Here is a 105856-nt window from a genome sequence, read left to right on the forward strand (position 1 = left end):
CCCGCACCGCGTTGACGAGGCCCTCTTTCTTCATGCTCTAGGCGAAACCGACCAATCGCTATCCTTCCTGGATCCGCGTCGGCAGGTTGTTCAGCGCACGTTGTCTTGGTGTGCGTGCGCTGTTCTGAGGGCTGCTTCACAGCAGCCGATATCCTCGAGAAGGCTGGTTCTCCTTTGAAGGTCGCGGCCGAGCCATCCGGCTGCGTCAACGCAGCCTGCAGGAATGGCGGCTCTTCCCGGTCGGGTGGTTAAGTTGATGCCTGGCGTCTCATTGCGGCAAGCGTGTCCAGGCGCCGGTCATCGGCGGAAACATGATGCAGGCCTCATGCGCGACAGCCTCGTCGCGCCGGCGGTCGGCAAGGTCGTCGATGCCGATATCCGCCGCAGTGGTGATGCCCATCCTCTCCAGAGCGGGAATGAGGCTTCTGACGGTTTGCGCCATGTACTCATAGCCTGGCGACTCTGCACCGCCTTCGACGCGAGCGCCGGAGATCATCTGCGGAATGGGCAAGCCGGCGGCGAGATAGGTCGAAAACAGTTTGCCGCCCATGTCCGTCTCGAAACCTGTCCGCGCGAAGGCTCGGATGATCCAACTCAACGCCTGCGTGAAAAGTGGCGTTGGCGGAAGGCTTCGTGCGTATGGCATCGACATTTCCTGGAACGCGACTATGCCAGCTGGGCGCAAGAAACCTGCCAGACGGCGCAGCGTCTCAGCCGGTTCGGGCAAATACATCAGGACAAGCCGCCCGATGATCGCGTCGAACTTCCGCTCCGGAACGAAGCTTGCAAGATCCGCCGAGGTGAAGCGCACCCAGTAGCATTGTCCCGCTTCGACGGCGCGCCGTTCGGCGGCCTCGACCGCATCCTGCGACCGGTCGATGCCCAACACCGACCCGCTCGGGCCAACCAGTTGCCCGGCAAGCAGAGAAACGTCGCCAACGCCACAGCCCAGGTCGAGCACGTGCATGCCTTGCTTCAGTCCGGCCCGGCGCAGCACATCCTCGGTCAGGTCACGCACGAAGTCGCCCTGCAGCTGCAGCCGTTTGAATTCGCCTTCGGAATAGCCGCGCGTATACTGTCTGATATCATGGGTTTCGGGCCGGCCGTTTGGCCGGCGTTCGACAAAGCTGGTGTTCACTGCCCCGTCTCCTCAACAGTCGGTTTCGTGCTGAGGGCTGTCGATATCGCTCGGATCCGTACGACTGGGCGGAGCCTCATGCTCCACCTTGCCCAAACTTGTCCTGGGCCGGTACCGGGTCCGAGTTGCTTTGATATCTGCCGCCCCGCAACGGCACGGGAACAAAAATCCCGCCGACGATCTAACGCGATCAACGTGGTAGCAGGATCAGGGAGCCGCGTTTAAGCGAGCGTGGTAGCGAGCGTGGTAAGAAACGCTGCAAATGTGGTATTTTGCGTTGAAAGCAACCGGGAGCGGGGGTGAACGCAGCCGGGGGCACAATGTCATCGCACATTCAGATCTGCCTTCTGGGCGAATTGCGTATCGTGTCGGACGGACGCCAGCTCGACCTGCCGCCGTCCAAGAAGACGCGCGCGCTGTTGGCCTATCTGGTGCTGACCGGTCGCCCGCACCGGCGCGAGCGGCTGTGCGAGATTTTCTGGGAACTGCCTGACGATCCGCGCGGATCGCTGAGATGGGCGCTGAGCAAGATCCGTGCCCTGGTTGACGTGCCCGGCTCCGAGCACTTGAGCGCCGATCGTGAACGCGTTTCCTTGATCCGGGATTCGGCGACGGTGGACTATCTTGAAATCGTCCAGCGACTGCAGGCTTCCGCGCCGCCGGCCACTCTCGATGAACTGCACGAAATGGGAAGCTTCTGGCGCTGCCTTTGCTCGACGGGCTCGATCTGCCGCAGCTTGACGCCTACCAGGCCTGGCTTGCGGCCGAGCGCGAGGAGGTGCTGCAACTCCGTCTCAGCGTGCTGGAGCGCATTACGCTTCATCCCGAAACCAGCGACCGCGACGCGGTCAAATGGTTGCGCCAATGGCAAAGCGCGGACCCGAGTTCAGAACAGGCTGCCGGCATGCTGGTTCGAACGCTCAAGCGGCTCGGCCGCGGCGACGAAGCAGCCGGGGTGATGAGCAATTACCAGCGGATTGCCAGGGATACCGGGTTGTCGCCTGTCGACGATCTTTCGGAAGTGGGTCCCCCGCCCTCAGCGACCGAGACGGCAACAACGGTGCATAGCCTTCTGAAGCGCCAGTCGATCGGGTTTTGTCAGTCGGCGGATGGAGTGCGTATCGCCTACGCTACCGTGGGCACTGGACCGCCACTGGTCAAAGCCGCCAACTGGCTCAATCACCTCGAACTCGACTGGCAGAGTCATATCTGGAGCAAGACTTTTCAGGCACTGTCCGACGGACGTACTTTCATCCGCTACGACGAACGCGGCAACGGTCTTTCCGACTGGGAGGTGGACGACATCAGTTTCGAGGCGTTCGTACGCGACCTCGAAACCGTTGTCGATGCGCTGCGGCTGGAGCGTTTCCCACTGCTCGGCATGTCGCAAGGCTGCGCGGTATCGATCGCCTATGCCGTGCGCCATCCCGAGCGGGTGTCCGCGCTGTATTGATAGGCGGCTACGCGACAGGCTGGCGCATCGGCTGCTCGCCGGAAGAGCAGGAGCGGCGTCGGGCGGTGATGACCTTGACCAAGCTCGGCTGGGGAACCAACAATCCCGCATATCGCCATATCTTCTCGCAGACTTTCATGCCCGATGGCACCTCGGACGAACTTGCCTGGTTCGACGAATTCCAACGCCAGACCACCTCGCCGGACAACGCCGTTCGGTTCCAGGATGCATTCGGCGATATCGACGTGCGCGATCAGCTGGCGCAGCTGCGCGTGCCAACACTGGTGCTGCATGCCCGACACGATCAACGCATAGCGCTCGATCAAGGTCGGGAACTTGCCATCGGCATCCCGAATGCCCGCTTCGTCGTACTGGAGAGCCGAAGCCACATCATTCTGGGCCACGAACCCGCCTGGCCGATATTCATGGACGAGGTCCAACGATTCCTCGCCGAGACGAGTACAGCATAAAGCTGTTCAATTTTCAGGGCAGATCAGACAGCGCCGATTTTTCGCGCACCTTTGCGGCTTCCTTCGGAAGCACGCAGGCAGTCTGCCGATAACCTCAAATCTTATTTTAGAAAGTATTAATCTGTTAACGAGGCTGCCTCGCTTGGGGCCAAATTGGGCAGTTTAGAAACCGCTCATTAACCCGCCCCGCTCATCCTCAATTCCACGCACTGGAGACGTTGATTGTGAAACGCGATGTCGCGCTGATCGCTTTTTTGCTGTCGTTGGCCTGCCCGTTTGCTGCCCAGGCAGGGACGACCATGGAAACCAAGGGCAAGGCGTTCGCGCCGCCCGCCTTCTATTCGTTCTGTAGCCGCCAGCCCAGCCTGTGCAGCACGGCCGGCGGAAAGAAGGTCGTCGCCCTGCAGCCCAAGCTCAGCTCGGAGTTGAAGCAGGTGAACCGATCGGTCAATTCACGCATCACGGAGCTCAGCGATCGTGTCGCTGTCGGCAAGGACGACGACTGGCGCTTGCCGACCGTCTCTGGTGATTGCGAGGATATCGCGATCCTGAAGAAGCTTGAACTGATGCGGCGCGGCTGGCCGGCTTCGGCGCTCCTGTTGACCGTGGCAAGCTATGGCGGCGATGGGCACACGGTGCTGACGGTGCGCACCAGCGAAGGCGACCTGGTGCTCGACAATCTCACGAACTCCGTCCGTGACTGGTCCAGCACTCCCTACAGCTACTTCGCCCGGCAGGCACAAGGGAATGGCAAACGCTGGGAGCGGATCGGCGGTGCCAAGCCTATCCAGACGACCGCGACGGGCGGCTGAGGCTTCTCAGGTCGAAGTTCAGCGCCACGGCAGATTCCCCTCCGCTATTCGTGCCCTCGTTTCTGCGTGATCAGATCGAGACGCTCGCGGTCCGAGCGCTCACGCTCGTCGCGGCGGCGCACGTCCTTGTAGGCACGCTCGACCATGTTGGTGCGCGCGGTCGCCGTGGCGATCAGCGCGGCCTCCCGCCTGGCGCTCTCCAGGCTCGCCTCCTGGCGAACCAGCGCATTGGCGATGCGGCGATGGTAGAGGTCGGGAAACAGGCCGGCGAGCGACTGGTCGGCGTCGAAACGCTCGACCAGTTCCTTGGCTTCGGCTTCGGCGGCCGCGGCGGTTGTCAGGAATGTCGCGTGACGGGTTTCGTGCAGCGCCTTCAGCTGCTCCTGCACCTTGACCAGTTTCCTCAGGCGGTCCTTGCGCGTGGTCATGTGGCTACCGGGCGAGCGTCAGGTCGACAAAGCCGTTGACGAACAGCGACAGCATGGTACCGACTGCGAAATAGAAGATGATCATCCCGCCGGCGATGACGAAGGGCAGCGAGATGAAATAGACCGGGATCTGCGGGGTCAGCTTGTTGACGAAGCCGATCGTCAGATTGACGAGGATGGCGTAGGCGACGAAAGGGCTGCCGAGGCGGATGACCAGGAAGAAGGCGTCCGACACGGTGTCGGTAACATCGACCAGCGCTGCTTGCGGGTTGAAGAAGACATTGACCGGCGCGACCGTGTAGGAGGCGACCAGCGCGCGCACGATCTCATGGTCGAAATCGAAGACGAACAGCAAAAGCAGCGCCGAGAACGAGATGATGGCGGCAAGGGCTGCCTGCGGCTCCGCCTCCTCGATGGCCGGCCCGCCGGTGCCGCCATAGCCGATCAGCATGGCGATGGCCGCGCCCATGAAGCGAAACGCCTCCATGTAGAGCCTGGTCATGGCGCCGATCAGTCCGCCGACCAGCAATTCCGAGACGATCATCGGCACCAGAATCTGCGGACGCGGGTCGACGAAGGGAAAGATGCGGTCCCAGAGGAAGGCGAGCAGGCCGCCGGTGGCGGCGACCGCCACGAACAGCCGAACCTGGATCGGCACGCGGGCGCTGGACAGGCCGGGCATCAGCATGAAGCAGGCGCCGATGCGGCAGAAGGCGAGGAACGCCGCTATGACGACGCCTTGCGAGAGCGCGCTCACGATATGGTCCCGAGCACCTTGATCTCGACGCCCTTGGCGATTTCGACATGGCTCAGCACCGGCAGCGTGGTGAACAGGCGCTCGATGATCATGCGCACATAGGGACGCGCATCCGGCGCGGTGACGAGCACGAAGCGCTCGCCGGCCTCGAGATGCTTGCGGATCGCCTTGGTCGCGTCCTGGCCGAATTCCTCGAGCTGGCGCGGGTCGATGTCGAATTCGCGCACCTCGCCCTTGGCGTCGCGCTTGAGGCTCTGGTGGAAGGCGAGGTCCCAGCGGTTGCCGAGGCGCAGCACCTTGAGCACGCCGCCCTCGGAGAGGTCGCCGCAGATCTGCTGCGCCATGCGGATGCGGACATGCTCGACGATCTGCTCGGTGCGGCGCACATGCGGGGCGATCTCGGCGATGGCCTCGATGATCAGGTGCAGATTGCGGATCGAGACGCGTTCGGCCAGCAAGAGCTTCAGTACCGCCTGCAGACCCGGATAGGAGATGTGCGTGGTGCAGATCTCGTCGGCGAGCTTGCGGTATTCGGGATCCTGGCGTTCGAGGAGGGCCTTCATGTCCTTGTAGGACAGAAGCTGCGGCAGGTTGTTGCGGATGACCTCGGAGAGGTGGGTGAGCAGCACGGACATGTTGTCGGCGAAGGTGTAGCTCTCGCGCTTCAAGTCTTCGGCGAAGGTTTCGAGCACCGAGAAGGCGCGCATACCGAAGGCCGGCTCGCGGATCTCCTCGCCGGGAAGTTCCGGCACGTCGCGGGTGCCGAGCAGCACCATGATCTCGCCGACGCGCATCTGGTATTCAGCGACCACGGTGCCGTGGACCTTGATCTGGTAGCTCTTCGGTGGAATGGCGAAATCGTCGGCGACGCGCACTTCCGGCACTACGAAGCCGTATTGCGTGGCAAACTTCTTGCGCATCTTCCCCATGCGGAAGACCAGTTCCTGATGCGACACCAGCAGCCTTGTCGAAAGCTGCTTGCCGATCAGCAGTTCGATCTCGGCGGTGGCCAGCGATGCCTTGACCGAGTTCTTCTCTTCCTCAGCCTTGTTGGCCTTTTCCTGGCTCTTCACCGCTTCGGCGGCGGCGACGGCACGGTTGTGGCGCATCGGAATGATGTAGCCGAGAGCGGCCATGCCGCCGGCAAGGGCAAAGAACGGGAACAGCGGCAGGCCCGGCATCAGGCCCAGAACGACGAGCAGCGACGCTGCGACATAGAGCGCGCGCGGATGGGCGCCGAGCTGGCCGAACACCGCCTGGTTGGTCGAGCCGCGCGTGCCGCCTTTGGAGACGAGCAGGCCGGCGGCCAGCGAGACGATCAGCGCCGGGATCTGGGTGACGAGGCCGTCGCCGACAGACAGCTTGATGAACACGTCGGCGGCCTGGCCCATGCCCATGTCGTGGCGGATATAGCCGATGGCGATGCCGCCGACGATGTTGATGGCGGTGATGATGAGGCCGGCGATGGCATCGCCGCGGACGAATTTCGAGGCGCCGTCCATCGAACCGAAGAAGGAGGATTCCTCCTCCAGTTCGCGGCGGCGCAGCTGCGCCGTCTTTTCGTCGATCATGCCGGCGGAAAGGTCGGCATCGATCGACATCTGCTTGCCGGGAATGGCGTCAAGGGTGAAGCGCGCGCCGACTTCGGCGATACGGGTGGCGCCCTTGGTGATGACGATGAAGTTCACCACGATTAGGATCAGGAAGACGATGAGGCCGATGACGAAGTCGCTGGCCATCACCAGCCTGGAGAAACCGGCAATGACATAGCCGGCGGCATGCGTGCCTTCATTGCCATGCGACAGGATCATGCGCGTGGTGGCGATGTTGAGCGACAGCCTGAGCATGGTGGCGATCAAGAGCACGGTCGGGAAGGAGGAGAAATCGAGCGGGCGCTGGATCCACAGCGCCACCATCAGGATCAGCACCGACAGCGCGATCGAGAAGGCAAGGCCGATATCGATCAAGAAGGCCGGGATCGGCAGGAACAGCACGGCCAGGATGATGACGATGCCGATCGCGAAGAAGACGTCGCGGCCGTTCTTGGCAACGGTGCCGGCTGCAATGCTTTCGCTGATCGCCATAATCGTCCTCAAATCATAAGCCTGCCGCGCGCGACAGCCTTGTGAGCCTAGCTGGCCAAGCTTGCGCGAGGGTGGGAGAAAGCACCCTGAGAGAAGAAGGGAATCGCATGCTCCTGATCATCGGCACGGTCCGTTTGCCGCCGGACAAGCTCGCCGAGGCAAGACCGGCCATGCAGCGGATGATCTCCGCCAGCCGCGCCGAGCCCGGCTGCATCGAATACTCCTATGCGCAGGATGTCCTCGACGCGGGGCTCATCCACGTCTCGGAAGTCTGGAGCGATCGGGCCGCGCTCGACGCGCATTTCAGGTCGGCGCATATCGCGGACTGGCGTGCAAGCTGGGCGGCACTCGGCATCCGCGATCGCAATCTGATGCTCTACGAAGCGGGCGATGCCAAAGCGACCTGATCGATCGAAGACAGTCTCGGCGATGCCGGCTCCCCGCCGCTGAGGTTCGGGGTGCATTGCCCGCGCCGGTGCCAAAATGGCGCCACAAGCAGTCGGCATTGCGGTTGCCACGCAGTGTTGCCGGGCGTATCAGGCGGCAGCTTTCCACCTCTTGCCCTACGGCGAGCCGTTCCAGTGCTTTCCAGAAACGAACCTCAAGTCTATGCCCGCCGGCTTCGCGCGGTGCTGATCAGATCGATCCCGCTGCTCGAGGCGCGCGGCATCGTGATCGTCGTCCTGGCCGGTGTCGTGGGCGTGATGGCGGGCGTGCTGGTCACGGCGATGAGCCAGATGGTGCAGGGCATGCATGGGCTGCTGTTCGGCGTCCAGCCGGGCGGCCGGCTGTCGGCGATGTTTTCCTTGTCCGACCCGGTTCAGGCGGCGATCCCGGCGATCGGCGGCATCCTGCTCGGTCTGTCGGTGGTCTGGCTGCGGAAGCGAAAGTTCCGCACCCCGGTCGATCCGATCGAGGCCAATGCGCTTTACGGTGGACGCATGTCGCTCACCGACACTTTCATCATCGCCGGGCAGACGATCATCTCGAGCGGCTTCGGCGCTTCGGTCGGCCTGGAGGCCGGCTACACGCAGGTCGGCTCCGGGCTGGCATCGCGGCTGGCGCGTGCGCTCAGGCTGCGTCGCAATGACGTGCGTATCCTGGTCGGCTGCGGCGCGGCAGGTGCGATCGCCGCCGCCTTTGATGCACCGCTGACGGGAGCCTTCTACGGGTTCGAGCTGGTCATCGGCATCTACTCTGTCGCCAATGTCGCGCCGGTGATGACCGCGGCGATCTGCGCTTCGCTGACCGCCGAGGTCTTTGGCGGCGTGCCCTTTCCGCTGGAGCTTGCCGGCCTGCCCGCACTCACCGCCAGCCAGTACCTGCCGTTCCTGCTGCTCGGGCTTCTGGGCGGCGCTGCCTCCATCGCCATCATGCATTTGGTCAGCCTGATCGAGCGCGGCTTTGCCAGGCTCTCGATCGACGCCTCGCTGCGGCCCTTCATCGGCGGCATCCTTGTCGGGCTGCTGGGGCTGGTCACGCCGCAGGTCCTGTCCAGCGGCCATGGCGCGCTGCATCGCGAGTTCGCGATGAACTACGGCATCGCCGTCGTCGCCAGCGTCTTCGTGCTGAAGCTGGCGGCGTCGGCGATCTCGCTGGGCTCGGGCTTTCGTGGCGGCCTGTTCTTCGCCTCGTTGTTCCTCGGCGCGCTGCTCGGCAAGATCTTTGCCGGCGTGATGGCCGTCGTCTCGCCGGCTACCGGGATCGATCCGGCCGTCGCCGCTGTCGTCGGCATGACCTCGCTTGCCGTCGGCGTCGTCGGTGGACCGCTGACCATGACGTTCCTGGCGCTGGAATCGACGCGCGACCTGACGCTGACCGGCGTCGTGCTGGCGGCTTCGATCATGGCGGCGATCCTGGTGCGCGAAACCTTCGGCTATTCGTTCTCGACCTGGCGCTTCCATTTGCGCGGCGAGACGATCCGCAGCGCACACGACGTCGGCTGGATGCGCAGCCTCACCGTCGGGTCGATGATGCGCAAGGATGTGCGAACCATCGACGCGTCGACGACGCTTGGCGCATTCCGCAAGGAAATACCACTCGGCTCGGCGCAGCGCGTCATCGCCGTCGATGAGGGCCGGCACTATGTCGGCGTGCTTATCGTGGCCGAACTGCACAGCGAACTGTCCAACGGCGAGACGCCGGTACGCTCGCTTGCCCAGTTCAAGGATGCGGTGCTGGTGCCGACCATGAACGTCCAGTCGGCGGCCGAAACCTTCCAGCGCGCCGGCGCGGAAGAACTGGCCGTGGTCGAGGATTTCGCCGACCGCGTCGTGCTTGGGCTTCTGACCGAAAGCCATCTGATGCGGCGCTATGCCGAAGAACTCGACAAGGCGCGGCGGGATCTCTCGGGCGAGGGCTAGCCAGAGATCGTGCCGGCCCGATCAATGCTCGATCGGCCCCTTCGCCATGACCAGCGCGGTGCCGGCGGTCGTCGGCCGCTCGATCATGCGCCGGACGCGGGGCGGCTCGCTGCCGCTGTGCAGCGCCCGTATGCGCTCGCCGATGACGGCGTCGGCATGGGTGGCGCGCCTGTTGTGGCGGATGTATTCGAGCCAGGTCGGCGTGTGGTAGTGCTCGATCCAGATCGCCGGATTTTCGAGGTCGCGCGCCAATGTCCAGTTGCGGGCACCGTCGCGGCGGCGGATGCGGCCGCGCTCGGCCATGGTGGCAAGGAACTCCGGCACGTCCTCGTCACGGATGATGTATTCGATCATGATGGCGATCGGGCCGCTGCGCGGCTTGAGGTCGAGCCCGAGAGGCGGCTCCTTGAAGCGGTTGAGCGGATCGAGATTGAGCACCGCCTGCTGCGGCAACGGCAGGAAAAGGCCGATGGCGCCGCCCGCCAGCATTGCGATGCTTGCCACGATCAGCGCGGTCTCGGCGCCATGCGCGTCGGCGACGACGCCCCAGATCCAACTGCCCAGCGCGATGCCGCCGAAGGTCGCCGTCTGGTAGACCGAGAGCACCCGGCCGACCACCCAACGCGGTGTCGACATCTGCACCGTGACGTTGAAATGCGACAGCGCGATCACCCAGCAGGCGCCGCCGACGAGCAGTCCGAGCGAGGTCTGCCAGGCGTGGTCGCTGATGGCGGCGTTGAAAGCGCACACGGCGAAGCCGGCGAAAGCCATGCGCACCATCGTCTCGCTCGACAGCAACTGCCGCAGCCGCACGCTGATCAGCGCCCCGCCGACCGCGCCGATGCCGAAGGCGCCGAGCATGATGCCGTAGGTCAGGGCGTCGCCCTTGACGACATCGCGCGCCACCAGCGGCAGCAAGGCGAGTACCGCGCCGGCGCTGAAGCCGAAGGCAAACCCCCTGACCAGGACCTTGCCGATGTTGGGCGACATGGCGACATAGCGCAGGCCGGCGCCCATCGCCGCTCCCAGCGTCTCGCGCGGCAGCGTCGACACCGGCAAATCCGGCTTCCAGCGAAACAGCACGATGATCAGGCCGACATAGCTCAATGCGTTGGCGGCGAAAGCGGCGGCAGCACCCGCCGCGGCGACGATAATGCCGCCGATCGCCGGGCCGACGCTGCGCGTCAGATTGAAGCCCAGTGAGTTCAGCGCGACGGCTGCCGGCAGCTTGGCGCGCGGCACCATATCGCCGACCGAGGCCTGCCATGACGGATTGTTCAGCGCCGTGCCGCTGTCGATCAGGAAGGTGAAGGCAAGAAGCGTCCACGGCGTTATCAAGCCGAGGTAAGTGAAGATGGTCAGAAGCACCGAAACGACCAGCATGAAAGTCTGTGCGACCAGCATCACCTTGCGACGGTCGAAGCTGTCGGCGATGGCGCCCGCAACCAGCGCAAACAGCATGATCGGCAAGGTGGTCGAGGCCTGGACGAGCGCGACCTGATAGGACGAGGTGGCGATCGAGGTCATCATCCAGGCGGCGCCGACGCCCTGGATTAGGCCGCCGAAATTCGACACCAGGCTGGCCGACCATACGGCCCGGAAAATGCCGTGCCGGAAGGGCGCCAGCGCCGAGACGCGTTCGCCGCCCGGCTCGTCATCGATCATCAATACTGTCCCGCCTGATTACGTCCGTACCCCTCACCGTCATGCCACCCATGGAGGCTGAGCAGACGAACACCACTTCGAAAAAGGCCATGGTCCAACAACAGGATAGCACGGCAAAAATACGTCCGGACGCAACTAATCCAAAGGTCTTGCCGCTCTGGACCAATTTACGTCTGATCATTCCTGGCCGCGGCGTGCAGTGTCTCGGTGAGTTTTTCCGTCGTCTCGCCGCCGGCATGGAGGCGCAGGAAGAGTTCCATGCCGACAAGCCTCAGCCTCGAGGCCACGTCACGCCTGGCCAGCCCGACAAAATCGTCGATGGAAGCGGCAGGCCATTTCATCGCATCGCGCAAGAACCCGCCACGCAGCAGACCATGAATGCCGGCGGTGAAGTGGGGCGAGATCTCGAAGCCGACCTTGGGCGCATGGATGTTTTCGCGCGGGATGTGTTTTTCGGCGACCTTCTTCAAAAGCCATTTTCCGGTTTTGTCGCGGTATTTGTGGCGCCTCGGCAGATGGATCGCGTAGTCGATCAACCGGTTTTCGAGGAACGGAACCCTGAGTTCCACCGAGGCCGCCATGCTCAGCCGGTCGTGCCGGTGCAGCAGGTCCTGCAAATGCGAGTACATGTCGAAGAAGCAGCTTCCCAGGAAGGCTCGGTCGGTCAGTGGCGTCACCGGCTGAAGCCGGTCGAAGATTTCGGGCTGCAGGAAATTCAGGTCCGGCGACAAGGCCCGCAGGACCGCATTGTGGCTCCAGCCTCCGCCATGGCCGATCGACCTGCTGAATGGCGCCTGGCGAAGGCGCTGAAATTTCCGGTCCAGCCAGCGCTTCGAGCGAAACAGCCGCGCCGGCCAGGACCACGCACGCCAGGCTCTCATGCTTGAGGCCTGCCACGCGTAGCCGCCAAAAAGCTCGTCGGCGCCTTCGCCGGTCAGCAGAACCTTGACGCCGTCGGCCCGACACTGTTCGGCCATCGCCATTAGCCCGACATGGCTTGCATGCCAGCCGTCGCTTTCGAGATGCCAGATCACTTTTGGCCAGAGCTCGAAGAACCGGTTCCTGTCGACCGGCACCCGGCGCAGGCTGACGCCGACATGGCGGCCGGTCCGTTCGGCGTTCGCGGCCTCGCTGTGGCCGAGAAGGGGGTCGACGACATAGCCGTGGATTTCTGGCCTGAACCGCTTCGCCAGTGCGGTGATCAGGCCGGAATCGACCCCGCCGCTGCAGGCCGCGGCGATGCTGGTGTCGGCAATGCAGTGAAGCTCGACGCTGTCTTCGAGCAGTGTCTGGAGCGTCGCCATCTGCACCGCATCGGAGGCGGTATCGCCGGTGATGCGCGCCGTCTCCAGCACATCGAGTACATGCCAGAAGCGGCGCTTCTCAATGCCGCCATCGGTGATCTTCCACAGGCCGGCGGGCGGCAGCCGCTCGATCCCCTCGAACAGGCTGTAGCTGGAGTCGCGGCTCTGCCACGCGAGCCGCAAGGTGATCTCGCGCGCGTCGACGCGGCACGGGAAACCCTCGCAGGCAAGGATTGCCTTGTCCTCCGACGCAAACAGGATCCGTCCGCCTGTCTCGGCAACCGACATCGGCTTGATGCCGAGCCGGTCGCGGGCAAGCCACAATGCGGAACTGCGCACGTCGAAATAGGCGAAGGAAAACATGCCGTCGAATAGCGGCACGGCCTTCTCCGGGCCCCAGTGATGCAGGGCCTGCAGAACCACTTCCGCGTCGGAGACGGAGCGAAAGACGCGACCCTCCGCCTCGAGGACCTGGCGCAGCGTCCGGTAATTGTAGACTTCGCCATTGTAGACCAGCACGCCCTGACCGCATGCGGTCAGCATCGGCTCGCGGGCAGCGGGCGAGGGGTCGATGATGGCAAGCCTGCGGTGACCCAAGGCGAGCCGCCCGCTGCTCCAGCTGTCGTGGTCGTCCGGACCGCGATGTGCCAGCGCCTGCATCATGCGGGCGATGTCCGAAAGGTCAGCGATGCCGATCGGGTCGCGCTTTCGCCAGACGCCGGCTATTCCGCACATGGCCTGCCTGCCGGTCTTGCCTGGTCCATGGTTTTCCGGGAATCACCAAGGCTGAAAACATCGGGGGCCGAGCTGTTGGCCGACCCGGCAGGCAATCTAGCTGGAACGCGGCCAGCCGCAAGCCGTTGCAGGATTTCTGCCCCTGTGTATGAGCCGGCTAACCCCGCGCTAGAAGCCGTTTTCGATGCGCTCGAAGATGACGTTGGTGAAGGCCGATATCTGGCCGCCGATAAACGGGCCGGTCAACGCCACCACCAGCATTATGGCGACGATCTTGGGCACGAAGGTCAGGGTGATTTCTTGGATCTGCGTCAGGGCCTGGATCAAGGCGATGCCGATGCCGACCGCCATCGCCACCAGCACCACGGGAGCGGATGCGGTCAGCACCGTCCACACCGCGTATTGGACGATATCAAGGGCGTCGGCCTCGTTCATGCGATGGACCCCGGCTTGATGTCGGCGTCAGCTGGCGGCCTTGACCGAGACGCCCGAGGTCACCGGAACTTCCGTGCCGTTCTCCAGCACCGCGATAAGACCGCTGCTGGCGAGGCGCACCGAGGCCACGGTGCCTGATGTGTTGCCGTCGGCGGAGGTTATCGAACGGCCGATCAAGGCATCGGCCTGCGACAATGCCGAGGACTGCATGATCTGGTCAAGCTTGGTGTTGGTCTGCACCGATTGCTCGACCTGCGAGAAGGTGGCGAGCTGGGCGACATACTGCGTCGAATCCATCGGCTTGGTCGGATCCTGGTTCTTCATCTCGGCGATCAGCAGCTTCAGGAACGACTGATAGTCGACCGCAGTCTTGGAGGTCGAAGTGGTGGTCGAATTGGCGCCGGTCGGTATGGTGGTCGTCATGTCAACGGTCATTAGTGTCGGGCTCCCACGGCCAGCGAGCGCGGCGCACCCGCAACATCGTCATTGCCGCCAAGCGCGCGGCGTTCGAGTGGATAAAGCGCCCGGATCGCCTTCAGCGCCTCATAGATATGATCCTCGCCGACCATTCGGTCGATCTGCTTCAGCGCGCTGCAGATCCGTTCGTCCTCGAAACTCGCCAGCAGCATGGGCAGCGAGCGGCGGAACATGTCGCGCGCCTCGGCGGCCGCCTGCGGGTTCATCAGCATGACCTGCAGGATGAAATAAAGCTGCTTGAGCGGTGTCGACGCCTCGTCGGCCTGGATGACATGGCTTTCGAGCAGGAACTGCACGTCGTTCATCAGCTCGATGGCGACCTTGCGGTCGACGCGAATGACGGCGCCGTTGATGTAGATCTTCTCGTTCGGCTTCAGCGATATCTTCAGCGTGTTGGTCATTGAATGCCGTCCCGGATGATCTGGGACACTTCGATCAGGCCTTCGAAATTGTTGGTGCGGCCCTGGCGGATGTCCTCGGCTTCGCGCAGCAGCCACAGACCGATGGAGATCAGGTTGGCGCGTAGTTCCTTGGGCAATGCATTGTCGCTCGAGCCGAGATCCTCGACAAAGGTTGTCCATACCCGGTTGGTGAAGTGCAGCGCCTCGGCTGCTTGCATCGAACCATGGCCGACGGCCGCCGCCGCCGCCAGCATGTCGATCGAGCGGGTGAGCAGCTGCCGCTCCCGGTCCTTTGCGTCGGCGACGGAGTCGGTCTGGATGTCGGCGTAGGAGAATTGGTACATCTTGGGAGCTCTGCCGTTCCGGTGGGTGGTTTCAGGTCAGGTAGTTCAACAGGCTGAGTTGCTGCAGGCGCGCCGTCAGCGCGAAGGACGTCTCGATATGCTGCGTCAGGTCGGCGACGCGGGTCGCGGCTTCGGCGGGATCGACGCCTACGAGGTCGATGATATGCTTCTCGAACAGATCGACCTGCGTCTTCATGCGGTCGGTGGCGTCGGACACGCGGTTCTGGGCGAGGCCGGCCTCGGACCGCACCTGGACAAGTCCGCCGATGGCCTCGCCGACCAGCGTTTGGGCGCGGCTGGTGACCGAAGTCCTCGCCGCCTGGCTGATAGTGCTGCTGGAAAGCAGGCTGGTGACCATGGCCGATGCCATGGCGAGCTTGCGGATGCCTTCTTCATTGGCGCTGACCGAGGTTTCGGTGGTTTCGTTGAGCGCGATGCGGCTGGTGATCTGCTCATCGGTGGCGTTCGACCAAGTGCCTTGCCAGCCCGAGCCGAGGAACTGCGGCTCGACGCTTGTGGTGATGAAATCATCCATCTGGGCAGCGGTGATGCCGGCCGCGGCCGGATCGCCCTGCGCGAAACCGAAATAGGCGACGAAGGAAGCGTCGAAGGCAGCCTTGGCGGGGGAGCCGGCGGCGGTGAAATCATCGATCGGCTTGACGTCGGTGTTGGTGCCGGCAAACAGATACTCGCCATTCACGCCGGTGTTGAGGATTCCCGTCATCTGTTGCAGCGCCGAGGCGCCGGCGGACTGGGTGATGCTGGTCGAGGAATCGCCAGATACGGCGCTGGTCAGGGCCGAGAGGAAACTCTGCGCGACATCGGAGAGCTGGCCAAGCGAATCCTGGGTCGATGTGAGCCGGGCGGCGACCAGCGCATTGGAATCAATGATGCCGTTCAGCCGGTCGAGATCGCGCTGGAAGGTCACGGCCTGGGTCGTGCGCCCGCCCAGCGCCAGCCCGACATCGGCGACCTGACCGGTCGACGCCTCTTTCGTCGCCTTGACCAGGTCGGCCTGCATGCGCATCTGCTGATAGCGCATGGCATTGGACATTGCAGCTGAGGAGACGGATGTGGCTTTCATGGATTATCCCACTGCATCGAGCAGGGCTGACAGCATGTCGTCGACGGTCTTCATCATGCGCGCAGAGGCCTGATAGGTGTGTTCGAGATCGAGCAGCAGCGACATTTCCTGGTCGACGTTCACGCCGGTGTCGTTGGACAGCGCCTCGGCCGTGCGCGTGGCCAGCGCTTCCTTGGCGTCGGCGGTCGTCGAGGCCTGCTGGCGCACGCCTTCGAACCAGCCGATGGCGTTGGCGGCATAGTCGGAGACGCTTGATGTCGTCGTGATGCCGGCGGCGGCATCGAAGACCATCGGCTGGTCGAGCCTGTCGCCATAGGCGATCAAAAGGTCGGAATAGGATGAGCCGCTGGTGTTGAGGATATAGGCCGCGCCGTTGGCGCCGCCGTCGCGCAGCAGCGCCGGGTCGCCGCCGGCGCTCGGATCCATCGCCGTGTTGACGCTGATCGAACCGGCAAGGCCATTGACCAGCGTGCCGGCCGCCGGCACGGCGGGCGCGCCGGACCAGGTGAACAGGCCGGCCGCATCGGTCTGGGACGGCGCGGTTTCGGCGAAGGCGCTGATGAGACCGCGCGCGGTCTCGTCGAGCTGGCTCTGCATGGTTGCGGCGACGCTGTCGCGCAAGGTGATCAGGCCGGCGAGCTTGCCGACGGCGCTGGTGTTGCCGCCGGTGCCGGCGGAGACCGGCACGTTGTCGATATAGATGGTGTTGCCAGGGGTGCCGGCGGTGTAGCCGGCTGACGGCGTGAAGCTCACCGAGCGCGGCACGGTCTCGAACAGCGTCGTGCCGTCGTTGGTGGTGATGACCATGTCGTTGTCGCCGCGCGTAAAGGTCGAGACGGGGACATATTCGGCAATCTTCTTCAGCAGCGCGTCGCGCTGGTCGAGCGCGTCGGACACGTCGGTGCCCGAACGGGTTCCGGAGATGACGGACTTGTTGGCGTCCTGGAACTGGCTGAGCAGCGAGTTGAGGTCATCGACGGCGGTGGCGATCTGGCGGTCGGTCTGGGTGCGAAAATCCTGGATCGCCGTGGCGCCGTCGTTCAGCGAGCGTACGACATCCTTGGCTGCGTCGATGACGCTGGCGCCGAGATTCTGGTTGGACGGCGTCGTCGCGTAGAGCTGCAGCGCATTCTGCAGATTGGCGATCGCGGTTGAAGGCGAGGAGGCGTTGTCGACGCCGTTCACAGCGAGATCCAGCTGGTCCATGCCGTTGTAGAGCGCGCTCTGGCCGCTCCATGCCGAGAGCGCGCTGAGGTTCTGGCGAAACAGAAGGTCGTTGGCCGCCCGCTGGATCTCGACCGAACGGGCGCCGGGCGCCGTGCTGGTGATGACCGCGGTGCGGCGGGCGTAATCCGGATTGGAGGCATCGGCGACGTTGCGGGAGACGATGCTGGTCTGTTTTGACGTAGCCAGAAGCGACGACTGGGCGATGCTCAATGCGGAAGACAGCGACATGCGGCTCTTTCACGGGCGGACGCCCGTCGTTTATCTCTTCAGGTTGACAAGGACGTCCATCAGGTCGGAACCCGTCTGGAATACTTTCGAATTGGCGGTGTAGCTGCGCTGCGCCGCGATCATGTTGGTGAGTTCCTCGGCGATGTCGACGTTGGAATTCTCGAGTGCGCCGGAGACGATCGAGCCGAGCTTGCCTTCATTGGCGAAGCCGATGCGCACCGCGCCGGAATCCGCGCTCTGCGAATAGACGTTGCCAGGCAAGGCGGTGAGGCGGTCGGGGCTGGTCACGTCAGCCAGCGGGATCTTGTAGAGCGGCTTGGTGGAGCCGTCCTCATATTGCGCGTAGATGACGCCATCCGAGCCGATATCGATCTTCTCGATGGTGCTGGGCGCGTTGCCGTTGACCGTCGCATCGGAGACCGTATAGCCGGTGCCGAGCTGGGTGAGCTTGGCCAGATCGAGGTTCATGGCCGCGCCGTTAGGCACGGTGAAAGAGACGCTGTCGACGGCGCCGGTGAGCTTGCCTGTGGTCGTGTCGAAGGTCAGGTTGGCCGAGCCCAGCGCGCCACCCGTATAAGGGAAGGAGGTGCCGGCGGTGGCCTGGGACTGATCGAAGACCGAGACTTCCCAGGTGCCCGTTCCGGTGTTGGTGAAATAGACGTCGAGCAGCACCTTATTGCCGAGATTGTCGTAAGCCACCAGCGACGATTTCGAGGTGTATTCGGCCGTCGGGCTGTTGGTGGAGGGCAGGGCGCCGGAGGGCGGGGTGGAGTTCGCCGGCAGATTGCCGGTGAAGGTGCCCTCGGTGCTTGGGGTCGCGGTCATCTCCTGGTCGGAGATCTGCACCGGCACGAGGCCCTCGAAGCCGTTGGCGGTAGCGGCCGGCACACCGTTGGCGTAGCTGTAGGCCATCAGCTGGTAGCCGGCGGCATTGACCAGCTTGCCTTCGGCATCCGGAACGAAGGCGCCGGCGCGGGTGAGGAAAGGCGTTCCGCTCGGATCCTGCACGACAAAGAAACCATCGCCGTTGACAGCCAGGTCCGACACCGATGTGGTGTACTGCAGCACGCCCTGGGCGCTGATAGAGGACCGGATCGTGGTGGTGACGCCGCCCGAATTGTAGGCGCCGCCGGTGCTCGGCATCACCAGTGTCGAGAATTCGGCAGAGGAGCGCTTGTAGCCGGTGGTGTCGGAATTGGCGATGTTGTCGGCGACGGTCGACAGGCGGTTTGCCTGCGCGTTCATACCGGAAACGCCGGTCCGCATCATTCCGTACAGGCTCATCGAAACGTCTCCTCAATGCCCCGTGAGAGTGGGGTCCATGACAGTGGTCGCGAGCCTATGCCCTTTGTCTTGCGCGAGGCTGGCGGGCACAGACATCAGAACACCAGCCGGTAGCCGAGGAAGCGCTTGGAATCGATCGGGTCGTGGCCGAGCTTTTCGCGCAGCTTCTTGCGCAGCTTGCTGATATGGCTTTCCACCACGTTCTCCTCGACCTCCTCGTCGAAGATGCCGTAGATGGCGTTGAAGACCTGGGTCTTGGTGACGCGCCGTCCGCGATTGCTGGCCAGATATTCGAGGATGCGGCGTTCGCGGCGCGGCAAGGGCAACGGCTGGCCTTCGATCTCGGGATCGCGGCCATCCATGAAGATGCGCATCGAGCCGACCTCGGTATAGGCGACGTCTTCCTGAGCGCGGCGGCGGATGGCGGTGATGCGGGCCAGGATTTCGCGGATGTGGACCGGCTTGCGGATGACGTCGTCGACGCCGCTCTCGAACAAGCGCAGCGTGTTTTCGAGCGAGTGCTGCTCGCTCAGCGCAATGACAGGTGCGCCGGTGCGGTCACGGATCTGGCGTGGAGAGATTGCACCTTCGCGGCAGTCGCCGATGAGGAAGGCTCTGACCGAGCGCAGATCGATGTCGGCCGCCGAGTTCACCCATTCCCCGAATTCGCCTGGAGCGAAGCCGGCACAGGCGACGCCTTCGCGATCGAAAAGTGAGTTGTAGCCTTCAGTTACGAGCTCTCGCTCGTCAACGATCACGATCATCGGCCCGCCCTCCGAATCAGCTCATTTGCCCCGTAGAAAAAGGCGTATCCGGTGGCGGGAATCCTGAACAACCGTCATTTCTTGTAGCTATTTTCTTGGGAGTTTTTTTGGGACGCGTAAATAAGCGCGGTCGCATGGGTGCGTCGGCGGTGTATCGGCAGCTAAGTCTTGCGGGGACGCGTCTGCCTTCAGCATGGTTGGGGAAGCCGGTGTGACTGTCACCCAGTTAGCAACTATTGGTTGCAGAAACCGCGAGCGTTGGCTGTCCACTTGCCGAAGCCGGTGGCGACCATGTTGGCGATGACGCGGCAGACATAGATCTTCTGCGCGGGATCGTTGTCGGGCCCGGCATGGTAGCGGGCCACCGCCATCGACCAGGTCAGGTGACGGGCATGGAGACTGGCCAGGAACCGCGCCGCGTAGTCGACGTTCTGGCGCGGGTCGAGCATGTCGCCGGCGCTGCTGAAATGTGAGGCGTGATAGTGGTGGTTGATCTGCATGCAGCCGAGATCGATCAGCGTCTTGCCTTCGCGGCGGGCAGTCTCGAACGTTGCCAAGGCCTCGGCCCGGCTCCTGGGGAATACAGCTTTTCCCTCTATGTTCAAGGCGTTAGGCCGGAGGCTGCCCTTGTTGCCGGTTTCGGTCAGTCCGACGGCATAGAGGATGCCGGCGGGTACGCCGTAACGGTCGGCGGCGCGCAGGATCTCCGGCTCGCAAGGGTTGCCGGCCGCGTTCGCGGCGCCGGCGGCGACGCTAGATAAACATACCGTCGCCAGTGCGCTCGCGAGCAGGCGAAACAGCACGGCCGATTTCCTGTGCATCATTGGGGTAGTTCCTTCCCGGCTGCTGACCACCGGAACCGGCGTTGCCGCCGCTCGGGTCGCCGGACTGAAAAGCGGACTGTTCACGCCCCGTCGACATCGGCAGGGAACTGCTTGCATCGGCGCGGGCGACCGTAGGCACTGCTATCGAAGGTTGCAGGATCGCGACCTTGTCGACGTCAAAGCCGAGCCCGCGCAACGACTTGACGATGGCCGCGCTGTCGGCCGCCAGACGGCGGTATGCCTCGTGGGTTTCGGGCTTCAATTCGATCGAAAGCTGCTCGCCGGCAAGCCGCAGGCTGGCGGTGACCATGCCAAGCTCGGCCGGGTGAAGCTCGATCTTCAGAATATGTGTCGGAACGGCAACAGAGCTGGCCGTCTGCGGGCTCGTGGAGGCCGTCGAAAACGCCTGACGCAGGCTGCTGTCGGACGCGATGGCGTCAATCAGGACCGATGTCGTCTGGCTCATAGGGCTTTGCGCCGGCGCCGGGAAGCTTTGCTCGGCGACGACATCGATGCGAGCGGCGGACGTAGCCTGTTTTCCCTGTTCGGAGGGCATTGCCGATCTGATGGCTTCAAGGCTCTTCGACCCAGGCGCGGACCGCTTTGCCGGCGATGCCGGCTCTGTCGCCGTCTGGTCCTTCGGCAGGATCGTTGTCTCGTCATCTGGACGCGGTGGCCCCTTGAGGACGGAACCGACGACGTCCGGCTGCCGGAGCTGCCCTGGAAGGCTCACACCGTTGGCGGTGCGTTCGGACTTTGAGACGGAGCCGGCATCGTGCGCATCGGGGCCGGAGCTCGAGCGGGATTTCTTCAAGGAGGAAAGCTGCTGCGCGGACGGTGGCTGGCTTTCGAGCGTCGGCTCGGTTGTCTCCCCGTCGGTCGTGGCCGCGCTTCCTTCCGTCTTGGCCGCCGCCGAGAATTGCCGGATGTCATGCAGGGCCATCAGCAATGGCAGGCGGTCCTGAAGCGGTGCCACATTCGCGCCTTGCACGGCCGGTTCCGCGTCGTCGGCTGTCTTGCCCGTATTGGTGTCGGCATCCTCCTTCGGGATCCTGCCGGCGGACTGCTTAGGCGTAGCAGCTTTGGCTGACGGTTCGTGGTCGGGCTGCACCTTGCCAAGGTTCACCGACGCACCCTTGACCCATCGTGCGCCCTGCACTGCGCGGTCGGTCGGCTGGCCTTCTGGCCTGGCCGGCTTTTCGGTGCCGCGCACCATGTCGTCGAAGCTTGACGTCTCGCTGCTGCTGTTCGCCGCCGCCTTGGACGGCGCGCGCGTGGAAACAAGTCCCGGAAGGGCTTGGCCGAGGCTGGTGGTCATTTCGGAGCGGCTCCAAGCATCTGGTCGATCAGGTCGAGTCGATGGCGCGTGTTGATCATCGCCGCGTCGGTGGGATCGTGCGGATCGAGGCCGGTAGCCGATGCCGATGCCGATGCCGATTGCGGCGCCGGCGCATCGGTGGACGCGGCCAGTGCAGCGGCAGGTGCGGAGCCCTGCGCCGGCGCCGCCGGGGAGGCAGGAGCCGCTGCCGATGCATCCGGCGATACGGCGACCACGGCCGGCGCCTCCGACGGCTTTGCGGCAGGGGCGGATGCTTCCAACGCCGGTTGCTCGGACATCACGCCTTCGACCGGCGGCAGGCCAGCCTCGTCGGACTTGTCTGCGGCGGCGATCTCGGTCTCGGATCTCGGCACTGCCGCGGCAGGGACGGGTTCTTCGGCGGGGAGAGCGGCGGGCGGCGCGACCATTTCGCCGGCAATGGCTTGCGCGGCGTCGAGCAAGTCGCGGTCGCTTTGCGAAAGCCTGCTGCGGTCGATCTTGCCCAGCTTGGCGCGCACGTCGCCGATCGTGCCCGACGTCACGGTGGACAGGCTGGAGTAGAGCTGGGCGCGCGGATCGTTCTCGTTGTTGTTGCCGTTGCGGCCCTGCTCGGCCCTCGCCGCGGCAAAGGTGGAGAGATCCGTCAGTCCGTCGATCGCCGCCCGTCGGGCGATACGCAGATAGATCACCTTCTCGCGTTCGGGATCCATCATCGAGGTGATGTCGGCGAGCTTGTCCTGGCTGATCGCCATGTGCAGCGTGATGATGCCCGAAACGAAAGAGTCCGCGAACTGGCTGGCATAGGGCGAATAGAGATAGCTCGCGACATACTGGGTGGAAGCAAGCGCGAAGCGCGCCGCGTCGCCTTGCACGGCAGCGATGCCGACGGAGCGGCGAAGTGCGGCTTCCTCGACCAGCGTGCCGGGGCTGAGCAGGCGGGCGTCGTCGAGCAGAGCGAGTGCCGCGGCCGGCTCGTCGGTGGCGAGCAGCGAGCCCTTGACCAGCGCTACGAAAGCGCCGAGGTCGCTCGGCAGCGTCATCGGATCGATCGCCTTCAGCGCCTCTATCGCCTTAGCCGGCCGGCCGTTCAGATAGTCGATGATGCCCTTGGCGATGGCGTGGCTTTGCGGATCCGCCTCGGCGCGCGAAGTCGCCGCCTCGACCGTGACCGGGTTGCCGCCGCTCATGCCGTAGACGAGCAAGGCGCGGAAATTCTTCGGCTCCTTGAAATCCTCGGCATCCGCCGCGCGCAGGCGCGTGTCGACCATTTCCAGCAGCTTGGCCTGCATCGGCAGCGCCGCATGGTCGCCGGCGGCAATGCGATCCTGCATGAGCTGCAGCGAGCGCACCAGTTGATAGGGCTGCAAGGCCTCCTCGGCAAACCCCGTCGAGGGCGGCCCGGCGGTCAGCAGCAGCAGGCCGATGGCGCGGCCGATGACGGTCGCACCTCTCATCCGCCACTCGTCATCAGGATCTCGATGCGGCGGTTCGCGGCCGACATCGGATCGGCCGGATCCTTCGGCTGACGGTCGGCAAAGCCGGCGACCTCGGTGATGCGGCGCTCGTCGACGCCGCCGCGCACCAGCATGTAATAGGCAGAGTGGGCTCGCGCCGTGGACAGCCGCCAATTGTCGTAGGTTTCGCTGCGGAACGGCCGCGCATCGGTATGGCCGTTGATGCTGATCGTGCCCTTCTGGCCGTTGACGATGCGGCCGATCTTCTCCATCGCCAGCACCAGTTCGCGCCTCGGCATGGCCGAGCCGATCTCGAACATGCCGAAATCGAGTTGGTCGGTGATGGAGATCACGACACCCTTGTCGGTTGCCTCGACCGAGACACCGTCATGCAGCTTGTCGCCCGGCTTGAAGGCCTCGGCCAGCTGTTGCTTGACCTCGGCCGCGGCCTTGACGGTAGCGGCGCTCGGCGCCTTTTCGCCGGCATCGGTCTTTGCGGTCTCCTCGACCTTAGCGGTTTCGACTTTTGCCGCGTTTTCGCTCTTTGACGCCGGCTCGGCCTTCGCGGTGATTTCCGGTTTTGCCGCTTCGGTCTTTGCGGACGGCGCCAGTTTCGGTCCCGTCTTGTCCGGCGCGGATCTTGCCAATGGCTCTAGAGGTGCTGCCGTCACGGGCGGCGCCGGCGGCACGGCCTTGACCTTCGGCACCCGACTTTGTGCGACCTTGTCGCCGGCCTTCACCGGATCGCCTTCGATCCTGGTGCGTTCGGCACTTGCCTCGGCGCCCGGCGCGGCCACCTGCTGCGACCAGAAGTCCGGCGCGAACGGATCGCGGTAGGATACGCCGCCGGAGGCACCGGTTGCCGGGCCGGCATTCTGCACCCCGCCATCGCCCTTCTCGCTGACGTTCTGCATCACGCCGGTGTCGGCGGCGATCTCCGACAGGACCGCGTAGGGGTCAGCAAACATCTGTTCGTCGGAGCGGTCCGACTTGTGCGAAGATTCCTTGGTCTGCCTTTGGTCCGAAGATCCGGCGGCGCCTTGGCCATCCTCGCCGGCCTTGCTGACCCCGTCCTGCGGGTTGTCGGCCGTCAGCCCGACCTTGCTCGGGCCATCGCCGACATCTTCCAGTCCCTTGCGGCTGGAATTGCGGTCGATCAGCTCGACCGGATTGAAGTAGCTGGCGACGGCCGCCTTGGTCTGCTCGTTGGCGGCGTTGATCAGCCACATGACGAGGAAGAAGCACATCATGGCGGTCATGAAATCGGCAAACGCGATCTTCCAGACGCCGCCATGATGGCCGTCGTCGTGGTCGTCATGATTGCGCTTGACGATGATGATCTCGTGCCTGGCTTCGCCGGCGTCGACAGCGCTCATGACAGGATCTCGGACAGGGAAGCCGACCATTCGGCGATGCGCGTCTCGAAGACCGTTTCATCGATGCCAATTGTCAGGTCGAAACCTGAACTCTCGACAAAGTCGAGTTGCGCGGCACGCGGGCCGAGAGAGGTCTTCAGCGTTTCGAACAGCGAAAGCGGGCCGCGCACGGCGATGCGCACTGCCTCGGAGTCGGCGATGGCCTCGCCGATGGTGCGGGCAAGAGCCTCGATCGAGCGCTTCTGCAGCTCGTCGGTGACGATGCCGCTGACGATGCGGCCGACCGTGGCGCCGACAAGGCCGGTCACGCGTACCTCCATCGCCTCGATGCGAGCGGCGACGGCGGTGCCGAGATCGCCGCCGAAGCTGTCGAGAAAGGCTTTCGCTTCCTCGATATTGGCCTGGCGCTCGGCGTCGAGCACGGCCTGGTGGTCGACGGCAAGACGCGCTTCCAATGCTGCCTCAGCCTCGGCGACGGCTTCGGCGATCAGCGTGCCGATATCGGCCTGCGGCGCGGGCGCTTCCGGCTTGCGCTCGGCTTCGCTCGCGGCCTGAGGCTGAGCGCCGCGCTGGGCACGCGTGCCGAAATCCGGCAGAAGGTCGAAGAGGGCGGCTGAGGCCATGGTCTATCCCGCGACTTCCTGGGCGGCCCATTTGCGCAGGATATGCGCGGTGCGCTCCTCATTGAGGTCGACCATGCGGGCAAGGCGGTCTTGCGGCGCGGGCCTGATCTTCTGGCGAAGGTCGTCAAGCGGAGTGGAGCCGGGGCGGGTGCCCGGCAGGGCGACCGGAGCGGCCGCCGTTTCGAGAGCGGCGGGCTCGGGCGTCGGCAGCGAACGCTGCACGTCCTCGAAGCTCGGACCGGCGAGGGCTGGCGTTGCCTTTGCCGTCAGCGCAGCTGCCATCGGCCTCAGACCGAAGAAAGCCACCAGGAACACCACGACGATGAAGGCGCCGGCGTTGATGAGGGTGCCGGCATGCGTTCCGATCGATGCCAGCATGCCAGGCTGTTCGATCGGCTCGCCGTCCAGCCCGTCGATGAACTCGACGGCCGAGACGTCGATAACGTCGCCGCGCTTGTCGTCGAAGCCGGTGGCCGACGCCACCATCTTCTGGATGTCGGCAACGCGTTTGGCTATCTGCTCGGGCGTTGCGTCCTTGCCGAGGATGGTCGCCAGCCGCTGCTGATTGACGACGACGGCGATCGACATCTTGGTGACCGAATAGCCGTTGGAGACGGTGGCGATCTTCTTTGAATTGATTTCGTAGTTGGTGATCTCCTCCTTGCGGTCGTTCTGGGAGGAGGATTGCGGGCCCTCGGTGCTGGTGGTCTGGGTCTCCGGCAGATTCTGCTCGACGCTGGTCGGGGCCGAGGCCTGCTTCTGGTTGTTGTTCTCATTGGCCCGCACCGACTGCACGGAACGTTCGACGCGCGACTCCGGATCGAAGATCGTCTCTTCGGTCTGGCGGGTGTCGGTGTTGACGTCGGCCTTGACGCTGGCACGGAAATTGTCGGGACCGAGATAGGGGGTCAGCGCGCGGCGGATGTTGTCGCCGATCTGCGCCTCTACCGTCTGCTCGACGCCCAGCGTGCGGGCGGCGCTGGTGTTGGACGGGTCGTCGCCGGCGGCCAGAAGGTTGCCGTTGGAATCGAGCACCGTCACCTTGTCGGCTGAGAGGCCGGGAACGGCGGCGGCGACGAGATGGCGGATCGACATGGCGCTCTTTTGGGCGTCGATGCCGGAATAGCGAATGACCACCGAGGCGGAGGGCTGCTGTTCGTCGCGGCGGAAATTGGCGCGCTCTGACATGACGATGTGGACGCGCGCCGCCTTGATGCCGGCAATCGACTGGATGGTGCGCGCGATCTCGCCTTCCAGCGCCCGCACCCGGGTGATCTGCTGCATGAAGGATGTCAGGCCGAGCGAGCCGACATTGTCGAACAGCTCGTAACCGGCATTGGCGCTGGTCGGCAGACCCTTCTCGGCAAGCAGCATGCGCGCCTGCGCGGTGGTGCCGGCCGGCACCAGCACGGTGGTGCCGTCGGGGCCGACGTCGAAGCCGATGCCGGCTTCGCCCAGCACCAGGCCGATCTGGTTCACGTCGGAGCGTTCAAGCCCGACATAGAGCGTCTCGTAGGCCGGGCGGTTGAGATAGACCGAGGCGACACCGATGACGGCCATGACAAGCGCGGCGATGCCGCCCAGCATGGCGAGGCGCCTGACGCCAAATCCCTGGAGATTCGAGATGATGCTCTGGATCTGTTCCGGCACGATTCAACGGCTCCCAGTAAGACTGTCCGTGGGAACACTAGACCGCGAAGCTTGTGCGAGGATGATAGGCGGAAACGAAAAGGCCGCGCCCCAGGCGCGGCCTTCAATCCGAAGAAAAAGCTTGTCAATCCGAATGGAAAAACTTGCTTGGGCCTAGCTCTTGAACAGCGACAGGATGGACTGCGAGTTGCCGTTGGCGATGGACAGCGCCTGGATGCCGAGCTGCTGCTGGACCTGGAGGGCCTGCAGGCGGGTCGATTCCTTGTTCATGTCGGCATCGACCAGTGCGCCGACGCCCTTGTCGATCGAGTCGCTGAGGTTTGACAGGAAGCTCTTCTGGGTGTCGATGCGCGACTTGGCGGCGCCGAGATAGGCAGCACCGGTCGACAGTCTGGCAAGCGCGGTTTCAACGTTACCGAGTGCGGTGTCGATGGCGGCGTCGGCGACCGCGGCGGCGCTCGGATCGAAGAAGGTCGTGGCCAGCAGGCCGCCGACGATGCCGCCCGTGCCGGCGACGTCGAGGACCTGGGTGTCGGCAGCCGTGACATCGATCGTGTCGATGGTGACGGTCGCGCCGGATCGGTTGTAGGAAGCAACGATCTTCAGGTCCGATGTGGCGGCGCCGTCATTCTGCAGCAGGTTCGAGCCGGCATAGCTGGCATTGGTGACCGACGACTTGATCTGGTCCTGGATAGCCTTGATTTCCGTCGCGATCTTCTGCTGGTTGTCCTGGCTGGCGCCACGGGCGGTGACGAGCTTGGCCTTGATCAGGTCGACCTGGTCCTTGATGTCGGTGATGGCGGTGTAGGCGGTGTCGACCTTGCCGGCGCCGAGGCCGAGCGAGTCCTGAACGGCCGAAAGCGCCTTGTTGTCGGATTTCATCGAGGTGGCGATCGACCAGTAGGCGGCGTTGTCGCTGGCGGTGGCGACGCGGTAGCCGGTCGAAATGCGGGCCTGCGTCGTTTCAAGCTGCTTGTTGGTGGCGTTGAGACTCTGAAGCGCGGTCAGCGCCGCGGCGTTGGTCATGATGCTTGCCAAGATACACCTCTTCTCAAAGCAGGCATGCCTCGCGCATGCCGGTCAACCTGTTCGGCGAAAGCGTCATGCCTGTCGACCAACTGGTGGTCTGCCCGTCCTAAGCGAATGGTTAACCATGAGTATCGCGATATCGTTAATGGCGCGTTAAAACCATGCTTTGACAACGAAAAACGGCAGCATCTTCACAACGAAATCGGGCCGCGCTGATGGCGCGGCCCGATGCAGATAACTGAAGTCTGGTAAGCGATCAGCCGCGGAACAGCGACAGGATGGACTGCGAGTTGCCGTTGGCGATCGACAGCGCCTGGATACCGAGCTGCTGCTGGACCTGGAGGGCCTGCAGGCGGGTCGATTCCTTGTTCATGTCGGCATCGACCAGTGCGCCGACGCCCTTGTCGATCGAGTCGCTGAGGTTCGACAGGAAGCTCTTCTGGGTGTCGATACGCGACTTGGCGGCGCCGAGCGAGGCAGCGCCGGTGGACAGTGCGCTGAGCGCCGTTTCAACGTTGCCGAGTGCGGTGTCGATGGCGGTGTCGGCGACCGCAGCTGCGCTCGGGTCGAAGAAGGTCGTGGCCAGCAGGCCACCGACGATGCCGCCCGTGCCGGCGACGTCGAGAACCTGGGTGTCGGCAGCCGCGACATCGATCGTGTCGATGGTGACGGTCGCGCCGGTTCGGTTGTAGGAAGCGACGATCTTCAGGTCCGATGTGGCAGCGCCGTCGGTCTGCAGAAGGTTCGAGCCGGCAAAGTTGGCGTTGGTGACCGACGACTTGATCTGCGCCTGGATGGCGTTAATTTCGGTCGCGATCTTCTGCTGGTCTTCCTGGCTGGCGCCACGGGCGGTGACGAGCTTGGACTTGATCAGGTCGACCTGGTCCTTGATGTCATTGATGGCGGTGTAGGCGGTGTCGACCTTGCCGGCGCCGAGGCCGAGCGAGTCCTGAACGGCCGAAAGCGCCTTGTTGTCGGACTTCATCGAGGTGGCGATCGACCAGTAGGCAGCGTTGTCGCTGGCGGTGGCGACGCGGTAGCCGGTCGAAATGCGGGCCTGCGTCATTTCAAGCTGCTTGTTGGTGGAGTTCAGGCTCTGCAGCGCGGTCAGCGCCGAGGCGTTGGTCATGATACTGGACATGGCTACTCGTACCTTGTTTTTACACGTGTTTTTTTGACATACCGGCTTGTCCGGTATGACGGTGCGGCATCATGCCAATGATCGTTAGTTGAGATCACCCGCCATCTGGGGGGACTATGCTGGCAAGTCCCTACCAAAGCGCTAAATCGGACGGTTAACCGAAAATATATTGCGCGAAGTTCTTGCAGGCGCCGCGTTTGGCCGGGCGGGTCAGGTGAAAGATCGCACCAGGCTGCCGACAAGCAGGTTCCAGCCGTCGATCAGCACGAAGAACAGGATCTTGAACGGCAACGACACGACGGTCGGCGGCAGCATCATCATGCCCATGGCCATGGTGATGGTGGCGACGATCAGGTCGATGACGAGGAAGGGCAGCACGATCAGGAAGCCGATCTCGAAGCCGCGGCGGATCTCCGAGATCATGAAGGCCGGCACCAGGATGCGCAGGTCGACGGTCTCCTTTGCAACGACCTGGCCGCGCTCGCGGGCAAGGTCGGCGAAGAGGTCGAAATCCTTGTCGCGCACATTGCGCAGCATGAAGGTGCGGAACGGATCCGAAATCTTCTCGAATGCCTCGGTCTGGCTGATCTGGTTGTCCATCAGCGGCTTGACGCCGGTGTTCCAGGCCTGGTCGAAGGTCGGCGCCATCACATAGAAAGTCATGAACAGCGACAGCGAGATAAGGATCAAATTGGCCGGCGTCGATTGCAGGCCGATGCCGGCGCGCAGGATCGAGAAAGCGATGACAAAGCGGGTGAAGCTCGTCACCATGATCAGCAGGCCCGGCGCCACCGACAGCACGGTGAGCAGGCCGAACATCTGGATGATGTAGCCGACGGTGGTGCCGTCGGCCTTGCCGATACCGCCGAGATCCAGCTGCTGGGCTCCGGCGACGGATGTGGCGACGATCAACAGCGCCGCGGCGACAAGAAATCTTCTCATTCGAGCAGCAATGTCCTGATCAGAATCTGTTTGGCATGACCGCCGCTGCGGATGGCGGCGCGCTCCTCGAGGTCGGCTTTCAGATGCTGGTAGCCGCTGGCGCCCTCGATCTGATGCATCTTCATCGTGCGCACCAGAGCCAGCAGATCCTGGTGGATCTCCTCGGTCATCGCCGAAGGCTGCGGCGCGTCATAGACCACCGATGCCTCCAACCTTATCCAGATCTCGGACGGCGCGGCGAGGTTGGTGGTGATCGGTGGTAGCGCGACAAGCGCCGGTCCGGCCTCGGTTCCGTGACCTTCGGCGCCTGCGGTCTTGCCGGTGCTGCCTTCGTTTTCCGGAGCCACCGGTACCGGCACCGGCCCTCCAGCGGCTTTCAGGTAGCCGCCGGACATCCAGCCCATGCCGATGGCGGCGCCCGTCATCGCCAGAAGCATGGCGAGTTGGATGACAAGGGAAGGTCCCTTTTTTGGCTCGACCTGTTCGACATTCGCCATGGCTTGGTTTTCCCCTACCGGCCCGCGCTAGAAAGGCAGGACCTGATCGAGGACCTGCTGGCCGTAAGCCGGCTGCTGGACCTCGCTGACGCGGCCACGGCCGCCATAGGAGATGCGCGCCTCGGCGATACGTTCGTAGGAGATGGTGTTCTCCGCGCCGATGTCGGACGGCCGCACCATGCCGGCGATGGTCAGCACCCTGAGTTCGTAGTTGACGCGCACTTCCTGCGAGCCCCGGATCATCAGATTGCCGTTGGGCAGGACCTCGGTGACCACGGCGGCGACGTTCAGCTCGAGGTTTTCCGAGCGCTTGATTTCACCGTCCGCGTTGGTCTCTGTGCTGGAACTGAGGCCGGCGTCGCCCTTGCCGCTTGTGCTGTTGCCTTCCCATCCGAGCGTGACGTCATAGCCAAGCTTGCGTGCGGCGGTGCGGCTCCTGTCGTTCTGGTTCTTGAAGTTCGCCTTGTCGTTGAGCTTGATCTTGACCGTCAGGATGTCGCCATCGCGCAGTGCGCGCGGATCGGTGAACAGCCGGCTCTGGCGATCATCCCAAAGCGAGAATTTCTTCACTGGCGCCGGCGGTGCTTCAGGATAGCTATAGGGGGCGTTGACGCTGCCTGTGATGCCTGAGCCGACCGGCGACAGCGCAGGCTCCCGGCCGACCTCCTTGAGATCGGTGCCGCAGCCGGACAGCAGGGCGACGCCAAGCAGGATGAGCGTACTGCGGATCATGACGGATCTACCCTTCGCGCCGCGCTGGCCATGATGCCGGTGAGCGCTGCCGCCGCCTTCTGGTCCATTTCGTTGAGGATGACGCCGGCTTTGCGCGAATCGAGTTTCATCAGGATGGCGGCGGCGAGGTCGACATTGACCATCGCCAGGCGTTCGGCCGCGGCGTCGGGCTTCATGCCGGCATAGATCTTGACGACGCCGTCCTCGGCGCGCGCCAGGAACACCTCGCGCCGCTTCAGCCATTGCTCGTATTCGGCGCGCTTTTCTTCCAGCGCCTTCATGCGCTGGTCGATGCCGGCCTGCAGTTCTTTGAGCTCCTGCGCCTGCAGCGCATAGCGGCGGTCGCGCGCGGCGTCGGCGATGTTGGAACAGAAGCGCTGGATCTCGCTTTCGTCCGGCGCCTTCTCCTTCGTCAATTGCTGCGGTGCCGCCGGCGCCTGCCCGCCGGGCAGCACCTGGCGCTCGGCCTCCTCGGTGCGGGCCGGGCCGATGTTTAGGAGCATGGCGGCGAGGGCCGAAGCGAGAAGCGTCGGCGCGGCGAAGCGAGAGTTCGGTTTCGCGGAGAAAGGATCGATCATCGGCATGGCCTATTGGAGAACCAGGTCGGCCTGCAGGGCGCCGGCCGACTTGATGCCTTGCAGGATGGCAATGATGCCGTCCGGCTTGACGCCGAGACGGTTGAGGCCGGAAACGAGCGTTTCGAGGTTGGGTCCGTCGAGCACGGCGACGCGCGCGTCGGGCCGGGTGGCCTCGATGGCGGTGAAGGGCTCGACCGCGGTTTCGCCCTTGGAGAAGGGCTCGGGCTGAACGACCCTCGGCGCCTCGGTGATGCGCACGGTGAGCGTGCCGTGGCTGATGGCGACCCGCGATATCTTGACGTCGTTGCCGATGACGATGGTGCCGGTGCGCTCGTCGATGACGACGCGGGCCGGCGTGTCCGATTCGACGACGAGATTTTCGATCTCGGCGTAGAAGCGCGCCGCCGAGACGTTCTTCGGCCTTCTGATCTGCACGGTGCGGGCGTCGCGTTCGGCGGCCACGCGCAGGCCGAAACGCTGCGCTGTGTAGTCGTTGATGGCGTCGGCGATGCGAATGGCGGTCGAGAAATCAGGGTTGCGCAGCTGCAAGGTGAGCACGGCCTGGTCGTCGAACTCGGCCTGCACCGAACGCTCGACGATTGCGCCGTTCGGCACCCGTCCGGCGGTCGGCACGCCTTGCGTCAGTTGCTCGGCCTGGCCCTGGGCGGTGAAACCCGAAACGATGACGGATCCCTGGCCCACGGCATAGATCTCGCCGTCTGCGGCCTTCAGCGGCGTCATGATCAGCGTGCCGCCGGCCAGCGATGTCGCATCGCCCATCGAGGAGACGTCAATATCGATGCGGGCTCCCGACTCGACGAAGGCCGGCATGTTGGCGGTGACAATGACGGCGGCGACGTTCTTGGCGCGGGCGCTGCCGCCCTCGGTGGCGATGCCGAGGTTTTCAAGCATGGCGCGGATCGACTGTTCGGTGAAAGGCGAATTGCGCAGGCTGTCGCCCGACCCGGCCAGGCCGATGACCAGACCGTAGCCGACAAGCTGGTTGTCGCGCGCGCTCTGCAACTGGGCGATGTCCTTGATGCGCGACGCCACCTGACCCGGTGGCAGCGAGCTCGGCCCGTTCGACACCCGGAACATGCGGCTGGTGGTGGCCGGGTCGTATTCCGGATCGTTGAAGGCGCCGCCGTTCCGGGCGGCGAGCTCGCGCTTGGCCTTGGGGGTCAGCCCGTCGGCCAGTGCCGGCTGCAGGCCGAGAATGGCCGCCAGCAGTAAGGCAAGTCCGCGCGTCATGTCGCACTGACCTTGATGGTCCCGTCGGCCATCACCGTACCGGAGATGATCTTGCCGCTGTCGAGGTTGCGGACCTTGACGAGGTCGCCGGCAGCACCCGGCTGCAGGGTGACGCCTGAAGCCGAGATGGTCAGCCCGCCGGCGGTGAAATAGATCTGCACGGCGGCGCCCTGTTCGACCAGCCAGGCGTCGCGGATGGCGGCGGTGGGAATGTAGCGGCCGGGCAGCAGCGTGCGCTTGGCGACCTTGCCCTGAAGCTCCTCGGCCCGCGTGGCCATCGCATCGGGCTTGTGCTTGCCCGGCAAAAGCGTCACCTGCTTCAGGGCGCCGAGCTCGACCGTTTCGCCCGGATAGATGACCCGGTTGGGGATCAGCACGACTTCGCTGACGGTCTGATTGCTGGCGATCTGATTGGCCGACTGATTGGCCGACTGATTGGCCGACTCCTGGGCAACAGCCGGCACGCCGCCGACCACCAGCGCCAGGATCAGCGCGGTGCGGCGGAGTGCGGAGCGGGAGGTCGGCGCGGCCATCATCGTTTACCTGATGTTCTTGGACACCACCGAGGCCATGTCGTCGGCGGCCTGGATGACCTTGGAGTTCATCTCGTAGGCGCGCTGCGCCGAGATCAGTTCGGTGATTTCCTTGACCGGGTCGACATTGGACGCCTCGAGATAACCCTGTTCGACCGTGGCGAAGCCCGGGTCGCCGGGCACGCCGACATTGGCCGGACCCGAAGCCGCCGTCTCCTGGAACAGATTGTCGCCGAGTGGCGCGAGACCCGCTTCGTTGGCGAAGTTGGCGAGCTGGAGCTGGCCGAGAAGCTGGAGGTCGGTCTGGCCATCGATGCGGGCGAAGACCTGGCCCGTCTTGTTGACGATGACTTCGACCGCATCGGCTGGCACGGTGATGGCCGGGACTACGTTGGCGCCATCGACGGTCACGAGCTGGCCGGTGGCGTTGGTGTTGAAGGCGCCGGCGCGGCTGTAGAGCGTGCCGCCATCGGCGCCCTCGATCTGGAACCAGCCCCTGCCGGTCAGCGCCATGTCGAAGCTGTTGCCGGTGCTGGTCAGCTCGCCCTGGGTGTGGACGTTGCGCACGGCCGTCGTCTTGACGCCGAGACCGATCGAGACGCCTTCCGGCACCAGTGAGGTGTTGGCGCGGTTGGGCACGCCCTGAGTGCGGTCGACCTGATAGAGCAGGTCGGAGAATTCGGCCCGGGCGCGCTTGTAGCCGGTGGTGTTGATGTTGGCGATGTTGTTGGCGATGACTTCCAGATTTGTCTGCTGGGCGTTCATGCCGGTGGCGGCGATGGCGAGTGCTTTCATGATGCGGTCCTAAATGCCCATGCGGCTGACTTCGAGGTAGGCCGAGACGACCTTGTCGCGGATGGCGACCGCCGTCTGCAGGGCCTGCTGGGCGTTCATGACGGCGTCGACGACCTGGCGCGTATCGGCGTCGCCGCTAAGCGCCTTGATCGATACCTGCTCGGCATTCTGCAAGGTGTTGACGGTCTTCGATGCGGCATGGCTCAGCGCCTCGGCAAAGGACGTGCCGACATTCTCCGTGGCCTGCGGCGACACGATGCGCTGGAACAGCCCCGTCGCCCCTTCGGCGCCATCGGTCACCGGTTTGAGCTGAACGACGCCGATGTTGCCGATGCCGCTGATCATTACTGGTTCCTCATCAGGTCGATGGTCATGGAAATCAGGTCGCGCGCCTGCTTGATGACCTGAAGATTGGCCTCATAGGAGCGGTTGGCCTCGCTCATGTCGGCCATTTCGATCAGCACGTTGACGTTGGGCATCTTGACGTAGCCCTTGTCGTCGGCGGCTTCGTTGCCGGGCTGGAATTCAACGGGAAAATCCGAGGGGTCGCGGGCGATCGAGTTGACCTCGACGAGCGACCCGCCGGATGAGCGGTCGAGCTCGGAGGCAAAGCTGATGGTCTTGCGGCGATAGGGATCGGAGCCCGGAGTTGTGCCCGTCGACTGGGCGTTGGCGAGGTTTTCCGAGACCACGCGCAGGCGCTCCGACTGGGCGCCGAGGCCGGATGCGGCGACTTTGAGGGCTGCGGTCAGCGCGTCCATGTCAGCTCTTCACCGCCATCATCATCATGGAATGGAAAGCCTTGACGATCGCGGTGTTCAGCTCGAACGAGCGGCGGACTTCACCGGCCTTCATCAGTTCGTCTTCCAATACTACCGTATTCTTCGACGGCATGATCGACCCGGTGGTTTCCTCCGGCTTGATGGTGAAGCCGGCATTGGTCGCTTCAGTGCCGAGGTGGCCGGCCTGGGTGGCCTGCAGCGAAACCGCCGTGCGGTCGAGGACCTTTTCGAAGGGCTCGACATCGCCTGCGGTGTAGCCCGGCGTGTTGGCGTTGGCGATGTTGGAGGCAATGGCGGACTGGCGCACGGCCAGCCACTGCGACTGCTTGGTGGCAAGATCGAAAAGGTTGACGGGCTCCATGGGAATCTCCGGGCGGGTACGCACAAGACTAGGCTGCCAGTCTTGCGCGGACCTTGCGCTGAGCCTGTGTCAGCAGGGCGCGGCCCTGCCGCGGCTATTTGGAGAGCTCGATCACCTGGTCGGTGCTGGTGACCATGACCCATTTGCCGCCGCGCTGCTCGATCGACGAGACGCGGCTGGAATCCGGTAGCACCGAACCGCGCTGGACGATCCACAGGCCGGCGTCGTCCTCGATCATGGCGCGGCCGTTGGCGACGTGCACCATGCGGAATTTGCCGGCATCGGCCGGGAAGGGCTGCTGCTCGAGACCGGGCGCCTGGTCGGGATCCTCGGGCTGATCGGGCAAGGTGCCGGTGGCGAACAGATCGATGTCCGGGATGTCCTTGGCCGTCAGCGGCGCGCCGCGATTTTCCAGCTGCGAGCCGCCGCTCACGCGACCGGCATTGGCGCCGCTGCCGCCGAAGGCGATCGCCTGCACGCCGAACTGTTCCTGGTTGAAGAAGATGTACCAGGGAAACAGCGCGCAGATCAGACCGAGCGTGATGCCGAGGGCAGCGACGACAAAATCGCTGCGCCGGTCGGGCTTCGTTCCCAATCGGGGAAATTCCACCTTTGGCGGTTGCGGCCATTCGGTGCGCGGAAACAGCCCGTCGATGAGCGAGTCGCGGCTGGCCTCTGTCATCTCGGCAGCCTCGGCCTGAGGAACCCTAGGCAGGGGAGGCTTGGCAGCCCTGGCCAGAGCAGCCTCAGCTTTGGCAACCCAGGCCCTGGCAGAAAGTGCCTTGGCAATTCTCGCTTCGTCAGCCTTGGCCTGTTCCTTGGCGTTGGCCTCGGCGATCATCTCGCGCAAGATGCGCTCGGTGTATTGACGCTCACTCTCCTGCATCGCCATTCTGCTTTCCCTTCAGGTGGCGGGCGAGATCGGCGAACGGATCGACCGACGCGCGGTCCCTCGGCGACTGCGTCAGCGCCTCGTAGATCAGCGGCACCTGGCGCACGGCGATGTCGAGCTCGGCATCGGCGCCGCCTTGATAGGCGCCGAGCAGACGGATGTCGCGCGTGTCCTCGAACCGCGAGATCATCGACTTCAGCCGGGTTACCAGCATGCGCTGCTCGGGGCTCCATGCCTTGTCGGCCAGGCGCGAGATCGACGACAGCGGATTGACCGGCGGATAGCGGCCCTGTTCGGCGATCGAGCGGTCGAGCACGACATGGCCGTCGAGGATGCCGCGCACCGAATCGGCGACCGGGTCGTTGTGGTCGTCGCCGTCGACCAGCACCGAAATGATGGCGGTGATCGATCCTTTGCCTTCGACCCCTGGGCCCTCGATGCCGGGTCCGGCCCTCTCGAGCAGCTTGGGCAGATCGGTGAAAACCGAGGCCGGGTAGCCGCGCGCGACCGGCGGCTCGCCGGTCCCCGTCGCCACCTCGCGCAGCGCATGGGCGAAGCGGGTGATCGAATCCAGCACCAGAAGCACGCGGTGGCCCTGGTCGCGAAAATGCTCGGCGACGCGCATGGCGGTGTCGGGCGCACGTCGGCGCATCATCGCGCTCTCGTCGCTGGTGGCGACGACGGCCACGGTCTTGGCCATGCTCTCGGCGCCGATCGTGTCCTCGAGGAACTCGCGCACCTCACGGCCGCGTTCGCCGATGAGCGCCACGACGACCGTATCGAAGGCGTCGGCGCCGGCGAGCATGGCCAGCAGCGTCGACTTGCCGACGCCCGATCCGGCAAAGACACCGAGACGCTGGCCAAAGCAGAGCGGAGTGAAGATGTCGATGATCCGAACGCCGGTCATGAAGGCGGTGCCGACGCGCTGCCGCGCCATGGCGCCCGGTGTCGTCGTGCCTTCGCCCACGGCGATGCCCGATCTCACCAGCGGCGGACCGCCGTCGATGACGCGGGTCAGCGCGTCGATGGCACGTCCGCGCCACGAAGCGTGCGGCGTCACCGTCAGCGGGCCGCGCCGGAACACGGCATCGCCGATGCCGGCATCGGCGCTGCGTTCGAAAGGCGCCACGACGACCTCGTCGCGAGCGATCTTGACGATCTCGCCACGGCGCGTACCGGCATGGCCGCGCTGCTCGACGATGTCGCCCAGCCTGGCGATGCCCGACAGGCCGCGCACCTTGTAATGCGTCGGCGAGATTTCGGCGACGCGGCCGCCGCGCCGCAACAACGCATCTGGGTCATCGAACCGGTGCCAGATATGCTCCAGCGCCGCCAGCCGGTCCTGCGGCGCGGCGTCGGGCTGCTTTTCGAGGGCGCGTATCGAGGGCAGGCCGGTCGACATGCCGCTACTTGGAGCCGAGCGTCTTGATCGCGTCGTCGGTGGTCGCATCGGCCTGGCGTATCAGCGCCGCGGTGTTCTCGAAGGCGCGCTGGACCATGATCAGTCGGGTCATTTCCAGCACCGGATTGACGTTGGATTCCTCGAGGAACCCTTGCGCGACACCAACATCGGGTCGGTCTGTGACCGGCTCCGGCGTGCGCGCCGGAACGATGCCCGAATTGCCGTAGCGGACAAAGTTCTGTCCGGGGTCGAAATCGTAGAGACCGATCGCGCCGACGAGCTGATCGCCCTGGCGCAGCGAGCCGTCGGCACCGGCCTTGGGTGGGCCGTTGCGCGGGTCGAGCTGGATCGGCGCGCCGCCGCTGTCGAGCACCGGATGGCCCTCGATCGACATCAGTTCGCCGGCATCGTTCATCGAGAAGCGACCGTCGCGCGTCATCACCGTGCCGACGGGCGTCTCGATGGCGAACCAGGCGTCGCCCTGGATGGCAAAGTCGAAGGGATTGCCGGTCTCGGTCATCGGGCCGTGCGCATTGGAAAGATAGGTGTTGCCGGAAGAGGCGAAAGAAACGGACTTCGGTCCGGTGCCGGAGACGACGTCTTCGAATTTCACGCCGGTGGCACGAAAGCCGATGGTCGAGGCGTTGGCGACATTGTCGGCGATGGTGTCAAGCCGGCGCTCGAGCGCGATCTGCGACGACAGAGCTACGTAGAGGCTGTCCTGCATAGTGTTCTCAGAACCTCAGTTTCTGCATGGCCATCATCAGATCGGTCGATATGCCGACCGTGGTCGGCTGGGCGAAGAGCACGCTGACCGATGTCTGCGCCGTCGAGGTCGGGTTGTTGATCTCCCACATGCTGGTGAAGCGGGTGAGGAACTTGCTCAGCTTTTCGGGGTCGGCGAAATCGGCGATGTCCAGCTTCTGCTCGAACGCCTGCGCCTGCTTGTCGATGTCGGCGGAGGCGAAGGAATCGGGCAGGCCGAGCGCGTTGCGAACCACGCTGGCAAGCGCAGTATCGGCAAGCACGTCGTACCAGTTGGTGATGCTGGACGCCTTGCGGTCGAAGTACAGCGCCAGCCGCACGCCTTCATTGGTCTCGCCGGCATTTTCCTCCAGCGTCTGGCGCATGTATTTGTCGACCGTGCCCTGCTGGGCGGCGGGGAACAGCGTGGCGGTATCGTCGTAGGCGGCGAAATTGAACGCCTTGACGAATTCGGCGTAGCGCTTGTCGGTCAGCTTGTTGGCGAAGCTGTCCTCGTCGGCGACGCCTTCCTTCAGTGCCTTGACCATGAATGCCTTGGCATAAGCCATGTCGCCGAGGCCGAATGCCTTCATGGCATAGGTGAAAAGGCGGGTGTCCTTGACGAAATCGTCGATCGTTTTGACGTTGCCGATGTTGGCAAGATAGTAATCGGTGTCGCGCTTCACGACGGGCTGTGCCTCGACCTGGTCGAGTGCCTTGGGGATGTCCTTGGCGATAAGCTGGTAGCTCGTATAGGTGTTCAACACGCTGCGCCTCCGGCCGAAGCTATCCCTGGACAATAGCCTCACTTCCTTGCGCGAAGCTGAATCGGTGTCGGACATGTTCGCGACACTCAGTGCTTCGCGACATCGGGGATTCAAGCCTCACACAAGGCACGGAGACTATCCGTTGATGCTGAAGTGACATGCGGAAGGATCTTGCGTGGGCATTCTGATCGGACTGGTGGTGACGCTCGGCTGCGTTCTCGGCGGCTTCATGGCCATGGGCGGCCATCTTCATGTGCTGATGCAGCCGTGGGAAGCGGTGATCATCTGCGGTGCGGCACTTGGCACCTTTCTCGTCGCCAACCCGATGAAGACCGTCAAGGATACCGGCAAAGGCATTCTCGAAGCCTTCAAGCAGGCTGTACCGAAGGAGCGGGACTATCTCGAAACGCTCGGCGTATTGCACAGCCTGATGCGCGAGCTACGGTCCAAGTCACGCAGCGAGGTCGAGGCGCATATCGACAATCCGGAGGAATCGGCGATCTTCCAGGCATTCCCGACGGTGCTGCACAACCATGACCTGACGCATTTCATTTGCGACTACTGCCGCATCATCATCATCGGCAATGCGCGCTCGCATGAGATCGAGGCGCTGATGGACGAGGAGATCCATACTATCAAGACCGACAAGATGAAGGCCTATCATGCCCTGGTGGCGGTGGGTGACGGCCTGCCTGCGCTTGGCATCGTGGCCGCCGTGCTCGGCGTGGTCAAGGCGATGGGCGCGCTCGACCAGTCGCCGGAAATCCTCGGCGGCCTGATCGGCGCGGCGCTTGTCGGAACCTTCCTCGGCATCTTCCTGTCCTATGCGCTGGTCGGGCCGGTCGCCACCAAGATCAAGACCGTGCGTGAGAAGCGGAACCGGCTCTACATCATCGTCAAGCAGACCTTGCTGGCCTATATGAACGGCGCCCTGCCGCAGGTCGCGATCGAGTTCGGGCGCAAGACCATCTCGTCCTACGAGCGGCCGACGATCGACGCCGTCGAGCAGAGCACGATGAACGCCGGCACGGCCGAGAAGAAAGCGGCCTGAGCATGCGCAGCGACAGAGGCCGTTCGCCGTCATGACCAGTCCAGGCAGTCCGTCCGAGACCCGTTCCCTGATCATCGAACGCCTGGTCGGCGACAGCGGCGAGGCCGCTCATGTCATCGGCGCCGGGCGCGGGATGGCCGAGCGCGCTGTGCCGCTTCTGCAGAAGAGCCTTGCCGGTGAGCTTGGCGCTCAAGTCACCGTCGACCTGCGCGCGGTCGAAGTAAGCCGCGTTCCCGATGCGCGCGCGTATGCCGGCGATACCTTCGCCATGACCATCGTTGCCTCGCCGACGTCGTCCGACGCCATGACGCTGGTGATCGATGCGCCCGCTATCGCGGTGATGGTCTGTGCCCTGTTCGGAGGCGATCCGGACCTGCCGGTCTCGCCGATCGAGCGCGAGCTGTCGCAGATCGAGACCGACGTCGCGACGACGGTGTTCCAGGAAGTCGCGCAGGCCCTGAACGGATCGGGCAGGCGCTCGCTCGAGCTGCGGCTGCCGGTACAGCGCGCGATGTCGGGTGCGGAGGCCAGGCGGCGCGTGCTGCGCGACGGAGCGGCGGTCCGCATGGTGTTCGGCATCTCGACGCCGACCGATAGCGGCACGGTCACGGTGATGATCCCGCAACGCATCCTGCTTGCCACCCGTGGCGGCGCGGCCGGTGCCAATGACGACCAGACGACGGGGTCCGACTGGCGGGCCCGCTTCTCGGAAGAGGTGATGCGCTCGACGGTGGCGCTAGAAGCAACCATGCCGCTCGCGCGGCTGACGCTTGGCGACCTCGCCAGCCTCGAGGTCGGGCAGATCATCGAATTCGAGGAGACTGCGCAATCGCAGGCGCGGCTCAGCGCGCGCGACAAGACGCTGTTCGTTTGCGAGTTCGGCAAGCTCGGCCAGAATTACACCGTCCGCGTCCGCCATCCCTACGATGCCGGGCAGGACTTCATCGACGGGCTGATGCCGGGCTGACGCCGGCAGGCTCGAGTTTTTTGGGAGACGATCAATGGCCAAGACCAAGGTGGAAGCCGACCTCGACCAGCCGGACGAGCAACTCGACCGTGCCATCGAGGAACTGCGCGGCGTTCTCCAGGAAGAGGAGAAGCGTCCGGACGTTGCCTTGCGCGCGGCATCGGGTGCCAATTCGAACATTATCATGACCATCCCGGTCGATGTGCAGATCATCCTCGGCAGCACCGAAATGCCGGTGTCCGAGCTGATGGCGTTGCAGAAGGGCTCGACGGTGGCGCTCAACCGGCGCATCGGCGAACCTGTCGACGTGGTGGTCAACGGCCGCAAGATCGCGCGCGGCGAGATCACCGTGCTCGAAAGCGACCCATCGCGCTTCGGCATCAGGCTGACCGAAATCATCGCGGCCACGAAGAGCGCATAGGATAACCGGCGTGCCGCAGGGACAGACAGCATGACGACGCTTACCACGCTGACGCGCCCGCAGAAGGCCGCCGCCATACTGGTGGCAATGGGCAAGCCCTCGGCCAGCCGGCTGCTGAAATTCTTCAAGCAGAAGGAACTGAAGGCGCTGATCGAGGGGGCGCGGCTGCTGCGCACGATTCCGCAGAGCGACCTCGAACGCATCGTCGCCGAATTCGAGGCCGAGTTCACCGAAGGCGCGGGACTGCTCGATTCCGCCGACAGGATGGACACGATCCTCAATGAATCGCTGTCGCCGGAAGAAATGAGTGCCATCATGGGCGACAAGAAATTCGAGGTGGCGCCGGAGCGGCCGCAGCCGATCTGGCCCGATCTGGAGAAGCTCGAGCCGGCGCGGCTCGGCACCTTCCTCGCCTGCGAGCACGCACAGACCGCGGCCATGGTGCTGTCGAAGCTTGCCCCGCAAGCGGCGGCGAACGTACTGCTGACGATGGCAAAGCCGATGCGCGGCGGGATCATCAAGCGCATGGTGACGATGGCGACCATTCCGGATGCGGCCGCGAAGATCGTCGAAAGCCAATTGCGCTCGAGCTTGCTGTCGCAAGCTGCGACCAAGGATATTTCGGCAGGCCAGGCGCGGGTCGCCAGCGTGCTCAACGAAATGGACAAGCCGCAGCTCGAAGAGGTCATGCAGGATCTGGAGGAGGCTGGCACGCCCGATTTGGATGGCGTCAGGTCGCGGCTGTTCGCCTTCGACGACCTGCCGTTGCTGACCCAGAAGGCACGGGTGCTTCTGTTCGACGGGCTGTCGACGGAGCTAGTCACGCTGGCACTGCGCGGCGCGCCGCCAGCGCTGACCGAATCTGTGCTGTCGGCAATCGGCGCACGCTCGCGGCGCATGATCGAAGCCGAACTCGGGCAGGGCTCGGAAGGCATCGCCCTTGCCGATATCATGGCGGCCCGCAAGACGATTGCGGTGGCGACGATCCGGCTGTCGCGCGAGGGGGCTTTCGAGCTGCCCGCGACGCAGAACGCTGCAGCCTGATGACAACGAGTGGGCTAGTCCAAGATGGCTGAGGCGGCCGACAAGGACTCGAAAACCGAGGAAGCCACAGAAAAGAAGATCCGAGACACAATCGAACAGGGCAAGCTGCCCCATTCGCGCGAGACCGCCCTCTTCACGTCCTTCGTCGCCATACTGGTGTTTACCGTCTTCTACGCCAAGGACGCCATCGTCGACCTTGGTATGTTCCTGTCGATGTTCCTGGAGAAGCCGGAAGCCTGGCCGATGGACACCGAGACCGATGTCATCGCGCTCTACAAGACCGTCATGATCGAGATCGGCCGCGCTGTCGTCAGCCTGCTGGTGCTGCTGGTGGTGGCCGGCGTCGGCGCTTCGGTGTTCCAGAACATGCCGCAATTCGTCGGCGAGCGGGTCAGGCCGCAACTGTCGCGCATTTCGGTCACCAAGGGCTGGAGCCGGCTGTTCGGCGTGCAGGGCTTCGTCGAGTTCCTGAAATCGCTGGGCAAGCTCGGCTTTGCCGTCGTCGTGCTCTTCTTCACGCTGTCGGAGGACCACCGCAAGCTGCTCGCCGGGATGATCACCAACCCGGTCGCCTTCGGCCTTGTCATCCGGGGCATCGCCGTCGACATCCTGGTGGCGATCATCTTCGTCATGGGACTGATTGCGACGGTCGACCTGGTCTGGTCACGCTTCCACTGGAAACAGGACCTGCGCATGAGCAAGCAGGAGGTCAAGGACGAGATGAAGCAGGCGGAAGGCGATCCGATCGTCAAGTCGCGGCTCAGATCGCTGGCGCGCGACCGCGCACGCAAGCGGATGATGACGGCGGTGCCGCGCGCGACGCTGATCATTGCCAACCCGACCCATTTCTCGATCGCGCTGAAATACGTCCGCGACGAGGATGCGGCGCCGCTGGTGCTGGCCAAGGGCCAGGATCTGGTGGCGCTCAAGATCCGCGAGATCGCCAGGGAGAACAATATCCCGATCTTCGAGGACGTTGCGCTTGCCCGCTCCATGTACAAGCAAGTTTCGGTTGATAGCGTGATCCCGTCGCAATTCTATCAGGCCGTCGCCGAGCTGGTGCGGATCGTCTACTCGAAAAAGGCAGAGCGCAGACTGACCTCATGAACCGGCAACCTTACGCAAAATCCCGCGAGATCATCGTCGCCAGCGCCATCGAGCAGGTGATCGCCGAGCTCCGGCTGATCGATGTCGCCGACTACATCGCCTTCATCCGGCTGGAACATTTCGCCTGCCTGTCGGACCTGGTGGATTCGGCGGCCGAGCTGTTCTTCATGGCCGGCACGCTCAGGCTCGGCCATGGCGGCGAGGCCCATGTCGACTGGAGCGGCAGTCCGCGCATCGTGCTGGATCTGGAGCTCAGGCCGCCCGGCGTCACCGTCTATTTCCAGCTGACGCTGAGCGAAGACAAGTCTTCGGTGGCGGTCAATTACGTGTCGTTCGAAAAGCCTGGCGAAAACCCCGAGCACAACACCGCCTTGCTGGAAGCGGTGATCGACCAGGCACGCATCCGCAGGACCGAGCCGCTCGCCTTCTAAAATCAGGCACTTGTTGGTGGGGAGTACATCGCGCCGGGCACGCTTCGTGCGCCCGCGTTTCAGGATGTTCTTGCCGCCGAACCGTCGACCGCCCTCGGTCATTTCCGATGCGAATTCCCAAGCCTATTCGATCAGCCCCAGCCGTAGTGCCTTGGCCACCGCCTGGTTGCGGTTGACGGCGTTGAGCTTCTGCGTCGACTGGGTCAGGTATTGGTTGGCGGTGTGCACCGACAGCTTCAGCAGCTTTGCGATCTCCTCGCTGGTGTTGCCGTTGGCGGTCAGCTTCAGGCATTCGAGCTCGCGCTTGGAGATCGACCGCATCCTGCCGGCGTCGCTCGGGCGCATGCGGGCGACCGCGGCAAACAGCGTGAAGCTGCGCGCATGGATTTCGTAGAGCGAGTCTTGCGGCAAGACGATTTCCGAGCCCAGGAAAACGACAAGCCCGCACTGGCCGCGATCGGCATGAACGGGGAAGGCAATGCCATTGGTGCCCGGCGCCAAAGGTGCGGTCCGTTCCGACCAGGCGAGGTCCTTGAAGGTTTCCTGCGAGCTGGCAATGCCGTCGTCGGTCCACCAGCGCGGCGCCGTCGAAATGCGGGTGTGGCGCACCATGTCCTCGCCATTGGCGCCGGAGATGAATTTGGTCGCTACGGCCGTGCTGGGATAGTCGGAATCGAAGCAGGGGACGAGACGTGCCCGCTCGGCCGATGGACTGACGAAGAACAGGCCGAAGGCCGAGGCGTTGATGTCGACGGCGATCCAGCGGCAGCGGCGCACGGCATCCGGAATGGTAACGGCGTGATGCGTTTCGGAACCGAGCGAGAAGGCACCGAACGGATTGCGCTGCTCGTTGAAAAGGGCTTCGGCCGCTTCCTTGACAAGTGCGTGTTTCAAATGATGCCGCTCCTGATCGCTGTCGCGATGGCCATCGCGCGGTTGCTGGCCGCGAATTTCTGAATGGCGTGGGTGATGTAGCTGTTGACGGTGTTCGACGAGACGCCAAGGATCAGTGCGACCTCGTCCGTTGTCTTGCCCTCGGACACCCAGAACAGGCATTCGCGCTCGCGGTCGGAGAGCGGATCCTGCATGGCGGCCGCGGCGATCAGCTGCGGGATGGTGGAGAGCGCGTAGCAGCACTTCAACTGAGCCTTCATCAGCGCCGGCTGGTCGATCTTGCCCGGTTCGGCGGCCGAAAACAGTGCGAACAGACGCTGGCGACCGACGTTCAGCCTGAGCGAGTAGATCTCGGCATGGCCGAGCACGTCAAGAAGGCGGGCCTCCTCGCCAGTGAGCAGTCCACCAGTGTCAGGGGCACGGGCTGCCACCAGCGCCTGCGGGCGGATGCCGGGCGCCGCGGTCAGCGGGCCCTGGGCGAGGCCGCCAATCAGCCGTTTGCCGATGAGCTCGATGGCGTCGAAGATCCAGTTGGAGGACACGATGCGCGCGTCGTTGCGGTCCTGGTCGTGGACGATGGCGACCAGCATGTAGCTGTCGGCGCCGATCTCGGCGGCAAGCTGCATGAAAAAGCTGGTCAGATCGCCGCGAGACGTCAGGCGCAACGGTTCGGATTGGAGAAGCGCGGCGGGACTGCCCATTTTTATGCTTTGGCCGGAATCGATCCATGTGCCCGGTGCTGGCTTTGCCAGCGGCCGAACCCGAATACGCATCACTTTGACGAAGACACACTCTGGGCGCGGTTAGCGCCCAACCAGGCCGAATCCATTCAGGGAACGCGAAGCCGTCCGCGTCTGGTGCCGGACGATGCCGGTACTTGAGACTTTGGGTTGGTCGCCGCGCCCCCCAAGGACCGGCTGATTCGGGTCTAATCTACCCGCAGATGAATCCGACATCAAACGCGATTTGACAAAATCGAATCCGATGGACTCCGATCGCGACTCAGCGACCGCTTCATGCAGCGTTCGGCCGGATTTTTCGATGGGAAAAGCAGGAGCCGGCGCGGACCCGCGGTATCGGCGCACGCCTGATTCCGGTAGGATTCGCGGGAGCGGCAGGATGGGCGTCCACTGCCGGGGACTTAGCGGGGCAACAATGAGCGATTCATTTCGGGAAGTGACATCCGTTTCGTGGTTCGGGCGGATCAAGCGCGCGGTCGGCGGGGTGGTCTTCGGCCTGCTGTTGATCGTGCTGATGGTCATCGGCCTGTTCTGGAACGAGGGCCGCGCCGTGCAGACGGCGCGCTCGCTGGCCGAGGGGTCGGGCACCGTCGTCTCCGTCGGGGCCGACAGCGTCGATGCAGGCAATGACGGCAAGCTCGTGCATGTCACCGGACCGGTTACGGCGGACAGCGGCCTTGCCGATCCGGATTTCGGCATAGCGGCGCAAGGGCTGCGGCTGTCGCGCAGCGTCGAGATGTATCAGTGGAAGGAAGAGCAGAAGTCGGAGACGACGAAGAAGCTCGGCGGGGGCGAGGAGACAGTGACGACCTACAGCTATTCCAGGGTGTGGGACGACAGTCAGATCGACTCGGCGGATTTCAAGAAACCCGACGGCCATCAGAATCCGCCGATGGCGATCCACAGCAAGACCTTCCAGATTCCGGACGGCAAGCTCGGCGCCTTCACGCTCGACACGCCGGTGCTCGATCGCATCGAAGGCGACAAGGAATTTTCGCTGTCGTCCAGCCAATCGGCCGCGATCAAGGCTGCCTATAGCGGCACAAAGCCCGTCGGCATCGTCGACGGCAGGATCTACCTCGGCGCCGATACGACATCCCCGACGCTGGGCGACTATCGCATCGGCTATGATTTGGCGCCGCTCGGCGTGGTCAGCATCGTCGCGCGCCAGAGCGGCAGCCAGTTCGAACCCTACCAGACGGTGGCCGGCGACCAGCTGCTGATGGTCGATATCGGCGACGTGCCGGCGGCAAAGATGTTCGCCGACGCGGTCTCCGAAAACACTCTGATCACCTGGCTGCTGCGGGCCGTCGGGCTATTGCTGCTGACGATCGGCTTCGCCCTGCTGCTTGGCCCGATTGGCGTCATCCTCGACGTCATTCCATTCCTCGGCAGCATCGCGCGGATGGGAACCGGCATCATTGCCTTCTTTCTAGCGATCCTGGTCGGCACGACGACGATCGCCATCGCCTGGTTCTGGTACCGGCCGCTGCTGGCGGTAGGCATTTTGGCGGCAGGCCTCATCGCCGCGGCGGCGGTCTACTATCTCGGCCGGTCGCGCAGGGCGGCCGCTCCGGCGGCCGCGCCAAGTGTTGGTACTCCGACCTGATCGCGAGAGCCGCGCGGGTTTGCCGCCCGGGTCTGGCTGTTACCGGTCCTCGAAGCCGGTCAGCACGCCGACGGCGTTGATGCCGATCTCCTCTACGGCATAGCCGCCTTCCATGACGAACAATGTCGGCAGGCCAAGCCTGGCGATGCGGCGGCCGATCTTGGGATAGTCCTGGCTTTTCAGCTTGAACTGGCTGATCGGATCCTTCTCGAAAGTGTCGACGCCGAGCGACACGACGACGACATCGGGCGCATAGGCGGCGAGCTTGGTGCAGGCATCCTCCAGCGAGGCGTTCCAGGCTTCCCAACCGGTGCCGAACGGCATCGGGTAGTTGAGGTTGAAGCCTTCACCATCGCCCGCGCCGCGTTCATCGGCATGGCCGAGGAAGAACGGATATTCGATCATTGGGTCGCCATGCAGGTTGATGACCTGGACGTCGCCGCGGCCGTAAAAAATCTCCTGCGTGCCGTTGCCGTGGTGGTAGTCGACGTCGAGGATCGAGACGCGGCTGGCGCCCTGGTCCAGGAACCATTGCGCGGCGACGGCGGCGTTGTTGATGAAGCAATAGCCGCCCATGAAGGCAGCACCCGCGTGATGGCCGGGCGGACGGCAGAGCGCGAAGGCCGATGTCTCGCCACCCTTGACCAGGGCGGCCGCGGTCAGCGACACGTCATAGGACGATTTGATCGCGGCCCAGGTGCCTTCGACGAAGGTGGCGCCGGCGTCGAACGAATAGTAGCCCAGCAAGGCATCGATGCGCTGCGGCGGCACGTCGCCGCGCAGGCCGCGTGTCGGCCAGGTGAAGGCCATGGCCGAGCCCTCGAAGCCGGCGGCCGTCCATTGCGGCCAGACGGTCGGCAGGAAGTCGATGTAGTCTGCCTTGTGGATGCGCTTGGCGGCGGCGAGGTCGTGTTCGACCAGTCCGATGATCGGGCCCAGCTTCTCGCTTTCGACGCGTGCCCTGATGAACTCCGCCCGCGAAGGCTTCTCGAAACCCGGCACTATCGCTGCCGTCACCAGTTCCATCTGGCCGGCATGACCGGCATGAAGCGGCGAATAGACAGTCTTCATAAAATTCCTCTCGAAGTCCGAAATCAGTCAAGATTGAGATAGGGGCTCACCAAAGCGAGCCACATGGTTTCCACATCGTCCTCAATGAGGTCGAATGTCCTGCGATCTTTTTTCAACCCCACAAGCCGGCAGACGTGTCCGACCTCCATCATCACCACGCCGAGCCGGCTGGCGACCTTGTCTTCTAGGGCCGGGTTCACATGCTGCAGCCATGCGGCGTAGAGGGCGATGATCTGGTCGTCATATTCGTTCTGGATCGGCCTGAGGTCGGCGTTGCCGGAGATAGCCTCGATCACCGGCATCAGGCTGGCGTTGTCGAGATAGAGCCTGGACGTGTCGATGAAGAGCTTGCGTACTTCCTGCCGAAACTCCTCGCGGTTGGTGGGCGGAGCGACCTTGATGCGCTTCGCGATCACCTCGGGAAACGATGACAGCCAGCGCCTGGCGAGGTCGAGAAGAATGGCTTCCTTGTTGGGAAAGTATTGGTAGACCGAACCGACCGACAAGCCGGCGCGCCGCGCAATGGCGAGCGTCGTAGGGGTCTTGGTTCCTTGCTCCCGCGTCAAGATCAGCGTCGCGTCGAGAATCCTGTCGACCAGCTTGCTCGACCGTTGTTGCCGAGGCTGCTTGCGCGGCTCGAGCGCTATCCTGGTTTCGCGGCTGAGACTGCGCTTCACGGCTCGATATCCTCGTTCCCCGCCCGGTCTCAACACAGGGGCAGGGTGCTGTCCACTATCATTCGAAATTCCGAACGTTGACAAACGCGAATAATTAGTCGCATTCTTTATCCACGCTGTCTCCAGGGATAACAAGGGGAATTTCGAAGACAGCGCGCTGGCATCACTTTTGTCCGATGGCGCCGCTCCAGCGGAGTGGCAAGGTCGTTGGACAGAGCGTCGTCGGTTCAGTCAGCCGTCAAAAGCGCGGAGTCGCGATGTCTGTCACGGGTGCGGGTCATAGTGCTGATCTGATCGTCATCAACGGTCGTGTAAAGACCATGGACGATGACAATCCCGCCGCCGAGGCCGTTGCCATCAAGGACGGTACCATCGTCGCCATTGGCAGCCGCGCCTCCATCGACGAGCTTAGGGGAACGGCAACCAAGGTCATCGACGCTAAGGGCGGTTCGGTCTTGCCCGGTTTCATCGAAGCCCACATGCATCTGTTCTCCGGTGCGGCAGAGCTTGCCCATCTGCAGTTATCTGGCGTCCACGGGTTTGAGGCGCTGCAAAGAGCGATCCGCGATTATGCATCAACACAGCCCGACGCGAAGATGCTGGTCGGACAGGGCGTTGACTATACCGTGCTCGGCGACGAGCGGGTGTCCCGGCATCATCTCGACGCCATCCTGCCCGATCGCCCGTTCTGCATGGCCGCTCCCGATCATCACACCATGTGGGCCAACACCAAAGCGCTGAAAATGGCCGGTATCCTGCACGGGCGCACACTCGGTCCGGGCAACGAGATCGTCATGGGCGACGATGACCTTGCCGCCGGCGAATTGCGCGAGGGCGAGGCCTTCGGCCCAGTGCTCGACCTTGCCGGCGAAGGCCGGGTGCGGCTGGGGCTGGCGACCGGCGGCGAGCCGGACCCGATGCCGACCGCTGCTGAGCGCGCCGCTGACCGTGACATCATGCGGCGCGGGCTTGCCTGGTGCGCGCGCCACGGCATCACCTCGATTCAGAACATGGATGGCAACCTCTACCAGCTCGAGTTGCTGGCCGAGATCGACGCCGAGGAAGGCCTGCCCTGCCGGGTGCAGATACCGTTCCACTACAAGAACTTCATGACCCTCGACATGCTCGACAAGGCGTCTGTCATGGCCGAGCGCTATCATAGCGAATGGCTGTCGTCGGGCATGGTGAAGGTGTTTTACGACGGCGTTCTTGATTCATGGACGGCGGTGATGGTCGAGCCCTATGCCGACCGTCCGGACTGGGTGGGCGAGCCGCTTTTCACGCCGCAGCAGTTCATCGATCTGGCGGTGGCCGTCGACAAACGTGGGCTGCAGATGGCGGTGCATTCGATCGGCGACGGCGCCGTGCGTGTGGTGCTCGACGGCTACGAGACGGCGCAGAAGGCAAACGGCAAGCGCGACAGCCGGCATCGCGTCGAACATATCGAGGTCACGACCGAAGCCGATGTGCCGCGTTTTGCCGAGCTTGGCGTCATCGCTTCGATGCAGCCGCCGCATCCGCCGGGCGCCATGGATTTTCCGCTGGAGCCGACCGTGTCGCGCATCGGGCCGGCCCGCTGGCCGCTAAGTTACGCCTGGCGGACACTGAAGGATGCCGGTGCGCGGGTCGTCTTCGCCTCCGACTGGCCGGTGTCGCCGATCGATCCGATCCTGGGCATTCAGGCGGCATTGCTGCGCAAACCATGGGCAGCAAGCGACCCGGACCAGAGCTTCTCGCTGCATGAATCGCTTGCCGCCTATACGATCGAAGGTGCCTATGCCGAATTCGCCGAACATCGCAAAGGTGTGCTGAAACCTGGATACCTGGCCGATCTGGTGGTGCTCTCAGCCGATATTGAAACGAGCGCGCCGGAAGTGCTGCATACAGTGCGGCCGGTGACGACCATCTGTGGTGGCAAGGTGACCTATCAGGCGTGACGGTGGCATGGAGCTTGCTTTCTGAATCGACATTCAACTGGTTGCCAAGCCCATCGGCATGTGGTGACAATCGAACAACAACGAGACCTGCCGCCAAGAGCAGGCTTTATCAGTGGGGTACTGCGTGCCGGAACAATCGGGTAGAAATGCGATCGAAGTCCGTGGCGTGCGCAAGGTGTTTGGCTCCGGCGAGAGCCAGGTCGCCGCTCTCGACACGGTCTCGGTGCCGATCCGCGAAAACGAATTCTTCACGCTGCTCGGCCCCTCAGGCTGCGGAAAGACGACGCTGCTCAGGCTGATCGCCGGCTTCGACTTTCCAAGTGCCGGCGAAATCCTGCTTTATGGCGACGACATCGCGCCGCTGCCGCCGTTCAAGCGGCCGGTCAATACCGTGTTCCAGTCCTATGCGCTGTTCCCGCATATGACGGTGGCGCAGAATATCGGCTTTGGCCTGGAAATGCTGGGCAAGCCGAAGGCCGAAATCAAGGCGCGCGTCGACGCGATGCTGAAACTGGTCAAGATGGAGGCGTTGGCGGGGCGCCGCACCAGCCAGATCTCCGGCGGCCAGCAGCAGCGCGTGGCGCTGGCGCGGGCGCTCGCACCGCAGCCGAAGGTGCTGCTGCTCGACGAGCCGCTCTCGGCACTAGACTACAAATTGCGCAAGGAGATGCAGATCGAGCTGAAGCGGTTGCAGCACGAGACAGGCATCACCTTCATCTTCGTCACCCACGACCAGGAAGAAGCGCTGACGATGTCCGACCGCATCGCGGTGATGTCGTCGGGCAAGATCCTGCAGGTCGGTTCGCCGTGGGATATCTACGACAAGCCGGCGGAGCGCTTCGTCGCCGACTTCATCGGCGAAACCAATTTCCTGACCGCGGCCATCACCGGCATGGGCAACGGCAAGGCACGGGCGACGCTCAAATCCGGGGCGACGATCGACGCGACCGTGGCCGAAGGTTTCCAGCCGAAGGACAATGCCACCGTGGTGGTGAGGCCCGAGCACGCCAAGCTGACAAAGGGCAAGGGCGACCTGACCGGTACGGTCGAAAATGTCGTCTATTTCGGCACCGACACGCATATCCATGTCCAACTGGACAGCGGCGAAGCCTTCACCGTGCGCCAGCAGAACACGCGCAGCGCCGGCTGCGGGTTCGAGCGCGGCGACAAGGTCGGCATTTCGATCGGCAATGATGCCGCGCAAGTGCTGAGGGACTGATGGCAAGCGCGGAGGAAGTCGCCAAGGCGGCCGAGCGACGCGACGTTCGCGATCGCTGGCTGTTGTCGGCGCCGGCGCTGTTGATCATCCTTTTTGCGGCGACCGGTCCGTTGCTGATCGTGCTGGTCTATTCGTTCCTGACGCCGGGTTCCTACGGCGACGTCAGATGGCAGTTCTCGCCGGAGGCCTGGGTGTCGGTGTTCATGGAACGCGACATCTTCGACGACACGCTTTCGATTGCCGCCGCCCACGTCACCATTTTCTGGCGCTCAATCAAGCTGGCGATCGTGACGACGATCGCGACTTTGGCGCTGGGTTTCCCGACAGCCTATTTCATGGCGACGCGCAGCGAAAAGACGCGCGATCTCTGGCTGTTCCTGATCACCATACCGTTCTGGACCAACCTTCTGATCCGCACCTTCGCGGTGCTGCAGATCATTCGCAACGAAGGCATCGTCAACGCGATCCTGCTCAAGCTCGGCATCGTCTCGGCGCCGATCCAGATCCTGTATACCGATACAGCGATCCTGATCGGCATGGCCTATGTCTACCTGCCGCTGATGGTGTTGCCGATCTATGCCAGCATGGAGAAGCTCGATTTTCGCTTGGTCGAGGCGGGTTATGACCTCTACGCGACACGCTTCAAGGTGCTGCGCCGGATCATTTTCCCGCTGGTCAAGCCTGGCGTCATAGCCGGCTCCATTCTGGTCTTCATTCCGGCGCTCGGCGCCTATGTGACGCCGAGCGTGCTCGGCGGCGGCAAGAACATGATGCTGTCCAACCTGATCGAATTGCAATTCGGTCAGGGCCGCAACTGGCCGCTCGGCTCGGCGCTGTCGATCGCCGTAATGGTCATCGTCATGGTCGCCCTGCTTGCCTATGTGCGCAATGCCGGCAGATCCGAGGTGCGGCATGGCTAGCAGCTTCTCCATCAAGCATCAGCCGGGATTCACCGCGATCGCGGCGACCTGCTTTATCGTGCTCTACCTGCCGATCGTCGTGCTGGTCGTCTATGCGTTCAATGCGGCGACTTCGACGTCCGAATGGGGCGGCTTTTCGCTCAAATGGTTCCAGTCGGCGTGGCAGAACACGCAGGTGATCGACGCGACGCTGCGCTCGTTCCAGATCGGCGCCATCGCGGCGACCCTTGCGACCATCGCCGCCACCATGGCGGCACTGGCCACCACCCGCACGGCAGCCTATCCGGGCCTGACCTTCAAATATGCGGCGATCAACCAGCCGCTGATGGTGCCCGAGATCGTCACCGGCGTGGCGCTGCTGATCTTCTTCTCGCGCGTCAAGATATTCACCGGCTATTCCGGTCTTGGCTATCTGATCGCCGCACATACGGCGTTCTGCATCCCCTTCGCCTATCTGCCGATCCGCGCGCGGCTGGAGAATATGGATCTGACGCTGGAGCGCGCCGCAGCCGATCTCTATGCGACGCCGTGGCGGACATTCCGGCGCATCACGCTGCCGCTGCTGTGGCCCGGCATATTGGCCGGGCTGATGCTGGCCTTCGTCATCTCGCTCGACGATGTTGTCATCACCGAGTTCGTCAAATCGGGCGGCCAGGATACGTTGCCGACCTACATGCTCGGCCAGATAAGGCGGGGGATAACGCCTGAGATAAACGCGATTTCGACCGTGTTCCTGCTCTTGTCGGTCGCCATCGTGACGTTGTTTTTCTTGATCAGCAGGAAACGGGACTGAACCTACAAATGGGAGCTAAATCCATGAACTGGAAGACAACAGCGACCGCCATGGGGTTGGCGCTGCTCGCAACGACGAGCCTCGCTCGCGCCGACGGCGAACTGAACATCTACAATTGGGGCAATTACACCAGCCCCGATGTGATCAAGAAGTTCGAAGCCAAGTACAACATCAAGGTCACCATCACCGATTACGATTCGAACGATACGGCGCTGGCCAAGGTGCGTCAGGGCGGCACCGGCTTCGACATCGCGGTGCCTTCGCAGACCTACGTGCCGATCTGGATCAAGGAAGGCCTCGTGCTGGAAACCGATCCGGGCAAGATGGAGAATTTCAAGAACGTGGCGCCTGAATGGGCCAACCCCGAATTCGATCCCGGCCGCAAATATTCGGTGCCGTGGGCGCTCGGTACGGTCGGCGTCGTCGTCAACACCGATGTCTACAAGGGGCCGGCGGACAGCTGGGGTATCATCTTCAACACGCCAGATGAGCTCAAGGGCAAGGTCAATGTCGTCCCCGAAATGAACGACGTGATCTTCGCGGCGATCAAATATGTCGGCGGCCAGCAGTGCACCACCGACAAGGAGGTCTTGAAGAAGGTACGCGACACGCTTGTCGCGGCCAAGCCGAACTGGATCGCCATGGAATACAACACCATCGAGAAGATGGGCGCCGGCGATTTCAAGGCGACCAGCGACTGGAACGGGTCGGCGCTGCGCCAGCGGCTGGCCAACCCGGCCATCCACTACTTCTATCCGAAGGAAGGCTATGGCCTGTGGAGCGACAACCTGGTCGTTCTCAAGGAGGCCAAGAATGTCGAGAATGCCAAGCTGTTCCAGAACTTCATCATGGATCCTGAGAACGCCGCCGGCCTGTCGGCTTTCCACCGCTACGCCAATGCCATCACCGGCTCCGACAAATACATGCCGGCCGACATGAAGGATGCGCCGGAAGTGGTCATTCCGGAGGCCGACAAGCCGCATGCCGAGCTGCAGCTGATGTGCCCGCCGGACGTCCAGGATCTCTACACCAAAATCTGGACCGAACTGCAGAAGTAGTTGCATCGTGGCGGACCCGGCGGCAGCCGCCGCCGGGTCCGTTTTCTCGTCAGGACATGAAGTCATGGACTCCTACCGCAACTCCGATCCCCGGCCCCCGATCATGCAGGGCTCGCCGCCAGCCATGGTGCCGCCGCGGCTCGATTGGGACCGAGGCCCTTGGAACCGCTGGGCATTCCAGCACATCCGCGAGTTCCTGCCGACCGCCGAGGTTTGGCGCGGGCACGGCCATCGCCGCCGGCTCGAACTGGCCGAGGTCGATCTCGACGCGCTGCCGGTGGAGGACAGCACAGGCTCGGCAACGACACTCGCCGGGCTGCTCGACGAGACCTATACGGACGGTTTCCTTGTGCTCAAGGACGGCAGAATAGCCTATGAGCGCTATTTCAACGGCATGGACGAGCGCACGCTGCATCTGTCGCAGTCGATGGCGAAGTCGGTGACCGCCTCGGTGTTCGGCATACTGGCTGGACGCGGCCTGATCGACCCGGCGCTGCCGGTGACGACCTATCTGCCGGAGCTCGGGTCCACCGGCTGGGCGGGCGCCAGCGTGCAGCATGTGCTCGACATGACTACCGGCGTGCGCTTTTCCGAAGAATACACCGATCCCTATTCCGAGATCGGCCAGGTCGATGTCGCCACCGGCTGGAAACCGGTGCCGCCCGACAGCGACCCGGCGTTCCAATGGCCGTCGCATATGTTCGAGCTGATCCTAGGACTGAAGGAGAAGACCCGACCGCACGGCGAGGCCTTCGAGTACCGCTCGATCGAGACCGATGTGCTCGCCTTCATCATGGAGCGGGTGACCGGCAAGCGGCTGCCGCAACTGGTTTCCGAAGAGCTTTGGCAAAAGCTCGGCGCGGACGAAAGCGCCTGCTTCACCGTCGATAGTGCGGGTTACGCCGTGGCCGACGGCGGCTTCAATGCGACGCTGCGCGACTATGGCCGCTTCGGCCAGCTGATCCTCGACAATGGCGGCGGCGTGGTGCCGGCCGACTGGATCGAGGCGACGCGCAATGGCAAGCATGCGCCCGACTTCAATCCCAGCCTGCCGGACGGCAGCTATCGCAACCAGTTCTGGATCGAGGATCCGCGCTCGCGCGCGCTGATGTGCCGGGGCGTGTTCGGGCAGATGATCCACATCGACTGGGACACGAGGATGGTGGTGGTGAAGCTTTCGACCTATCCGGATTTCACCAACATCGCCTATTCGGTGGCGACGCTGAAGGCCGTGCACGCCATCGCCGCGGCGCTCGCCTGAATCTCCAGGAAAAAAGATCCGGAAGGATATGCCATGACCGGCAAGACCGCGTTCGAGACCAGATGTGGCTTTGCCCGCAGTGCGGTGCTGCTTTCGAACTGGCGCGAAAACCCGTTCAATCGCTGGTCGTTCCAGAATGTCGGCGAGCTGGTGCCAAGCGCGCCTGTCGCGGCGTCAGGCGGCACAGAGCCGCCTCGGCAAGAACTCGGAAGCCTGCTTGGCGAAAAAGTCAGCCTGGCGAGCGGGCCGGAAACCGTGGCGTCCTTCCTCGCGCGTTCCGACACCGACGCGCTGACGATCATGAAGGCCGGTACGATCGTTGGCGACTGGTTCGCGCCCCATATGGATTTCGGCGGACGCCACATCATCTTCTCGATCAGCAAGTCCTTCACCGCCATTCTCGCCGGCATATTGGAAGGCGAGGGGATTTTCGACCCGGAAGCGCCTGTCATCAGCTACGTTCCGGAAGCTAGGGGTTCCGCCTATGGCGATGCGAGCATCCGGCATGTGCTCGACATGAGCGTCAGCCTTGACTTCGAAGAGGCCTATCTCGATCCTGAAAGTGCCTTTGCCCGCTATCGCCGCGCCACGCTGTGGAACCCGGGCGGCGGCACCGAAAGCCTGCGCGAATTCATCCTGACGCTGCAGCGGCTGGCCGAGCCGCATGGCCAGACCTTCCGCTATCGCTCGCCCAATTCCGATCTGCTTGGCATGCTGGTCGAGCGCGCCTCCGGCAAGCGACTGACAGATCTGCTGCGCGAGAAATTGTGGCTGCCGCTCGGTGCTGCGAGCGAAGCTTCGATTACGGTCGACATGGAAGGCACGGCGCGCACGGCCGGTGGTATTTCGGTGACGCCGCGCGATCTGGCGCGTGTCGGCGAGATGATGCGGCAGGGCGGCACGGCCAATGGCCGCCGTGTCGTGCCGGAGGCCTGGGTGCGCGACACGGTCGAAACAGGCGGCAGTTCCGAAGCCTGGCAGCGCGGCACGATGGCCTTCCTGTTTCCCGAAGGACGCTACCGCAACAAATGGTACCAGACGGGGGCGCAAAGCGGCGCCTTCTGCGGCATCGGCATCCATGGCCAGTGGCTGTACGTCAATCCGAAAGCAGAAGTGGTGATCGCCAAGATGTCGTCGCAGCCGGTGCCGGTCGACGACCAGCTCGATGTCGAGGCGGCCGCCTTTTTCGAGGCGCTCAGCCGGATGGTCTGAGGCGTTCCGCGCCCGCCCGCGGTACGCTTTCCTGTGGACCCGCTGGTTGGCTGAAAACAGCGCGGTTGGCGGCGTGGACATCCCGGCCTATGGTCGCCGCTCTTTTCGACAAAGCATGAGACCAGCATGGCATCCGACATCAAGCGCATCGCGGCGATCATCGCGGCCGAGATCGGCGCGCGGCCCGAACAGGCCGCGGCGGCGATCGGCCTGCTGGACGAGGGTGCAACGGTGCCGTTCGTGGCGCGCTATCGCAAGGAGGTCACCGGCGGGCTCGACGATACGCAGTTGCGCGACCTTGCCGAGCGACTGGCCTATCTGCGCGAGCTCGACGCGCGCCGCGACACCATCCTTGGCTCCATTCGCGAGCAGGGCAAGCTGACCGAGGAGCTTGAACAGAAGATCGCGGCCGCCGCCACAAAGGCTGAGCTCGAAGACATCTACCTGCCTTACAAGCCGAAGCGGCGGACCAAGGCCGAGATCGCCAGGGAGCGCGGGCTGGGGCCGCTGGCCGAAGCCATTCTTGCCGACCGCTCGGCGGAGCCTGCCGAATTGGCGCTCGCCTATGTCACCGAAGACGTGGCGGACGCCAAGGCGGCGCTCGATGGCGCGCGTGACATCCTGTCGGAGCAGTTTGCCGAGAATGCCGATCTAGTTGGCAAGCTGCGGAGCTACATGAAGGAGCGGGCCTTCCTGCGGGCCAGGGTCGTCGATGGCAAGCAGGAGGCCGGCGCGAAATTCTCCGACTATTTCGATCATGTCGAGCGCTGGGCGAACGTGCCCAGCCATCGTGCGCTGGCGATGCTACGTGGCCGCAACGAGGAGGTGTTGTCGCTCGACATCGAGGTCGACGCCGACGACGCCTCGCCGGTGAAACCGGTCGAGCGGATGATCGCCAATGCCTATACCATCGGCGGCAGCCTGCCGGGCGATCGCTGGCTGATGGAGGTTGCCGGCTGGACCTGGCGGATAAAACTGTCGCTGCACCTGACGCTCGATCTGATGCGAGACCTGCGCGAGCGGGCCGAGGAAGAGGCGATCCACGTCTTTGCCCGCAATCTGAAGGATTTGCTGCTTGCAGCCCCGGCCGGGTCGCGGCCGACGATGGGGCTCGATCCGGGTATCCGCACCGGCGTCAAGGTGGCGGTGGTCGACGGTACCGGCAAGCTGGTGGCGACGACGACGGTCTATCCGTTCCCGCCCAGGAACGATGTGCGCGGCACGCAGGCCGAGCTGGCGAAGCTCGTCCGCCTGCACAAGGTCGAGCTGATTTCGATCGGCAACGGCACCGGCAGCCGCGAGACGGAAAAGCTTGTGGCCGACATGTTGTCCGATATGCCAACGGATGGCCCGCAGCCACTCAAGGTGATCGTCAGCGAGGCGGGCGCCTCGGTCTATTCCGCGTCGGCAACGGCAGCGGCGGAGTTTCCCGGCCTCGACGTGTCGCTGCGTGGTGCAGTGTCGATCGCGCGGCGCCTGCAGGATCCGCTGGCCGAACTGGTCAAGATCGAGCCGAAGTCGATCGGCGTCGGCCAGTACCAGCACGATGTCGACCAGTACCGGCTCGGCCGCTCGCTGGAAGCGGTGGTCGAGGACGCGGTCAATGCCGTCGGCGTCGATCTCAACACGGCATCGGCGCCGCTCTTGGCGAGGGTTTCCGGCCTTGGCGCGTCGCTTGCCGACGCCATCGTAGCGCATCGCGATGCGGCCGGCCCGTTCGCCAGCCGGAAGGATCTGCTCAAAGTCTCCCGCCTTGGACCGCGCGCATTCGAGCAATGCGCCGGCTTCCTGCGCATCCCGAACGGCCTGGAGCCGCTCGATGCTTCCTCCGTGCATCCCGAAGCCTATGGCGTGGCCAAGAAGATCGTCGCCGCCTGCGGTCGCGACCTGCGCTCGCTGATGGGCGACAGTGCTGCGCTCAAGGCGCTCGACCCGCGCGTCTTCGTCGACGAGCGGTTCGGCCTGCCGACGGTGCGCGACATATTGGCGGAATTGGAAAAGCCCGGTCGCGATCCGCGCCCCGGTTTCAAGACCGCGACCTTCGCCGACGGTATCGACGACATCAAGGATCTGAAGCCCGGCATGCTGCTCGAAGGCACCGTCACCAATGTCGCCGCCTTCGGCGCTTTCGTCGATATCGGCGTGCATCAGGACGGCTTGGTGCACGTCTCGCAACTGGCCGACCGTTTCGTCAAGGATGCGCATGAGGTGGTCAAGGCCGGCGACGTGGTGAAGGTGCGCGTCGTCGACGTCGACATCAAGCGCAAGCGCATTGCTCTCTCCATGCGCAAGGACGGTGACGGTGGCGCCTCCCGCAGCGGGCCGCGAGACAATGGCGGCGGCAAGCCGACGCCGCGTTCGCCGGCACCGCAGCGCCAGCCGGAACGACCGGCCCAGCAGGGCGCGTTCGGCGCAGCCTTGTCCGAGGCGTTGAAGCGGAAGTAGCTATCTCTCCACCGGCAGATGGCCCAGCAGCCAGTCGCGGAAACTGGCGACGGGCGGATGGCTGCGCTTGTCGTGCGGTACGACCAGATAATAGGCGCTGCGGCTCTGCATTGGTCGACCCGGGGCCGGCACGAGCTGGCCGCGCTGCAATTCGACCGCAATCAGGATCTGCGGCAGCAGCGCTACGCCAAGCCCGGCCATGCAGGCCTGGGCGGCGGTGCCGAATTGTTCGAACTGCATGCCCGGTCCGGTCGGCGCGCTCAAACCTTGGTGCTCGAACCATTCGGTCCAGGCGCCGGGACGGGTTGCCATATGCAGCAGCGGCAGGCGGCCGATACCGGCTGCAGTCGCGATCTCGCGCCCAGCCAGGAATTCGGGCGACGCGACCGGCGCCACCGTCTCGCGCATCAGCAGCGTGGAGTCGGCCTCCGGCCAGTCGGGCAGGCCGTAATGGATGGCGGCATCCAGCCTTTCCCGGGCGAAGTCGAAACGGCCGATGCGGGTAACGAAGTTGATGGTGATGTCGGGGTTGTTTTCGACGAAATCCGGGATCAGCGGCATCAGCCAGCGGGTGCCGAAGGTCGGCAGGATCGCCAGGTTCAGGATACCAATATGCCGATTGCTCATCAATCCAAGGGCCGCATCGCGCAACTGGCCAAGCGCGGAGCGCACCGCTTCGGCATAGATTTCGCCCGCTGTCGACAGCCGGACATTGCGGCTGTCACGCTCGAACAACCGGCGGCCGAACTGTTCTTCCAGAAGCCCTATCTGCCGGCTGACGGCGCCCTGGGTCAGATCGAGCTCGCGGGCGGCAGCGGTGAAAGAACCGAGGCGCGCCACCGCCTCGAAGGCGGCAAGGGCGCTTATGTTGGGCAAAAGGCGACGCTGGACGTTCATGATCAATTACTAACGCTCATTGATCGGTGATGCAATTTCGTTTGATTTTTTCGAGGCGGAGGCGGATAAGCCGGGCACTTCAAGATTTTCGTTTGGGAGAGACCGAGGCCATGGCTGCCGACAAGAACGCGTTCGTCTGGGAAGACCCTTTCCTGATCGAGAACCAGCTTTCGGAAGACGAGCGCATGGTGCGCGACGGTGCGGCGGCATTTGCCGCCGACAAGCTGGCGCCGCGGATCGAGGAGGCCTACCTCGAGGAAAAGACCGATGCCGGCATCTTCCGCGAGATGGGCGAGGCCGGTCTGCTCGGCATCACCATCCCCGAAGAATATGGCGGCCTCGGCGCCAACTATGTCACCTACGGTCTGGTGGCGCGTGAAGTAGAGCGTGTCGACTCCGGCTACCGCTCGATGATGAGCGTGCAGTCGTCGCTGGTCATGTATCCGATCCATGCCTATGGCTCGGAGGCACAGCGCAAGAAATACCTGCCGAAGTTGGCCTCGGGCGAATGGATCGGCTGCTTTGGCCTGACCGAGCCGGATGCCGGTTCCGATCCGGGCGGCATGAAGACGCGCGCCGAAAAGACCGCGAACGGCTACAAGCTCTCCGGCTCGAAGATGTGGATTTCCAACGCGCCGATCGCCGACGTCTTCGTCGTCTGGGCGAAATCGTCAGCGCATAACAATGAGATCCGTGGCTTCGTGCTGGAAAAGGGCATGAAGGGGCTTTCGGCACCGAAGATCGGCGGCAAGCTCAGCCTGCGCGCTTCGATCACCGGCGAAGTGGTGATGGAAGGCGTCGAGGTTGGCGAAGACGCACTGCTGCCCAACGTTTCGGGGCTCAAGGGACCCTTCGGCTGCCTCAACCGGGCGCGCTACGGCATTTCCTGGGGTGCGATGGGCGCGGCCGAGGATTGCTGGCACCGGGCTCGGCAATACGGCCTCGACCGCAAGCAGTTCGGCAAGCCGCTGGCCGGCACACAGTTGTTCCAGAAAAAGCTCGCCGACATGCAGACCGAAATTGCGCTCGGCTTGCAGGGCTCGCTGCGCGTCGGGCGGCTGATGGACGAGGGAAAGATGGCGCCCGAGATGATCTCGATCGTCAAGCGCAACAATTGCGGCAAGGCGCTCGATATCGCCCGCCAGGCCCGCGACATGCATGGCGGCAACGGTATCCAGATCGGCTACCACGTCATGCGCCACGCGCAGAACCTGGAGACGGTCAACACCTATGAAGGCACGCATGACGTGCATGCGCTGATCCTCGGAAGGGCGCAGACGGGGATCCAGGCGTTTTTCTAAGCGAGCGCAGCCGGCAATGCTGCTTAAATTAGGTGCAGCGCAACATCTCTGCTTGGAGAATGCCCAGCACTTGTGTCAGGGTTCGGCGAATTCGTTTTGAAACGCCGATCTCCGGGGCACCATGGCAATTCTGGCAGCCGTCTACCACCTGACCCACTACAAATACGACCGGCCTGTGGTTCTCGGCCCTCAGGTGATCAGGCTGCAGCCGGCGCCGCATTCCCGCACCAAGGTGCTCAGCCATTCGCTGAAGGTCGAGCCCAAGAACCACTTCGTCAATCTGCAGCAGGATCCCTACGGCAATTTCCTCGCCCGTTTCGTCTTTCCGGAGCCGGTCACGGAGTTGAAGATCGAGGTCGACCTCGTCGCCGACATGACGGTTTACAATCCGTTCGATTTCTTCGTCGAGCCCTCGGTCGAGACGTTTCCGTTCGAATACCCGGAAGAGATCAGGGACGATCTCGCCATCTACCGGACACCGGAGCCGGCCGGACCGTTGCTGTCCGCCTTCCTCGGGACAATCGATCGCAGCGCCAAAAACACCGTCGATTTCCTCGTCGACCTCAATGCGCGGCTGCAGCGCGAGATCGCCTACATCGTGCGCATGGAAACCGGCGTCTTCTCGCCCGAGGAGACGCTGGCCGCCGCCAAGGGATCGTGCCGGGATTCGAGCTGGCTGCTGGTGCAGATCCTGCGCAACCTCGGCATCGCCGCGCGTTTCGTCTCCGGCTATTTGGTCCAGCTCAGGCCCGATCTGGTCGCGCTTGACGGACCGCCGGGCACGGCGGTCGATTTCACCGATCTGCATGCCTGGTGCGAGGTCTATATTCCGGGCGCCGGCTGGATCGGCTTCGACCCGACCTCGGGCCTGCTCACCGGCGAAAGCCATGTGCCGCTGGCGGCGACGCCGCATTTCCGCAATGCCGCCCCCATCTCCGGCATGGCGAGCTTCGCCAATGTCGAGTTCGGCTTCGACATGCGGGTCGACCGTATCGCCGAGCATCCGCGCATCACCAGGCCGTTCTCCGACGAAAGCTGGCAGGCGCTGGATGCGCTGGGCAACGAGGTAGACGCCGCGCTTCAAGCCGGCGATGTCAGGCTGACCATGGGCGGCGAGCCGACCTTCGTGTCGATCGATGATTTCGAGTCGGCCGAGTGGAACACCGCTGCCGTCGGCCCGACCAAGCGCGAGAAGGCCGATGCGCTGATCCGGAAACTGCGCGAACGCTTCGCGCCGGGCGGTTTTTTGCACTACGGGCAGGGCAAATGGTATCCGGGCGAGAGCCTGCCGCGCTGGACCTTCTCGCTCTACTGGCGCACCGATGGCGAGCCGGTGTGGAGCGACCCGTCGCTGATCGCGCGCGAAAAGAGCGACGCAGATATCGGGCCGCAGCATGCAGAAAGCCTGCTGACGGCGATTGCCGGCGAACTCGGCATCGACAAGGAGATGGTCAGCGAAGCCTATGAGGATCCGGCCGAATGGCTGCTCAAGGAAGGCAAGCTGCCCGACAATGTCGACCCGTCCAACTCGAAGCTGGAAGACCCGGAAGAGCGCAGCCGCATGGCAAAAGTGTTCGAGCGCGGGCTGACCAAACCGTCGGGTTACGTGCTGCCGGTACAGCGCTGGAACAGCCAGGCATCGGAGCCGCGCTGGCGCTCCGAGAAATGGAAGACACGGCGCGGCCGCCTGTTCCTGGTGCCGGGCGATTCACCGGTCGGCTACCGTCTGCCACTCGGCACGCTGCCCTATGTGCCGCCGGCGCAATTCCCCTACATCGTGCCGGTCGATCCGTCGCTGCCGCGCGGGCCGCTGCCGGCGCGCGAAGCCATCTTGCCCGCAGCGTCGCCGGGCGAGCTTGAAGGCGCCGACGAAATGGCGCGTCGCCAGCAAGCAGTGTCATTCACGGCCACGACCGGTCAGCAGGACCGGGTCGAGCAGGAGATCACCGAAATCGGCGGCGCGGTGCGCACAGCACTTTCGGTCGAGTCGCGTGACGGGCGGCTCTGCGTGTTCATGCCGCCGGTCGAGGCGCTGGAAGATTATCTTGAACTGGTAGCGGCGGCCGAAAATGCGGCCAAGGCGATCGGCCTGCCTGTGCATATCGAGGGTTATGGCCCACCGCACGACCCGCGCCTCAATGTCATCCGCGTGGCTCCCGATCCCGGCGTCATCGAAGTCAACATCCACCCGGCTGCGAACTGGCAGGATTGCGTGGCGACGACGACGGCGATCTACGAGGAGGCGCGGCAGACGCGGCTTGGCGCCGACAAATTCATGATCGACGGCCGCCATACCGGCACCGGCGGCGGCAACCATGTCGTGGTCGGCGGCGCGACTCCCGACGACAGCCCGTTCCTGCGCCGCCCCGATTTGCTGAAGAGCTTGGTGCTGCAATGGCAGCGCCACCCGTCGCTCTCCTATCTGTTTTCGGGCCTGTTCATTGGCCCGACCAGCCAGGCGCCGCGCTTCGACGAGGCGCGCCACGATTCGCTCTACGAGCTCGAGATCGCGATGGCGCAGGTGCCGCACCCGGACAAGGGCGCGTCACCCTTGCCGTGGCTGGTCGACAGGCTGTTCCGAAACCTGTTGACCGACGTCACCGGCAACACGCACCGCTCGGAAATCTGCATCGACAAATTGTTTTCGCCGGATGGGCCGACCGGCCGACTCGGCCTGGTCGAATTCCGTGGCTTCGAGATGCCGCCCAATGCACGTATGAGCCTGGCGCAGCAGCTCTTGGTCCGCGCGATTATCGCGCGGACCTGGAAGAACCCGCTCGACGGCCGCTTCGTGCGCTGGGGAACGTCGCTGCACGATCGCTTCATGCTGCCGCATCATGTCTGGGCGGATTTCCTTGACGTGCTCGACGATCTCAAGCTGAACGGCTTCGAATTCCGCCCCGAATGGTTCAACGCACAGCTCGAATTCCGTTTTCCGTTCTGCGGCGAGGTCCAGCATGCGGGCATCAAGCTGGAATTGCGGCAAGCACTGGAGCCCTGGCACGTGATGGGCGAGCAGGGCGCCATCGGCGGCACCGTGCGTTTCGTCGATTCCTCCGTCGAGCGGCTGCAAGTCAAGACCGAAGGCCTCAACCCGGAGCGCCATGCAATCGTCTGCAATGGCCGCATCGTGCCGATGAAGGTCACCGACAACCGTGAGGTCGCGGTGGCCGGCGTCCGCTTCAAGGCCTGGCAGCCGGCTTCGGGCCTGCATCCGGCGCTGCCGGTCAACACGCCGCTGATCTTCGACATCTATGACCGCTGGTCGGGCCGCGCGGTCGGCGGCTGCGTCTATCATGTCGCGCATCCAGGCGGGCGCAGCTACGACACCTTCCCGGTCAATGGCAACGAGGCCGAGGCGCGGCGGCTCGCCCGCTTCGAGCCGCGCGGCCATACGCCGTCCGGCTACGCGCTGCACAACGAAGAAGCCTCTGAAGATTTCCCGATGACCCTTGACCTCAGGCGGCCACCAAGACTCTGATCAACGATGGCAAAGGGGAATCAGAAGAAGATACGCGGCAAGCCGCTGACGCACAGTCTGCTGGAGCACTACCAGCCGATCGACGGCGTCGTCGACGAGATGGTCGATGCCTCAGGCAATCCGCGTCCGGTCTGGCAGGATTTCATCGAGGCGCTGGAGGAACTGGGGCCGGAAAAGCTCGGACAGCGCTTCGCCCGGGCCGACCAGTATCTGCGCGACGCCGGCGTCTACTACCGCGTCTACGACAAGGCCGGCGCCAATGAGCGGGAATGGCCGCTGGCGCATGTCCCGCTGCTGATCGAGGAAAAGGAATGGGCCGACATCAGTACCGGCCTCGTGCAGCGCGCCGATCTGTTCGAAGAGGTATTGGCCGATATATACGGGTCGAACCGGCTGATCGACAAAGGCATTCTGCCGGCCGGGCTGGTCGCGGCGAGCCCCGAATATTTGCGGCCCGTCGTCGGCACCAGGCCGGCCAGCGGCCATTTCCTCCACATGCTCGCCTTCGAACTCGGCCGCGGTCCGGACGGACGCTGGTGGGTGCTGGGCGACCGTACGCAGGCGCCGTCGGGGGCGGGCTTTGCGCTGGAGAACCGCGTCGCCACGACGCGCGCGCTGTCCGACATCTATGGCGAGATGCATGTGCATCGGCTTGCCGGTTTCTTCCGCCGTTTCCGCGACGCGCTGATCGGCATGGCCAAGGTATCGGGCGGCCGCGTCGCCATCCTGACGCCAGGCCCGCTCAACGAAACCTATTACGAGCACGCCTACATCGCCCGCTATCTCGGCATCATGCTGCTCGAGGGCGAGGACCTGACGGTCTCGGGCGGCAGGCTGATGGTACGCACGGTTTCGGGGTTGAAGCCGGTCGGCGTACTGTGGCGGCGGCTCGACGCCGCCTTCGCCGATCCACTGGAGCTCAGGCCGGACTCGCAGATCGGCACGCCGGGGCTGGTCGAGGCGATCCGCCGGGGCGCGGTTTCGGCCGTCAACGCCCTCGGTTCCGGCCTGCTGGAGACGCGGGCGCTGCAGTCGTTCCTGCCGAGGATTGCGCGCGAGTTGCGGGGCGAGGAGCTTCTCTTGCCCAGCGTCGCGACATGGTGGTGCGGGCAAGAGAACGAGCGCCGGCATGTGCTCGCCAACCTCGACCGCATGGTTGTCGGTCCGGCGTTGTCGACGCGGCTTGCCTTCGAGGATGACGATTCGACCCGGCTGGGGTCGACACTGTCCGACGAGGAACGAGCCGAGCTGGTCGCCCGGATCGAGAGCGATGGCGGCGGGTTCGTCGGCCAGGAAGCGGTGACGCTGTCGACCACGCCGGTCTATGTCGGCGGCTGGCTGGAGCCGCGGCCGGCCAGCCTGCGCGTCTATCTGGCGCGGACGCCGGAAGGCTGGACGGTGATGCCCGGCGGCTTCGCCCGCGTCGGCTTTTCGCTCGATCCGACGGCTATCGCCATGCAGCGCGGCGGCCAGGCGGCGGATGTATGGGTGGTCAGCGACCGGCCGGTGGAGCGCGAGACGCTGCTGCCGCAGGAGCACGACAGCTTCACCCGCACCATGCCGGGCAGCCTGCCCAGCCGCGCGGCGGAAAACCTGACATGGCTCGGCCGCTACATCGAGCGATCGGAAGACACGGTGCGTATCCTGCGGGCCTACCACGTACGGCTGGCCGAGACTTCCGACCCCGAGATGCCGCTGCTTGCCGACGTCAGGGACTATCTCGAACCTTTCGGCATCGACGTCGAATCGGCGATCCCGCTCGGCCTGATCAGCACGCTGGACAGCGCCGTCTACAGCGCCGGCCAGATCCGCGACCGGTTTTCGCCCGATGGCTGGCTGGCACTGAAGGATCTGTCGAAAACGATCCATCAATTCGCGAAAACCGTCGCGCCAGGCGACGATGCGACGCGGGCAATGACGGTGATCCTGCGCAAGCTCGCCGGTTTTTCCGGCCTGCTGCACGAGAACATGTACCGCTTCACGGGCTGGCGTTTCTTGGAAATCGGCCGGCGGCTGGAACGTGGTATCCAGATCGCCCGCACGCTGGCGTGCCTGACCAGGACCGGAGCGCCGGACGGGGCGCTCGACATGATGCTGGAGATCGGCGACAGCGTCATGACCCATCGCCGGCAATATCCGGTGCAGGCCGGGCGGCGCACGGTGATCGATCTCCTGGCACTCGATCCGCTCAATCCGCGCTCGATCCTGTTCCAGCTCGAGCGGCTGAAAGCCGAAATCGGGCTGTTGCCCACCGTCGGCGGCGAGGGACATATGTCGCCGGCGGCCAAGGAGATCCTGCAGCTCAACACGGCGATCGCCGTCATGGAACCTTCAGACATGACGGCGAATGCACTCGACGATCTCGCCGGCGAGATCGGCGGCCTCTACAACAGCCTCGCCAAGGCCTATTTCGGATAAGACCAAGGCAGCCATGCTCTACGACATCAGGCTTCATCTGAGCTACGACTACGATGCCGCGGCCGGCGGCGGCCGCCATCAGGTGCGCGTGCTGCCGCCGACCATATCAGGTGTGCAGCGGGTGGTTGCCGCGTCCCTGTCCTTTGCGCCGGCGCCCAGCGAACGCGCGGACTTTTGCGACTTCTTCGGTAACAACGTCACCTCGATCGCTGTTCGCGATGCCCATGATGCTTTGGACATAAGGATGAGCGCGCGCGTGTCCGTGTCGCGCCCGGAGCCCGGGCTCGACGTGTCGCCCGGCATAGACCGGCTGAAGGAGGAACTCGGCGCGGTGCGGTCGCTGGCGCCCGATGCGCCGCATCACTTTCTCGCCGCCAGCGACCATGCTGGCATCGATGCGGCGATCACAGCATACGCGCAAGCGAGCGTCCTGGGCTCGACCGCCGGCACGGTCATGGACCTGTGCAACCGTATTCATCGCGATTTCACCTATGACGGCAAGGCGACCACGGTCCAGACCCGCGCCAGCGATGCCTTCGGCCTGAAGCGGGGCGTCTGCCAGGATTTCTCGCATATCATGATCGCCGGCCTGCGTGGCCTCGGCATTCCGGCCGGCTATGTCAGCGGCTTCCTGCGCACCATTCCGCCTAAGGGCAAACCCCGGCTGGAAGGCGCCGACGCCATGCATGCCTGGGTGAAGGCATGGTGCGGCCGCGATGCCGGCTGGCAGGAATTCGATCCGACCAATGGCATGCGGGCGAGCAACGACCACATCACTGTCGGTTACGGCCGCGACTATTCCGACGTGGCGCCGATCGTCGGCGTGCTGAAGACCACGGGCGGACAGGTCGGCGAGCAAGCGGTCGACGTCATTCCGGTCGCCCTCGAGAAAGTCTGACCGGATCCCAGGCTCAGGCTGTTCGTAAATCTCCGGGCGAGCAAAGACTGCTTCTCAAACGCCGATGCTGCCGTTATCTTGGGCACAGGGGTTGGGGCCGCCGGACGCATGCGCCGGCGCGGAGTTTTACCATTGAAAGCGGTCAGCGTCATCATTCCGGCACATAATGCGGCGGCCACGATAGCCGGCACGCTGGCGTCGCTTCGTTCAGAGGCGGCGGTCATCGGCGAAGTGCTGCTGGTCGACGATGCGTCCTCGGACGGCACTGCTGCGGTGGCTGAGGACGCCGCCGCGCGGCTGGCCTTGCCGCTGCGCGTGATTGCGTCGAGTTGCCGGGACGCCGGTGGTGCCCGCAACCTGGCCCTGGCGCAGACGGACTGCCCGTGGATTTACATGATCGATGCCGATGATCTGCATCTGGAAGGCGGCCTGAGATCGCTGCTTTCGCGAAGCGAGGCGCAACCGAGAGCCGAGATGGTGGTCGGCGCCTTTCGCCGGCGCACCAAGGGCGAGCATCACCAGTTCAAATTGCCGTACGGCTATACGGCCACCGGCATCGCCAACGCCTCGGCCTATCTGGAAGGTCAGGTTCGCTCGATCGCGGTCGGCAGCGCGCTGGTGTCCCGGCGCGCGGTCGGCGAGACGCGGTTCCCGACCGCGCTCGCCTATGACGAGGACACGCTGTTCTGGGCGCGGCTGATGTGCCGGGCCCCGCTTGCCGTCATTACACAGCCAGTCATGACCTACTTCGTCTCGGCGGAGCGCTCCGACGACCGTTTCACGATCAAACCGGCACAACGCTTCCTCGCCTGGCGCCACGCCTTGCGTCAGCTCACCGACTGCGGCATCGCCAAGTCGACGCTGAAAACAAGGGAAGGCCTGGTCGCGCTCAAGATCGCCCGCGTCCACTATGCGCGCGGCGACTTTGCCACGGCAGCGCGGTTCCTTGCCGTAGCCAAGGCCGCACCCAAGGTCCCCTCGGACATATGGCGCTGCATGCGCTACCAGTTCAAGCTCGCGGTGCGGCGCCGTTTCTCCATTTCGCACGTCCTGCTGCAAAGTGCCTGATTCACACCGGCCGAAGCTTGCCGTGGTCGTCATTGGCTACCGCGCGCCGGCTCAAATAGTCGATGCGGTGACATCTCTGCTTGATCAGAACACGCCGCTCGAGATCGTTGTGGTCAACTCAGGTGGCGGGGAAGTGCTGGCACTGTTGGCTGGCGCGGGGATCAAGGTGCCGGTGATCGAGGTCAGTCGAAGGCTGTTTGTTGGTGCGGCCCGCAATGTCGGCATTGCGGCGACACAGGCGCCCTTCGTTGCTTTTCTTGCCGACGACTGCCTCGCCTGTCCCGGCTGGGCGGAGGCACGGATAGAGCGGCATCTGGCCGGCGACCGCATGGTGGCGAGCGCCATCGTGAACAGCCATCCGCGCAATCTGATTGCCTGTGCGGCTCATCTGATCATGTACATGCGGCGGCTTCCCGGTTTGCCGGCGGATCGTGCGCTGCGATACGGCGTGTCGTTCGATCGCCGGCTGTTCGATGAATACGGCTTGTTCGATGAAACGATGCGAGCCGGCGAAGATACCAACTTTCTTGAGAGGCTGGCGCGGGCACCTCTGCCGGTTTGGGAGCCGCGTGTGCAAACGGTGCATCGCAACGAAACAAGCCTGATGCGACTGTTTGCCGATCAATACAGGCGTGGATATCGACGCGGTGACTACCTTGTCGCATCCAGCCCAAAGACGCCGTTCCGATTTTTTCGCGACACGTTTCACGACCGGCATAATGTCCGCAAGCTGGCGAAAATCGGGCTTTCCGGACGGGATCGAACCTTCGCGATGATGTCGCTGCCAATTGTCTGGCTGGCGCTGCTGGTCAAATCCGTGGGCGTTTATGCCGGCGCGCGCGACGGTGCGAAAGCGGGCAAGCGACCGCAATGATAACATCCCACATAAAACCCCAACGTCCGCGACGGAAATTGTTCCCTCAGCAGAGAGTTGTCGCAGTGTTCAGCTATCGCTTTGACGCGCATCTGGTTCCCGATCTGATCGCCAATCTTGATCCGATCGTCGATGGCTGGATTGCCTATGACGATCGCAGGGCGACGGAGGCTTTCAGCAGCGAGCCGCTTCGGCGGCACGCCCTGCTCGCGGCAGCGCGCGGCGCTGCGGCCGATTGGATTTTGGCTGTCGATCCCGACGAGCGGCTGGAACGCGGCGCGGCGGAGCGGATCGCAAAATTGACGAGCGTCTACAGGCGAATTGCCTGGGGGTTCAGACTCCGTGAAATGTATTCGCCGATCGACTACCGCGTTGATGGGCTATGGGGCGAAAAAATTCAGTACCGCCTGTTCAAAGCCTACGACCCGGCAAACTGCCAGTTCAAGGATTTTCATGATCTCTGGTATCCTTCCAGTGTTGGTTTCAAAGCCAGGGATAGTGGGCTCAACCTCTATCATCTGAAAATGATCGAGCCCAAGCGTCGGATCGCCCGCCGTGATCTTTATGACCACCTCGATCCGGGGCATTTGCTTCAGGACGTGGGCTACGACTACCTCGCCGACGAGGCGGGGGCGGTCTTTGAACGCATTTCGCCCGGGCGCGAGTACCATCCACCTCATGTCGACGATGGCGGCCTGTGGATGGCCGACATTGCAGCCGGGATGCACGGCCGGCAAACCTGATCGGTCAATCCCGAAAACATTCCCTGACGACGGAACCTGCCGTCGATCCGTTGCTTATCTACGCGGAATTCCCGCGGAGAGGACATGCTGGACAAATCGGGGTCGTCACACGAGCAATCGGCCGGCAGGAAGGTTGCACCAGGCAATGGAGCGCCGACGAACGGCGCACAGGTTTCCGCCAACCAGGCGTCGCTGACCTATGTTTCCGACAGCGAAGCCGGCATTCGCCGCCTCAGGGCAGGCAAGGGTTTCTCCTACAAGGGCCCGAACGACCGCACGGTGGGCGAGAGCACCATCGCGCGCATCAAGGCGCTTGCCATACCGCCGGCCTGGACCGATGTGTGGATCTCGCCCGATCCGGACGGCCACATCCAGGCGACCGGCCGCGACCAGCGCGGGCGCAAGCAGTATCGCTACCATCCACTATGGGCCGAGGAGCGCGACGGGGCCAAATATTCGAGCCTGGTCGCCTTTGCCGAAAGCCTGCCCGAACTGCGCCGCCGGATCGATGCCGATCTGCGCCGCCATGGCCTGCCGGCGGAACGCGTCGTCGCGGCGGTGGTCTGGCTGCTCGACAACACCATGATCCGCGTCGGCAACGCCGCCTATGCGCGCGACAACAAGAGTTTCGGACTGACCACGCTGCGCGACCGCCATGTCGACATCAAGGGCACCAGCCTGCGCTTTGCCTTCAAGGGCAAATCCGGCAAGGAATGGAAATTGAAACTGGTCGATCGCCGGATCGCCAGGATCGTGCGCGGCGCACAGGACCTGCCGGGGCAGAAGCTGTTCCAGTATCTCGACGAGGACGGCAACAGGCATCCCGTGCGTTCCGACGACGTCAATCGCTACATCCGCGATGCAGCCGGCGCGGATTTCAGCTCCAAGCACTTCCGCACCTGGGGCGGCACGATCCATGCCGCCTCGCTGTTTGCGCAGACGGAGGTTCCCGAAAGCCAGGCGCAAATCAAGCGGACGACGAATGCTGTCATCGACAAGGTCGCGGAGCGGCTGGGCAATACGCGCGCCATCTGCCGCAAATGCTACATCCATCCGACGGTCTTCGAGGCCTGGTCGCAAGGGCGGCTGCTCGCTGAAATGGCGCAAGCGAACAAACGCAAACGGGCGATACCGGGGCTCGATGACGAGGAGACGCTGATCCTGCGATGGCTGAAGATGCAGGAGAGCTAACGCGGGCGGGCGAGTTCCTTGCTGGTTCCCGGTGCGCCATCGCAGGTCGAATTTTTTTATCGACCTTATGTCGGGAACGGTCCTACTGTCTCGTCCTTTGACAGAGAAAAGGACCGATCATGCTCTACGCTATCCTCTGCTATGCTTCCGAAGACGTCGTTTGCTCCTGGAGCAAGGAGCAGGATGATGAGGTCATGGCCAATCTCCTCAACGTCCAGGAAAAATACGCCACGGCCGGCCGACTTGGCCCGGTGGCGCGGCTTTTGCCGACAACCGCCGCGACAACGCTGCGCAAGGTCAAGGGCGAATCCGTCGTCATCGACGGCCCGTTTGCCGAAACCAAGGAACAGTTCCTCGGCTTCTACACGCTCGAATGCGCCGATCTCGACGAGGCCGTGGAGTTCGCCCGCGAACTCTCCGAGGTCAACCCCAGCGGCGGCTCCTACGAAATAAGGCCGGTTTCGGTCTTCAACCCGAGCACGGCTGCCGCATGACCGAGCTTGCCTGGATCAGCAACGCGATCAGCACCGCCCGTCCGCAGGCGATGGGTGCGCTGCTGCGCTACTTCCGCGACCTCGATGCCGCGGAAGAGGCTTTCCAGGACGCATGCCTGCGGGCGCTGAAGAACTGGCCGAAAAACGGCCCGCCGCGCGATCCCGCCGCCTGGCTGATCTTCGTCGGCCGCAACAGCGGCATCGATGCGGTGCGCAAGCGCTCCAAGCAGGCGCCGCTGCCCGAGGAGGACCAGATCTCCGACCTCGAGGACGCCGAAAGCGATATCGCCGAGCGGCTGGACGGCGCGCATTATCGCGACGACATTTTGCGGCTCTTGTTCATCTGCTGCCACCCGGATCTACCGGCGACGCAGCAGATCGCGGTCGCGTTGCGGATCGTCTCCGGCATCACCGTCAAGCAGATCGCGCGTGCCTTCCTGGTCGGCGAAAGCGCCATGGAGCAGCGCATCACCCGCGCCAAGGCGCGTATTGCCGACGCCGGCGTGCCGTTCGAGACGCCGGGCGCGGTCGAGCGCTCGGAGCGGCTCGCGGCTGTCGCCGCCATGGTCTACCTGATCTTCAACGAAGGCTATTCGACCAACAGCGGCGAGGCGCCGGCGCGCGCTCCGCTGTGCGAGGAGGCGATCCGGCTGGCGCGGCTGCTGCTCAGGCTGTTCCAGACCGAGCCGGAGATCATGGGATTGACGGCGCTGCTTTTGCTCCAGCATGCGCGGGCGCCGGCTCGCTTCGACGAAAACGGCGAGATCGTGCTGCTCGAGGACCAGGACCGCAGCCTGTGGAGCCGCAAGATGATCGACGAGGGCCTGGCGCTGGTCGACAAGGCGCTGCGCCATCAAAAGCCCGGCCCCTATCAGGTGCAGGCGGCGATCGCCGCGCTGCATGCGCGGGCGGAGAAGCCCGAGGATACCGACTGGACCGAGATCGACCTGCTCTACAGCCTGCTCGAGCAGATGCAGCCGTCGCCGGTGGTAACGCTGAACCGCGCAGTCGCGGTGGCCAAGGTGCGCGGACCGGAGGCAGCCCTTGCCATGATCGAGCCGCTCGAGCAGAGGCTGTCCGGCTATTTCCACTTCTTCGGCCTCAAGGGCGGCCTGCTGATGCAGCTTGGCCGCGGCGAGGAGGCGCGTGTCGCCTTCGACCGTGCGATTGCGCTTGCCAACACCGCAGCGGAAGCCGCCCATATCCGCATGCATATCGACCGGCTGATGAAGGAAGGCGCGGCGAAGGCCGCCGCAAAGACAGCGCGCTGAAGTCATTTCCCGTCTGGCTCAATCGTGTGGTCCGGGCTTAGACCATGCCGGGGTGGCGGTTTTTCCCTGAAACGAGTAGTGCCACGCCATGACAGCGCCCGATGGCACGATGGTGCGTGGCGCAAGGCTTTGACCTCCGTCCTGTAAGCGACGAAATCTGAAAGGGACAAAAATGACGATAGCCAAGGAAACGGCCGAGCTGCTGGCGAAACTGGGCGTCGCCAAGGAGGCGCTTGTCGGCGGCGATCTCATCGTGCGCAGCCCGGTGACGGGCGAGCAGATCGCGGCGTTGAAGACGATCTCGCCGGCCGACGCGGCAAAGACCATCGATGCCGCGCACAAGGCCTTCCAGACGTGGCGGCTGGTGCCGGGTCCGAAACGCGGCGAACTGGTGCGGCTGCTCGGCGAGGAATTGCGCGCCCACAAGGCCGAGCTTGGCCGGCTGGTATCGATCGAGGTTGGCAAGATCCCGTCCGAGGGCCTCGGCGAAGTACAGGAGATGATCGACATCTGCGATTTCGCCGTCGGTCTTTCCCGGCAATTGTACGGCCTGACCATCGCCACCGAGCGTCCTGGTCACCGGATGATGGAGACCTGGCATCCGCTCGGCGTCGTCGGCGTCATCTCGGCCTTCAACTTCCCGGTGGCGGTGTGGTCGTGGAATGCAGCACTTGCACTGGTCTGCGGCGATGCCGTGGTGTGGAAGCCGTCGGAAAAGACACCGCTGACCGCGCTTGCCTGCGAAGCGATCTTCAAGCATGCGGTCAAGCGTTTCGGCGCGGATGCGCCGCAGGGCCTGGCACCGGTGCTGATCGGCGACCGCGCCGTCGGCGAGATCCTGGTCGACCATCCCAAGGTGCCGCTGGTGTCGGCCACCGGCTCGACCCGCATGGGCCGAGATGTCGGTCCGCGGCTGGCCAAGCGCTTCGCCCGCGCCGTGCTGGAACTCGGCGGCAACAATGCCGGCATCGTCTGCCCGACCGCCGACCTCGACATGGCGCTGCGCGCCATAGCCTTCGGCGCCATGGGCACGGCCGGCCAGCGCTGCACGACGCTGCGGCGCCTGTTCGTGCATGACAGCGTCTACGACGCCCTGCTGCCGCGCCTGAAGAAAGCCTATCAGAGCGTTTCGGTCGGCAATCCGCTGGAGACCTCGTCGCTGGTCGGCCCGCTGATCGACAAGGCAGCGTTCGAGGCAATGCAGAAGGCGCTGAAGGAAGCCACCGCGCATGGCGGCAAGGTGACCGGCGGCACGCGCGTCGAGAACGGCCACCCCGATGCCTATTACGTGCACCCGGCGCTGGTCGAGATGCCCAAGCAGGTCTCGCCGGTGACGGAAGAGACCTTCGCGCCGATCCTCTATGTGATGAAATATTCAGACTTCGACGCCGTGCTCGACGAGCACAATGCGGTCGGCGCCGGACTGTCGTCCTCGATCTTTACGCGCGACCTGCAGGAGTCCGAGCGCTTCCTCGGCGTCGACGGTTCGGATTGCGGCATCGCCAACGTCAACATCGGCACATCGGGCGCAGAGATCGGCGGCGCCTTCGGCGGCGAGAAGGAAACCGGCGGCGGCCGCGAGAGCGGTTCGGACGCCTGGAAGGCCTATATGCGCCGCGCCACCAACACGGTGAACTATTCCAAGGCGCTGCCGCTGGCGCAGGGCGTGTCGTTCGACATCGACTAGACTAAGACTAAGGACGTCGTCGCTGCTTCGGCGGCCTCAACCACCAACAGAAAACCGACAACGCCCCTAAGGTTTTGTCGGTTTTTGCGCTTAGCGGGCTGCTTCGAAGGCCTTGCCAGTCGCCAGATCGAACAGGCGCAGCGAGTCTTCGTCGAAGGTGAAGGCGCATGGTTCGCCCTTGGCAACGCGGGCGCGTGGTGGCAGGCAAGCCGTCAGCCGTTGGTTGCCGATGCGCGCGGTTGTGACCAACTCCGGGCCGGTGAGTTCGACCACGTCGATCTCGACCGGCAATGAAAACTCCGGGCTCGTTCCGGTCGCCAGGCGAAGCGCCTCGGGCCTGATCCCGACAACGACCGGAGCGCCGTTCGGCGCCGCGTTCCTGAAGCGAGCCGGCAGCGTCAGCCGCACGTCCGAGCCGGCAATGGCAAGATGTCCATTCTCGACGGTTGCCTGCAGCATGTTCATCGACGGGGCGCCGACGAAGCCCGCGACGTAGAGCGTCGCCGGGTAATTGTAGATCTCCTCGGGCGTTCCGAGTTGCTCGATCCGGCCGTCGCGCATGACTGCGATCCGCGTTGCCAGCGTCATCGCCTCGATCTGGTCGTGGGTGACATAGACGACGGTGGTCTGCAGCATCTGGTGCAGGCGCTTCAACTCGGTGCGCATCTCCAGGCGCAGCTTCGCGTCGAGATTGGAGAGCGGTTCGTCGAACAGGAAGACCTGCGGCTTGCGCACCAGCGCCCTGCCGATGGCGACGCGCTGGCGCTGGCCGCCGGAGAGCTGGCCGGGCTTGCGGTCGAGCAGGGGTTCGATCTGCAGCAGTTTCGCCGCGTCGTGCACTGCCTTGTCGCGCTCGGCGGCGGGCACCTTGCGCATCTCCAGCCCGAAACCGATGTTGCGGTGAACGGTGAGGTTCGGATAGAGCGCGTAGGATTGGAAGACCATGGCGATGTCGCGGTTCTTCGGGTGGACGCCGAGCACCGAGCGTCCGCCGATCAGCACCTCGCCGCTGGTCGCTTCGGCGAGCCCGGCGATGATGTTGAGCAGTGTCGACTTCCCGCAGCCGGACGAACCGAGCAGCACCAGGAATTCGCCGCTCTCCAGCGCGATGTCGATGCCTTTCAGCGTTTCGACGGCGCCGTAATTCTTGCGGATGTCGCGGATTTCAAGCGCGCTCATGGCTGCCGTCCTCGAATTGCAGGGCCCCGCCATAGTTGCGGGGCAAAGTGGAGATGGCGCGGGACGCCACCTGTGTCGCGAAGGAGAGGCACGCGGCCAGCGGCTGGTCGCGCGCCAGTGCCGCCAGGAAGGCGGCGTTGAAGACGTCGCCGGCGCCGATCGTGTCGACGACCTTGACGTCAGGCGCCAGCGCTTCGACGAGGGTGCCATCCGGCCCGACGGCAAGGGCGCCTTGCGGTCCGCGCTTGACCACGGCAACGGCGCCTTTCTTCATGCCGAACCTGATCTCGCGCGCGGCATCGACGGGGTCTTGCAATGCGGCGAGGGTCAGCGTCTCGACCTCGTTGAACAGCGCCAGCTCACAGCGCGACAGCCAGGCACGCACAGCCGCGCAGTTCGCCGGCGTCCAGCCTTCCATCGGCCAGCCGGTGTCGAGCGCGACGGCGATGCCATGCCTGTCCGCCCAGTCGAAGAACGCGTCATAGTCGCCGGTGAGATCGTCGGTGAGGAAGGAGCCGCAGAGCAGCGCGCAGCCGCCGGACAGCCGGTTGCCGTCGAGACCGGAGACGACGTCGGCGAGGCTTAGGCGCGGCAAGTGCCCGCGTGTGGTGAAGAAGGTGCGCTCGCCGTCGGGATGGGTCATGCCGACGGACAGTGTCGTGCCTTCGGGGCGCACCGGCCATTTTTCGGCGCGGTGGCCGAAGGCTTCGCGCAGCCAGCGGCCGAACTGGTCGTCGCCGACATTGGCGGCGATGTCGAAATCGACGCCCAGCGCCTGCCAGGCGAGTGCCGTGTTTCCCGCCTGTCCGCCGACGCGCAATTCGTCATGGTCGACGACGGTCTCGGTCCCCGCCTTTGGCCACGGTGCGACCGGGCCGACGATCAGGTCGACATTGACGTTGCCGATCACTGCAAGCGGCCGCATTCATTCGCTCCTGGTGATCTTGGTGGAGCGGACCGGCGTGCCGGCATCGTCGACGCGGGCGTCGGCAAAGGCGATCATCAGGCGCTGCGCCACCGGCAGCATGGCCAGGATCGCCGCCAGCCCCGAAGCCGGCTTGAAGGCGAGCGTCACTGCTCCGGCGACCGGCACCTGTCCGGAGGAATCGAAAATGATCAGCGGTGCGCCGGCCTCGACCACGGAGACGGCCATGGCGGTCACCAGTTCCGCCGTCTGGTCGTCGCCGCGAAACAGAATGACGCCGGTGCGCTGGCCAAGCATCTCCATCGGTCCGTGGCGAAGCTGGCCGCCTTCGAGGGAAAAGCACGGCAGCCGCGACAATTCGGTGAGCCCGAGGGACAGAGCCTCGGCAAGACCCTGCAGGCGGCGGCCGGAGGTGACGATGGTTCCTACCCCGCTTAGGGCGGCAAGCGCGTGGTCGATATCGACGGTTTCAGGGGCTTCCAGCGCCGCAAGGGCGGCGGCCGGATCGTCGCCGAGCGCCGACAGGATGGCCAGGTGCAAGGCGAAACTGACGGTGAGGCTACGGGTCGCGGCGAACGCAAGCTCGGTGCCGCCGGCGCCGATCAGGCTTGGCGCGGTTCGGGCAAGGAAGGAGGCACTTTCCAACGTCAGGCCGAAAGCGTCAGCGCCGTCGCCTTTTTCCGCGAACCATCTGACGACTTCGGCGCTTTCGCCAGACTGCGAGGTGACGAGCACGGTCTTGCCGGCAAGCGGCAGCGGCTGTCCCAACTGCTCGGAGAGAGGCACAGCGAGGGCGTCGATGCCATGCGCCCGGTAGAGCGGTTCGACGGCGCGCCCGACCGCATGCGAGCCGCCCATGCCGAGCAGGAGCAAGCGGCCGCTCCGCCGGATCGCGGCCGCGACCTTTGCCGCGACAGTCGCGTTCTGCCGGAATGAGGCGATGGCGTCCGCATGCTGGCGCGCCATTTCGCGGTCGATCGCGAGAAGGCCAGCCGGGCGGGGTTTTCCTGCAGTCATCATCATCCTTTCACGCCGCCGCTGGTGAGGCCGGAAATCAGCGCCCGCTGCATGACCAGGCCGATCAGCACCGGCGGCAGAGCGGCAAGCACCCCGGCGGTGGCGATCAGCCCGTAGTCGGAGACGCGGCCGCCGGCGAGATCGGCGATGGCGACCGTCAGCGTCTTGGCACGCTGGTCCGAGGTGAAGAGCAATGCATAGAAGAACTCGTCCCAGGCAAGCAGCACCGCAAACAGCGCTGATGTCGCGACCACGGGTGCTGCCAGTGGCAGAGTGATGATGCGCAGCGTCTGGAACAGGCCGGCGCCATCGATCATCGCCGCCGCCTCGATCTCGCGCGGGATGGCGTCGAAACCCGATTTCATCAGCCAGGTGGTGAAGGGTGCCAGGATGGTCAGGTAGACCACCGCCAGGCCAAAGACATTGTTGAGCAGGCCGAGATAGGAAAGGCCCATATAGAGCGGCACGGCGAGCGCCACCGGCGGCAGCATGTAGGTGGCGATCACCATCGACAGCGACCAGCCGATCGACGGCGTGCGCGAGACCGCCCAGCCGGCGGGGATGGCGAGCAGCAGCGCCGCCACCGTTGCCATGCCAGCGATCTCGAGGCTGTTGCGCAGCGATGCGGTGAAGGCCGCGCCGGCGCTGTTCTCAGCCGTGGACAGCAATTGCTCGTAGCGGGAGAAGTCGGCGCTCTGTGGCCACCAGCGCAGCGGCTTGGCGGCGAGGTCGGCGGCTGGCGAGATGCTCATGACGAAGAGCCACGCAATCGGTGCCAGGATGACGACGGCAAGCAGGACCGCGCAGACATAGATGAAGACGGTGAAGGCGGGGCTCTTGCGTTCCATCAGGTGGCACTCCCGGCGGTCTTCTTCACCAGCGCGGCATAAGCGAGCGCCAGCACGGTGACCAGTAAGGTGACTATCAGCGCCAGCGAGGCGCCGGAACCGGCACGCTGGAAGGAGAAGGCCTCCTGGTAGACGAGGATCGACAGCGTGCGCGTGCTGTTGGCCGGGCCACCGCGGGTCATCACCCAGATGATGTCGAAGACCTTGAAGGCCTCGATGGTGCGCAGCACCAGCGCCACCATCAGCGGTCCGGCGAGATAGGGCAGGATGACGAAACGAAAACGCGCGAACGGCCCGGCGCCGTCGACCAGCGAGGCGGCGGTGATGTCGCGCGGAACGGCCTGCAGTGCGGCGAGCGCGATCAGCGCGACGAGCGGAAAGTTCTTCCAGCAGTCGGCGATGATCAGCGCCGCCAGTGCCGTGCCCGGTTCGCCGAGCCAGGAGCGGTAGGCATCGATGAGGTGCAACTGCCTGAGCGCTGCGTTCAGCGCGCCATATTCGGGATTGTAGATCAGCCGCCAGAGCGTGGCGTTGACCACGGTCGGCAGCGCCCAAGGCAGGATCATCAGCGCCCGCAGGAAGGTGCGGCCGCGAAATTCCTGGTTCAGCAACAGGGCTGCCAGAACGCCGATCACCATTTCGATGGCGACGGAGGCGACGGCAAACCAGGTCGTGGTGACCAGCGTGCGCGAAAAGTTCGAGCTGGACAGCATCTTGGTGTAGTTGTCGATGCCGACGAAATTACCTGCCGTGCCGACGAGTTTGGCGTCGGTGAAGGAAAGCCCGACGGTATCGACAAGCGGCCAGCCGATGACGGCGACCATGACCACGAGAAGCGGCAGCATCAGCAGCCACGCACGGGTCGTCATCCAGGTGCCCGACATCCGAGGCGCCTCTCCCAGGTCATCACTGTTTCAGAAATAGCACGGGCGGCACGAGGCCGCCCGTCTGGCAAAGGCCGGCTTAAAGACCGCTGTTTTCGGCAGCCGTCTTCAAGGCATCTTCCGGCGTAGCCGATCCGAGCAGCGCTTCCTGGATCGCCTGCTGCAGGGCGGTCGACATCTCCTGGTATTTCGGCGTCGTCGGGCGCGGATACATGGCGGCAAGCCCGACCTTCGCCGTGGCGATCAGTTCTTCCTGGCCCTTTGTCACGGCCGGGTCATCGTAGGACGACGCCCAGATCGGCAGGCTGAGCTTGGCGTACTGGTTCTGCGTCGCCTGCGAGGTCATGAACTCGATGTACTTCCAGGCTTCGTCCGGATGCTTGGAGACCGCGGTGACACCAAGACCCATCGAGCCGTTGACGGCCGAGACTTCGCTCTTGCCGGCAATGCCCGGCGCCGGCACGACGCCGACCTTGCCCGCGACCTTGCTGTCCTTCGGGTTGTTGGCCATGTTGTACATATAGGTCCAGTTGAGCGCGAAGGCGGCATCGCCGTTCTCGAACACCTTGCGGACGTCCTCTTCGAGGAATTCCTTGGAATTCGGATTGGTGACGCCCGACTTGTAGCTGGCGACCATGTACTTCAGCGCGTCGAGCCCGCCGCCATTCTGGAAGTCGGGCTTGCCGTCCTTGAGGAAATCGCCGCCATAGGCGCTGACCAGCATGGCGTAGTCGCAGATCACGGCTTCGGCCTGCGACCAGCTCCAGGCGATCGGCGTCGCCAGCAGGCCCTTGTCCTTGATGATCTTGGCCTGTTCGCTCAGCTCGTCCCAGGTCTTGGGCGGGCTCTTGATGCCGGCCTTCTCGAGGATTTCCTTGTTGTAGAACAGGTACTTGGTGTCGAGGATCCAAGGCATGCCATAGTATTTGCCTTCGTATTCGACGGTGGTCCAGGCGCCGGGCAGCACGCCCTTCTTCATGTCGTCGGTGATCTTCGACGAGACGTCGACCAGCACTTTGTTGGTGGCATATTCGGCCGGCCAGATGACGTCGAACAGGACGACGTCGTAGCCGCCGCCCGAGCCTTGGGCGAGCACGGTCTTGTCGTGCAGGCCCTCATAGGGGACGAATTCGAGATTGACCTTGATGTCGGGGTTGGCCTTGGCGAAGGCATCCGTCATGGCGCGGACGTCGGCCTCGCTGTAGGCGGCCTGCGCCATGAAAAGCGCGTTCAGCGTTGTTTCGGCCAAAGCGTGGGGAACCAGCAACCCTCCAGCGAAGACCGCGCCCAGAAGCGTCTTACCGATCGATTTCAGCATTTGTCATCTCCCATTTCCGGCGTTGGCGAGTCGGCGTTGCATCGCCTTCCCGAATTGATGTCGCGGTGACCTGGGCTTGCTCGAGCGATCGGAGGCGATAGGCAGGGAGCCTTGGCCGTCTTCTTATGGAGCGCTCAGCTTCGCTATTAAGTCAATCCGCTTGACTTAATTAGTCGATCAATCCTTTAATGGTGTCAAGAGGGAAACGCCGGTGAACGAAAACAGCTCGATCCGCGCCAAAAGCGGCACCAACCAGGAAGGCACGAGTGCGCATAACCGCCGCGTCATGATCGAGGCGCTGCGGCTCAACGGCGCGCTGTCCAGAGCCGACCTGGCGCGGGCGACGCAGCTGACCAAGCAGGCGGTTTCGAACATCATCGAGGATCTCGAGCGCGACGGGCTGGTCGTCGCCCTCGATACGGTGCGCAAGGGCAGAGGGCAGCCCTCGACCCCCTACAGGCTGGTTCCGGAAGGTGCCTTCGCTATCGGGCTGCAGATCGACCGGCATCTGACACGGGCGGTCGTCGTCGATCTGGTCGGCAGCGTGCTGTCGCGGGCAGAGGCGAACCTGCCGCTCGACGAACCGTCGGAAGGCGTCAAGGTCATCCTCAGCCTCATCGACGGTGTCCGGCGCGAACTGGCCGGTATTTCCAGCCAGTCCGAAAGACGGCTGGTCGGTCTCGGCGTTGCCATGCCCGGTCCGTTCGGACTGAAGAATTCCGACGACAAATGGATGATGCCAGCCTGGCAGAAATTCCCGCTGCTGGAGACACTTGCGGCAGGCACGGGATTGAACGTCGGATTGCAGAACGACGCCGCGGCCTGTGCGACGGCGGAGCGCATCGTCGGCGCCGCGCATGGCGTCGACCACGCGGTCTGCCTCTATGTCGGCTACGGCATCGCCGCAGGTCTGATTCTGAATGGCGAACTCTACACCGGCGGTAACGGCAACGCCGGCGAGATCGGCAGGGCGCTGCTGTCGCCGGCCGGCCCGGGCTCGACGCCGCTCGAACATCGCGCCTCGCTCGCCTCGCTCTACCAGCATCTCGGGCTGGATGCCGCCGACGAACATCTCTATGAGCGGACGGACGCTCTCGCCCTGGCCGAGGATCCCAAGGTCATGGCCTGGATCGAGGGTGCCGCGCATGATCTGCGCTGGAGCGTGCATCTGATCGAAACAATCTTCGATCCGCAGACCGTCATCCTGACCAGCGGCGCGCCGGAGACGCTGGCTCGCCGTCTGCTGGAGGCGATGCAGCCGCTGCTGCCGTCGATCGCCGACCGGCCCGGACGGGCATTGCCGCGCCTGCAACTCGGTATCACCGATCCCTGGTCGATCGCGCTGGGTGCGGCTGCCGAGCCGATCAGCCGCGCCTTCGATCCGCGCTTCTCGGCGATCCTGAAGACCAGATCCAGCGGCTTATGAGGCCGGTCAGCCGTCGGCTATCTTCTGTTTGAGCATGATCTTGTCCGAAAACCGGTTCCCACTTTTCGGGATCATGCTCTATGCCGGAACACACGCCGCGAAGGCAGCATCGATGATGGCGAGCTTGACGGCCTGAGCGGTCATGTATTCGCGGTAGAAGTCGTTCGACACCCACATCACCGAATTGCCGCGCTGGCCGAGCCAGCCGACGCTGCCGAGCTCCTCGGCGTCGCGCAATTTGCGCCCGAGATGGGTGCGCGAGAGCTTCAGCCACCTGGCGAAGTCGCCGATCGAAACGACGCCAGTCGGGATATGGTCCAGGCCGGCCTGATCGGGGTCGACGCCCGAGATCAACCAGTCCATGACGACGCCGCCATTGTTCAGCCAGGTGAACAGCGAAAAGGTGTGCCTCGGTTCGCGCACCGGGTTGGAGGAAAGCAGACCGTCCGCCACCAGCGGCTGCAATGCCGCCAGCATGTCCGGCCGTTCGAGCAAGGTGGCCACCCGGTTTGCCCCATCGAGACTGTCAAGTGTTTGCAGGTGGGCAAGCATCCACCCCGTCACCGCCTCCAGGGTGAACTGCGTTGGTTGCAGGGGCCGAATGCGCCCGTCCTCGCTTGCCGGCACCAGCTCGATGAAATTGTAATGCAGCATCTCCTTGACGAAGGCGTCGGCGGTGTTGCGGCTGGCCACCTGATGCTGGCGGATCACGTCGATGAAACGGGCGGTCGTCAGCTCCTTGCGGTAGTCGCGCGGATCGCGCCTGAAGTGCAAGGCGAGCCCGATATGTGCCATCAGCCAGCGCTGCTGGGTGGCAAAGACGGAAGCAAGACGCGGTTTCGCCTCGTAAGCCTGGAGCAATGCCAGCGCCTGCGCCCGGACACAGCGGTGCAATGCCGGATGACCGGAAATTTCCTCAGCGTTCAGCGCCATCCCCCCAGATCCCGCTCGCGTCCCGCGACGATCAAAAGCCGATAGCAGTTTCCCCTTGCCGCCGCCAGATTGCGGACCGGCGATGCCGAAGACATGATCAGGCGTGCTTGGGAAAGCCGCTGCGCGTGGCGCTCAGCGATCGCCCGCTGGTGGAAAACAAGCTTCGAAGGCTGCATCGACAATGGCGAGCTTGGCCGCCTGGACTGCCATGTATTCCTGGTAGAACCCCTTCGAGACCCACATCAGCGAACGTCCGCGCTGGCCGGCCCAACCGATGCTGCCGAGCTCCTCGGCATCGTGCAGTTTGCGGGCGAGGTGGGTGCGCGAAAGCTTCAGCCATCTGGCGAACTCGCCGATCGAAACCACACTGGTCGGTATCTGGTCGAACCCGGCATTCTCGGGATCGATGCCGGACATCAGCCAGTCCATGACGATGCCGCCATTGTTGAGCCAGATGAACAGGGAAAAGGTCTGCTTGGGCTCGCGCACCGGCACCGAAGCCAGCAGGCCGTCCGCCACCAGCGGCTGCAATTTGGCGAGCTGTTCGGGGTGCTCGAGGAAGGTGGACAAGCGGCTGCCGCCGTCAAGGCTGTCCAGGGTCCGCAGATGCGCGAGGACCCAGCCGGTGAATGTCTTAACCGTGGCCGCCGTCGGCTGCAGCGGATGAGCCCGCCCGTCCTCGCTCGTCGAAAGGTATTCGGCGATCTTGTAGTGCAGCATTTCCTTGAGGAAGGCTTCGGCGGTATTGCGGCTGGCGACCGAATCCCGGCGTATGGCCTCGATGAAACGTGCCGTCGTCAGCGCGGTATGGCGGTCGCGCGGATCGCGCCTGAAATGCAGGGCAAGGCCGACATGGCCCATCAGCCAGCGCTGCTGGGTGGCGAACACGGCGGCGAGCCGCGGGCTCGTCTCAAAGATCTCTATCAGCGCCCGCGACTGTGCCTGAACAGCGCGGTGCAACGCCGGATGGCCGGCAATATCTTCGGCTTTCAGCGCCATCCTCCAAGTGCTCCGATTCAGCCCCCCGAACCGTGACACACACATCACATTTTCAGCCTTAACCGTCTGTGTCCAGCGCCCCGAGCCGGGCAAAATGTCCAAACCAATTGCGGCCGGGCCGGATCGTTGCCTGCTAATTCTTTGCGGTTGTTTGGAAAACCCCAGCCTTGGCTTTCGGCGAGCGCCTTTGCACAGACCACCAGCACGCCGGGGGCAGCGGCGGGTGTCAGAACTCGAGCGCTTGCCGCAGCGCGGGACCGCTCCTGACGCGGAGGTCCAGATCGGCCTCGATATGGTCGATGTGGTGCAGCATCAGCGCACTGGCGCGTTCGGCATTGCCGGCCTCCAGCGCCTCGAGGATCTGCACATGTTCGTTGTGGCCGCAGCTCGAGATGCCGGAGCGGCCGTAGAGCGCGATCACCAGTGAGGAGCGCGCGACCAGTTCCTCCATGAAGCGCTGCAGGATGACGTTGCCGGCCACCGATGCCAGCAGCAGATGGAAATCGCCCGATGCCTTGATTTCCGATCGCCTTGCTGTTGGTCCGCGTTCGGCAATGAAGCGGCCCTCTTCCTCGAGCTGGGTCTTGAAGGCGGCGACGTCAGCCGATGTCATGCGGCCGGCGGCGGCGATGGCGATGCCGGGTTCGATGAGCCGGCGCGAGGCAAAGACCTGGCGGGCTTCTTCCGGCGAAGGGTTTGCGACGAAGGCGCCGCGATTGCGCTCGGTCCGCACCAGGCCTTCGAAGGAGAGCATCTGAAGGGCTGCGCGGGCAACCGTGCGGCTGACGTCGAACAGGGTGCCAACCTCGCCCTCCGACAGTTTGGTTCCGGGCGCCAGCCGTCGGTCGACGATGGCGTCGCGCAGCTGGTCGCGGATCGCCTGGGCGCGATCCTCGTTGGCGCCGTCGATAGCAGGGAATGTCTGGTCGGCTATGTTCATGGCGGCAAGGTTCCAAAACCCTTCTAGCCTGAATCGGGTCATCTGGACGAGAGCCAAAGTGAACGCGATATCAGAAAAGATTGCATACGATTTCCACCAGTATCGCCGACAATCGCCCATTATTTGTGCATTGCACAAGAATGCCGTTTCGGCGAGCAGCCGGTCCGAACGCTGATTATCCCCGGGATTCAAGCGCTTGGAGGCTGTGGCGGGCAACTGGCACGCATGATGCTTTGGTTAGTCCGACCAAAGCGAGGAACCGAATGTCCAAAGCCGCCGAAATCGACATCGTGTCCGTTTCGAAAGTCTATGGAACGACGACCGCCGTCGAGGCCATCAGCCTGAAAATCCCGGCCGGCACCTATTGCTGCCTGCTCGGTCCGTCCGGCTGCGGCAAGACCTCGACGCTGCGCATGATCGCCGGTCATGAGAGCATTTCGAGCGGTGACGTCCGCCTCGGCAATACCGTCGTCACCGACCTGCCGCCGGCCAGGCGCGGCACCGCGATGATGTTCCAGTCCTATGCGCTGTTTCCGCATCTCGATCTCATCGACAACGTCGCCTTCAGCCTGAAGATGAAGGGCGTGGGCAAGGATGAGCGCCGCGCCAAGGCGCTCGACATGCTGAAGCTGATGCAGATGGAGGCCTATGCGCCGCGCCGCCCGGCGCAGCTTTCGGGCGGCCAGCAGCAGCGCGTGGCGCTGGCGCGGGCGCTGATCACCGATCCCGAGGCACTGTTGCTCGATGAGCCGCTGTCGGCGCTCGACCCGTTCCTGAAGATCCGCATGCGCGCCGAGCTGAAGAAGCTGCAGACCTCGCTCGGCATCACTTTCGTCCACGTCACCCATAGCCAGGAAGAGGCGATGGCGCTAGCCGACCTGATCGTAGTGATGAATGAAGGCCGCATCGAACAGGCGGCGCATCCGCGCACCGTATTCGAGCGGCCGGCCACCGCTTTCGTCGCCCGCTTCATGGGCGACCACAATGTCGTCTCCGGCCGCGTCACCGGCAGCCACGACGGCATGGTGGTTTTCGACGTGCCGGGCGGTGCTTCGCTCGCGGCCAGCGGGCAAGGCCGGGAGGCCGGCGAGCCGATCGACATCGCCATCCGCACCGACCATGTGCGCATCGGTGAGCCGCCGGCTAAGGGGCTCGGCTTCACCGGGATCGTTGCCAACATCGAGTATCGCGGCTCGACCGTGAAGCTCTCGGTCAACGGCACCGGCATCGAGGATTTCACGGTGATCGTCGACGACGCCGACTTCTTCGCCAAACCCGTTGCCGTCGGCGACGCCGTGCCGATCGCCTGGGATGCCGAGGACGCGATCGTCCTTGGCCGTCTCGATTCCTGAACCAGCATAACCAACCAGAACAGGGGAACTGAGCATGACCGACACCAACGACAAGAAGACGGGAATTTCCCGCCGCTCGCTGCTGAAGACAGGTGCCGCCGCCGTGGGCCTTGCCGCCGGCTCGGGCGCCATCACCGGCTTCCCGACCATCTGGGCGCAGTCAAACATCACGCTGCGCCAATTCGGCACCGGCGTGTCGAACCTCAATGCCATCGCCGACAAGTGCAAGGCAGATCTCGGCATCACGCTGGAGATGACGGCGACCGATTCCGACGCGGCCGCGCAGCGGGCCGTGACCCAGCCCGACAGCTACGACATCGCCGACATCGAATACTGGATCTGCAAGAAGGTGTTCCCCACCGGCGTGCTGCAGCCGATGGATGTCAGCAAGCTGAAATATTACGACGAGCTGGTGCCGCTGTTCAAAACCGGCAAGCTGACGCCGGACAGCGTCATTGCCCAGGGCACTGCGCCGCACACGGTCGGCTATGTCGAGGCGCAGGACAGCAAGGTCTTCGCCAAGGCGCCGACCAACTGGTTCACCATGGTGCCGACCATCTACAATGCCGACACGCTGGGCATCCGCCCCGACCTCGTCGGCCGCGACATCTCCACCTGGGCCGACATCATGGACCCGGCCTTCAAGGGCAAGACCGCGATCCTCAACATCCCGTCGATCGGCATCATGGATGCGGCGATGATCATGGAAGCCATGGGCAACATCAAATATGCCGACAAGGGCAACATGACCAAGGAAGAGATCGACAAGACCATCGACTTCCTGATCAAGGCCAAGCAGGACGGCCAGTTCCGCGCCTTCTGGAAATCCTTTGACGAGAGCGTCAACCTGATGGCTTCGGGCGAAGTGGTGATCCAGTCGATGTGGTCGCCGGCAGTGGCCGCCGTGCGCTCCAAGGGCATTCCCTGCCGGTTCCAGCCGCTCAAGGAAGGCTATCGCTCGTGGGGCGGCGGCCTTGGCCTGGCGGCCCATCTCAAGGGCGCCGAACTCGACGCGGCCTATGAATACATCAACTGGTACACGTCGGGCTGGGTCGGCGGCTATCTCAACCGCCAGGGCTACTACTCGGCCAACATGGTCTCAGCCAAGAAGTTCATGTCCGAGGACGAATGGGGCTACTGGATCGAAGGCAAGCCGGCCAAGGGCGAGATCAAGGCGCCCGACGGCACCGTCATGGAAAAGGCCGGCGCCGTTCGCGACGGCGGCTCCTTCGAACAGCGCATGGGCAGGGTCGCCTGCTGGAACTCGGTCATGGACGAGGACCGCTACATGGTGAAGCGCTGGAACGAGTTCATCGCGGCGTAAATTCAAACTCCGCCCCTTCTCCCCTTGTGGGAGAAGGTAGCCGAGCCAAGCTCGGTCGGATGAGGGGTGTTGGACGGATCGCCAACGCCGAGTTTCTTCCAACACCCCTCATCCGTCTTGTTGCTTCGCGCCAATCCACCTTCTCCCACAAGGGGAGAAGGAAGAGGCCCACAACCGCCCGTCGGATATCCGCATGACAGTTGCGCTCGAACGCCCTGCAATGGCCGCCGCCAAGCCCGCCAGACGCCGCCGCTTCTCGCTCGGCGCCGTCGCCCCCTATCTGCAGTCGGCGCCGCTGGCGCTGATCCTTGGCGCCTTCCTGCTTTTGCCGATCATCATGATCGTCGTCGTCTCTTTCTGGGACTACGACTTCGCCGCAATGTATCCGGATTTCCTGACCACCAATTATTCCGATGTGCTGGGCTCCTGGGTCACCTGGAAGACCTATCTCAACACCATCAAGTTCGCCGTCATCGTCTGGGCGCTGACCCTGTTCATCGGCTTCTGGGTCGCCTATTTCCTTGCCTTCCACATCCGCACCACGGCCATGCAGATGGTGCTGTTCCTGGTCTGCACGGTGCCGTTCCTGACCTCCAACATCATCCGCATGATCTCGTGGATCCCGGTGCTCGGTCGCAACGGGCTGATCAACTCGACGCTGGTGCATATGGGCCTGGTGCCGAAGCCGATCGAATGGCTGCTCTATTCCGAATTCGCCGTCGTGCTGGCCATGGTGCATCTCTACACGCTGTTCATGGTGACGCCGATCTTCAACACGCTGATGCGCATCGACCGCTCGCTGTTCGAGGCCGCGCGCGACGCCGGCGCCTCCGGCTGGCAGGTGTTGTGGAACGTCGTCATCCCGCTGGCCAAGCCGGGCATGGCGATCGGCACCATCTTCGTCGTCACGCTTGTCATGGCCGACTTCTCGACGGTGCAGGTGATGTCGGGCGGGCAGAGTGCCTCGGTCGCGCTGATGATGAAGAACCAGATGTCGCTGCTGCAATATCCGGCCGCGGCGGCCAATGCGGTCGTGCTGCTGGTGCTGGTGCTTTTGATGGTCGCAGGCATCCTGCGCATCGTCGACATCCGCAAGGAGCTCTGACGTGAGCCACGAGAAGCGCACCCTCGAATTCTACGTGCTGTCGGTCTTCTTCGCGCTGTTCGTGCTGTTCCTCTATGGCCCGCTTTCGGCAATCCTTATCCTGTCCTTCCAGGGCGAGAATGGCGGGCTGACCTTTCCGCTCAACGGTGTCTCGCTGCACTGGTTCGCCAATCTGTTCGAGCGCCAGGCGGTCGGCGATTTCGGCGGCAGCTTCAAGCGCTCGCTGATGCTGGGGGTGATGGTGATGGTGGTCACCGTCGTGGTGTCGCTGCTGGCGGGCCTCGCGTTCCGCCGCAAGTTCCGCGGCGCGACGGCGCTGTTCTATCTGGCCGTCGCCAGTCTCGTCGTGCCCTCGATCATCATCAGCCTCGGCATCGGCGTCGTCTTTCAGCAGATTGGGTTCCGCCCGGCTTGGTACACATCCGCTTTCGGCGCGCATCTAACCTGGACCTTGCCGTTTGGGGTGCTGATCATGTTCGCCGTCTTCAACCGCTTCTCGCCGGCCTATGAGGAAGCCGCGCGCGATCTCGGCGCATCGTCCTGGCAGACCTTCGCACATGTCGTCCTGCCGATGATCGCGCCCAGCCTGATCGGTGTCGGCCTGTTCGGCTTCACGCTGTCCTATGACGAGTTCGCGCGCACGCTGATGACCTCGGGCACGTTCAACACCTTGCCGCTCGAGATCTACGGCATGACGACGAATGTGACGACGCCGGTGCTCTATGCGCTGGGCACGGTGACGACCGTGTTCTCCTTCCTGGTGATCCTGCTGACGCTCGGCGCCATCCTCTATGTCGGCCGCCGCCGGGCACGGAGTTGACAACCGCAGTGCAGATCCTCGTCGTCAATCCGAACACGACAGCCAGCATGACCGACACCATCGCGGCAGCGGCCCGGTCGGTCGCCGGTACCCGGACGGAAATCGTTGCCGTCACTTCGTCCATGGGACCGGTGTCGATCGAAGGTTACTATGACGAGGCGCTCGCCGTGCCGGGCCTGCTGGTCGAGATCGCCGCCGGCGAGCGTGCTGGCGCGCAGGCGGCTATCATCGCCTGTTTCGATGACACCGGGCTCGACGCCGCGCGCGCCATGGCCAACATACCGGTCGTCGGTATTTGCGAGGCGGCGCTCGGCATGGCTTCCTTCATCGCGCAGCGGTTCACCGTCGTGACGACGACCCAACGGTCGTGGGTTCCCGTCGAGGCGCTGGTGCAGCGCTACGGCATGGCGGGCCGAGCGCGCGTTCGCGCCGCCGACATCCCGGTACTCGCGCTCGAGGACCCGGCGTCGGGCGCGGCCGAGAAACTGCGCGGCGAAATCGCGCGCGCCCTCGACGAGGATCGCGCCGAGGCGATCGTGCTCGGCTGTGCCGGCATGGCCGATCTCGCGGCCGAGTTGCAGCGGGCGTTCGGCGTTCCGGTGATCGACGGCGTCGGGGCTGCGGTCAAGCAGGCCGAGGCGCTGATTGCGCTTGGCCTGTCGACATCCAAGCGTGGTGCCTATGCAACCCCGCTGGCAAAGCCCTATCGTGGCGCATTGGAATCCTTTGCCCCTGGTGCCGTCGCCGCCGAGTGATCGCAATGCCCCGAACGATCCGGACCCTGACCTCAACGGAGGTTGAAACCCTTGTCGACTGGGCGGCGGGCGAGGGCTGGAATCCCGGTCTCGGCGATGCCGCCGTGTTTCAGGCGGCCGACCCCGAGGGTTTCATCGGCGCCTTCGTCGACGGCGAGATGGTGGCCGGCATTTCGGCCGTCGCCTATGGCGACGGGTTCGGCTTCATCGGCCTTTATATCTGCCGCCCGGACAGGCGCGGCGAGGGGCATGGCAAGGCGGTCTGGGACGCCGGCATGGCGCGGCTCGGCAATCGCAGCATCGGGCTCGACGGCGTCGCCGAGCAGCGGGCCAACTACCGGCGCATGGGGTTCGTGCCAGCCTATGAGACCGTCCGCTACAGCGGGCGTGTCGCCGGCCTGGCAGGCGGCGGCAGCGTCAGACCTGTGGCAGGCGAGCCCATCGCCGACATCCTGGCTTACGACCGCAAATGTTTCCCGGCGCCACGGCAAGCTTTCCTCAGCGGTTGGCTGCAGCCGCCGCGCATTGCGCTCGCGGCGATGAATTCGGCAGGCGTTTCCGGCTATGGCGTGGCGCGACAGTGCCGCGACGGCTACAAGGTCGGACCGCTCTTTGCCGACGATACGCACGTCGCGTTGCAATTGCTGGGGGCGCTTGCAGCACCGATGGCGCGGGACGCGCTTCACATCGACGTGCCGGCGGCCAATAGCGGGTTCATCGCCGCGCTTCAGGCGGGCGGCTTGTCACCTGGTTTCACGACGACCCGCATGTACAGGGGAGGCGTGCCCCGGATTGCCTCGTCAAAGGTGTTCGGGACTACGACCCTGGAACTGGGCTGATCCCGATCTGAAATCTCGCGCCACGAGCAAGCTCCGGCCAGCCGGTGGGAACGGCAGCGAATGTCAGGCCGCCCGGACCCCGGGCGCCTTGCGCGCCCAGGCGGGCAGCCAGTCGCCATGCGTCGCGAGCAGTTCATCCACCAGCGACCATATCTGGTCGAGGTCGAGTTCGGCCGCCGTGTGCGGGTCCATCATCGCCGCGTGGTAGATATGTTCGCGGTTCTCCGTCATCAGGGCCTGAACCGTCAGTTCCTGCACATTGATGTTGGTGCGGATCAGCGCGGTGAGCTGCGGCGGCAACGCGCCGATGAAGGTCGGCTGGATGCCGGAGGCATCAACGAGGCACGGCACCTCAGCCGCGCAATTCTCGGGCAATGAGGTGATGCAGCCATTGTTGCGGACGTTGCCGTAGATCACCGAGGGCTCGCCCGTCCACACCGAATTCATGATCGAGGAGGCATATTCCTTCGATTGCTCGACCTCGATCTTGTCGGCGGAGCGGTAGGCTTCCGCTTGCCCTTTCCAGCGCTCGATCTGCTCGATGCAGCGCTTCGGATATTCATCGAGCGGGATGCCGAATTTCTCGATCAGATCCTCGCGCCCTTCCTTGATGAAATAGGGCGTGTATTCGGCGAAATGTTCCGAGCTTTCGGTGACGAAATAGCCGAGCCGCGTCAGCATTTCGTAGCGCACCTTGTTCGGGCAGCGCGGGTTCCAGCCGGGCTTCGGCGCACGGCCTTCGCGGTAGGCGCGCACGAGATCCGGATAGAGGTTGCGATAGGAGCCGTCCGGCTGGCGATGCTCGAACTTGAGATAAAACGCCATGTGGTTGATGCCGGCCGAGCGGTAGCGGATTTCCTCGTAAGGAATGTCGAGATCGTGCGCCAGTTCCATCGCCGTGCCCTGCACGGAATGGCAGAGGCCGACCTGCTTGATGTCAGGATATTTCTCGGCGATCGCCCAGGTGTTGATCGCCATCGGGTTCACATATTGCAGCATGATCGCCTGCGGGCAGACGGCGAGCATGTCTTCGCAGATCTTCCACAGATGCGGCACGGTTCTCAAGCCCCGCATGATGCCGCCGACGCCGAGCGTGTCGGCGATGGTCTGGCGCAGGCCGTATTTCTTCGGGACTTCGAAGTCGGTGACCGTGCAGGGCACGTAGCCGCCGATCTGGAAGGCAACGACGACGAAATCGGCACCCGCCAGCGCCTTGCGCTGGTCGGTATAGGTCTCGGCCTTGGCCTTTACCCCGAGCGTCGAGATCAGCTTGTTGACGACGATTGCGCTTTCTTCGAGGCGCTGCGGGTTGAGGTCCATCAGCGCGATCGTTGCACCGGACAACGAGGGACGCTGCAGCACGTCGCCGACGATGTTCTTCATGAAAACGGTGGAGCCAGCTCCGATGAATGCGATCTTGGGATTTCTTGCCATAACAATCTCCGGCACATGCGATCAGGCTACCTCGAAAGCGGCTTTGACGAGCCGTTCCGTGTAAGCGGTTTTGGGATTGGACAGAACTTCGTTGACGGGACCCTCTTCCATGATCTTGCCGTGCTGCATGACGATCACGCGGTGGCATAGCGCCCTCACGACCTTGAGATCGTGCGAGATGAAGAGGTAGCTGAGACCCCGTTCGCGCTGCAGCTTGCGCAGCAGTTCGATGATCTGCGCCTGGACCGAGAGGTCCAGCGCCGATGTCGGCTCGTCGAGTACGATGAATTCGGGCTCCAGCGCGATGGCGCGGGCAATCGCGATGCGCTGGCGTTGGCCGCCGGAAAACTCGTGCGGGAAGCGCGACAGGATATTGCCCGGCATGCCGGCGCTGACCAGTGCATCGCGCACCCGCTCGATGCGGTCGTTCTTGGTGACGCCGATGCTGTTGACGATCAGCCCTTCCTCGATGATCTGGCCGATCGTCATGCGCGGATTGAGCGACGAGAACGGATCCTGGAACACGACCTGCATACGCGAGCGCAAAGGCCGCATCTGCGATCGCGACCTGCCGTGGATTGCCTGGCCGTCGAAATGGATCTCGCCGCTGGTGGCATTGTTGAGCCTCAGCAGCGCCTCGCCGAAAGTCGTCTTGCCGGATCCGGATTCGCCGACCAACCCCAGCGTTTCGTGACGGCGAAGGCTGAGGTCGAGGCTGTCGACAGCTACGAGTTCGCGCCAGTCGGGCTTGAAGAAGGTGCCATGCCGCAGCATGAAGGAAACGCGGACGCGTTTGGCATCGAGAATGATGTCGGACCCTTCCGGCAGCGGGTTTGCCTGGCCACGCGGCTCGGACCCAAGCAGGTGTTGTGTGTAGGGATGCTGCGGATTGGCGAAAAGCCTCTCCGTCACATTGTGCTCGCACATCGCTCCGTGCTGCATGACATAGACATAGTCGGAGAACTTGCGCACCACGGTCAGGTCGTGGGTGATCAGGATCACTGCCATGCGCAATTTCTGCTGCAGGTTGCGAATGAGGTTGAGGATCTGCGCCTGGACGGTGACATCGAGTGCCGTCGTCGGCTCGTCGGCGATCAGCACGTCCGGATCGTTGGCTAAAGCCATGGCGATCATGACACGCTGGCGCTGGCCGCCGGAAAGCTGGTGCGGATACTGTCTCAGCCGCGCCGCTGGGTCGGGTATCTGCACCTGCTGCAGAAGTTCGAGCGCGCGTGCCTCGGCCTGCCTGCGGCTCGTCTTGCGATGCACGCGAATTGCTTCGACGATCTGGCTGCCGATCGTGTAGATCGGATTGAGCGAGCTCATCGGCTCCTGGAAGATCATCGAAATGCGGTCGCCGCGCAGTTTGCGCCGAGCCCGCTCGGAGAATTTCAGGATGTTCGCCCCGTCATAACAGACGGTCGATTTCGGCGACACGACCGCGCGCTTCGACAACAGGCCCATGACTGTGCGCGCCGTCACCGATTTGCCAGATCCGGATTCGCCGACGATGGCGATCGTCTCGCCGCGATAGAGCTGGAAGGAGATGTCCTTGACGGCCTGGACCATGCCGTCCTCGACCTTGAAGTCGACGCCGATGCTGCGGGCATCGATGACCGGGTTTTCCGAACGCCCGGCATGGTCGAGCCGGACAGGCGGAGCGAAGGTATTGATGAGCGCGACAGCCATCACATGCCCCTCAATACGGATCGACTGCATCGCGCAGCCCATCGCCAAGCGCGTTGAAGGCGAAGACGGTGACAAGCACGAAGCCGACCGGGGCAAGGATCCAGGGATAGGTGCCGATGACCGAGTAGGTGGCGGTGTCCTGCAGCATCAGTCCCCATGAGATCAGCGGCGGCTTCACGGCGAAACCGAGAAAGCCCAGGAATGATTCAAGCAGGACTACACTCGGGATCGCCAGGGTGACGGCAACAATGACGTGGCTCATCACATTGGGGAAAATGTGCTGCATGATGATGCGGCGATCGGTGGCGCCGACCGCCATCGCGGCGCGAACATAGTCGATGCGCGCCAGCGCCAGCGTCTTGCCGCGGACTTCGCGCGACATCTGCGCCCAGCCGAGCGCCGACATGATGATGATCACGAAGGCGAGGAAAACATTGGTGGGCGCTGTCACCGGGACAAGCGATGTCAGCGCAAGATAGAGCGGCAATTGCGGGAAGGCGAGCACCAGTTCGACGAAACGCTGCACCCAGACATCGAACGTGCCGCCGAAATAGCCCGACACCATGCCGACGGTGGTGCCAATCACGGTGACGATGAAGACCACGGTCAGCGCAATCATCAAGGAGATGCGCGAACCGTAGATGGCGCGGGCCAGCACGTCGCGGCCGAATTTGTCAGTGCCGAGGAAATGCACCGGCTGGCCGTCGGTCGAGCCGAAGAAGTGCCGGTTCGCGGGGATCAGGCCAAGCAGCCTGTAGTCGGCGCCCTTGACGAAGAAGCCGAGCAGGCGCGGATGGTCATAGTCTGGTCCGACGACCGGCTGGAAGGTGACGGGGTCGAGTTCCGCAGAATCCGCCAGTGCATAGACGCGCGGCTGAAAAACGAAATTGCCGTCCTTGTCGTGGAAGCTCATCACCTGCGGCGGGGCGAAACCGACGTCGGTCACCTTGGGATCCATGGGTGCGAAGAAATCGGCAAACACCGCCATCAAGACCAGCAGCACGACCAGGATAAGCCCGGCCATGCCGGTCCAGGATCGCTTCAGGCGACGCCAGACGAGCGCGAGATAGCTCTCATTGCCGTGCGGGCGTTTCTCTTTGTCGACCGATACTTCGGGCGGTGGCGGCAGGGAGGGCTCGCGGGCAAGCATGTCAGGCGCCTCCGTATTGGCGGACACGGGGGTCGAGCAGGGCGAGCAGCATGTCGGCGATGATGTTGCCGACGATCAGCGTCGCCGACAGCACCATCATGAAGGTCGCGGTGACATAGACGTCGCCGACCGCCATGGAGCCGACGATCGCCGGGCCGACGGTCGGCAGGGCGAAGATGATCGCGGTCTCGATCTCGCCGGTGAGCATGTAGGGCAGCACCACGCCCTGGTACATGACCAGAGGATGCAGCGCATTGGGCACCGCATGGCGCATGACCACCGCACTGCCGCTCAGGCCCTTGGCACGGGCGGTTTCGACATATTGCGCGTTCAGCGTGTCGAGCAGATTGCCGCGCATGACGCGCATGTTGTAGGCGAGCCCGCCGAAAGTGGCGATCGCGACGACCGGCCAGACATGCTTGACGAGGTCGACGAACTTCGCCCAGGACCACGGTGCGCCGCCATACTGCGGGGAAAAGAAGCTGCCGATCTCGGACACGTTGAACTGGAAGACCAGCAGATAGACGATGATCAGCGCCATCAGGAAGCGGGGCACCGTCATGCCGAGGAAGGAGACAGCCGACAGCGCGCTGTCGATCCAGCTGTACTGCCTGGTCGCCGCCCAGATGCCGAATGTGATGCCCAGCACCGAAGCTAGCAGGTGGCAAACAAGCGCCAGCAGCAGCGTGCGCGGCAGCCTTTCGCCGACCACGTCGGCGACCGGCTTGTTGTAGTAAAGGCTGTAGCCGAAATCACCGCGGGTGACGATGCCGGTGATCCAGTTGAAATACTGGACCGGCATCGGCTTATCGAGACCGTGCTCGACCCGGTAGGCCTGCGCCTGCGCGTCGGCCTCGGCGAAGGAGGCTCCGCCCTGGTTGATGAGCTGCGAGCGGATGTAGTCGGCGTAGTCGCCCGGCGGTGCCTGGATGATGGCGAAGGTGACCAGGCTCAGAATGACGAGAACCGGTATTGCGGATGCTATGCGTATCATCAGGAATCGCAGCATCGGACCGTTTCTCCTCCTTGCATTCGGGTTCAGCTATCCTTGGCCCCCGGCCGCGCCGCAGCGCGGCCGGGGAACTTCGCAGTCAGGGAGGAAACTCAGTTCGTCGTACCCTTGTCCCCGGGCTTTCCGGGCAGTTGCTCGGGGAACAGTTCGTATTTCTGCTGCTTGTCGGCGGCGACCCAGATCCGTTCGCGAACGATCGAGTCCTCGGCCCAGTTGAACATGAAGATCGGCGTTCCCTGGGGAATGTTCGAGAAGCGCTTGTTGATGATCAACGCGCCGGGATATTCGGTCAGCCCGACGTTGTAGACGTGTTCTGTCGAGATCTTCTGGAACTTCTTCATCAGGCTGGCGCGCTCGTCATTGTCCTCAGACGAGACGAACTTGTTGACGATGTCGACGAGGTCCTTTTCGAACGGCATCAGATCGACCTCGCCATTCTCTGGCGCGCGGTGGTTCCAGCTGGTCTTCGGGCCGACCGGAGCCAGTTGCTCGGTGTTCTGCACGACCGACGTCAGCTCCTGGTCGTTGCGCCTTACCAGCCAGTCGAAGCGGCCGGAATATTGCGAGGCGTCGCGCTGGGTACCGTTCAACCCGTTCAGAACCACCCGAAGCCCGAGCTTTTCCATCTGGCCGACGACACCTTCGGCAAGGCTCTTGTCGGTGGTGTAGTCGTTGTTGACCAACATGACGATCTCGACATTTTTGCCACCGGCCGTGCCGGCCGGGAAGTTGACAAAGCCGTCTCCATTCGTGTCCTTCAGGCCTGCCTTGGCCAGTTCCGCCTTGGCGCCTTCGAGATCGAATGGATAGTAGACGGTCGAATTGCGGTCATAGAAGCTGGTGCCCGAGGAGAAGCCGCCCGGATAGATCGCGGTGAACGGACCCTTTACCAGCGAGTCGCCGAGCGCCTTGCGGTCGAGCGCCATGGTGACGGCCTTGCGGAAGTCCTCGTTGCGGTTCAGTTCGCGGATTGCCTGGCCGCGTTCGTCCGGGTTGCCCCAGCCATTGGCGGAGAAATTCATGCGCAGATTGTAGCCGATCAGGCGCGGGCCGAAGGCAAGGCGAGCCGGCGCATCCTTATCCGCCGCACGCTTCAGCGAGGCGACGAAGTTCTCAGGCTGTTCGAGGTTGGAGACGTCGCCTGAGCCCGCCACCGCCTGAACGTCGCGGTCGGCCCAGGTCGACAGCTTGTAGTGCAGTTCATTGAGATAAGGGAGCTGGTTGCCCTTCTCGTCGACCTTCCAGTAGTAGGGATTGCGGCGCATGACGACGATGTCGTCAGGGCGGTATTCAACCGGCACCCAGGCGCCCATTACGGGAATGTTCATGTATTCCGGCGGGAAGGCGTTCTTGAACTGGTCGTAGGTGTTCTTCGAGTATTTCGGATGCTGCGGCTTCAGGATGTGCGCGGGGCCGGGGCAGAATGTGCCGTAGGCCATGGCGTATAGGTACTGCTTCGGGAAGGCGTCCTTGAAGGTCCATTCGACGGTGTAGTCGTCGATCTTCTTCAGCGTCGTGCCGACGCCGAAGGTTTCCTGCGTCGCGCCATTGAGCGGCGAGACGTTCCGGTCGACCACTTCGTCGTCCCAGTAGAACATGACATCGTCGGCGTTGAAGGGAACGCCGTCGGACCATTTGGCGCCCTCGATCAGATGCATGGTCAGCTTGTGGCCATCTTTCGACCAGTCCCAGCTTTTGGCCAGGTTGGGCAGCGGCTCGGTGTCTTTGGCCTCGACCTGGAACAGCGGCGCCGTGCGGGTCAGGCATTCGGAAAGCCCGATATCGATGCCGCCCCAGCCTTGCGTCTGGCCGGCGCCATAGTTCCAGCCTTCCGGCCGGCCGCCGATGACATGGCGCATTGTGTCGCCGTAGACGCCGATGCCGTCAGGCATGTTGCCGGTCTTGAAGACCAGCGGCTCCTTGGGAAGCCGGTCCTTGACCGGCGGCAGCTTGCCGGTCTTGACGTATTTCTCGGTGACCCAATCGGGCTCGTGGTATTCGGGCAGCGCCTTGAACTCCAGGATGGAGTCGCGCGCGACATATTTGATTTTGCCTTCGGCGGGGAATTGCGCCGGCGCCGGCGGCACGGTCGGTTCGGATGCGTAGGCACTCAGCGCGGTTGCGGATACGCTCAGCGCCAGCCCTGCTAAAATGCTGATGTTGCGGAAACTCCTCATCGTCTTTCCTCCCATTTGTTGGGAGCGTGCTTTACGCCGCTCCATTTCGAACGAATTGCATGCGCTGCGGCTGCGTCTTCCTCCCGGAAATTCGCCGCTATGCTGCGTGAAACTCAGACGGCCTGTTTCAGGGCCGCTTTTTCGGCGCGCAGTTCCTCGATCGAGCGGACATCGCGCCGCGCGGCACCTGCCCAATCCCTGGTTCGGACCTTGGATTTGGATAGCCGCTCCTTGGCGGCCGGAATTGCATCTGCGTATTGCGGCAGCCAGCGAGCCTGGGCGACGACCATCTCGTCGACCATCTGCCAGACTTCCTCCGGCGTCGACACGGCGCCGACCAGCGGATCATGCAGCACGGCGAGCTTGAGCAGATCGATGTCGCCGCTGATCGCCGCATGCACCGACATGCGCTGGACGTTGATCGACGAAATACAGGTGGCGGCGCAGGCCTCTGGCAGCGTGATGCCCGAGGTCATGTTGATGCCGAAGCGATCGACAAAGCCGGGCGACTCGATGATCGCATCCTGTGGCAGGTTGGTGATGACGCCATTGTTCTTGACGTTGAAATGGCCGCGATAGACGCGGTTCGTCTCCAGCGCTTCCAGAATGTGGCTGGCGTGCTCGTTGGAGCGTTTGGCTGGGTCGATCGGCTTTGATGCTGCCTCGAGAAACTGCGGGAATTCCGTCTCGAACCAGTTTCGCGTTTCGGTCGAGTAGCGAAGGTAGCCCCCGGTCTCGCCATGGATCCAATCGGACATGTCGATCCAGCGGGTGATTTCGTCCGGCCGCTTGCGGTACCAGGGCAGATATTCGGAAAGGTGGCCGTTGCTTTCGGTCGAATAGACGCCGAAGCGCTTCAGGACGTCGATGCGCAGCTTTTCCTGCTGCGAATAGACCGGATGCGCCTCGAAAGCGGCGACCAGCTCGTCCTTGCCGATCTTGCGGCCGTTGAGGCGCAGGTCGATGAACCAGGTCTGGTGGTTGATGCCGGAGCAGATGTAGTCGAGTTCGCCATGGGATTTGGCGCCGAGCACTTCGGCTATCTGTTCGGCGCCGTGCTGGACACCGTGGCAGAGGCCAACCGTATCGACCTTGCCATATTCGATCGCCGCCCAGGTGTTCATGGCCATCGGGTTGGCATAGTTCAGGAATTTAGCGCCAGGCTCGGCAAGCTCGCGAATGTCCTTGCAGAAATCGAGGATGACCGGAATGTTGCGCTGGCCGTAGAGGATGCCGCCGGCGCAAATCGTGTCGCCGACGCACTGGTCGATGCCATATTTCAAGGGAATGCGGATGTCGTCGGCATAGGCTTCGAGCCCGCCGACCCGCACGCAGCTGATCACGTAGCGCGCATCTTCGAGCGCCTTGCGACGGTCGGTGGTCGCCGTGACTTTTGTCGGCAGCCTGTTGGCCTCGACGATCCGGTCGAGGATCGCCTTGATCATCTGGAGGTTGTGGTCGCTGAGGTCGGTCAGCGCGAATTCGATATCCTGGAATTCGGGAACGCACAGGATGTCGGTGAAGAGCTTCTTGGTGAAGCCTACGCTTCCCGCGCCGATGATAGCGATCTTGAAACTCATCTGCCTGGCCTCGACCTGATCGAAAATGTTGGGCAAAGGGTGGGAAAAAGAGGTCCGATCCACATGCCGGGCATGTGGCCAAGACAAGCCGGAATCCGGCACCTCCTCCTGTCCGTTCCTCGACCGCTATTCGTTTTGCACTGCGGTTTGTTTTGCTTTTCTTGGTGCATTATGCGCCTAATCGAGAGAGCGACCAGAGAAGGATTATGCTTTCAGGGGTAATTTTGTGCTGCGAAACCTGATCGACACCGGGCCATCGGCCAGGACAGTCTCGCTGCCGCGCGGCCGCCAGCGCCTGCACACCATGCCGACAAGCTCCGGCTACGAAGTGCGCGAGAACGAGGTCTATGACTGGGACGGGCGCAAGCGCGGCCAGACGCCGTTTACCGTACTCCAGCACACGATCAGTGGCACCGGCCGGCTGCGCTACGAGAGCCGGAATTACCGCCTGCAAAAGGGCGATACGTTGCTGGTCCTGGTGCCGCACAACCACCGGTATTGGTTGGCCAAGGGCGAACGCTGGGAATATTTCTGGATATCGATGAACGGCGAGGAGGCGCTGCGCATCCACAAGTCGATCCTTTCGGCCGTCGGCCCGGTGCTGCGGCTGCAGCCGTCGACGATCGATCATCTCGCCGATTGCAGCGTGCGCCTGATCATGGGAGCGGTCACGCCTGGAGCCGCGTCGGCCGTGGCCTACGAGGCGGCGATGGCGCTCTATGACGATGTCTTCGGCTCGCATGCCTTCACCGACGAGACGAGCGCCATGCAGCCCGTGGTCGATCACATCAAGGCCAATCTCGACGGGCCGCTCCGCGTTGCGGACCTCGCCGAGATCAGTGGCCTCAGCCGCGCGCATTTCTCGCGCTGCTTTGCCGAGAGCGAGGGCATTCCGCCCGCCGAATTCGTGCTGCAGCAGCGGCTGCAGCGCGCGGCGAAACTCTTGACGAAAGCCGATTTCCTGCCAGTGAAGGAGGTGGCCATCATGTGCGGCTTCGAAGACGCCAACTATTTTTCGAAGGTCTTCCGCCGCCTGTATGGCACCAACCCAACGCAATTCCGCACCACCGGCATGTATGCCAGCATGGGAAACCATCGTTAGATGGGATGTCCATCCACGCTGCAGCCGCGACGCACAGATTGCGACGACTCGTGACCAAAAAAGGTGCTGGCGGCCCAATCCTTATGCATTCGAGGCAATGAGGGCGGCCGGACAGCCTGCGTGTTAAGTTCCTGGTAACTCTCCCAAGTCGACGACCAAAAAAAGCATTGGCTTCTCATGCCCTCCATAGATGCTAGGGCCGGCATCGATGCGAAACGAGGAGATCAGAATGGCCACCGTCCTGAACGCCAAGGGCGTCCCACTCCCCTACAGCGGGTCCTCGACAAAGTGGTACTCGGCGACGAATTCCGGCCCGACACTCTATGGCAGCACATACAACGACTCGATCTATGGCGACGCTAGCGTCAGCGTCACGATGTATGGCGGCAAAGGCGACGACATTTACTATCTGTATTCGACCAAGAACAAGGCGGTCGAACTGGCCAATGAGGGTGTCGACACCATCTCGACCTGGATGAACTACAGGCTGCCAGCGAATTTCGAGAACCTGACGGTCACGGGCGACAAACACTATGCTTTCGGAAACGCGCAAAACAACATCATCACCGGTGGCTCCGGCCAACAGACACTTGACGGCTTGAAGGGCGATGACGTTCTCAAGGGTGGATCCGGGGCGGATATTTTCATCGTGGCCCCCGGCAACGGCAGTGACCTGATCCTGGACTTTGGCGCCACGGATACCGTGCGTGTCGGGAGCTACGGCTTCAACTCGTTCGAGCAGGTGCAGGCCAGCATGGTCCAGTCGGGAGCAAACGTCCGGCTTAACCTGTCCGACAGCGAGTTTCTCGTCTTCGCCAACAAGACCGTCGACCAGTTCACGGCAAGCCAGTTCGATTTGGCCTTGGACAGGTCGCATCTGGAACTCACCTTCGCGGACGAGTTCAACACGCTGAACCTGTGGAACGGCTCGAGCGGCACCTGGGACTCAAACTTCTGGTGGGGGGGCGCGAACGGCAGCTCGCTCACGGGCAACAACGAGCTTCAATGGTATATCGATACCAGCTACGCCCCGACGAGTTCCGTCAACCCGTTCAGCGTCGAGGACGGTGTTCTCACGATTACCGCCGCCCGGGCTCCCGAGGCGATCAAGCCTTATATAAACAACTACGAATACACATCGGGTTTGCTGACGACTTACGAATCCTTCGCACAAACCTACGGCTATTTCGAAATTCGGGCCGACATGCCCGAAAAACAAGGCGTATGGCCGGCCTTCTGGCTTCTGCCGGAGGACGGCTCCTGGCCACCGGAACTGGATGTCATAGAGATGACCGGTCAGGATCCAAACAAGCTCCTTTTGACAAGCCACTCGAACGAGACGGGAAGTCAAACGACAGTGGCCTCGACGGCCTTTGCCGCGGATACCGAAGGGTTCCACACATACGGGGTGCTGTGGACGGAAGACGAACTCGTCTGGTATTTCGACGACGTCGAAGTTGCCCGTGCCGCAACGCCTGCCGACATGCACGACCCGATGTACATGCTGGTCGATCTGGCGGTTGGCGGCATAGCGGGAACGCCCGCCGACGGGCTCGCGGCGCCAGCGGAAATGCAGATCGACTATATCCATGCCTACGCGCTGAGCGATTGGTTTGTCTAGAGCGGTTCAGCTTTTGATAGAATCGCCGACCCGCTCTAACTCTTTGTTTTTACGCAATTCCGGACGGAAAACCGCTGCGCACTTTTCCTGGAATTGCTCTAAAGAGCGTCGCATCCAAACGGATTCATGCGACGCGCTTTAGCTTCTTGTCTTTATGCATGTCGGTGTCGCAAAACCGCTGCGCATGCGCCTTGGGATGAAGTTCTCAGTGGGCCAATGATGCCCGAGGCTCATCGGCGCGGACCGTGTCCGTACCGACATCCAGCAGCTCCTCGGTCGATCCATCCATTTCACCATTGAGAACCTTATGTGCCCGAACGCGGTCGATATCGCCTTCCCATGCAGCGATGACAACGGTCGCAACGCAGTTGCCGATGAGATTGCCAAGCGCGCGGGCCATGCCCATGAACCAGTCGACGGACAACACGAGAACCAGGCCGATCGCCGGGATCACGGGCACCGCCGATAGTGTTGCAGCCAGAACCACGATTGCCGAACCGGGCACGCCGTGGGCGCCCTTGGATGTAAGCAGCGCGATGCCGAGAACGACCAGAAGATCGGAAGTGGAAAGTGGTGTGTTGGTCGCCTGGGCGATGAACACGGCGGCCAGGGTAAGGTAGATCGAGAAGGCGTCGAGATTGAACGAGTATCCGGTCGGGATGACAAGACCTACCGTCGAGTCCTTGATGCCCATATTCTCCAGCTTGCGCATCACCTGCGGCAGGACACTGTCTGACGATGCCGTACCCAATACGATGGTCAGTTCTTCGCGCAGATAGGCAAGGAACTTGATGAGGCTGAATCCGGCCATCCTCATGATCAGGCCCAGTATGCCGAAGACGAATATGATGACGCTGGCGTAGAACAGGGCAACAAGATAGCCGAGCTGCTGCAGCGAACCGATGCCGTATTTTCCGACCGTGAAGGCAATGGCACCGAACACGCCGATGGGCGCAAGTTTGACGATAAAGCCTATCACTACTTTGGCAGATTTTCAGGATTGAGGGATTTGCGGCAATGCGGGCAGCGGCTTGGCGGCGGCTGCGCGAGTGCGATGAGGATGGCCTGACGGACGGCGGGCAGGCTCGGTTGCGGGGGTGGAC

General features: G+C 63.8%; 97 protein-coding genes and 1 pseudogene. 40 read left to right on the forward strand and 58 right to left on the reverse strand.

The genetic code is table 11. The features are described from left to right. Positions 1 to 268: 268 nt before the first annotated feature. Positions 269 to 1138 carry a class I SAM-dependent methyltransferase gene (locus D3227_RS15055; protein WP_120014887.1) on the reverse strand — a complete coding sequence of 290 codons (870 nt, stop codon included), beginning with the start codon at positions 1136 to 1138 and terminating at the stop codon, positions 269 to 271. Positions 1139 to 1461: 323 nt separating this feature from the next. Next, positions 1462 to 1821: a hypothetical protein gene (locus D3227_RS42680; RefSeq protein WP_245451761.1), complete on the reverse strand. Its 360-nt coding sequence runs from the start codon at positions 1819 to 1821 to the stop codon at positions 1462 to 1464. A 26-nt stretch (positions 1822 to 1847) separates the two neighbouring features. On the opposite strand from D3227_RS42680, the gene D3227_RS42685 reads away from it, so the two are divergent. The 3 genes from D3227_RS42685 to D3227_RS15065 all read left to right on the forward strand — a co-directional run bounded on the left by D3227_RS42685 (position 1848) and on the right by D3227_RS15065 (position 3873). Then, complete coding sequence (locus D3227_RS42685; RefSeq protein ID WP_245451762.1) at positions 1848 to 2591, forward strand: alpha/beta hydrolase; 744 nt, start codon at positions 1848 to 1850, stop codon at positions 2589 to 2591. Between the two features lie 74 nt (positions 2592 to 2665). Further along, a complete protein-coding gene (locus D3227_RS42690) occupies positions 2666 to 3061 on the forward strand; it encodes an alpha/beta fold hydrolase (RefSeq protein WP_245451763.1) in 396 nt (131 codons plus the stop codon). Positions 3062 to 3279: 218 nt separating this feature from the next. Then, positions 3280 to 3873, forward strand: coding sequence for a transglutaminase-like cysteine peptidase (locus tag D3227_RS15065; RefSeq protein ID WP_167480703.1), 594 nt, complete (start codon positions 3280 to 3282; stop codon positions 3871 to 3873). 44 nt (positions 3874 to 3917) lie between these two features. Here the strand turns inward: D3227_RS15065 and D3227_RS15070 are convergent, their stop codons facing one another. From D3227_RS15070 to flhA, 3 genes are read right to left on the reverse strand one after another with little or no spacing between them, the layout of a single operon-like run. Continuing rightward, entirely contained in the window at positions 3918 to 4301 is a 384-nt protein-coding gene (locus D3227_RS15070) for a hypothetical protein (protein WP_120014888.1), read from the reverse strand. Between the two features lie 4 nt (positions 4302 to 4305). Further along, positions 4306 to 5058 (reverse strand): flagellar biosynthetic protein FliR, encoded by a 753-nt coding sequence (fliR, locus tag D3227_RS15075; RefSeq protein ID WP_120014889.1) that lies wholly within the window; start codon positions 5056 to 5058, stop codon positions 4306 to 4308. Next, positions 5055 to 7142: a flagellar biosynthesis protein FlhA gene (gene flhA / locus D3227_RS15080; protein ID WP_120014890.1), complete on the reverse strand. Its 2088-nt coding sequence runs from the start codon at positions 7140 to 7142 to the stop codon at positions 5055 to 5057. Before flhA ends, fliR begins: the two co-directional genes overlap by 4 nt. Before the next feature lie 107 nt (positions 7143 to 7249). Between flhA and D3227_RS15085 the strand changes: the two genes are divergently transcribed. Further along, positions 7250 to 7549: a putative quinol monooxygenase gene (locus D3227_RS15085; RefSeq protein WP_120014891.1), complete on the forward strand. Its 300-nt coding sequence runs from the start codon at positions 7250 to 7252 to the stop codon at positions 7547 to 7549. A 174-nt stretch (positions 7550 to 7723) separates the two neighbouring features. Continuing rightward, a complete protein-coding gene (locus tag D3227_RS15090; RefSeq protein ID WP_120014892.1) occupies positions 7724 to 9505 on the forward strand; it encodes a chloride channel protein in 1782 nt (593 codons plus the stop codon). A 21-nt stretch (positions 9506 to 9526) separates the two neighbouring features. Here D3227_RS15090 and D3227_RS15095 read toward each other — a convergent pair whose 3' ends face one another. The 32 genes from D3227_RS15095 to D3227_RS15250 all read right to left on the reverse strand — a co-directional run bounded on the left by D3227_RS15095 (position 9527) and on the right by D3227_RS15250 (position 39144). Beyond that, positions 9527 to 11170, reverse strand: coding sequence for an MFS transporter (locus D3227_RS15095; protein WP_120014893.1), 1644 nt, complete (start codon positions 11168 to 11170; stop codon positions 9527 to 9529). Positions 11171 to 11337: 167 nt separating this feature from the next. After that, the gene (gene asnB, locus D3227_RS15100) at positions 11338 to 13209 is read right to left on the reverse strand and encodes an asparagine synthase (glutamine-hydrolyzing) (RefSeq protein WP_120014894.1); all 1872 of its coding nucleotides are present in this window, start codon (positions 13207 to 13209) and stop codon (positions 11338 to 11340) included. A gap of 168 nt (positions 13210 to 13377) precedes the next feature. Continuing rightward, positions 13378 to 13644, reverse strand: coding sequence for a flagellar biosynthesis protein FliQ (fliQ, locus tag D3227_RS15105; protein WP_120014895.1), 267 nt, complete (start codon positions 13642 to 13644; stop codon positions 13378 to 13380). A gap of 27 nt (positions 13645 to 13671) precedes the next feature. Continuing rightward, positions 13672 to 14079, reverse strand: a complete 408-nt coding sequence (gene flgD, locus D3227_RS15110; protein ID WP_120014896.1) for a flagellar hook assembly protein FlgD — start codon at positions 14077 to 14079, stop codon at positions 13672 to 13674. Continuing rightward, positions 14079 to 14522, reverse strand: a complete 444-nt coding sequence (gene flbT / locus D3227_RS15115; protein ID WP_120014897.1) for a flagellar biosynthesis repressor FlbT — start codon at positions 14520 to 14522, stop codon at positions 14079 to 14081. The genes flgD and flbT overlap by 1 nt, the downstream gene beginning before the upstream one ends. After that, positions 14519 to 14866 (reverse strand): flagellar biosynthesis regulator FlaF, encoded by a 348-nt coding sequence (gene flaF / locus D3227_RS15120; RefSeq protein ID WP_120014898.1) that lies wholly within the window; start codon positions 14864 to 14866, stop codon positions 14519 to 14521. The genes flbT and flaF overlap by 4 nt, the downstream gene beginning before the upstream one ends. Before the next feature lie 31 nt (positions 14867 to 14897). Then, positions 14898 to 15950 carry a flagellar hook-associated family protein gene (locus D3227_RS15125; protein ID WP_120014899.1) on the reverse strand — a complete coding sequence of 351 codons (1053 nt, stop codon included), beginning with the start codon at positions 15948 to 15950 and terminating at the stop codon, positions 14898 to 14900. Positions 15951 to 15953: 3 nt separating this feature from the next. After that, complete coding sequence (gene flgK / locus D3227_RS15130) at positions 15954 to 17405, reverse strand: flagellar hook-associated protein FlgK (RefSeq protein ID WP_120014900.1); 1452 nt, start codon at positions 17403 to 17405, stop codon at positions 15954 to 15956. 30 nt (positions 17406 to 17435) lie between these two features. Further along, a complete protein-coding gene (locus D3227_RS15135; protein WP_120014901.1) occupies positions 17436 to 18689 on the reverse strand; it encodes a flagellar hook protein FlgE in 1254 nt (417 codons plus the stop codon). A 95-nt stretch (positions 18690 to 18784) separates the two neighbouring features. Then, positions 18785 to 19453, reverse strand: coding sequence for a response regulator transcription factor (locus D3227_RS15140; RefSeq protein ID WP_120014902.1), 669 nt, complete (start codon positions 19451 to 19453; stop codon positions 18785 to 18787). Positions 19454 to 19686: 233 nt separating this feature from the next. Beyond that, positions 19687 to 20274 carry a transglycosylase SLT domain-containing protein gene (locus D3227_RS15145; RefSeq protein ID WP_167480711.1) on the reverse strand — a complete coding sequence of 196 codons (588 nt, stop codon included), beginning with the start codon at positions 20272 to 20274 and terminating at the stop codon, positions 19687 to 19689. Further along, positions 20207 to 21595: a flagellar hook-length control protein FliK gene (gene fliK, locus D3227_RS15150; protein WP_120014903.1), complete on the reverse strand. Its 1389-nt coding sequence runs from the start codon at positions 21593 to 21595 to the stop codon at positions 20207 to 20209. The genes D3227_RS15145 and fliK overlap by 68 nt, the downstream gene beginning before the upstream one ends. Further along, a complete protein-coding gene (locus D3227_RS15155; RefSeq protein WP_120014904.1) occupies positions 21592 to 23049 on the reverse strand; it encodes a chemotaxis protein MotC in 1458 nt (485 codons plus the stop codon). Before D3227_RS15155 ends, fliK begins: the two co-directional genes overlap by 4 nt. After that, positions 23046 to 24425, reverse strand: a complete 1380-nt coding sequence (locus D3227_RS15160) for a MotB family protein (RefSeq protein ID WP_120014905.1) — start codon at positions 24423 to 24425, stop codon at positions 23046 to 23048. The genes D3227_RS15155 and D3227_RS15160 overlap by 4 nt, the downstream gene beginning before the upstream one ends. Beyond that, on the reverse strand, positions 24422 to 25048 hold the full coding sequence (locus tag D3227_RS15165; RefSeq protein WP_120014906.1) for a hypothetical protein: 627 nt from the start codon (positions 25046 to 25048) through the stop codon (positions 24422 to 24424). Before D3227_RS15165 ends, D3227_RS15160 begins: the two co-directional genes overlap by 4 nt. Positions 25049 to 25051: 3 nt before the next feature. Beyond that, positions 25052 to 26698 carry a flagellar basal-body MS-ring/collar protein FliF gene (gene fliF / locus D3227_RS15170; RefSeq protein WP_120014907.1) on the reverse strand — a complete coding sequence of 549 codons (1647 nt, stop codon included), beginning with the start codon at positions 26696 to 26698 and terminating at the stop codon, positions 25052 to 25054. 153 nt (positions 26699 to 26851) lie between these two features. After that, complete coding sequence (locus D3227_RS15175; protein ID WP_120014908.1) at positions 26852 to 27736, reverse strand: flagellin N-terminal helical domain-containing protein; 885 nt, start codon at positions 27734 to 27736, stop codon at positions 26852 to 26854. 247 nt (positions 27737 to 27983) lie between these two features. Beyond that, positions 27984 to 28868, reverse strand: coding sequence for a flagellin N-terminal helical domain-containing protein (locus tag D3227_RS15180; protein ID WP_120014909.1), 885 nt, complete (start codon positions 28866 to 28868; stop codon positions 27984 to 27986). Positions 28869 to 29078: 210 nt separating this feature from the next. Next, complete coding sequence (gene fliP, locus D3227_RS15185) at positions 29079 to 29810, reverse strand: flagellar type III secretion system pore protein FliP (RefSeq protein ID WP_006204083.1); 732 nt, start codon at positions 29808 to 29810, stop codon at positions 29079 to 29081. Beyond that, a complete protein-coding gene (locus tag D3227_RS15190) occupies positions 29807 to 30307 on the reverse strand; it encodes a flagellar basal body-associated FliL family protein (RefSeq protein ID WP_120014910.1) in 501 nt (166 codons plus the stop codon). The genes fliP and D3227_RS15190 overlap by 4 nt, the downstream gene beginning before the upstream one ends. A 27-nt stretch (positions 30308 to 30334) precedes the next feature. Continuing rightward, positions 30335 to 31039, reverse strand: a complete 705-nt coding sequence (flgH, locus tag D3227_RS15195) for a flagellar basal body L-ring protein FlgH (RefSeq protein ID WP_120014911.1) — start codon at positions 31037 to 31039, stop codon at positions 30335 to 30337. Beyond that, positions 31036 to 31617 carry a MotE family protein gene (locus tag D3227_RS15200; protein ID WP_120014978.1) on the reverse strand — a complete coding sequence of 194 codons (582 nt, stop codon included), beginning with the start codon at positions 31615 to 31617 and terminating at the stop codon, positions 31036 to 31038. The genes flgH and D3227_RS15200 overlap by 4 nt, the downstream gene beginning before the upstream one ends. A 9-nt stretch (positions 31618 to 31626) precedes the next feature. Then, positions 31627 to 32868, reverse strand: coding sequence for a flagellar basal body P-ring protein FlgI (locus tag D3227_RS15205; protein WP_120014912.1), 1242 nt, complete (start codon positions 32866 to 32868; stop codon positions 31627 to 31629). After that, positions 32865 to 33401 carry a flagellar basal body P-ring formation chaperone FlgA gene (gene flgA, locus D3227_RS15210; protein WP_425374504.1) on the reverse strand — a complete coding sequence of 179 codons (537 nt, stop codon included), beginning with the start codon at positions 33399 to 33401 and terminating at the stop codon, positions 32865 to 32867. The genes D3227_RS15205 and flgA overlap by 4 nt, the downstream gene beginning before the upstream one ends. A gap of 6 nt (positions 33402 to 33407) precedes the next feature. Further along, positions 33408 to 34196: a flagellar basal-body rod protein FlgG gene (gene flgG / locus D3227_RS15215; RefSeq protein ID WP_006204090.1), complete on the reverse strand. Its 789-nt coding sequence runs from the start codon at positions 34194 to 34196 to the stop codon at positions 33408 to 33410. Positions 34197 to 34205: 9 nt separating this feature from the next. Further along, positions 34206 to 34541 carry a flagellar hook-basal body complex protein FliE gene (fliE, locus tag D3227_RS15220; RefSeq protein WP_120014914.1) on the reverse strand — a complete coding sequence of 112 codons (336 nt, stop codon included), beginning with the start codon at positions 34539 to 34541 and terminating at the stop codon, positions 34206 to 34208. Next, the gene (gene flgC, locus D3227_RS15225; RefSeq protein ID WP_006204092.1) at positions 34541 to 34957 is read right to left on the reverse strand and encodes a flagellar basal body rod protein FlgC; all 417 of its coding nucleotides are present in this window, start codon (positions 34955 to 34957) and stop codon (positions 34541 to 34543) included. The genes fliE and flgC overlap by 1 nt, the downstream gene beginning before the upstream one ends. 1 nt (position 34958) lies before the next feature. Continuing rightward, positions 34959 to 35339: a flagellar basal body rod protein FlgB gene (gene flgB / locus D3227_RS15230; protein WP_120014915.1), complete on the reverse strand. Its 381-nt coding sequence runs from the start codon at positions 35337 to 35339 to the stop codon at positions 34959 to 34961. 94 nt (positions 35340 to 35433) lie between these two features. After that, on the reverse strand, positions 35434 to 36231 hold the full coding sequence (locus D3227_RS15235; RefSeq protein WP_167480704.1) for a hypothetical protein: 798 nt from the start codon (positions 36229 to 36231) through the stop codon (positions 35434 to 35436). Further along, on the reverse strand, positions 36212 to 37633 hold the full coding sequence (gene fliI / locus D3227_RS15240; protein WP_120014916.1) for a flagellar protein export ATPase FliI: 1422 nt from the start codon (positions 37631 to 37633) through the stop codon (positions 36212 to 36214). Before fliI ends, D3227_RS15235 begins: the two co-directional genes overlap by 20 nt. Before the next feature lie 4 nt (positions 37634 to 37637). After that, positions 37638 to 38360 carry a flagellar basal-body rod protein FlgF gene (gene flgF, locus D3227_RS15245; protein WP_120014917.1) on the reverse strand — a complete coding sequence of 241 codons (723 nt, stop codon included), beginning with the start codon at positions 38358 to 38360 and terminating at the stop codon, positions 37638 to 37640. A 7-nt stretch (positions 38361 to 38367) separates the two neighbouring features. Next, positions 38368 to 39144 carry a DUF1217 domain-containing protein gene (locus D3227_RS15250; protein ID WP_167480705.1) on the reverse strand — a complete coding sequence of 259 codons (777 nt, stop codon included), beginning with the start codon at positions 39142 to 39144 and terminating at the stop codon, positions 38368 to 38370. A gap of 175 nt (positions 39145 to 39319) precedes the next feature. Between D3227_RS15250 and motA the strand changes: the two genes are divergently transcribed. The 6 genes from motA to D3227_RS15280 are packed head-to-tail and all read left to right on the forward strand — an operon-like array spanning position 39320 to position 44165. Further along, positions 39320 to 40195 carry a flagellar motor stator protein MotA gene (gene motA, locus D3227_RS15255; RefSeq protein WP_120014918.1) on the forward strand — a complete coding sequence of 292 codons (876 nt, stop codon included), beginning with the start codon at positions 39320 to 39322 and terminating at the stop codon, positions 40193 to 40195. A 31-nt stretch (positions 40196 to 40226) separates the two neighbouring features. Beyond that, positions 40227 to 41162, forward strand: a complete 936-nt coding sequence (locus D3227_RS15260) for a FliM/FliN family flagellar motor switch protein (protein WP_120014919.1) — start codon at positions 40227 to 40229, stop codon at positions 41160 to 41162. 34 nt (positions 41163 to 41196) lie between these two features. Continuing rightward, positions 41197 to 41583, forward strand: coding sequence for a flagellar motor switch protein FliN (gene fliN, locus D3227_RS15265; protein ID WP_120014920.1), 387 nt, complete (start codon positions 41197 to 41199; stop codon positions 41581 to 41583). Positions 41584 to 41613: 30 nt separating this feature from the next. Next, complete coding sequence (locus tag D3227_RS15270; protein WP_120014921.1) at positions 41614 to 42627, forward strand: flagellar motor switch protein FliG; 1014 nt, start codon at positions 41614 to 41616, stop codon at positions 42625 to 42627. 24 nt (positions 42628 to 42651) lie between these two features. Further along, positions 42652 to 43734, forward strand: coding sequence for a flagellar biosynthesis protein FlhB (gene flhB / locus D3227_RS15275; RefSeq protein WP_120014922.1), 1083 nt, complete (start codon positions 42652 to 42654; stop codon positions 43732 to 43734). Beyond that, positions 43731 to 44165, forward strand: a complete 435-nt coding sequence (locus D3227_RS15280; RefSeq protein WP_120014923.1) for a hypothetical protein — start codon at positions 43731 to 43733, stop codon at positions 44163 to 44165. Before flhB ends, D3227_RS15280 begins: the two co-directional genes overlap by 4 nt. Positions 44166 to 44288: 123 nt before the next feature. On the opposite strand, the gene D3227_RS15285 is transcribed toward D3227_RS15280, so the two are convergent. Together D3227_RS15285 and D3227_RS15290 are read right to left on the reverse strand one after the other, a co-directional pair. Continuing rightward, positions 44289 to 45059 (reverse strand): helix-turn-helix transcriptional regulator, encoded by a 771-nt coding sequence (locus D3227_RS15285; protein WP_120014924.1) that lies wholly within the window; start codon positions 45057 to 45059, stop codon positions 44289 to 44291. Continuing rightward, on the reverse strand, positions 45056 to 45760 hold the full coding sequence (locus tag D3227_RS15290) for a helix-turn-helix transcriptional regulator (protein ID WP_120014925.1): 705 nt from the start codon (positions 45758 to 45760) through the stop codon (positions 45056 to 45058). The genes D3227_RS15285 and D3227_RS15290 overlap by 4 nt, the downstream gene beginning before the upstream one ends. A 454-nt stretch (positions 45761 to 46214) precedes the next feature. Here D3227_RS15290 and D3227_RS15295 point away from each other — a divergent pair, with 454 nt between their 5' ends. Continuing rightward, positions 46215 to 47408 carry a TMEM43 family protein gene (locus D3227_RS15295; RefSeq protein WP_120014926.1) on the forward strand — a complete coding sequence of 398 codons (1194 nt, stop codon included), beginning with the start codon at positions 46215 to 46217 and terminating at the stop codon, positions 47406 to 47408. 39 nt (positions 47409 to 47447) lie between these two features. Here D3227_RS15295 and D3227_RS15300 read toward each other — a convergent pair whose 3' ends face one another. Next, positions 47448 to 48479: a histone deacetylase family protein gene (locus D3227_RS15300; protein ID WP_120014927.1), complete on the reverse strand. Its 1032-nt coding sequence runs from the start codon at positions 48477 to 48479 to the stop codon at positions 47448 to 47450. Between the two features lie 23 nt (positions 48480 to 48502). After that, positions 48503 to 49156: a TetR/AcrR family transcriptional regulator gene (locus D3227_RS15305; RefSeq protein ID WP_120014928.1), complete on the reverse strand. Its 654-nt coding sequence runs from the start codon at positions 49154 to 49156 to the stop codon at positions 48503 to 48505. 257 nt (positions 49157 to 49413) lie between these two features. Here D3227_RS15305 and D3227_RS15310 point away from each other — a divergent pair, with 257 nt between their 5' ends. From D3227_RS15310 to D3227_RS15345, 8 genes are all read left to right on the forward strand, one after another. Further along, positions 49414 to 51093 (forward strand): amidohydrolase, encoded by a 1680-nt coding sequence (locus D3227_RS15310; protein WP_120014981.1) that lies wholly within the window; start codon positions 49414 to 49416, stop codon positions 51091 to 51093. A gap of 124 nt (positions 51094 to 51217) precedes the next feature. After that, complete coding sequence (locus D3227_RS15315; RefSeq protein WP_120014929.1) at positions 51218 to 52312, forward strand: ABC transporter ATP-binding protein; 1095 nt, start codon at positions 51218 to 51220, stop codon at positions 52310 to 52312. After that, positions 52312 to 53232 (forward strand): ABC transporter permease, encoded by a 921-nt coding sequence (locus D3227_RS15320; RefSeq protein ID WP_120014930.1) that lies wholly within the window; start codon positions 52312 to 52314, stop codon positions 53230 to 53232. Before D3227_RS15315 ends, D3227_RS15320 begins: the two co-directional genes overlap by 1 nt. Continuing rightward, a complete protein-coding gene (locus tag D3227_RS15325) occupies positions 53225 to 54025 on the forward strand; it encodes an ABC transporter permease (protein WP_120014931.1) in 801 nt (266 codons plus the stop codon). Before D3227_RS15320 ends, D3227_RS15325 begins: the two co-directional genes overlap by 8 nt. A gap of 23 nt (positions 54026 to 54048) precedes the next feature. After that, positions 54049 to 55083, forward strand: a complete 1035-nt coding sequence (locus D3227_RS15330; RefSeq protein WP_120014982.1) for an ABC transporter substrate-binding protein — start codon at positions 54049 to 54051, stop codon at positions 55081 to 55083. A gap of 64 nt (positions 55084 to 55147) precedes the next feature. Then, positions 55148 to 56344, forward strand: a complete 1197-nt coding sequence (locus tag D3227_RS15335) for a serine hydrolase domain-containing protein (RefSeq protein WP_120014932.1) — start codon at positions 55148 to 55150, stop codon at positions 56342 to 56344. Positions 56345 to 56377: 33 nt separating this feature from the next. Further along, a complete protein-coding gene (locus D3227_RS15340; protein ID WP_120014933.1) occupies positions 56378 to 57556 on the forward strand; it encodes a serine hydrolase domain-containing protein in 1179 nt (392 codons plus the stop codon). A gap of 126 nt (positions 57557 to 57682) precedes the next feature. Then, positions 57683 to 60001, forward strand: a complete 2319-nt coding sequence (locus tag D3227_RS15345) for a Tex family protein (RefSeq protein ID WP_120014934.1) — start codon at positions 57683 to 57685, stop codon at positions 59999 to 60001. On the opposite strand, the gene D3227_RS15350 is transcribed toward D3227_RS15345, so the two are convergent. Beyond that, positions 60002 to 60898 carry a LysR family transcriptional regulator gene (locus D3227_RS15350; protein ID WP_120014935.1) on the reverse strand — a complete coding sequence of 299 codons (897 nt, stop codon included), beginning with the start codon at positions 60896 to 60898 and terminating at the stop codon, positions 60002 to 60004. It lies immediately after the preceding gene. Positions 60899 to 61008: 110 nt separating this feature from the next. Here D3227_RS15350 and D3227_RS15355 point away from each other — a divergent pair, with 110 nt between their 5' ends. From D3227_RS15355 to amaB, 11 genes are all read left to right on the forward strand, one after another. Further along, a complete protein-coding gene (locus D3227_RS15355; RefSeq protein WP_120014936.1) occupies positions 61009 to 62199 on the forward strand; it encodes an acyl-CoA dehydrogenase in 1191 nt (396 codons plus the stop codon). A 121-nt stretch (positions 62200 to 62320) separates the two neighbouring features. Beyond that, positions 62321 to 65680 (forward strand): transglutaminase family protein, encoded by a 3360-nt coding sequence (locus tag D3227_RS15360; RefSeq protein WP_120014937.1) that lies wholly within the window; start codon positions 62321 to 62323, stop codon positions 65678 to 65680. 6 nt (positions 65681 to 65686) lie between these two features. Continuing rightward, positions 65687 to 68098: a circularly permuted type 2 ATP-grasp protein gene (locus D3227_RS15365; RefSeq protein ID WP_120014938.1), complete on the forward strand. Its 2412-nt coding sequence runs from the start codon at positions 65687 to 65689 to the stop codon at positions 68096 to 68098. Between the two features lie 13 nt (positions 68099 to 68111). Next, positions 68112 to 68996 carry a transglutaminase family protein gene (locus D3227_RS15370; protein WP_120014939.1) on the forward strand — a complete coding sequence of 295 codons (885 nt, stop codon included), beginning with the start codon at positions 68112 to 68114 and terminating at the stop codon, positions 68994 to 68996. Positions 68997 to 69128: 132 nt separating this feature from the next. Further along, positions 69129 to 70064 (forward strand): glycosyltransferase family 2 protein, encoded by a 936-nt coding sequence (locus D3227_RS15375; protein ID WP_120014940.1) that lies wholly within the window; start codon positions 69129 to 69131, stop codon positions 70062 to 70064. 22 nt (positions 70065 to 70086) lie between these two features. Further along, positions 70087 to 70938, forward strand: coding sequence for a glycosyltransferase family 2 protein (locus D3227_RS43745; RefSeq protein WP_167480706.1), 852 nt, complete (start codon positions 70087 to 70089; stop codon positions 70936 to 70938). Between the two features lie 65 nt (positions 70939 to 71003). Further along, the gene (locus D3227_RS15385) at positions 71004 to 71681 is read left to right on the forward strand and encodes a hypothetical protein (RefSeq protein WP_120014942.1); all 678 of its coding nucleotides are present in this window, start codon (positions 71004 to 71006) and stop codon (positions 71679 to 71681) included. A gap of 84 nt (positions 71682 to 71765) precedes the next feature. After that, the gene (locus D3227_RS15390; RefSeq protein WP_120014943.1) at positions 71766 to 72872 is read left to right on the forward strand and encodes a DNA topoisomerase IB; all 1107 of its coding nucleotides are present in this window, start codon (positions 71766 to 71768) and stop codon (positions 72870 to 72872) included. Positions 72873 to 72991: 119 nt separating this feature from the next. Beyond that, positions 72992 to 73366 (forward strand): YciI family protein, encoded by a 375-nt coding sequence (locus D3227_RS15395; protein ID WP_120014944.1) that lies wholly within the window; start codon positions 72992 to 72994, stop codon positions 73364 to 73366. Beyond that, positions 73363 to 74637, forward strand: coding sequence for an RNA polymerase sigma factor (locus D3227_RS15400; RefSeq protein ID WP_120014945.1), 1275 nt, complete (start codon positions 73363 to 73365; stop codon positions 74635 to 74637). Before D3227_RS15395 ends, D3227_RS15400 begins: the two co-directional genes overlap by 4 nt. Before the next feature lie 172 nt (positions 74638 to 74809). Beyond that, positions 74810 to 76324 carry an L-piperidine-6-carboxylate dehydrogenase gene (amaB, locus tag D3227_RS15405; protein ID WP_120014946.1) on the forward strand — a complete coding sequence of 505 codons (1515 nt, stop codon included), beginning with the start codon at positions 74810 to 74812 and terminating at the stop codon, positions 76322 to 76324. A gap of 90 nt (positions 76325 to 76414) precedes the next feature. On the opposite strand, the gene D3227_RS15410 is transcribed toward amaB, so the two are convergent. The 6 genes from D3227_RS15410 to D3227_RS15435 all read right to left on the reverse strand — a co-directional run bounded on the left by D3227_RS15410 (position 76415) and on the right by D3227_RS15435 (position 82495). Further along, complete coding sequence (locus D3227_RS15410; RefSeq protein WP_120014947.1) at positions 76415 to 77503, reverse strand: ABC transporter ATP-binding protein; 1089 nt, start codon at positions 77501 to 77503, stop codon at positions 76415 to 76417. After that, positions 77490 to 78428 carry a PfkB family carbohydrate kinase gene (locus D3227_RS15415; RefSeq protein ID WP_120014948.1) on the reverse strand — a complete coding sequence of 313 codons (939 nt, stop codon included), beginning with the start codon at positions 78426 to 78428 and terminating at the stop codon, positions 77490 to 77492. Before D3227_RS15415 ends, D3227_RS15410 begins: the two co-directional genes overlap by 14 nt. Further along, positions 78429 to 79445, reverse strand: a complete 1017-nt coding sequence (locus tag D3227_RS15420) for an SIS domain-containing protein (protein ID WP_120014983.1) — start codon at positions 79443 to 79445, stop codon at positions 78429 to 78431. Positions 79446 to 79447: 2 nt separating this feature from the next. Then, complete coding sequence (locus D3227_RS15425) at positions 79448 to 80293, reverse strand: carbohydrate ABC transporter permease (RefSeq protein ID WP_120014949.1); 846 nt, start codon at positions 80291 to 80293, stop codon at positions 79448 to 79450. Then, positions 80293 to 81177, reverse strand: coding sequence for a carbohydrate ABC transporter permease (locus tag D3227_RS15430; protein WP_120014950.1), 885 nt, complete (start codon positions 81175 to 81177; stop codon positions 80293 to 80295). The genes D3227_RS15425 and D3227_RS15430 overlap by 1 nt, the downstream gene beginning before the upstream one ends. A 79-nt stretch (positions 81178 to 81256) precedes the next feature. After that, on the reverse strand, positions 81257 to 82495 hold the full coding sequence (locus D3227_RS15435) for an extracellular solute-binding protein (protein WP_120014951.1): 1239 nt from the start codon (positions 82493 to 82495) through the stop codon (positions 81257 to 81259). Between the two features lie 211 nt (positions 82496 to 82706). On the opposite strand from D3227_RS15435, the gene D3227_RS15440 reads away from it, so the two are divergent. Further along, on the forward strand, positions 82707 to 83921 hold the full coding sequence (locus D3227_RS15440) for an ROK family transcriptional regulator (protein ID WP_120014952.1): 1215 nt from the start codon (positions 82707 to 82709) through the stop codon (positions 83919 to 83921). A 78-nt stretch (positions 83922 to 83999) separates the two neighbouring features. Here D3227_RS15440 and D3227_RS15445 read toward each other — a convergent pair whose 3' ends face one another. From D3227_RS15445 to D3227_RS15455, 3 genes are all read right to left on the reverse strand, one after another. Then, positions 84000 to 84854: a hypothetical protein gene (locus tag D3227_RS15445; protein WP_120014953.1), complete on the reverse strand. Its 855-nt coding sequence runs from the start codon at positions 84852 to 84854 to the stop codon at positions 84000 to 84002. A 132-nt stretch (positions 84855 to 84986) separates the two neighbouring features. Beyond that, complete coding sequence (locus D3227_RS15450) at positions 84987 to 85853, reverse strand: hypothetical protein (protein WP_167480708.1); 867 nt, start codon at positions 85851 to 85853, stop codon at positions 84987 to 84989. A 226-nt stretch (positions 85854 to 86079) separates the two neighbouring features. Beyond that, positions 86080 to 86793, reverse strand: a complete 714-nt coding sequence (locus tag D3227_RS15455) for a GntR family transcriptional regulator (RefSeq protein WP_120014954.1) — start codon at positions 86791 to 86793, stop codon at positions 86080 to 86082. Positions 86794 to 87056: 263 nt separating this feature from the next. Here D3227_RS15455 and D3227_RS15460 point away from each other — a divergent pair, with 263 nt between their 5' ends. From D3227_RS15460 to D3227_RS15485, 6 genes are all read left to right on the forward strand, one after another. Beyond that, positions 87057 to 88145, forward strand: coding sequence for an ABC transporter ATP-binding protein (locus D3227_RS15460; RefSeq protein WP_120014955.1), 1089 nt, complete (start codon positions 87057 to 87059; stop codon positions 88143 to 88145). Between the two features lie 34 nt (positions 88146 to 88179). Next, the gene (locus D3227_RS15465; protein ID WP_120014956.1) at positions 88180 to 89469 is read left to right on the forward strand and encodes an ABC transporter substrate-binding protein; all 1290 of its coding nucleotides are present in this window, start codon (positions 88180 to 88182) and stop codon (positions 89467 to 89469) included. 220 nt (positions 89470 to 89689) lie between these two features. Then, positions 89690 to 90574 (forward strand): ABC transporter permease, encoded by an 885-nt coding sequence (locus D3227_RS15470; protein WP_245451766.1) that lies wholly within the window; start codon positions 89690 to 89692, stop codon positions 90572 to 90574. Position 90575: 1 nt separating this feature from the next. Then, on the forward strand, positions 90576 to 91394 hold the full coding sequence (locus tag D3227_RS15475) for an ABC transporter permease (protein ID WP_120014958.1): 819 nt from the start codon (positions 90576 to 90578) through the stop codon (positions 91392 to 91394). A gap of 8 nt (positions 91395 to 91402) precedes the next feature. Continuing rightward, entirely contained in the window at positions 91403 to 92149 is a 747-nt protein-coding gene (locus D3227_RS15480) for an aspartate/glutamate racemase family protein (protein WP_120014985.1), read from the forward strand. 5 nt (positions 92150 to 92154) lie between these two features. Continuing rightward, positions 92155 to 92988 (forward strand): GNAT family N-acetyltransferase, encoded by an 834-nt coding sequence (locus tag D3227_RS15485; protein WP_120014986.1) that lies wholly within the window; start codon positions 92155 to 92157, stop codon positions 92986 to 92988. A 63-nt stretch (positions 92989 to 93051) separates the two neighbouring features. Here the strand turns inward: D3227_RS15485 and melA (D3227_RS15490) are convergent, their stop codons facing one another. The 6 genes from melA (D3227_RS15490) to melA (D3227_RS15515) form a co-directional block, all read right to left on the reverse strand. Further along, on the reverse strand, positions 93052 to 94422 hold the full coding sequence (gene melA / locus D3227_RS15490; protein ID WP_120014959.1) for an alpha-glucosidase/alpha-galactosidase: 1371 nt from the start codon (positions 94420 to 94422) through the stop codon (positions 93052 to 93054). Positions 94423 to 94443: 21 nt separating this feature from the next. Further along, positions 94444 to 96111 (reverse strand): ABC transporter ATP-binding protein, encoded by a 1668-nt coding sequence (locus D3227_RS15495; protein WP_120014987.1) that lies wholly within the window; start codon positions 96109 to 96111, stop codon positions 94444 to 94446. 10 nt (positions 96112 to 96121) lie between these two features. Then, positions 96122 to 97261, reverse strand: coding sequence for an ABC transporter permease (locus tag D3227_RS15500; protein WP_120014988.1), 1140 nt, complete (start codon positions 97259 to 97261; stop codon positions 96122 to 96124). A 1-nt stretch (position 97262) separates the two neighbouring features. Continuing rightward, positions 97263 to 98270: an ABC transporter permease gene (locus tag D3227_RS15505; protein ID WP_006204059.1), complete on the reverse strand. Its 1008-nt coding sequence runs from the start codon at positions 98268 to 98270 to the stop codon at positions 97263 to 97265. Between the two features lie 95 nt (positions 98271 to 98365). Then, positions 98366 to 100450: an ABC transporter substrate-binding protein gene (locus D3227_RS15510; RefSeq protein WP_120014989.1), complete on the reverse strand. Its 2085-nt coding sequence runs from the start codon at positions 100448 to 100450 to the stop codon at positions 98366 to 98368. A 113-nt stretch (positions 100451 to 100563) separates the two neighbouring features. After that, complete coding sequence (gene melA, locus D3227_RS15515; RefSeq protein ID WP_120014990.1) at positions 100564 to 102030, reverse strand: alpha-glucosidase/alpha-galactosidase; 1467 nt, start codon at positions 102028 to 102030, stop codon at positions 100564 to 100566. A 304-nt stretch (positions 102031 to 102334) separates the two neighbouring features. Between melA (D3227_RS15515) and D3227_RS15520 the strand changes: the two genes are divergently transcribed. Next, positions 102335 to 103132, forward strand: a complete 798-nt coding sequence (locus D3227_RS15520; RefSeq protein WP_120014991.1) for an AraC family transcriptional regulator — start codon at positions 102335 to 102337, stop codon at positions 103130 to 103132. A gap of 229 nt (positions 103133 to 103361) precedes the next feature. Then, positions 103362 to 104753 (forward strand): endo-1,3-1,4-beta-glycanase EglC, encoded by a 1392-nt coding sequence (eglC, locus tag D3227_RS15525; RefSeq protein WP_120014992.1) that lies wholly within the window; start codon positions 103362 to 103364, stop codon positions 104751 to 104753. Positions 104754 to 104958: 205 nt separating this feature from the next. Here the strand turns inward: eglC and D3227_RS15530 are convergent. Beyond that, a pseudogene (locus tag D3227_RS15530) lies at positions 104959 to 105732 on the reverse strand (cation:dicarboxylate symporter family transporter); the annotation flags it as partial. Positions 105733 to 105856: the final 124 nt, after the last annotated feature.

The sequence above is a fragment of the Mesorhizobium waimense genome (assembly GCF_003601975.1).
GTDB classification, from domain to species: domain Bacteria; phylum Pseudomonadota; class Alphaproteobacteria; order Rhizobiales; family Rhizobiaceae; genus Mesorhizobium; species Mesorhizobium waimense.

Excerpts from the sequence above, each read along its gene's own strand:
- D3227_RS15070 (WP_120014888.1), bottom strand. The coding sequence starts at position 4,301 with ATGACCACGCGCAAGGACCGCCTGAGGAAACTGGTCAAGGTGCAGGAG.
- flhA (WP_120014890.1), bottom strand. The coding sequence starts at position 7,142 with ATGGCGATCAGCGAAAGCATTGCAGCCGGCACCGTTGCCAAGAACGGC.
- D3227_RS15085 (WP_120014891.1), top strand. The coding sequence starts at position 7,250 with ATGCTCCTGATCATCGGCACGGTCCGTTTGCCGCCGGACAAGCTCGCC.
- D3227_RS15095 (WP_120014893.1), bottom strand. The coding sequence starts at position 11,170 with ATGATCGATGACGAGCCGGGCGGCGAACGCGTCTCGGCGCTGGCGCCC.
- asnB (WP_120014894.1), bottom strand. The coding sequence starts at position 13,209 with ATGTGCGGAATAGCCGGCGTCTGGCGAAAGCGCGACCCGATCGGCATC.
- fliQ (WP_120014895.1), bottom strand. The coding sequence starts at position 13,644 with ATGAACGAGGCCGACGCCCTTGATATCGTCCAATACGCGGTGTGGACG.
- flgD (WP_120014896.1), bottom strand. The coding sequence starts at position 14,079 with ATGACCGTTGACATGACGACCACCATACCGACCGGCGCCAATTCGACC.
- flbT (WP_120014897.1), bottom strand. The coding sequence starts at position 14,522 with ATGACCAACACGCTGAAGATATCGCTGAAGCCGAACGAGAAGATCTAC.
- flaF (WP_120014898.1), bottom strand. The coding sequence starts at position 14,866 with ATGTACCAATTCTCCTACGCCGACATCCAGACCGACTCCGTCGCCGAC.
- D3227_RS15125 (WP_120014899.1), bottom strand. The coding sequence starts at position 15,950 with ATGAAAGCCACATCCGTCTCCTCAGCTGCAATGTCCAATGCCATGCGC.
- flgK (WP_120014900.1), bottom strand. The coding sequence starts at position 17,405 with ATGTCGCTGTCTTCCGCATTGAGCATCGCCCAGTCGTCGCTTCTGGCT.
- D3227_RS15135 (WP_120014901.1), bottom strand. The coding sequence starts at position 18,689 with ATGAGCCTGTACGGAATGATGCGGACCGGCGTTTCCGGTATGAACGCG.
- D3227_RS15140 (WP_120014902.1), bottom strand. The coding sequence starts at position 19,453 with ATGATCGTGATCGTTGACGAGCGAGAGCTCGTAACTGAAGGCTACAAC.
- D3227_RS15145 (WP_167480711.1), bottom strand. The coding sequence starts at position 20,274 with ATGCACAGGAAATCGGCCGTGCTGTTTCGCCTGCTCGCGAGCGCACTG.
- fliK (WP_120014903.1), bottom strand. The coding sequence starts at position 21,595 with ATGACCACCAGCCTCGGCCAAGCCCTTCCGGGACTTGTTTCCACGCGC.
- D3227_RS15155 (WP_120014904.1), bottom strand. The coding sequence starts at position 23,049 with ATGAGAGGTGCGACCGTCATCGGCCGCGCCATCGGCCTGCTGCTGCTG.
- D3227_RS15160 (WP_120014905.1), bottom strand. The coding sequence starts at position 24,425 with ATGAGCGCTGTCGACGCCGGCGAAGCCAGGCACGAGATCATCATCGTC.
- D3227_RS15165 (WP_120014906.1), bottom strand. The coding sequence starts at position 25,048 with ATGGCCTCAGCCGCCCTCTTCGACCTTCTGCCGGATTTCGGCACGCGT.
- D3227_RS15180 (WP_120014909.1), bottom strand. The coding sequence starts at position 28,868 with ATGTCCAGTATCATGACCAACGCCTCGGCGCTGACCGCGCTGCAGAGC.
- fliP (WP_006204083.1), bottom strand. The coding sequence starts at position 29,810 with ATGAGAAGATTTCTTGTCGCCGCGGCGCTGTTGATCGTCGCCACATCC.
- D3227_RS15190 (WP_120014910.1), bottom strand. The coding sequence starts at position 30,307 with ATGGCGAATGTCGAACAGGTCGAGCCAAAAAAGGGACCTTCCCTTGTC.
- flgH (WP_120014911.1), bottom strand. The coding sequence starts at position 31,039 with ATGATCCGCAGTACGCTCATCCTGCTTGGCGTCGCCCTGCTGTCCGGC.
- D3227_RS15200 (WP_120014978.1), bottom strand. The coding sequence starts at position 31,617 with ATGATCGATCCTTTCTCCGCGAAACCGAACTCTCGCTTCGCCGCGCCG.
- D3227_RS15205 (WP_120014912.1), bottom strand. The coding sequence starts at position 32,868 with ATGACGCGCGGACTTGCCTTACTGCTGGCGGCCATTCTCGGCCTGCAG.
- flgA (WP_425374504.1), bottom strand. The coding sequence starts at position 33,401 with ATGGCCGCGCCGACCTCCCGCTCCGCACTCCGCCGCACCGCGCTGATC.
- flgG (WP_006204090.1), bottom strand. The coding sequence starts at position 34,196 with ATGAAAGCACTCGCCATCGCCGCCACCGGCATGAACGCCCAGCAGACA.
- fliE (WP_120014914.1), bottom strand. The coding sequence starts at position 34,541 with ATGATCAGCGGCATCGGCAACATCGGCGTCGTTCAGCTCAAACCGGTG.
- flgC (WP_006204092.1), bottom strand. The coding sequence starts at position 34,957 with ATGGACGCGCTGACCGCAGCCCTCAAAGTCGCCGCATCCGGCCTCGGC.
- flgB (WP_120014915.1), bottom strand. The coding sequence starts at position 35,339 with ATGGAGCCCGTCAACCTTTTCGATCTTGCCACCAAGCAGTCGCAGTGG.
- D3227_RS15235 (WP_167480704.1), bottom strand. The coding sequence starts at position 36,231 with ATGGCGATGCAGGAGAGTGAGCGTCAATACACCGAGCGCATCTTGCGC.
- fliI (WP_120014916.1), bottom strand. The coding sequence starts at position 37,633 with ATGTCGACCGGCCTGCCCTCGATACGCGCCCTCGAAAAGCAGCCCGAC.
- flgF (WP_120014917.1), bottom strand. The coding sequence starts at position 38,360 with ATGCAGGACAGCCTCTACGTAGCTCTGTCGTCGCAGATCGCGCTCGAG.
- D3227_RS15260 (WP_120014919.1), top strand. The coding sequence starts at position 40,227 with ATGACCAGTCCAGGCAGTCCGTCCGAGACCCGTTCCCTGATCATCGAA.
- fliN (WP_120014920.1), top strand. The coding sequence starts at position 41,197 with ATGGCCAAGACCAAGGTGGAAGCCGACCTCGACCAGCCGGACGAGCAA.
- D3227_RS15270 (WP_120014921.1), top strand. The coding sequence starts at position 41,614 with ATGACGACGCTTACCACGCTGACGCGCCCGCAGAAGGCCGCCGCCATA.
- flhB (WP_120014922.1), top strand. The coding sequence starts at position 42,652 with ATGGCTGAGGCGGCCGACAAGGACTCGAAAACCGAGGAAGCCACAGAA.
- D3227_RS15280 (WP_120014923.1), top strand. The coding sequence starts at position 43,731 with ATGAACCGGCAACCTTACGCAAAATCCCGCGAGATCATCGTCGCCAGC.
- D3227_RS15290 (WP_120014925.1), bottom strand. The coding sequence starts at position 45,760 with ATGGGCAGTCCCGCCGCGCTTCTCCAATCCGAACCGTTGCGCCTGACG.
- D3227_RS15295 (WP_120014926.1), top strand. The coding sequence starts at position 46,215 with ATGAGCGATTCATTTCGGGAAGTGACATCCGTTTCGTGGTTCGGGCGG.
- D3227_RS15300 (WP_120014927.1), bottom strand. The coding sequence starts at position 48,479 with ATGAAGACTGTCTATTCGCCGCTTCATGCCGGTCATGCCGGCCAGATG.
- D3227_RS15310 (WP_120014981.1), top strand. The coding sequence starts at position 49,414 with ATGTCTGTCACGGGTGCGGGTCATAGTGCTGATCTGATCGTCATCAAC.
- D3227_RS15320 (WP_120014930.1), top strand. The coding sequence starts at position 52,312 with ATGGCAAGCGCGGAGGAAGTCGCCAAGGCGGCCGAGCGACGCGACGTT.
- D3227_RS15325 (WP_120014931.1), top strand. The coding sequence starts at position 53,225 with ATGGCTAGCAGCTTCTCCATCAAGCATCAGCCGGGATTCACCGCGATC.
- D3227_RS15330 (WP_120014982.1), top strand. The coding sequence starts at position 54,049 with ATGAACTGGAAGACAACAGCGACCGCCATGGGGTTGGCGCTGCTCGCA.
- D3227_RS15335 (WP_120014932.1), top strand. The coding sequence starts at position 55,148 with ATGGACTCCTACCGCAACTCCGATCCCCGGCCCCCGATCATGCAGGGC.
- D3227_RS15340 (WP_120014933.1), top strand. The coding sequence starts at position 56,378 with ATGACCGGCAAGACCGCGTTCGAGACCAGATGTGGCTTTGCCCGCAGT.
- D3227_RS15345 (WP_120014934.1), top strand. The coding sequence starts at position 57,683 with ATGGCATCCGACATCAAGCGCATCGCGGCGATCATCGCGGCCGAGATC.
- D3227_RS15350 (WP_120014935.1), bottom strand. The coding sequence starts at position 60,898 with ATGAACGTCCAGCGTCGCCTTTTGCCCAACATAAGCGCCCTTGCCGCC.
- D3227_RS15355 (WP_120014936.1), top strand. The coding sequence starts at position 61,009 with ATGGCTGCCGACAAGAACGCGTTCGTCTGGGAAGACCCTTTCCTGATC.
- D3227_RS15360 (WP_120014937.1), top strand. The coding sequence starts at position 62,321 with ATGGCAATTCTGGCAGCCGTCTACCACCTGACCCACTACAAATACGAC.
- D3227_RS15365 (WP_120014938.1), top strand. The coding sequence starts at position 65,687 with ATGGCAAAGGGGAATCAGAAGAAGATACGCGGCAAGCCGCTGACGCAC.
- D3227_RS15370 (WP_120014939.1), top strand. The coding sequence starts at position 68,112 with ATGCTCTACGACATCAGGCTTCATCTGAGCTACGACTACGATGCCGCG.
- D3227_RS15390 (WP_120014943.1), top strand. The coding sequence starts at position 71,766 with ATGCTGGACAAATCGGGGTCGTCACACGAGCAATCGGCCGGCAGGAAG.
- D3227_RS15395 (WP_120014944.1), top strand. The coding sequence starts at position 72,992 with ATGCTCTACGCTATCCTCTGCTATGCTTCCGAAGACGTCGTTTGCTCC.
- D3227_RS15400 (WP_120014945.1), top strand. The coding sequence starts at position 73,363 with ATGACCGAGCTTGCCTGGATCAGCAACGCGATCAGCACCGCCCGTCCG.
- amaB (WP_120014946.1), top strand. The coding sequence starts at position 74,810 with ATGACGATAGCCAAGGAAACGGCCGAGCTGCTGGCGAAACTGGGCGTC.
- D3227_RS15410 (WP_120014947.1), bottom strand. The coding sequence starts at position 77,503 with ATGAGCGCGCTTGAAATCCGCGACATCCGCAAGAATTACGGCGCCGTC.
- D3227_RS15415 (WP_120014948.1), bottom strand. The coding sequence starts at position 78,428 with ATGCGGCCGCTTGCAGTGATCGGCAACGTCAATGTCGACCTGATCGTC.
- D3227_RS15420 (WP_120014983.1), bottom strand. The coding sequence starts at position 79,445 with ATGACTGCAGGAAAACCCCGCCCGGCTGGCCTTCTCGCGATCGACCGC.
- D3227_RS15425 (WP_120014949.1), bottom strand. The coding sequence starts at position 80,293 with ATGGAACGCAAGAGCCCCGCCTTCACCGTCTTCATCTATGTCTGCGCG.
- D3227_RS15430 (WP_120014950.1), bottom strand. The coding sequence starts at position 81,177 with ATGTCGGGCACCTGGATGACGACCCGTGCGTGGCTGCTGATGCTGCCG.
- D3227_RS15435 (WP_120014951.1), bottom strand. The coding sequence starts at position 82,495 with ATGCTGAAATCGATCGGTAAGACGCTTCTGGGCGCGGTCTTCGCTGGA.
- D3227_RS15445 (WP_120014953.1), bottom strand. The coding sequence starts at position 84,854 with ATGGCGCTGAACGCTGAGGAAATTTCCGGTCATCCGGCATTGCACCGC.
- D3227_RS15450 (WP_167480708.1), bottom strand. The coding sequence starts at position 85,853 with ATGGCGCTGAAAGCCGAAGATATTGCCGGCCATCCGGCGTTGCACCGC.
- D3227_RS15455 (WP_120014954.1), bottom strand. The coding sequence starts at position 86,793 with ATGAACATAGCCGACCAGACATTCCCTGCTATCGACGGCGCCAACGAG.
- D3227_RS15460 (WP_120014955.1), top strand. The coding sequence starts at position 87,057 with ATGTCCAAAGCCGCCGAAATCGACATCGTGTCCGTTTCGAAAGTCTAT.
- D3227_RS15465 (WP_120014956.1), top strand. The coding sequence starts at position 88,180 with ATGACCGACACCAACGACAAGAAGACGGGAATTTCCCGCCGCTCGCTG.
- D3227_RS15470 (WP_245451766.1), top strand. The coding sequence starts at position 89,690 with ATGGCCGCCGCCAAGCCCGCCAGACGCCGCCGCTTCTCGCTCGGCGCC.
- D3227_RS15485 (WP_120014986.1), top strand. The coding sequence starts at position 92,155 with ATGCCCCGAACGATCCGGACCCTGACCTCAACGGAGGTTGAAACCCTT.
- melA (WP_120014959.1), bottom strand. The coding sequence starts at position 94,422 with ATGGCAAGAAATCCCAAGATCGCATTCATCGGAGCTGGCTCCACCGTT.
- D3227_RS15495 (WP_120014987.1), bottom strand. The coding sequence starts at position 96,111 with ATGGCTGTCGCGCTCATCAATACCTTCGCTCCGCCTGTCCGGCTCGAC.
- D3227_RS15500 (WP_120014988.1), bottom strand. The coding sequence starts at position 97,261 with ATGCTTGCCCGCGAGCCCTCCCTGCCGCCACCGCCCGAAGTATCGGTC.
- D3227_RS15505 (WP_006204059.1), bottom strand. The coding sequence starts at position 98,270 with ATGCTGCGATTCCTGATGATACGCATAGCATCCGCAATACCGGTTCTC.
- D3227_RS15510 (WP_120014989.1), bottom strand. The coding sequence starts at position 100,450 with ATGAGGAGTTTCCGCAACATCAGCATTTTAGCAGGGCTGGCGCTGAGC.
- melA (WP_120014990.1), bottom strand. The coding sequence starts at position 102,030 with ATGAGTTTCAAGATCGCTATCATCGGCGCGGGAAGCGTAGGCTTCACC.
- D3227_RS15520 (WP_120014991.1), top strand. The coding sequence starts at position 102,335 with ATGCCGACAAGCTCCGGCTACGAAGTGCGCGAGAACGAGGTCTATGAC.
- eglC (WP_120014992.1), top strand. The coding sequence starts at position 103,362 with ATGGCCACCGTCCTGAACGCCAAGGGCGTCCCACTCCCCTACAGCGGG.